This is a genomic window from Streptomyces sp. CB09001, from assembly GCF_003369795.1.
Lineage (GTDB): Bacteria > Actinomycetota > Actinomycetes > Streptomycetales > Streptomycetaceae > Streptomyces.
Window position 1 is genome coordinate 1808252 of the sequence record NZ_CP026730.1, and the last position, 113647, is coordinate 1921898.

Sequence of the window (113647 nt, forward strand, 5' to 3'; positions counted from 1 at the left end):
GACCGAGCACTGCTTGGCCACGGTGCGGGTGCGGGAGACCAGGCTGGTGATGCCCAGGTCGGGGTTGCGGGCGTACCAGGTGCGCGTGCAGGTCTCGTCGCCCCCCAGGCCCGCCTGTCCCCAGTCGTCGGCGGCGTACACCATGCCGAGGTCGTCGTACTTCTGGCCGGTGGTCCGGGTACGCCAGGTCTTGGAGCCGGTGAGGTAGGTGCTGGTGTAGGTGGAGGAGTTGCGCACCCACAGGGCGGCGTGGTCGGCGGCGTCGGGGACGGTCTGGGTTGCGGTGTTCTTGTAGGTGTAGTTCTTGAAGACGCTGCTGATGGGCTGGCTGCCGTTGTAGGTTACCTGCTGGCGCAGTGCTCCCTTGTACCGGTCGCTGTCGGCGGCGGCGGAGAAGTCGACGTCCGTGTCGAGCAGCGGGGGCACGGTGACGGACTTGGTGGTGCCGTCCTTCTTCTTGTCGCCGTGCATGCCCTGCATGTACAGCGAGACGGTCTTGGACCGGGTCTCGCCGACCCTGCCGGTGTAGGCGGTGACCTGACGGTAGCCGCGCCAGTCCGACCAGGTCCGCTCGTCCTTGGAAGTGAACGGGTCGTCGTTGTAGTGCCAGGCCGCACCGCTGTAGGAGTAGGCGTACTCCACCGCGGGGTTGATGGCCTGCGCGTCATGCGCCCCGACCGCGGTCACCCGGTACTTGTGGAACCAGTCGATCGCCGCGTCCTCGGCACCGTTGATGTGCCAGTACTGCGGGAAGCAGGAGCGGGTGTTGGTGTCCGGCGCCGCGTTCAGGACCTCGCTGCGCACGCACTCCGGCGCGGACAGCGTAACCTCCGTGATCCCCCCGGTCTCCGAGGTGATGGTGGAGATTCGCGGCCGGGTGAGTGGCAGGATGTCGTCGGTGGCGTCGACCCGATTGGGTCGCATCTGGTAGGTGAACGCGACCGGGTCGACCGTGATGGCCGTGTCGCCCGCCTTCGCCACGCGCTTGAGCGAGGTCAGGGTCAGCACCTGGTCGGAGCTGTCACCGATGTCGCCGCCGTCCAGGTACTTCTGGGTCAGGTCCCAGGAGTCCACCGGGTCGTAGGCACTGCTGCTGGCGTTGTAGGAGAAGGTATCAATGCCGGTCAGGCGCTTGCGGGTGAAGAAGGATGGGCCGGCTGCGTCGCACTCGTCGTCGTCCTTGGAACAGATCGCGTCGAACGGCACGTCCGGCCAGTTGTCCGCCGTGTCCTCGGTCAGGCTGTCGCAGTCCGAGGAGGTGCAGCGCTCCACATAGGAGAAGGTGACCTTGGCGTCCGGCTTGTCGGTGAACAGGGCGCCCTTGCGCAGACCGTACTCGATACGGTTCAGGTAACCGCCCCGGGTGTAGCCGGTACTGGCTTTGTCCGCCTTGTTCTTCTTGTAGTAGTTCGATTCCTTGGTGTACCAGTACGTCGCCGCGTTGCCGTGGGTGTCCTCGACGTAGTCGAGGTTCCAGCGCCAGGCCTGGACCAAGTCGCGGTCGGCGAATGCGTTTCCGCCGCCGTAGCCGGGTTCACCCGAGTCGTCGCCGAAGACCGGAGCCGTCCAGGTGGAGTTGGTGCGCTGGTCACCGGCACCCTCGAGCTTGTTCTTGCCGAACACGTACTTGGTGCCGTCACCGGTGACGACGGTCCAGTACTCGCCGTTGTCGTCCCCGTTGTCCGCCCCGGTGGACCGCGTCACCTTCGAGGCGTCGTCGTCCGCCAGATGCCAGACGCCGCTGTCATCGTCCTTGACCAGACGGGTCGACTTGCCGTTCAGGACCAGGCTCGCGTTGTCGTACTTCCAGCACTGGTCGTAGACCTCGTCGTGACCGTCCTCGTCGCACGAGCCGTAGGCGCGGGTGATGTAGGACTCCGTGAGGGCGAAACCCTCACCCACCGACGTGGTCTGGTTGTTCGTCGTCGCCGTGCGGCCGTCCACACTGCCCGAGTCGTACGACAACGACAACGGCGGCACCGGACCGGCCGCGGCCGGCGGCATCGTGAAGTCGTAGGACCACGTGAACGAACCCGAACTGCCCCCCGCCTGCCAGGACGAGGACTCCGCCAGCTTCGTCGCCGAGTAGTCACCGGCGCCCTTGGGAGACTGCCCCGAACCCGCCGCCGCGGCCGTGACCGCCAGCACCGTCGCCCCGGAGGACGCGGCACTGCCCGCTTCCCCCAACAACTGAGTCGAGGTCCCGCCCGAAGTCTCCCCCAGCGAGACCGTCGCCGAGACCGTCTGGTCGTTGAGGTCGTTGGCCAAGGAGGCCAGCGGCGTCTGCTTGCGGCACTCCTCCTTCTCCGGAGTCGTCAGCGCACACGCCGGCAGCCGCACCAGCCGCAGCCGCTGCGACCAGCCGCCACCGATCGCCGAGGCGAAGCCTCCGTAGTCCACGCGCACGTTCGCCGTGCCGGCGCCTTCCGCCTCGGCCGTCAGCAGCACGCCGGTGACGCCTGCCCTGCGGGCCGCCTTCTGGTCCAGCACCGTGACCCGGGCCTCGCCCGACGCCACGGCCGACGCTTTCGACCCGGCCGCCGGGCTCAGCGTCACCGGGACACCTGCCGGCTTGCCCGTGCCGTCCGCCTTCGGCTTCAGCGGTACCTTCGCCGTGCCCCCGCCTGGCCAGTCCGCGTCGCGTTCGGCCGTCGCCCGCTTCGCCTGCTCCGCGTTGGTCTTCCCTTCCTCGGCGACCTTCGCCCGCGCCTTCTTCGCCCCGTCCGCGTCGAACGGCTTCACCTTGGTCACCAGGGATTCGGGCACGTCGGGACGGCCCAGCCCGTCCTGCTCCACGGCCTGTGCCACCTGCGCCAGCCCCGTGGGCACGATCAACGCCAGGGCCAACGACTGCGCCAGCAATCGCCCCGTACGGTGCCGGGTGCCTCCACCCCATCGCCTTGAGGTGCCTATGCCAAGTGCCATGGTTCTTGTCCCACCCAGTTCCCTTGTGTGAAGCAGAAGGCCCGGACACCGTGTGTCCGTTCGCCGCGGTGTCCGCCCGCGCCGGGGGTGAGGGCGTTCGCCGCGACGTCTGCCCTCACCCCCGGCTCACCGGTCGTCAGTCGGCGACGGCCTCGTCGATCTGCTGTGCGGTCGCCATCGCGCCGGTCCACAGCCGTACGTCGGCGATACGGGCGGGCAGGTAGTGCTGCCACGTCCCGTCCGTACTGCCCTTGCCGACGGCGAGGTCGCCCGAGCCGGTCTTCGCCGTGTACGCCTGCACGTCACCGTTGATGACACTGCCGAGGTAGAGACGGACCGTGCCGTCCCTGGTGTCGTGGACACCCGTCAGCCGGACCATGCCGTCGATCGAGGCGCTCTCCTCGGAGGCCACCCCGCTGAACGTGCCGTCGGCGTCGAACCGGCCGAAGTACCAGAAGCCCTCCGGAACGGTCTTCTCCTCCAGCGTCTCCTCGTCCAGGACCGTGGCGCTGCCGGTCCGCTTGTACCACAGGCCCCACGCCGAACCGTCCGCCGTGCGCTGTCCCACGACCTGGCCGGTGTAGCCGACGGGCTTGGCGAGGACCTTGTCCGCGTCCAGCGCCGCCAGTGCCGTGACGGTGAACGAGCCCGTGTCGTCCACCACCGGTCCCGAGGCTGTGGCCGCGTCGTCAACACCGTCGAGGACGATCGCCCCGCCGTCCAGCGCGGCCCCACCCCCCAGAGTGAGCGACCTGCCGTAGCCCGAAGTGGCGTCCGTGACCGTGGTGCCGCTGCCCCGCTCCGGCGACCAGTCCGCGACCAGTTCCACCGCCGCGTGGTTCGGCGAGTTCATGAGCCGGGCATCGTCGGCGACCAGTTCGTCGGTCAGTGCCTGCTGCCAGGCGGTGACCTCGTCGATCGAGCCGGCGAAGTAGTCGGTGTAGGCGTCCCGCCACAGCACGCGGCCGATCTGCAGACCGCCCTCTGCCGCCCAGGCTGCGGACACGGTGTCGCTGCCCTGCAGCCGGCCGTTCACATACAGCCGGATCTGCTTCTCGCCTGCGTCGTACACGGCCGCAAGATGCGTCCAAACGCCCTTTGCGGCCGGCTGGGTGGCCGTCACCTTCTGCTCGGTGATGCTGCCGTCGGCGGCGTCCTTGGGGGACGTGCTCAGCGTCCATGTCCCCTCGGCCTCGCGGTAGGTGAGGTAGAAGCCGCTGTAGAAGCTGCCGTTCTGGCCCAGCACCGTCTGGTTGTGTGTCACGCCCGGCTTGAGCATGGCCCACGCGGAGACGGTGTAGGAGGCGCGGGTGTCCACCACGGCCGTGCTGGTGGCCGCGTAGTCGGTGGTGCCGTTCAGAGTCAGGCCCTGGTCCGTGACAGGCGTCCCGAGCGCGTTGCCCTCGGCATCATGGGTGATCAGGCCGCGGCGGCCGCGGTCGTCCCGTGCCGCCTGACCGTACAGGGCCGCGTCGTCGCGGCCGTCCACGGTGGCGGAGTCGAGGGCCGCTCCCGTGGTCTCGTCGAAGTGGTACTGGCCGACCGGACCCGCACCGGAGTCCACCAGGAAGTCGGTCACGGACTGCTCGCCCCAGCCCAGTGTGTCCTTCGCCCGCACGTACACGCGGTGCAGGCCCCCGCGGGTGGGTGTGACCTTCGTCGTGGCGGTGGCGCCCTTCAGTTCGGACGACCACGCGGCCTGCGACGACAGTTTGTACTGATAGGAGACGTTCGTGTCACCGGGCGCCGGCTTGAACGTCAGCGTCGCCACCTCACCGGGACCGCCGGAGGCCGCGCAGGCGTTCGTCGTGCACTCCGTGTACGGCGAGGAGAGCGTCACCTGCGGGGCCTTGGGCCGGGTGGAGTCGATACGGAAGTAGCAGAAGCCGTCGGAGGCGGCGCTGCTGAGGTGGCTGGAGCCGTAGTACGACCAGGTCCAGGCGTGGTAGCGGTACAGCTTGCCGTCGGCCAGGGACGACCACTTCAGGGACACCGCCCTGTCGTCGTCGACGTACCCGGTCGACGGGCCGAGGGAGCCGTTGCCCGGGTTGACGTCCGACCAGGAGCCGTCGGCGTTCTTCACGTCGAGGTCGAAGTACACCCGCAGCTGGGCGGTGTCGTCATTGCCGCCCGCCTTGGTCTGCGCGGTGGCCTTCAGCGTGGGCGCCGGGTACGAGACGATCGACGCATCGGCCTCACGCTTGTCGCACACCGGAGCGGTACTGCTCCCGCCGCCCTGGATGCCGACAGCGGACGGCTTGTCCGGCAGACCCACGTACTTCACGGCCAGGACCGCGTCGTTCTTGAACCGCTTCCACGCGGAGGTGTCGCCCTCGTCGTGCGCCCGGACCTCCAGCGTGAGCCGGGAGAACTTGCCCGCCGCGAAGCTCGCCACGGTCGGGGTCAGGTTCTCGTTGCTCTCCTCAGGATTGTCGTTGAACTCGATCGGCGCGTCCGGCGAGTCGGGGTCGCACAGCGAACCCCGCCCGGCCGACACATACCGGTCGACCATCCAGTCCAGCTCCTTGGGCCGCGACGACCACGTCGTGGACGAGGAGATGTTGTTCGTACGGACCAGATCCACCCAGCGCGGATCACACTGGAACGCCCACGGCTCCGTCACCCGGAACGTGGCGTCCAGCACCTTCTTGCCCCGCAGACTCGACGGCGAGAACTCGAAGTACAGCTTCTGCACATAGCCCGGACCGCAGTAGTAGCCGCTCCAGGAACCGCACTTGCCAGCACCCTTGCCCCGGTCGTCGTCCCCGTTGCCCCAGCCATAGGACTCATAGCCGTCACTGCGCAACAGGGTGCGCTCCGACTCGCCCCACGTCACGGTCGGGTCGATGAACACCGGGAAGGCGTCCGCGTCGGTACCGGCCAGCATGTCCGCGTCCGGGACGACCGAAAGGCTGCCCTTGCCCACCTCGACGTCCATCCGGGCCACCGTGTCGCCCTGCCCCGGCTCCAGACCGGAGCCGGACGGAGCGCCCTCCGCCGGGTCCGCCGGCTCACCCGTCGTTCCGTCCTCGCCCACCGCCTGCGACAGCCGCGCCTGCGACTTCGACAGCGACGACTCGGTCGGCGACGACTTCGACTGCTGCTGGGCCCCGTCGGAATCCGCCGCCCGGCCCGCCGAGTCCCACATCCGCGCCGGAGGCGCCCGGAACACCGTGGCACCGTTGCCATCGATCGCCGCGAGCGCACCCGACGCGCCCTCACGCACGGACAGCCCTTCCGTCTCCAGACCGAACGTGAGCTTCTTCAACTCCTCACTCGCCGCCGCCTCGGGCGTCTTGACCACCAGCACATGCTGGAAACTCTCCGGCGTCGCCGTCACCTTCAGGTCGACACCCGGCAGCACCTCCGCATACACCGCACTCGAACCCTCCAGCCGCGGAGCAGGCAGACCGCCCGGCCAGTCCAGCGCCAGCGAACGGCCCTCATCCTCGATCCGGGCCAGCGGAGCGCCGTCTCCGCCGCCGGAGAACGCCATCCCCACCGCGGCGCCCTTCGGACCGACCGACCCGTCCGCCCGCTTCACCAGCGTCGCATCCGGCGTCTGCCAGCCACCCCCCGACGCCCGCACCCGGACCGGGACCGCCGACTCCTCCAAAGTGAACGTGGTGCCGTCCGGGTTGGCGAAGACCGTCGTCCGCTCCGTCCGCTCTCCCGTCACCTCTACCCGCTCACCGGACTCCCGCGCCGCATCAAGAGCCTTCTGCCCCTCCGACGACGACGCAGCCGGCGCCTCCTCGTCGGCCGCGTACACCACCGGTCCCGGGACCACCGCGGCGATCACCGCCGCACACACCACCGCGACCAGGCCCGACGACCCGCCACGCAATCGGTTCCACATTCCCACCGCACCCCACCCAATACGTTCACAAGATTTGCCGGAAGTAACTAATGCCTCAACGGAACGGCACGTCAACGGGTTGAAAAGGGACAACGGCTCGTCAAGTTCCGGAAGCACATGTGAGGAACGCGACGTTTACCGACGGTTGTACCAACAACGATCAAGCTTTCGTCTAATTTCCGACGCCAGAAGAGCAGCACCGACCGCGCGGCAGCCGCGGGTGGGCTTCTCAGCGACAGGTCGGAACCGCCCTCCGCCGGACTTACTGCTCCATCAGCTTTCGGGCCGTGCAGTAGCTTTCCGGCATCCCTGAAACGACCGGAAGCGACCGGAGGTCCACCCATGCCCCAAGAGGCGCCCTACCTCGCGCTGGCCGACGTCTGCGGGCGCGGGTTCTCGCCGGAGAGTGGGAGATCGGGGCGCGGCTGCCGTCGCGGGCGCGGCTCGCCGAGGAGTACGGGGTCGGGCGCAACGTCGTACAGCGGGCGGTGGACCGGCTGGTCGTCGACGGGCTCCTCGAAGGGCGTGCGGGCTCGGGCACGTACGTCCGCAGCCCGCGTGAGCGACTGCGTCTGGTCCGCTCGCGGCACCGGGAACGGACGGGCGGGCGCCCGGCGCCCTCTGCGTCACCACGCGGTACGAGTTCCTCGCCGGTGGGCAGCCCGTCCAGCTCTCCGAGTCCTGGGAGCCCCTGGACCGCACGGAGGGGACCCCGGTCGTGCTGCCCGAGGCCGGGCTTCTGGCCGGCCAGGGTGTGGTCGAGCGGATGCGTTCCCTGGGGATCGTCGTCGACACGGTCGTCGAGGTGCCACGCCCGGCCCGCGCCACCCGGGAGCAGGCGAACCTGCTCGGCATCAGCCCGGGGAACCTCGTCTCCTGATCGAACGGACCATGTACGACACCGTGCGTCGCCCGGTGGAAACGGCCGACATGGTCGTCCGGACCGGTACCGGGAGGTGGTCTACGAGTTCGGAGTGGAGCACCCGCCCGCAGCACCGCCCTCCTGGGCCGGATGGTCGCGACGGCCCGGTTCGTCTCCTCGGGTGGCGTTCCGCTCGGCGGGCTCATGGGCGGGGCGTCCGGGTCCGCGTTCGGTGCGACCGGTGGATCGGCGCGGCCGGTATGACGCTGAGCGCCGTCCCCACCTTCCTGTGGTGGCGCGGCGCGCGAGGTCGGTCTAGCTGTGAGTGCTCACCACGGTGCGGAAGCGGCGGCGGTACTCGGTCGGGGTCGTGTCCAGTCTGCGGCGGAAGGCTCTGACCAGGGTGTCGACGGTGCCGAACCCGCAGGCCGACGCGACGCGTTCCAGGGTCGCGTCGGTGGATTCGAGCTGGTGGCGCGCCACTTCCACGCGCGCCGACTCCACGTAGGCGTACGGGGTCGTGCCGAGTTCGGTCTTGAAGATCCGGGTGAGCTGCCGGCCGCTGACGTGGGCGTGGGCCGCGAGGTCGGCGACGGTGAGCGGTTCGGCGATGTTGCGCAGGATGTGGTGGCGGAGGTCCTCGACGCGCCGGGTCGTGGAGACCTGCTCCAGCGGCACGCTGAACTGACTCTGCCCGCTCGGCCGTTTCAGGTACATCACGAGCTGCCGGGCCACCCTGAGCGCCACCGCCTCGCCGAGATCGTCGGCGACGAGCGCGAGGGAGAGGTCGAGGCAGGAGCTGATGCCCGCGCCGGTCCACACGTCGCCCTCGCGGATGAAGATCGGGTCGGCGTCGACCTCGACCGCCGGGTGCTCGTCGGCGAGTTGCCGCGCGGTCGACCAGTGCGTGGTGGCCCGCTTGCCGTCGAGGAGCCCGGCGGCGGCCAGGACGTGCGCTCCGACGCAGACGGAGGTGACCCGCCGGGTGCGTGCCGCCAACCTCCTCACCCACTCGACCACGACGGGGTCGGTGACCGCCCGGACCCGGCGCCGGCCGTCGATCTCGACCGCGCCGGGCACGATCAGGGTGTCGATGCGCCGCGCGGACAGGTCCTCGAAAGTGGCGTCGGGCAGGACTCGGACTCCGGCGGCGGTGGTCACCGGGTCCATGGTCCCGGCGGCGAGGACCACCTCGTAGCCCGCCGCGTCCTCCGTCTCGCGCCGCGCGAGGGAGAACACCTCCGGCGGCCCGGTGACGTCGAGCAGGTCGACGCCCTCGAAGAGCACGACGACGATCAGTCGTCCGACGGAGTTCACGGTTCCTCCCGCGGTCACACGGCCATGTCGGTATCTGCAGGTTAGACGACATTGCCGACATCGCCGGGCGAGCCCTAGCGTCGTAGGAGCAGGCCGACGGCCTTCACCCACACCCGGATTCGAGGAGTTCCCATGCCCAGAACCACGCTGCGCCGCCTCAGCGGACTCGACGACACCCCCGCCAAGCTCGCCGACTCCACGCTGGTCCTCGTCGACTACCAGAACACCTACACGACCGGCGTGATGGAACTCGACGGCTGGCAGGCCGCACTGGACGCGGGCGCCCGGCTGCTGGCCCGCGCCCGCCGGGAGGGTGCCAGGGTCGTCCACGTCGTCCACGACGGCGGCGAGGGCAGCCCGTACGACCTCGGGGCCGAGATCGGGCAGATCCATCCGAGCGTCGCCCCGGTCGACGGCGAACCCGTCGTCACCAAGAAGGCGCCGGACTCCTTCTTCGGCACCGACCTGGGCGAACACGTCGACGCGGCAGGCAACAACGACCTCGTCGTCGTCGGCTTCATGACCCACATGTGCGTGGCCTTCACCGCCCAGGGCGCCTTCCTGCGCGGCAACCGCCCCACGGTCGTCGCCGACGCCTGCGCCACCCGCGCCCTGCCGGTCGCGGACACCGAACTCGACGCCCGCCAGGTGCACTACAGCGCCCTCGCCACCGTCGCCGACATGTACGGGGTCGTCGTGCCGTCGCAGGAGTCCCTGACCTAGGAGCCCTCGGTGAGGTCCCGGAGCGCGCGGAGCAGTTGCGCCCGCTGCTCCTCGTCGAGAGGTGCGAAAAGGTCCCGCAGGACACCGGTCGCCAACTGCCGCCCTCCTTCGAGTGCCGCCCGCCCCGACTCGGTGAGCGCGTGATCGAGGCGTCGCCCATGGCCCGCGGACCGGGTGATGAGCCCGCGCTCCACGAGCCGGTTCGCGAGGGTGCCGAACGCCTGGTCGCTCTGGAACGTCGCGACGGCCAGTTCGTGCCCTGAGGCTCCGGGCATCCGCTCGATGGCGCGCAAGGCGTCCCACTGGACGAGGCTGACCCCGGTCTCGCGCAGTGCGGCGTCCATCGCGCGGTGGTTGCGGTACTGGGCACGCTTGATCGCCTGCCCGAGGACTTCCAGGTCGGTCGTCATGGTGCTAGCGTATCAACACTCGTATATAAACATGTTGATATGAAGCCAGCAGGAGCGTCATGAACATCTCTCTCGTCCAGGGCCTTCCCGCCCTCCGGGCCGACTCCCCCGCAGCAGCAGCACGCACGGCACTCGTACTGCACGGTGGGGGTGGACCCCGGACCGTCGCGCCCGTCGTGGGGCACCTCGCAGCCACCATGCACACGGTCGCGCCCACACATCCCGGCTGGGAGGGCACCACGCGCCCCGGCTCCATCACCTCGGTCGCCCAGCTCGCGGCCGCCTACCTCGCGCGCCTGCGCGAGCAGGGCGAGCGCGACGTCGTGCTGATCGGGTCCTCGATCGGCGGGTGGGTCGCCCTTGACATGGCGGTGCAGGCCGCCGCCGACGACCGCTGTGCGGGAGTGATCGGGGCCGTGGTCGTCATCGACGGCGTCGGCGCGGTGGTGGACGGCGAACCCGTCGCGGACTTCTTCGCCCTGGACGCCCGTGGACTCGCCGAGGCCGCCTGGCACCACCCGGAGCGCGGTTACGTCGACCCCGCCCGCCTCACCGACGAGCAGCGCGCGATCCAGCAGGCGAACGGCCGCACCATCGCCGCCGTCGCGGGCCGGAGCATGAGCGATCCGACGCTGCTCGGCCGGCTCGGCACGGTGGACGTCCCGACGCTCGTGGTGTGGGGCGAGAGCGACCGCATCGTCACACCTGCCTACGGGCGGGCCGTCGCACGCGCCATACCCGGCGCGCAGTTCGTCGAGGTCCCGGAAGCCGGACACCTCCCCCACCTCGAAGCCCCGGACGCGACCTGGGCGGCGATCGACCCCTTCCTCGCAAAGCTCTAGCTAGGTGTATTGACCCGCAGCGTTGTTGACGCGGGTGATGGGCGGGTGTCCGTGGAGTGCGGTGTGGCAGCGGTGGTGGTTGTAAGTGTGGAGGAAGTCTGCCAGGGCCGCTGTCCGCTCGGTGTTCGAGGTGTAGGGCCGCAGGTAGGCCCACTCGTCCAGGAGGGTGCGGTTGAAGCGTTCCACCTTGCCGTTGGTCTGCGGCCGGTAGGGCCGGATCTTCTTGTGGGCGATGCCCGCCGCGGTCAGGTTCTGGGTGAAGAGCTTGGACTTGTAGCAGGATCCGTTGTCGGTCAGCACGCGTTCAACGGTGATGCCGTGGCCGGCGAAGAACGCGTTGGCTCGTTGCCAGAAGGCGATGGCGGTGTGTTGGCGTTCGTCGGGCAGGACCTCGCTGTAGGCCAGGCGGGAGTGGTCGTCGACGGCCGAGTGGATGTAGCTGTAGCCGATCACCGGCGTGCAGCTCTTGCGCTCGTTGGTGGTGGCCTGGCGGTTGCGGTCGCCTGCGGTCCTGCCGACGGTTCGCCAGCCGCCGCCGTCGGGGATGTTGCCGAGTTTCTTGATGTCGACGTGGATCAGTTCGCCGGGCCTGGCGCGTTCGTAGCGGCGGATCGGCTCGCCGGTGGGCCGGTCCAGCCAGGCCAGCCGGTTCAGGCCGTGCCGGACCAGGATCCGGTGCACGGTCGAGGCGGGCAGGCCCAGGATCGGGCCGATCCTGGCCGGGCCGAGTTTGCGGCCGGTCCGCAGGCGGCAGACCCGAGCCTCGAGGGCGGCGGGAGTCCGGTGCGGGAGCGTGTGGGGCCGGCTGGAACGGTCGTGCAGGCCCGCGTCGCCCTCGGCCCGCCAGCGGCGGACCCATTTGTGGGCGGTGGGACGGGATATGCCCATCTCCGCGGCCACGTGCGCGACCGGTCGGCCCGCGAGGACACGTTCGACCAGGATCCGTCTGCCGTGAACGGTCAGCCGGGCATTACGGTGGGACACGAAGACCTCCGTGCGGTGAAGACTCGACACCTCCACCACACCGGAGGTCTTCGCCATGATCAAGCCCCGCGAGCGTCAACAACGCTCGTGATCAATACAGCTAGGCCGGTGCGGAGCCGACCCCGCACTCGAACCACACGGTCTTGCCGCCCCTCGGCCCCGGCCCCACACCCCACTTGTCGACCACCGCGTCCAGCAGCACCAGCCCCCGGCCGCACTCCGAGTCGTCGCTCACCGGCCCGGCCGGTACGGGCTGCCGGGGGCTGCCGTCCGACACCTCCACCCGGACCCCGCTCCCGTCGCCGCCCATTCGCCGCTGCAACAGCAACACGCAGCGGCCGTCCGGGACATGGCGTACGACGTTCGCCAGCAGCTCGGTCACGCCGAGTTCCACTGCGTCGGTCAGCTCGGCGAGGTCCCACTCGCGCAGGTACGAGCGGACGATGCGCCGGACGTGCCGCGCCGAGTGCGCGCCGGCCGTGAAGCTCATCCGGTACTGGTTCGCGCAGTGGCCCACGAGGACCGAGGGAAAGTATTCGTTCACGGCACGAGCCTGACGTCGCACGACTACCGTGGGCTACCGAACGGATACAACCGGTTCCGCCGTGGACCGAGTTGTGCGAGAGGGGGCTCTTCGCATGACCCACATCAACGTCCTCGACCCGGGCGCGTCACCACTCGACTACTACGGCTTCGAGCTGCGCCGCCATCGCGAGGCGGCCGGGCTCACCCAGCGGCAGCTCGGCGACATCGTCAACTACACCGGCTCCCTGGTGGGCCAGATCGAGACGGCCCGGAAGCTGCCGACGCCGGAGTTCAGCGAGCGCGTCGACGCTGCGCTGGGCACGGGCGGGTTACTGTCCCGGCTGGTCGACCTGGTGATGCGCAGCCAGGTCCCGGCCTGGTTCCAACAGGTGGCCGAGTTGGAGGGGCGTGCCGTCGAGATCTGCACCTTCCAGACGCACATGATCCACGGCCTGCTCCAGACCGACGCCTACGTACGGGCCGTGCTCGGCACACTCGACCCGAACGACCTCGACGACCGCACCGCGGTGCGGCTCGCCCGCCAGCGCATCTTCGAGAAGGAGGAGCCGCCGGTCTTCTGGACGGTCCTCAGTGAGGCCGCGCTCCGCCAGGAGATCGGTGGCCCGGAGACGATGCGCGGGCAACTGGCCCACCTGTTGTCCTTCGAGACCAATCCCCGGATCAACGTCCAGGTGCTGCCGTTCTCGGTCGGAGCGCACCCGGGGCTCCAAGGCTCATTCACCCTCTTCCGCTTCGTCCGGGACCCGGCCATCGTCTATACGGAGGGGTACGGTGCGGGGCATCCGACCGCCAATCCGGAGACGGTCAAGGACTGTTCGCTCCGTTACGATCACCTAAGGGCCGCCGCGCTCTCCCTCAGGGACTCGGCGGAGCTGATCCGCCGGGTGATGGAGGAACGCTGTGGTGAGCAAGGCGATACCGACGACGATCCAGTGGCGTAAGTCCAGCTACAGCGGCGATCAAGGCGGCGAGTGCGTGGAGTGCGCGCCGCTCGGTCGACTGGCCTGGCGCAAGTCGTCGTACAGCAGCGATCAAGGCGGCGACTGCGTCGAGGTCGCCGAAGTGACCCTCCACGCCACCGTCGCCGTCCGTGACTCCAAGACCCCGGCGGGCCCGATCCTCACCCTGGCCCCCGCCACCTTCACCGCCTTCGTCGGCTGGGCCGCCAGCGCCGAGTAGTCGGGCCCGGTCCGGGCCAACGTTTCCGTTCGAATTATCGTCTTCGCACGTGTGTCCACGCCGGGCACCCCCGACGACGCCGAACGGAACCCCCCGACCGTGGCCCCTGCCGAACTCACCGTCCCCCGGCCCGAACGGCGTCGGGACAGACGTCCGAGCGACGCCCTGCGCGACTTCGGGCGCCGGTATCGCGTGCCGCTGCTCGCCACGTTGCCCACCATCCCGCTGTACGTGGTGTGGTGGGCGTTTCTCGCCACGGGCGGCGGTGACCTCGCCGCGCAGGAGGCGTGGGCGGACTTCGCGTCGCGGCACGGGGGTTCGGCGTACGGGCTGTTCTGGTACGGCGGGATGCACACCGCCAACTACAGCGTCATATCCCCGTACTTGATGGCGGCGCTCGGCGTGCGCACGGTCACGGCCGTGTCCGGCCTCGCCGCCTCCTGGCTCGCGGCCGTGCTGATGGTGCGGGGCGGGGTGCGCCGGCCGGTGTGGCCCGCGCTGCTCGCCTCGCTCGCGCTGTGGTGCGACGTCGCCTCGGGCCGGACCACCTTCGCGCTCGGTGTCGCCCTCGCGCTGGCGGCCTGCGTGCCGCTGGTGCGGGAGCGGCGGCTGTGGCTCGCCGCCGGGTACGCGGCGCTGGCGACGGCGGCCTCGCCGGTGGCCGGGCTGTTCCTGGCCGTGGTGGGGGCCGCGTTTTTGCTGGTACGGGACTGGCGACGGGCCCTGGTGCTGCTCATACCCCCGGCGGCCGTCGTCGGGCTGACGACGCTGTTCTTCCCCTTCACCGGGGAGCAGCCCATGCCGGCGGACCGCATCTGGCCGCCGGTCGTGCTCGGCCTCGCCGTCACCGTGCTCGCCCCGCCCACCTGGCGGGTCGCCCGGTGGAGCGGGGCCGTTTACGCGCTCGGGACCGTGCTGACGTATCTGATCGCCTCGCCGGTCGGCACGAACGTCGAGCGGTTCGCGGAGCTGTTCGCGCCCGCCGTGCTGCTGGCCGCGCTGCTCACCGCCCCTCCGGCGCTCACCGCGGCCCGGTCGCGGCGGCTGCTGCCGGGGCTGCTGGCCGTCTCGCTCGTCTACTCCGCGGGCTGGGTGGGGAAGAAGACCGTCGACGATCTGAAGGTGTCCACCGTCGTGCCGGCCTGGGCCGCCGAGACGGACGGCGTCGTGGCGGCCCTGGAGGGGCTCGGCGCCGACCGGACGCGGGTGGAGGTGGTGCCCGCCCGCAACCACCGCGAGGCCACCCTGCTCGCCCCGCACGTCAACCTGGCCCGCGGCTGGAACCGGCAGCTCGACGTGGAACGCGGCCGCCTCTTCTACGACGGCACCTTCTCCGCGGCCGCCTACCGGGAGTGGCTGGACCGGTGGGCGGTCGGCTTCGTCGTCGTGCCGCTCGGCAGGCCGGACGGCCCGGCGCGGGCCGAGGCGGAGCTGGTCCGGGACCCGGAGCTGCGTCCCGACTGGCTGGAGCCCGTCTGGCGGGACCCGCACTGGCAGGTCTTCCGGGTGCGGGACGCCGTACCGCTCGTCTCCGCACCCGGCACGGTCGTGGAGACCACCCCCGCCGACCTGGTGCTGCGCGTGGAGAGGCCCGGTGCGGTGACCGTGCGGGTCGCCTGGTCGCCGTGGCTGCGCAGCGACGGCGGGTGTCTCACGCAGGACGGTGAGTTCACCCGGCTGACCGTCGGGGCGCCGGGCGAGTACCGGATCAGCTCCCGGTACGGTCCTTCGCCGGGGCCGGGGGATCGCTGCTGACGTCCGCCGCGGGCCCTCCGACCGGCTTCGTCTCCGCCGCCACCGCCACCGCCGTGACCGTCCTGGCCCTCGGGCCCTGGAACCAGTACGTCAGGCCGAAGCCCGCCGCGACCACCGCCGCGCCGCCCACCGCGTCCAGGACCCAGTGGTTGCCGGTCGCCACGATCGCCGAGACGGTGAAGAGCGGGTGGAGCAGGCCCAGGGCCTTCATCCACATCCTCGGCGCGATGATCGCGATCGCCACCCCGCACCACAGCGACCAGCCGAAGTGCAGCGACGGCATCGCCGCGTACTGGTTGGTGAGGTGCGTCAGCGTGCCGTAGTCCGGCTTGGTGAAGTCCTGCACGCCGTGCACGGTGTCGATGATCCCGAGTCCCGGCATCAGCCGCGGCGGGGCCAGCGGGTAGAGCCAGAAGCCGACCAGGGCCAGCAGGGTGGCGAAGCCCAGGGAGGCGCGGGCCCAGCGGTAGTCGACCGGGCGGCGCCAGTACAGGACGCCGAGGACGGCCAGCGGGACGATGAAGTGGAACGACGTGTAGTAGAAGTCGAAGAAGTCCCGCAGCCAGCCGACCTTGACCACCGCGTGGTTGATCGCGTGCTCGATGTCGATGTGCAGGAACCGCTCGATGTCGTGGATCTGCGTGCCGTGCTCCTCGGCGCGCGCCCGCCCCGCCGAGTTGCTGCCGCCGGTCGCCGCGAGGCGGACCTGGGAGTAGGCGGCGTAGGTGACCCGGATGAGGAGCAGCTCCAGGAGGAGGTTGGGGCGGGTGAGGACCCGGCGCAGGAACGGCAGCAGCGGGACGTGTTTGAAACGGGTCGGGACGGGGGGCGCGTAGGCCGTCGGGACCGGGGTGTCGAAGTAGGGCGACGTGCGCGGCAGGAAGGGCACGGCGACGGCGGCGGCCAGCGCGGCGAGCAGGACGACGTTGTCCCGCAGCGGGTACAGGGCCGACATGTTCGGCAGCATCATCTTCGCGGGCAGCGTCATCACGAGGACGACGGCGACCGGCCACACGTACCGGTCGGAGGCCTTCTTGCCGACCCGGCCGACGACCGCGGGCAGCACCCACAGCAGCTGGTGCTGCCAGGTGGCCGGGGAGACGACCACGGCCGCGCAGCCGGTGACGGCGACGGCGAGCAGCAGCTGGCCGTCGCGGGCGTAGCGCACGGCGCGGCGCAGCGCGAGGACGGCGACGGCGGCGCCGAGCAGCAGGAAGAGGGCGATCTCCGGCGGGCCGTTCAGGCCGAGGCGGAGCAGCACGCCGTGCAGGGACTGGTTGGCGAGGTCGTCGGCCTCGCCGCCCAGGCCGACGCCCGCCATGTGGTGCACCCAGTACGTGTAGGAGTCCTGGGCCATGGCCGCCCAGGCGACGGCCGTGCAGGCGGCGAACGTGATCCCGGTCGACACGGCGGCGCGTCTGCGGTCGGTGAACCACAGCAGCGGCACGAAGAGGAGGACGGTCGGCTGGAAGGCCGCGGCGACACCGATCAGCACGCCGCCCACCCGGTCGCCCTGGGCCCCGCGTACGGCGAAGCAGCCCAGCAGGACGAGGAGGACCGGGATGATGCTGGTCTGGCCGAGCCAGAACGCGTTGCGCACCGGGAGCGACAGCATCAGCAGGCTGATGGCGACCGGCGCCGCCAGCAGCGCCGTACGCCGTCCGACCGGCTGGGGCAGGGCGCGGGCGGCGACCAGGCCGAGGGCGACGACCAGCAGCAGCGAGCCGAAGGTCCAGCCCCAGCCGAGGGCCTGCTCCGCGGCGCGGGTGAAGGGTTTGAGGACGAGGCCGACGAAGGGCGTCCCGGTGAACTGCGTGGAGTCGTAGAGGGACCCCTCCACATGCAGGACGCCGTGCTCGCCGACCCAGGTCTCCAGGTCCGTCAGGCGTTCCCCGCGCGGGGTGCCGAGGACCGCGGCCACCTGTCGTACGGCCAGGACGGCGGCGATCAGCCACAGGCCGAGGCGTGCGACGCGCCATCGTGCTCTGGTCACGTCGGCGGCCGAGGCTCCGAAGGACTCCGCCGGTCGCCCACTGTGCTCCGCATTCGCCACGCCTCGTCGGCCTCCCGCCCCGTTCGTACCGTACGCACCGTGCTCGTGGACGCGGTGTGTCGTCCCTGCGAACCCTATGAGGCTCGCACCACCCCCGGAGGAAGACGCGAGCGACCCCCACTCAACCTGACACCCGCCGGCTTCTCGACTCGGGGAGCGAGAAGGATCACAGAGCGCGGGTGGCGGAACGGTACGCGGCGCGCGCATGTCCCCTGCGTGTACGCCATTTTGGTGCACAGTGCAACGAAAAGCATACCGGGCGTAAGCGGAGCATCAGCGCCTATGGTCGCTTTTCCGCCCGTGGCCGAGTGCCGCGGGCTCTTTCCGGCCCGGCGACAGCGCCGCCGTGCGGGTCGTGGCGTTCCCCCCGCCCCCGTCCCCGTCCCCGTCGAAAGCAGGCGAGCGTAGTTTTGTCGGCCGCCCCCGTCGCCACTCCCCCGTTCCGCACCACCCCCGTACCCGCCGCCCCGGGTGGCTCCGGCGCGTCCACCGCCACCGATCCCGCCCTCGTCCGGCGTGCCGTCAAGGCGGCGGCGCTGGGCAACGCGATGGAGTGGTTCGACTTCGGCGTCTACAGCTACATCGCCGTGACGCTGGGCAAGGTCTTCTTCCCGTCGGGCAACCCGACCGCGCAGCTGCTCTCCACCTTCGGCGCCTTCGCGGCGGCGTTCCTGGTGCGTCCCCTGGGTGGCATGGTCTTCGGTCCGCTCGGGGACCGGGTCGGGCGGCAGAAGGTGCTCGCCGTGACGATGATCATGATGGCGGCGGGCACGTTCGCCATCGGGCTGATCCCGTCGTACGCGACGATCGGCGTCTGGGCGCCGGTGCTGCTGCTGGTCGCACGGCTGGTGCAGGGGTTCTCCACCGGCGGTGAGTACGCGGGCGCGTCCACCTTCATCGCCGAGTACGCGCCGGACCGGCGGCGCGGGTTCCTGGGGAGCTGGCTGGAGTTCGGCACGCTCGCCGGGTACATCGGCGGCGCCGGTCTGGTGACGCTGATGACGGCGCTGCTGTCGGACGGCGACCTGATGTCCTGGGGCTGGCGCATCCCGTTCCTGATCGCGGGCCCGATGGGCGTCGTCGGCCTGTACCTGCGGATGCGGCTGGAGGAGACCCCGGCGTTCGCGGCCGAGGTGGCGAAGGCGGAGACGGAGCGGCCGAAGGTGCCGCTGCGCGAGATGGTCACCGGTCAGTGGCGGGCGCTGCTGCTCTGCGTCGGCCTGGTGCTGGTCTTCAACGTCACCGACTACATGCTGCTGTCGTACATGCCGAGCTATCTCACCAGCGAACTGAGGTACGACGAGACGCACGGGCTGCTCGTGGTGCTGGGCGTGATGGCGCTGATGATGGTCGTCCAGCCGTTCGCGGGCGCGCTGACCGACCGGGTCGGGCGGCGGCCGGTGATCGCCGCGGGCTGCGCGGGCTTCCTGCTGCTGTCCGTCCCGGCGCTGCTGCTGATCCGCGAGGGCAGCCTGCTCGCGGTGGCGCTGGGCATGGGCGCGCTGGGCCTGCTGCTGGTCTGCTTCACGGCGTCGATGCCGTCGGCGCTGCCGGCGCTGTTCCCGACGCGGGTGCGGTACGGCTCGCTGTCGATCGGCTTCAACGTCTCGGTGTCCCTGTTCGGCGGGACGACGCCGCTGGTGGTGACGGCGCTGATCGGGGCGACGGGCGACATGATGATGCCCGCGTACTACATGATGGCCGCGGCCGTGGTCGGCGGCGTGGCGGTGTGGTTCATGACGGAGTCGGCGGGCCGCCCGCTGCCGGGCTCGGCACCGGCGGTGGAGCAACGGCGCTGATCGCCCTTGTCTGCGAGACTGCCAGGATGATGGTCAGACTCGCCGAGGAGCGAGACTTCCCCGGATTCCTGGGCCTGGCGGGCCAGGTGGAGCACTGGTTCGGCCCGATGGTCGAGGACGCCGGATTCCACGACGCGGTGCGCGAGCACATCCGCCGGGGCGCGGCCCTGGTCGCCATCGCCCCGGACCCCGACGCGGGTGCGGGTGCGGGCGCGGAGCTGCTCGGCGGGCTCCTTTTCGGCACGGACGCGGACGCGGACCCGCCGGTCCACCACGTCCACTGGCTGGTCGTGTCCCGGCAGGCCCGCGCGGGCGGCGTCGGCCGTGCGCTGATGCGGGACGCGCTGGGCAGGTGGGTGCGGGAACCGGCCGACGTCGAGGTGGTCACCTTCGGCGCCGACCATCCCGGCGCCACCGAGAGCGGCGCCCGCGCCTTCTACGAGCGCCTCGGTTTCACCCCCGCCGAGGCCGTCGCCCCCGGCCCGGAGGGCGGCTCCCGCCAGCTCTTCCGCCGCAGGGCACAGGTCCGGCCCGCACGCGGGGAACACGTCACGACGTACACGGGAGGCCCCGCATGAGCGAGTCGCAGGTCTGGGACGACGTCGACACCTACTTCGTCACCCACCTCTCACCCGACGACGAGGCCCTGGCGGCAGCCCGCCGGGAGAGCGACGCCGCCGGGCTGCCCCCGGTGAACGTCGCCGCCAACCAGGGCAAGCTGCTCCAGCTCCTCGCCCAGCTCCAGGGCGCCCGCACCATCCTGGAGATCGGCACCCTGGGCGGCTACAGCACCATCTGGCTGGCCCGCGCCCTGCCCGCCGAGGGCCGCCTGGTCACGCTGGAGTACAGCGCCCGGCACGCGGAGGTCGCCACCCGCAACATCGCCCGCGCCGGACTCGACGCGCTCGTCGACGTACGGGTGGGTCCCGCGCTGGAGTCCCTGCCGAAGCTCGCCGACGAGAACCCGCCGCCCTTCGACCTGGTCTTCATCGACGCCGACAAGGGCAACAACCCGCACTACCTCGAGTGGGCCCTGAGACTCACCAGCACCGGCAGCCTGATCGTCATCGACAACGTGGTCCGCGGCGGCCGGGTGGCCGACGCCGACGACACCGGCGACGACGTACGCGGCACCCGCGCCGCCATCGAGCTGATCGGCAGCCACCCCCGGCTCAGCGGCACCGCGCTCCAGACGGTCGGCACCAAGGGGTACGACGGTTTCGCGCTGGCGCGTGTGCTGGCCTGAGCTGCCGGTCTGAGCGGCTGGCGTGAGCGGCTGGCCTGAGCTGCCGGCGTGAGCGGCTGGCGTGAGGGGCTGACCCGAGCGCGGGGCCGGACCTACACCTCGTGGTAGAAGCCGACGTTGACGCTGCGCGGCTCCGCGCGGTCCTGCACCACCACCTCGCCGCTGCCGCCCCTGGGCAGCGGCACGGTGCCGCCGTACGGCAGGGCCTGCCGGTGTTCGCCGACGGTCAGCCGGACCTCGCTGGAGGGATCCGCCTGGGAACCGCGGAGCCAGCTCAGCCGCCAGGTGCCGTCGGCTCCGCAGCGGAACTCCAGGTGGACCCGGGAGACGAACAGCCAGTCGTCCGGCGTCGACAGCCGGCACACGGACTTGTCCCTGCCCACCCTCAGCACCGCGTCGGGCTCGCTGGGCGCGTCGGCCATCTGCATGCCGGCCGTGGCACCCGCGTCCGCCGCGGTGACGGCGGCCATGGTGAGTTCGAGCACGTGCGCTCCTTCGAGGTCCGTTGGCTTGTCGCCGCCGCATGATAGATCGGCCGGTGAAGCCGTGTCCGGCGTCCGGCACAATGGGGTCATGACCGAGCGAAAGCCACCTGGCGTCGACTTCGAGTCCTGGGTCGACAAACAGATTCGAGACGCGGACGCGCGCGGCGAGTTCGCCGAGTTGCCGGGCGTGGGCAAGCCCCTGCCCGGCGAGCTGGACAGCACCTACGACGAACTGTGGTGGGTCAAGCGGAAGATGGCCCGCGAGGGATTCTCCGTGCTGCCGCCCACCCTGGCCCTGCGCAAGGAGGCGGAGGACGCCCTGGAGGCGGCGGCGGAGGCACCGTCGGAGCGGGTGGTCCGCCGCATCGTCGAGGAGATCAACGTCAAGATCCGCGACGTCATGTTCAAGCCGCCGCCCGGCCCCCCGCTGGGTCTGAAGCCCTACGACGTCGAAGAGGTCGTACGGCAGTGGCGGGAGGGCCGGGCGGAGCGGTGACGCCCGTCCTTCACAGGCGCATCAGCCGGTCCGCCAGCTCGCGGTAGTCCCGCAGGGCCAGGCGGAGTTGCTCGGTGTCCGTGCTCGGCGCACCCCGGTCCCCGTCGGCCTCCTGCCAGGAGGTGCGCAGGGTCCGGCGGCGGTGCGCCACGGCGTCCGCGAAGCGGGCGGCGATCTCCTCCAGGACCCGGTCGGCCTCCGCCACGGAGGCCCGCGGGGCGTCGACGAACCCGGCCACGGCGTGGTGCAGCCGCTCACCGAGTCGGTCGGACTCCCCGGGCGGGAGGAGCGAGCGGGCGGCCACCGGGACGCCCGACGGCCCGCCTGTCGGGCCCCCCACCGGGGCTGTTTCGCCGGTGGCACCGGGCTCGGGAGCCGTGCCGGGCCCGGTCGTCGCGCCGGGCGCGGGGGTCGTACCGGGCGCGGGGGTCGTACCGGGCGCGGCGATCGCGCCGGGCTCGGAGGTCGTGCGGAGACCGGCGGTGGTGGCGGGCTCGGCCGAGGTGCCGCGATCGGCCGTCGTGCCGGGTCCCGCCGCCGGACCGGGTCCCGCCGCTGTGCGGGGCTCGGTAGGGGTGCCTGGCTCGGTGGGGGTGCGGGGCTCGGTAGGGGTGCCGTGGTCGCCTGTCACGTCGGGCATTGCCTCAGCTCTCCTTCGGCCGGCGCTTGCCGAGCGACCACGTGTGGGGCGCGCGGGCGGAGTGCGCGGGCGACCCGCCGGCTTCCGTACCGGCCCGCTGCCGACCGTCGCCGTGGCGGTCCTGCCGTACCAGGGCCTCGAACAGCGCGCGGGCCTCGACGATGGCCTCGCGCATCTCCTCCGTGCCCGCACCGCCCTCCCCCGCGTCGTCCACGCGTGCGTGGGTCACGCGGTGCACGCGGCGGTAGCCCTCGACATGGCGGGCGTGATGCACGGACAGTGCCGTGAGCTGCTCCTCGTACTGGCCCCCGTCCGGGAAGCCGCGGGCGCCGGCGAGTTCCGCGAGCAGCCGGTCCGCCTCGCCGACCGCCTCGCGCGGGGAGTCGACGAAGTGCTCCTGAGCCGCGGCCCAGCGCGCCTCGAAGCGCTCGCGCTCGGCGGGTTCGAGGGGCCGCGGGTGCAACGACCCGTGCCGCCGCACCCGTTCGGCCAGTTCGCGTTCGGCCGCCTTGGTGTCGCCGTCGTGCCGGGCCACGGCCAGGTCGTACTCGGGCCCGAAGCGCCGCTTCAGGCTTCCGCCGTGCTGGGGGCCCCGTGCGCGTAGGGCAAGGACGGCCGCGACGACGAGCACGACCGCCACGATCACGATCAAAGCGATGATCACGCCTGTGGACATGAGTGCCTTCCGGGTTTTCGGCCTGCCGGCTCTCCGAACGGGCCGGTTCGCGGTTCGTGTTGCCCCGCAGCCCGCGCTCAAACGGCGCACGGCGTGCACCAAAGGCGCACCGGTGGGAAAATACGCTTGCCCGGCACACCGGTTTCCCGCCGACAGGTCATGACCTGGACCGTCGACCCGGAACCGTACGACTCCCCCGTCGCCGCCGCCCTCTGGCGCGCGTACTACACGGAGGTGAGCGACCGCTGGTACCGGCTCCACGAGGACCGTGCCACCGACCCCGACGAACTGGAGCGGGAGATCGCCGCGTACCCCGGTGCCGACCTCGTACCGCCCCGTGGACGCCTGCTGGTCGCGCGCTACGGCGGTGAACCGGCCGGCACCTCGGGCGTCCGGCTGCTGGACGACACCACCGCCGAGCTGACCCGGGTCTTCCTGTGCGGCTCGATGCGCGGCCGGGGCGGCGCCGCGCTGCTGGTGCGGGCCGCCGAGGACGCCGCACGGGCGCTCGGGGCGGTGCGCATGGTCCTGGACACGCGGGGCGACCTCGTCGAGGCCCGCGCCCTGTACGCGCGCCTCGGCTACACCGAGACCGAGGCGTGCAACGAGAGTCCGTACGCCGAGCACTGGTTCGCCAAGCGGCTGCGCCGCGACCGCGACTCCTGACGGCGGCGCTCAGCCCGCCCGCGCGGGCGCACGCCCCTCGTGCGGGCGCTCCCGCTCCGAGCCGCACAGTTCGCCGGTCAGCTCCCGCACCAGCCGCACCAGGTCGGTCGGGCGGTCCGGGCCCCACCAGTCGCCGAGCAGTTCGGCGAGCGAGTCCTCGCGGGCCAGCGCCAGCTTTTCGGCGACTGCGCGGCCCCGGCGGGTGAGGACCAGGTCGGGGCCCTCGCGGACGGCGAGGTGCCGCTCCTCCACCTGCCGGGCCGCCGCCATCACGGTGGCCAGGGGGACCGGGCTGCGCTCGGCGAGCTGGGCCGGCTCGACCCGGCCGTACTTCCTGACCCGCAGCAGCATCCAGCTGGACGCGGGCAGCAGGTCGTAGCCCGCCCGCGCGGTGATCCGGCGGTAGATCTCCCGGCGGCCCTCCCGGGTGCCGAGCACCGACAGGGCGCGGCACACCTCGTCGTGCGAGGAGCGTTCCACCGGGTTGCTGGCCAGGGTCTGGGTGGCGTCCGGCGCCGTGACCGAGCCGCGCAGCCGGTCCTCCTTCAGGAACCAGGCCAGCAGGAAGGCGACGAGGGCGACGGGGGCGGCGTACAGGAAGACGTCGGTGATGGAGGAGGCGTAGGCGTGGATCGCCTCGGGGCGCAGCGCGGGCGGCAGGGCGCCGATGCCGCGGGGGTCGGCCTTGAGGGTGTCCACGGAGACGCCCGGTGGCAGGGCGGCGCCCCGGAAGGCGTCGGCGAGCTGGTCGCCGAGGCGGCTCGCGAAGATCGTGCCGAAGATGGCCACGCCGAACGAGGCGCCGATGGACCGGAAGAAGGTCGCGCCCGAGGTGGCGACGCCCAGGTCCTCGTAGGGGACGGCGTTCTGCACGATGAGGACGAGGACCTGCATCACCAGACCGAGGCCCAGGCCGAAGACGAAGAAGTAGGCGCTCACCTCGCCGGTGGCGCTGTGCTCGTCGAGCTGGTGCAGCAGGAGCAGGCCGAGGGTGGTGACGGCGGTGCCCGCGACGGGGAACACCTTCCAGCGGCCGGTACGGCTGACGATCTGCCCGGAGACGGTCGACGACAGCAGCAGGCCGAAGACCATCGGCAGCATGTACACACCGGACACGGTGGGGGAGACACCGCGCACGACCTGCAAGAACGTCGGCAGGTACGTCATCGCGCCGAACATCGCGAAGCCGATGACGAAGCTGATGACGGCGGACAGCGTGAAGGTGCGGACGCGGAAGAGCTTGAGGGGCAGGACGGGCTCGGCCGCCCTGCGTTCCACGACGACGAAGAGCACGGCCAGGACGACCGCGAGCACCGCCAGACCGACGATCTGCGGGGAGCCCCAGGCCCAGGTCGTGCCGCCGAGCGAGGCCACGAGGACCAGGCAGGTGGCGACGGAGGCGATGAGGAGGGTGCCGAGGTAGTCGATGACGTGCCGGGCGGCGCGGCGCGGGATGTGCAGGACCGCGGCGATCACGGCGAGCGCGACGACGCCGATGGGCAGGTTGATGTAGAAGACCCACCGCCAGCTGAGGTGCTCCGTGAAGACGCCGCCGAGCAGCGGCCCCAGCACGCTGGTCGCACCGAAGACCGCGCCGAACAGCCCCTGGTAGCGGCCTCGTTCACGGGGCGGGACCAGGTCCCCGACGATCGCCATGGACAGCACCATCAGCCCGCCGCCGCCCAGGCCCTGCAGGGCGCGGAAGGCGATCAGCTCGGACATGCCCTGCGCGATGCCGCACAGCGCGGAGCCGACCAGGAAGATCCCGATCGCCAGCTGGAACAGCTTCTTGCGTCCGTACTGGTCGCCGAGCTTGCCCCACAGCGGGGTCGCGGCGGTGGCCGCCAGCAGATACGCGGTGACCACCCAGGACAGGTGCTCCAGGCCGCCCAGATCACTGACGATGGTCGGCAGCGCCGTCGACACGATGGTCTGGTCGAGTGCGGCGAGCAGCATGCCGAGGAGCAGGGCTCCGATGGAGACGAGTACGCCGCTGGAGACCTGCTCCTGCCCGCCCGGTGCGGCGGGCCGCGCCGGGTCCGGCTCCGACTCCGTCGCCTCGCGCACGTCTCCGGCCATCCCGACCTCCACAGGTGTCACGATCCATCCTGGTCGGTGTGACCGGTTTTGGCCGTTTCAGTCCTCCTGGAAGCCGGTATTCCGGGGGCGTGTGCGCCGAAGTATGGAGAAGATCTGCATAATCTCTGGAGTTCGCGAGGGGAGTCGCGAGGGGAGGGACGAACGCGTGGAGCAGCAGAAGGAGCCGTCGCAGGACCGGCCGGCGGGGGCCGCCTGCCCGGAGTGCGGCACACCCAGGGCGGCGGACAACACCCCGTCCTGCGCCTGCGGAACCAGGGCGTCCGACGCCCTGCGCGACGCACGCACGGCCCAGGCGGCAGCGGCGGAGGACTTCGATCCGTTGCGCATACGGCCGTACGTCGAGCTGGACGGCACCGACGCCGGGGAGTCTTCGGACACGGCCGGCGCGTCCGGAGTGTCCGGTGCGGCCGCCGTGTCCGACGTGTCCGGTGAGCGCGGCGCCGCGCCCGCGTCCGATTCCGACCCGGACGCCACCATGACGCTGCGCGCCGTCGACGCCGGGGCCGGTGCGGGAGCGGGAGCGGGTACAGGTACGGCAGCCGGTACCGATGCCGATGGTGGTGCCGGTGCCGGTGCCGGCTCGCCCGACGGGGACACGGGAGCGCCCTCGGAAGCGACCTCCGCGCTGCCGACGCCCCTCGCACCCTCGACCGGCTCGCCCAGCGCGCACGACCTGCGCCTGTTCGACGCGTCCGCCACCGCGCCCCTCGCGCGGGTGGGCCCGGGGACGGACAGTGCGGGCAGCGGGGGACGGCCGCGGCGGCGGCGCAAGGGCGTCCTGCTGAGTGCGGCCGGGGCGGTCGTCGTCGTGGTCGGCGCGGCGGGATTCGCGAGCGGGCTGTTCTCGTACGACACCCCGTCGCGGGACGGGGCGCTGCCGGACGAGGTCCGCGCGAGCGTGCCGGACCCGTCGACCAGCGAGGCCTCCCCTAGCGCGGAACCGAGCGCGTCCTCCGCCTCCCCGTCACCCTCCGCGTCCGCCTCCGCCTCCGCGTCCGCTTCCCCGTCGGCCGACGCGAGCGCCTCGTCGTCGCCGTCCCCGTCGGCGTCGAGCGCCTCGCCCACCCCGTCCCGGTCGGCCGAGCCGACGCAGAGCACGAGCGCGCCGACCGACGACGCCCCGCAGGAGTCCGAGGACGACGACCGGGACCCCGGCGGCGGCCCCATGCTGCGCCGCGGCGACCAGGGCCCGGAGGTGGTGGAACTTCAGCAGCGCCTGAAGGAGAAGTGGATGTACTGGGGCGACCTCGACGGCGACTACAACCGCCAGGTCGAGGACGCCGTCCGCCAGTACCAGTGGGAGAGCGGCATACGCACCGACAGACTCGGCGTCTACGGCCCGGAGACCCGCCGCAGGCTGGAGTCGGAGACACAGGAGCCGTAGCGGCCGGCGTACCGGGCAGGAGCCGTAAGACTCGGCAGCGGTGAAGGCAGGAGCCGTAAGACTCGGCAGCGGTGAAGGCAGGGCCCTCGGCCGCCGTCAGCCGATGTGCAGGCGCAGCCCGCCCCCGTCCGCGTCGGCCTCGACGCGCACCCGCGTCAGGTCCTCCACGACCACGTCCGGCCCGTGGAACCCGGCGCGCGGTCCGACCCCGACGACCCGCATCCCGGCGGCGCGCCCGGCCGCGATACCGGCGCCGGAGTCCTCGAAGACGATGCAGTCGGCGGGGGCGATGCCCAGTTCGGCGGCGCCCTTGAGGAAGCCCTCCGGGTCGGGCTTGCTCGCGCCGACCGACTCGGCGGTGACCCGGACGTCCGGCTGCGCGAGCCCGGCGGCGGCCATCCGCGCGGTGGACAGCGCCACGTCGGCCGAGGTCACCAGGGCGTGCGGCACACCGCGCAGCGAGGCGAGGAACTCCGGCGCGCCGGGGATCGCGACGACACCCTCGGTGTCGGCGGTCTCCTCGGCGAGCATGCGCGCGTTGTCGGCGTGGTTCTGCTCCATGGGCCGGTGCGGCAGCAGCAGCGCCATCGAGGCGTAGCCCTGCCGTCCGTGGACAACCTTCATGACCTCGTCGCCGTCCAGCCCGTGCCGGTCGGCCCAGCGCCGCCAGACGCGGTCCACGGCGGCGTCCGAGTTGACGAGGGTGCCGTCCATGTCGAGCAGCAGGGCACGGGCGGGCAGAACGGTGGTGGCGGTGGCCGTCATCGGCAGACTCCAAGGGGCGGGGAGGAAACAAGGCGGCCCCGCCCGCCGGTCAGGGAGAACGGGCGGGAACCACTTTGTTCATCCACGGTACAAAATAGACCCGGTTCGCGCCACCGGCACGCGCCACCCGTACACACCGCCGGCCGCTCAGCCGGCGATCGCCTCCCACAGGCTCCACACGCCGAGGCCCAGCATGAGCACGGCCGCGATCTTCGTGATCAGCCCGAGCGGCACCCGCTTCATCAGGGCCTTTCCACCGACGATGCCGAGCCCGGCCACCGCCCACAGTGCGAGCACCGCGCCGAGGCCGACGGAGAGCGGATCGTCGTAACGGGCCGCGAGGTTGGCCGTCATGATCTGCGTCAGATCGCCGAACTCGGCGACCAGGATGAGCATGAAGCCCGCCCCGGCGACCTTCCAGAAGGACTGGTCCTCCGGCTTGCGGACCTCCCCGTCCTCGTCGTCCTTCTTCATCAGCAGCACGGCGGCACCGCCGAGGAACAGCACACCGGTGATCGCGTGCACGAGCTGCTGCGGCAGCAGGGTCAGCACGCTGCCGGCCGCGACGGCCAGCACGACGTGCAGCAGGAAGGCGGCGGCGACGCCCGCGAAGACGTACGAGGCGCGGTAGCGGGTGCCGAGGACGAGGCCGGCGAGGGCGGTCTTGTCCGGCAGTTCGGCGAGGAAGACGACGCCGAAGACGAGCGCCGTCACGGTCAGGCTGATCAAGATTCCTCAATCGGTCGGGGCCACCCCACCGAGAGTGCTGATTGCGCGGATTCCACAACCTCCGCGACGCGCGACACCTCGGCACGGCAGCACACGGATCCACCCCTGCCGTACGGCACGGGCGTGCACTGCTTGCCGAAGGTCTCGCTGGCCTGCCTCGCGTGCGAGGCCTGCCTCCGGGCGCCGGCTCAGGCGGGCTGAGCAGTATGTCGACGGTCCGGCGAAGAGCTACTCCCCTTCTGCGCCGTCCATAGTACGCGAACCCGCCGCCGGGACCGAGGGCCGAAAGTCCCGCGCCGAGCCCCGCCGGGACCGAGGGCCGAAAGTCCCGCGCCGAGCCCCGCCGGGACCGAGGGCCGAAAGTCCCGCGCCGAGCCCCGCCGGGTCCCGCGCCGAGCCCGTCAAAGTCCTGTGACGAGTCTCGTCGCACTCCTAGACGTGCCATGCACACGTCACTAACTTCTTTCCGGCCGCACACCTGTGCGCCATGCGGCGTCGCGAGCATTCCCCTGCCCGCGTCCCAACACCCCCACACCTCAAGGGAGTTCGCATGCCGAAGTTCTACGCGCGTCGACGGCTCGGTTTCCTCGCCGCGTTCACCGGGCTCATAGCCTCCGCCGGGCTCCTCAACGGCCCGGCCGCCTCCGCCGCTCTCCCCACCCCGGTCAGCGCCGCCACCGCCCGCACCTACCTCGCCTCCCTCACGGTGGCCACCGAGGACCGCACCGGCTACGACCGCGACCTCTTCCCGCACTGGATCACCCAGTCCGGCACCTGCAACACCCGCGAGACGATCCTCAAGCGCGACGGCACGAACGTCGTCACCGACTCCTCCTGCGCCGCCACCAGCGGCAGTTGGTACTCCCCCTACGACGGCGCCACCTGGTCCGCCTCCTCCGACGTCGACATCGACCACCTGGTATCTGCGACCGCGACAGCGAGGATTCACTGAATCACGAGGTGAGAGCGTCTGCGGCATGCCGCTGACATCGGGTTTGCTATTGATTTGAGTGGGGGACCTGGCGTCAGAAAGGGGGATCGTCGCCGTAGGAAGTAGTCGTAGCCCATTCCGTTCCGTCAAACTCCGAGTCACAGAACTCGAACGGGTTGCGCCGCACCTCTATCCCTGAGGTGTCTTCGCCCCAGGTCTGCAAGGTCTCAAGCGCCAACTCCTGATGTTGCCATCGCTCGCTCGTGGCCAGCACACTCCGCACGAGCGGAACGAGGTCCTTCTGGTGGTGAACCAGGCGTGCGTCATCGAGCAGCGGGATGCACGCAGTGACGACCGCGACGCGCACTTGGGGGTCTGGGTCGTCAAGATACGGGGAGATTTCGCCGAAAAGCTGCGAACGGATGCGGCGGATCCCGTTGAACGGCGGATAGTCCTCGGGCGGGAACCCGTGACGGCGGCTGATCTTCTCGGCTTCGTTGTCGACCTCTCTGGCCACCGATCCCAGCCAGTCCACCAGTTCGGCGCGCATCGTCCCAGGAGCACAGTTCCTTCCGTCGACAGGCAGCCTGGTCCGGGGATCGGCGAGGATCCCGGCCACATACAACGCAGCAGGGACAGTCGCCTCGTACAGGGTGTTCTGGTGGTGGACTACGTGGTCCAGATAGTCCAGCGCTCTGGATCTCACGGCTTGGTCAGTGTCCAGAAGCCCGATCAGCATCTCGCGGGCGTCATCGGCTTTCCCCATGGCGTGGCCCAGTGCAGCCCAGTTTGTGCCAGCAAGCACGGCTGCGGGATCGGGTATGCCTTCGGAGTCAGAGGCTGCTGCGCTTGTCACGCCTGGAGTATGGCAGCGGCGTCAGTCAGGTTCGTGGCGGGCCAGACGCCTGCGGAGTTCGAGGTTTTCTCCCTGCGCGGCTTCCAGTGCCTTGCGCAGCCTCGTCACCTCGGCACGGTGCGCCTCCTGCTGCCGCGTGAGGCGGGCGCTCAGTGCCCTCACCGCGGCGGAGGTCGAGGAGTCGCCCGGCGGATTCGCAGGCCCCGCCGGAACCGGTCCGGTCTTGGCTCGGTGCCGCTCGATCTGCGTCCGAAGTTCCGGGCTCCTGTAGAGGAAGTCCGTACTCACCCCGGCCTGGCGGGCCACGGCGGTGAAGCTGATGGGCTTGCCCGCCCTGGCCAGCTCGGCGAGGGCAGTGCGCGCCCGCTTCTCGGCTTCCTGGGTACGGGCGCGGGTGGCCTGGCGAAGGTGCTTGGGCAGCGGCGTCATGTGGTCGGCTCCTGTTGTCGGGCAGCGGGCTACGGTTCGGGGCGATCGGCAGCGCCTGCCCCGCGAACCGCCCGGAGGTGGCCGTCCTCGTGGACGCTGACCTGGTCCAGGGCGACGAGGACCTTGGTCAGCGCGCGGGTCTCGGCGAGGCGGCCGGCGAGCCAGATGTTGTCCTCACCCATCGGCTCCCCGTGCCGGGCGGTGAACTGGGTCTGGCGGCGCGCGATCAGCGCTTCGGACTGCTGGAGCTGGTGCTGGAGTTCGTCGCGGTGGCTGGTGTCGGTGACGAACTTGTCGCAGGTGAGGCAGGCGTTGCCCTTGGAGCAGACCTGCCGGGGCGGCAGCATGCACCAGCCGTTGGGCAGCACTCGGTCGGCCCGCTGGTCCAGGTGGAGGAGGTCGTAGAGGTCGCTGGGGTTCACCTCGGCGGTCCGGCCGTCGGCCGTCACCTTCTTGTAGCGGAGGAACTCGCGCTCGGCCGTCACGGCCAGGGTCTTGGCGTAGTGCATGGTCATGGCCGGTGTGACATGTCCCAGGTAGCGCATGACGACGTGGATCGGGACCCCGGCGTTGATCAGGTCGGTCGCCCGGGTGTGCCGGAAGGTGTGGGTCTTCGAGATCTTGACAGGGCGGCCGACACTGTCGGTGATCGCCAGCTTCTCGGTCAGTACGCCAAGGCGACTGTGAAACGTCGCCGAAGCGTAGGGCCTCTTCCCGAGCCGGTTGTTCTTGGTCTGCAGGAACAGATACGGCGGTTCAGTGCCCTCTGGGGAGCCCTGCGCGGCGATGAACTCGCGGGCCCACTTCTGCTGGAGACGGATGATGTCGACGATCTCCTGGTCGACAGGGATCGTCGGCGGCTCGCCACCGGTGATCTTCGTCTGCTGATAGGCGAGCCGGGCCACGAAACCGTCCGGCCCCTTGTCCTTCTGTTTCCCCGTGGTCAGCAGCGGCAGCAGCGGTTCGAAGTCCATCATCAGGACCTCGTTCATGCGCCGGCCCGTTCGGATGAGCAGCATCAACGCATGGAAAGCCTGCCGGTCATCAAGGCCTCCCTCGGCTTTGGAGGCCGCGAGTACCCCGGAACCCGCCGCGATCGTACTGATCACCTCGTCCTCCAGGGCCATGTCGTCCGGGAGCTGGTTGGTGAGTCGCGGCTTGTCTTCCAAGCGGAACAGCACCGTGTGCTCCAGGCCAAGTCCGGCCCAGCGCCGGTCACCGAGAACCGAGACCGCCTCGGCACGGTTGTCGTAGATCCACCGGTAGAACGCCTCGATGGTCACCAGCGGGCCCCGTCGGCTGTTCTTCGCCAGCCTGCCGCCCTTGTTCGGGCCGGTCATCGCGGTGTGACTGTTGAGTGAGGTCACAAACCCGAGCAGCCAGGGCCGAAGCTTCTCCGGTGAGTCGACGAGTTGAGGACCGGCGCAGCCTGCTTCGTCGATGTACCACTGGAACCACTTCAGGTGATCCAGCCTGCTCTTCACCGACGACCACACGTACCGCTCGGTCGACAACTGGACGGACAGCCACCACTTTGCGGCTTCCCGGAACCAGCCTGTCGTGAGCTGGCTGAAGTTGGCCACCGTGCGGCCATTGGGCTCGTGCTCCCGTTGCGGGATGCGCCGGTCCAGAGCGGGGTTCCAGACGTTCAACCGCCACCACTCCCCGTCGTGGTAGGCGTGGGCAAGACGGTCTTGCACGTGCTTCAGGCCGTTCTCGACCCATGCCGGTAGATGGGGGTTGGCTGAAGTGTGGGTGCGCATCAGCGCTCCCCTGACCTCTCGCCCCCATTCCTCGTGCGTCAGAGCCGTCAGCGACCGCGCTGTCCGTGCCACGGAACTGCCGTGCTCAACCGCAAGAACAAGACCCCGCCGCAGCTCACCCAGGCGATTGGTGTTGATGCTGTATCCGTCGGCGACCTGTTGGTCGATGAACCAGGCCATTTCCCAGGTCATCGGCTCCGGGAGTCCTCGGAGGCTGAGGGACTGGGTGTACCAGCCCCGGCTCTTGTCGATCGTTCGGACGATGAACGCCTGACGGTAGTCCTCGGGCATGTTCGCGGAGTCGAAGTGATCCCGCCGGTGTTCCTCAGGCAGGCTCTCCCAGAGCCGCCTCGCCCGCTCCTCGCTGAAAAGCTCAGCGATCGGCAGCCGCGGGTCCCGTTTGTCCCGGCGATTGCGCTCACGAACCCTTGGAGCCTGCGCCCTCTGTTCGGGCAATGATGTGACGGTCTTCCGCTCAACGCTCACTGTCAGCTCCCCACGCCTTCGTGATCTCCTGCCAATCCGCGCACGCCCGGAGCTCCGCGTCCTCGGTCACATGGGCGTACGTGTTGATCGTGGTCTGGATGTCCGCGTGGCCGAGCCTGCGGCTGACCACGTGCATCGGCACTCCGGACAGCAGCAGGGCCGTGGCGTGGGTGTGCCGGTACCAGTGCGGGGTCATGCCCGGTGGCAGGCCGGGGACGTGCTGCTTCCGCGCGGCCAGGTGCTTATAGACGCTCTCCGCCCTGAGCGGCGCGAACCGGCGTCCGCGGTGCAGGTTGCAGAAGATGTACGCGTCGTCCCAGTCGTCCAGCTCGACGTCTGCACCGGCCTCGCACAGTGCCCAGACCCAGTCGCCGTAAAGGCGGTCCAGAACCGAGCCGACGAAGACGCGGCGGTGACCGCTCTTGGCCCGCAGGCCGTGCGGGTGGTCCTCACGGTGGACGACCTCGACCTGCGCGGTCGTACCCGTGCCGGTCTTCCAATCGCGGTGCCGCAGGCCAAGGGCCTCGCCGAGCCGCAGCCCGGTCTCCTCCAGCAGGGTCCACAGCAGGCGGTACCGCAGTTCGCCCGACCAGACCGCGCCTGCCGCGTCCCAGGACGCCTCCGCCTCACGGATCGCTGCCATCTGAGCGGGCAGCAGCACCGGCACCGGTTTCGCCCGGACCCGGATCTTGACCACGCTCGAACGGCGTCCGGCCCTGCGCGCCACGTGTTCCAGGAACGGCAGGTAGCTTCCCGGCCTGGCCCTCACCGTCTCGTACAGCCGTCCCGCGACCTCGACCCCGCGCGAGGCGTGATAGCGGTAGAAGCCCATGACCGCGCGGGCCCGGCTCGCCACGGTCGCGTCGGCCGCCTTCACGACCTCATGGAGCGGAACCACGTCCTCAGCCACACTTCCGCGACGCAACTGCCCGACAAAGGTGCCGAGTTCAGTCACTCCGATGGCGTCCCACGCCTGCGCCCGACGCTCCAGAAACGTCCACCACAGGGCCAGGCCCCGCGCGTAGCTCTTGAGGGTGTTGGGTGAGCAGTCCCTCGATCTCAGGTACTCCAGGTACTGCTCGACCGGCTCCGCTACACGGTAGTCCTCGCCGACGACCGTCCACGTCACGCCTTCACCGGTGACCACCCGCTGCGTACTTGCCACCGCCACCCCGTCCGTCATCGCTGTCAGCGGCACCTCACCGCTGCACCGGATAACGCACCGCTCACAGGAAGGACACGGCCCACCACGCCACGTCACAGACGTCAGCGGCACCAAAAACAAGGTGCGGATAACACCTGGTGCCGCTCGCCGAGGCCTGGGACTCCGGCGCCGACTCCTGGACCACCTCGCGGCGGCAGTCCTTCGCCAACGACCTGACCCGGCCCCAACTCCTCGCGGTCACCGACAACGTCAACCAGTCCAAGGGCGACCAGGATCCGGGCACCTGGATGCCCTCGCGCAGCGCCTACCGCTGCACGTACGTGCGCGCCTGGGTGCAGGTGAAGTACTACTACGACCTCTCGGTCGACTCCGCGGAGAAGTCCGCCCTGCAGGGCTACCTCGCCAACTGCTGACGCCCCGTACACCGTCCGTTCGGCGCGGAACCTCCCCGCCGGCCTCCGTCGTTCCGTACCGTACGGGGCGACGGAGGAGAGGATCATCATGGCGGAACTGCGCCTCGGCCCACTGCTGAGGTACACCGACGGTTCGTGCGCGACCGTCTGGGTCGAGACGGACCGCCCCTGCACGGCCGAGGTGCGCTGCGCCGACGGCGCCCGGGGCACGGCCCGCAGCTTCCGGATCGCGGACCACCACTACGCGCTGGTCCCGGTCGGCGGCCTGACCCCCGGCACGGCGACGGAGTACGAGGTGCTCCTCGACGGCACGGGCGTGTGGCCGCCGCCCGATTCCCGCTTCCCACCGTCGGTGATCGCCACGCCCGGGGACGACGACGGCATGCGCGTCGCCTTCGGCTCCTGCCGCTGGGCGGCGCCGCCCAGCGGAGGCAAGGGCCGGGTGGGCCCCGACGCCCTGGACACCCTCTCCGCCCGCGTCGCGGCCGATCCCGGGGGCGCCCGCCCGGACGTGCTGCTCCTGCTCGGCGACCAGGTGTACGCCGACGAGATCTCCGACGCCACGCGCGACTGGATCGCCGGTCGCCGCGACGTGGAGGCGGGCCCCGGCGCCCAGGTCGCCGACTATGAGGAGTACACCCACCTCTACTACGAGTCATGGCTCGACCCGGAGGTGCGCTGGCTGCTGTCCACCGTGCCGAGCTGCATGATCTTCGACGACCACGACGTCATCGACGACTGGAACACCTCCGCCGCCTGGCTCGCCGACATGCGGGCCACCGACTGGTGGCAGGAGCGGGTGCTGAGCGGGCTGATGTCGTACTGGGTGTACCAGCAGCTGGGCAACCTCTCCCCGGACGAACTGGCCGCCGACCCGCTCTACGCGGCCGTCCGCGAGGCGTCCGACGGCACCGACACGCTGCGGGAGTTCGCCGCACGGGCCGACGCCGACCCGGCCTCCGTCCGCTGGAGCTACCGGCGCGACTTCGGGCGCATACGGCTGCTGATGGTCGACTCCCGCGCGGCCCGCGTCCTGGACGAGGACCGCCGCACGATGCTCGACCCGGGCGAGGCCGCCTGGCTGCGCGAGCAGGTCATGGAGGGCCGGGACGACAGCGACGGCGACGGCGACGGCGACGGCGACGGCGACAGTGCGTATGACCATCTACTGATCGGCACCTCCCTGCCCTGGCTGCTGCCCCACCTGGTGCACGACGTGGAGGCGTGGAACGCCGCGATGTGCGGCGGCGAGCGGGGCGCCCGCTGGGCACGGATCGGGGAACGGATCCGACGCGGGGCCGACCTGGAACACTGGTCCGCGTTCCCCTCGTCCTTCGACGCCCTCGGCGACCTGATCGCCGATGCCGGTACCGGGCCGGGGGCGCCCGCGACGGTGAGCGTGCTGTCGGGCGACGTCCACCACGCCTACGTGGCCGAGCCGTCCTGGCCGGGGCGTACACCCGACGCGCGGGTGGCCCAGCTGACCTGCTCCCCCGTCCACAACTCGGTGCCGCTCTCGATCCGCCTCGGCTTCCGCTTCGGCTGGAGCGCCCCGGCGCGGGCCCTCGGACGCCGCATCGCCCGGCACGGACGCTGCGCGCCCCCGGCGGTGGGCTGGCGCAGGACCGGCGGGCCCTGGTTCGGCAACCAGATCATGACGCTGACCCTGCGGGGGCGGTCGGCCCGGCTGCGCCTGGAACAGGCCCGTGCGAATCGGGACGGGACGAACGTCCTGCGGACCGCCACGGACCGGGAGTTGGCGTAGGTCGTACGCGTAGGCCTACCCATAGGCCTACGCATAGGCCGTACGCATACGCCTATGCGTACGGCCTTGTTCCGGCATGAGTCGGCGAGGGCGGGGCGGGGTATGAATTGAGTCACATCGGCGGACCGCGTTGCGGGTGTGGGAGCGCTCCCACCTGGACCGGCGGCGGCGCCGGGCAGGTGACTGCACGTCAGGCTATGGCGGAATGTTGAACTTGCAAGCACTCATTAGGCGCACCTAACGTGGGCAGCCCACTCGGTTCCGTCCCCCACCGGCCCGCCCCGGCCGGCCGACCGAAGGAGCACCCCCGCATGCCCGCACGCCTCAACAGCACCAGCGCCCAGCCGTATGTTCTCGGCCTGTTCCGCATAGTCATCAGCCTGCTCTTCGCCTGCCACGGCGCCGCCTCGCTCTTCGGCGTCCTCGGCGGCGCCGCGATGACGGGCGGCACGATCGACGCGGGCACCTGGCCGGGCTGGTACGCGGCCGTGATCCAACTGGTCGGCGGCGGCCTCGTCCTGCTGGGCCTCGGCACCCGCCCGGCAGCGGTCATCTGCTCCGGCTCGATGGCCTACGCCTACTTCAAGGTGCACCAGCCCGGCGCCCTGTGGCCGATCGAGAACGGCGGCGAGGCCCCCGCCATGTTCTGCTGGGCCTTCCTGCTGCTCGCCTTCACCGGATCCGGCGCCTTCGGCCTGGACCGCCTCCTCGCCCGGCGCACGTCCGAGCGGGAAGAGTCCGCCCCCGAGCGGCAGACGCCTGTCGCCGCCTGATCGGACCACCGCGGGCTCACTCCCCCGTGTGAACGCCTTGCGTCGATCACACAAGCCCCCTGTGAACCCTCTGTCACACCCCGGGCGTACGCTGTATGGCTGTCATTGGCCGCTCCTGCCGTCCCCGCGTCTCGCGGCATGGCCCGGCCCACGGGGGAGTACCGGGAGTTGTCGTGGTCGAAGGTCTGGGAAGTATCGGGTCGCTGGTCAGCAGCCCATGGATTTATGTGCTGGTGGGCGTCTCGGTGCTGCTCGACATCTTCCTGCCGGTGCTGCCGAGCGGGGTCCTGGTGATCACGGCGGCGACGGCGGCGGCCGCGGGGTCGGGAGCGGCGGCCGCCGGACGGGTCCCGCAGGACGTCCCCGACATCCTCGTCCTCACCCTCTGCGCGGCGACCGCGTCGGTCATCGGCGACCTGGCCGTGTACCGCCTCGCCTGGCGCGGCGGGGCACGGCTGGACCGCGCGATCGCCCGTTCCCGGCGGCTGACCTCCGCGCAGGAACGTCTCGGCGGCGCCCTGGCCCGCGGCGGCGGCGCTCTCGTCGTCCTGGCCCGTTTCGCCCCGGCCGGCCGCTCGGTCGTCTCGCTCGTCGCCGGCGCGGCCCATCGCCGGGTCCGCGAGTTCCTTCCCTGGTCGGCCCTGGCCGGGCTGGCCTGGGCCGCGTACAGCGTCGCCCTCGGCTACTTCGGCGGCCAGTGGCTGGGAGCCACCTGGCTGGCGACGGGGGTGTCGCTGGTGGCGCTGTTCGGCGCGGGCGCGGCAGCGGCGTACCTGATGCGCCGCCAGCCACGAACGACGGAGGCCTCGTAGCCGCGAAGGCTCGCAGCGGCGGGGCCTCATGGCGACGAGGCCGCGCGGCGCCGGGCGTCGACCGACCGGCGTGCGGGGCGCCGGGCCGACGGATCGGCGCATCGGGGTCAGCGGCGCACCGCGTTCAGCGGGTCGACGGGTTTGCGGGATCAGCGTGTCGACGGGGTCGACGGGGAACGACGGGTCGAAGGGGAGGCGGGGGCGACGGGTCGCCAGAAGGCGCAACGGCGTGCGCCTCGGCAGCAGGCGGCAGTCTGCGCCGGCCCGGACGACCGCGTACGGGCAGCTCAGCTTCCACGAAGGCAGGCGACTGCCCACTCGCCCGCCGGCGTCAGCCGCGAGACCAGAGCCCGACCGCCCCGACCGCCCCGGCAGGCGGGCTGACGGCAGGCAGGCGGACGGCAGGCGGGCGGCAGGCGAGGCTGACGGCAGGACTTCGGCCGGGGCGGCCGAAACCATGCGCGGGCGGCAGACGCGCACCGCGCCACCACTCGGCATCAGACGGCCCGTCGCGCCACCACTCGCCGTCAGGAGGCCCGTCGGGCTCCGGTGCCTCCCCGTATCTCCAGACCGGCCAGCAGCTCGGTCGTGGCCTCGGTGACGGCATCGACGGCGCGGTCGAAGACCTCCCGGTTGTGCGCGGCGGGCGCACGGAATCCGGAGACCTTGCGTACGTACTGAAGGGCTGCGGCCCTGATCTCGTCCTCGGTGGCCTCCTCGGCCAGCACGGGCGGACGCAGGGTCTTGATGCTGCGGCACATGACGTCAGTCTCCCCTCTCCAGGTCCACCCGCCAGTCGTTCGACCTGATCCAGTGGCCCTTCGGATACTCGAAGTCGACCTGCCCGAGGAGCGTGAAACCGGCCCCTCGGCAGACCGCGTTGGATGCGCCGTGGTCGACGCCCGGGAAGGCGTGCAGATACCGGTGGGTCCCGGCGGCGCGGGCAGCCTCCCGTACCGCGCGGGCCGCCCGCACGGCCAGCCCCCGCCCCTGGAACTCCGGCAGCACGCCCCACCCGGTCTCCCACACCTCGGCGTCCCGCCAGGTCCGCTCCCAGTAGCCGACGGAGCCGACGGTCTCGCCGCCGTCCGCCAGGGTCACCCGGTACATCCGCCCGGGCCCCGGCTCCATGTACCGCCGGTGCCGGGCCAGGAGCCGCTCCTCGCTCTCCGGGCCGCCCAGGTGCGCGGTCATCTCCGGGCTGTTGGTCCTGCGCAGCAGCCACAGGTCCCCCTCTGCCCAGGGGACCAGGCGCACCCGCTCCCCACCCGCTCCGGTCCGCTCGTCCACGCCGTCCATGTCTTCACGGTAGGCCAGGGGTCTGACAGTCGGGCCCGGCCGCGGCGCCACCCTTTCGCGTGAACCACCGAAGGGAACGCGCGCCTCAAAATCGAACAGGCGTATCATTGAAGCGTGGCTACGACCTATGATTTCCCCAGTGATCTCCTCGCCGGTCAGGAGGAACTGCATCAGGTCCGGGCCGAGCTGGCGGCCCTGCTCAAGAGACTTCCCTGGTCCGTCGAACCGCTCGACGGCTTCAGCGACGACAACGGCTGGCGCAAGGTCGAACGCCCGGCCTCCCCCGGCTGGTCGGCGGACGAGCAGGCCGAGGTCGAGAAGCTCCGGCAGCGCGAGCGCGAGCTGGCCGTGTTCGTCAGCACCCATCGCTACTGGTCGGAGACGACCGGCCCCGACCAGGTGAGCGCCCGGTCGGCGCTGAAACACGCCCATGAGGGCCCGCACGCGTAAGGCCCCCGGAAGATCTCCGGGGGCCTCCGCGCCGACGACGGCGCCGGTCCTGGTGGGCGCGGACGGTTTCGAACCGCCGACATCCTGCTTGTAAGGCAGGCGCTCTACCCCTGAGCTACGCACCCAGGACGAGTCGACAGCCTACATGGCCCGGGGCGCTGCCCGGCAAACGCGTTCCCGCCGTGCTCAGGCGGGGTCCGGGGGGTTAACCCCACCCTCGATCCGGTAGCGGCCCGGATCCCGGCGGGAGCACCCGCTCCGTACGGTCGAAGAGCCTCACCGAGAGGGCCCCGCCACCGCGGAACGGCCCCGGGTGCGGCACCTCGTCGTCCGTTTCAGGGGGAGTCCGTCATGCCCGCCCGTACCGTTCCCGTCCGCGCGTTCGCCGCCGTCGGCGCCGTCGCCGTCCTCGTCGCGGGCCTCAGCGCCTGCGCCTCCGCCTCGGACGACAGCGACCCCGAGCACCGGTCGTTCGCCCTCCAGGGCCGTACGCTCACCGTCGACTCCGACGACTCAGCCCTGGAGATCGTCGCCTCGGACGACCACGCGTCCGGGAAGATCCAGGTCACACGGTGGTTCTCCGGGTCGGTCGCCATCGGTTCGGCCCCCGAGGTGACCTGGAAGATGGACGGCGACCGGCTGGTGCTGCGGATGCACTGCTCCGGCCTGGCCGCCGACTGCGCGGCCAAGCACCGCATCGAGGTGCCGCGCGGCATCGCCGTCAAGGTGCGGGACGGGGACGGCAGCGTGCGGGCCAGCGGGTTCGAGGACGCGCTGAACATTCGCACCGGCGACGGCTCCGTGCACGTCACCGACTCCTCCGGGCCACTGGAACTGCGTACCGACGACGGTTCCGTCCGAGCCTCGGTCTCCTCCCGCACCGTGCGGGCGCACACCGGCGACGGCTCGGTCCGGCTGGAGCTCGGCACCGTCCCGGACCAGGTGGAGTCCCGCACCGGCGACGGCTCCGTGACGATCTCGCTGCCCCGGGCCACGTACAAGGTGTCCACCGACACCGGTGACGGCGCGGTCGACGTGTCCGTACCCACCGACGACACCAGCGCGCACGTCGTCGACGCCCGGTCCGGTGACGGCAAAATCACCGTCCGAACCGCGAACTGACCGGCCCGTGTGTTCGTCCCTAACGGGTGGGAGAATGGACCCGGGCAGGACGGACGACACGGGAGAGTGATGTGACGGCGACGCCATCGCAGCCGTACTCGCCGATGGTGGCGCGCGCCCGACGCCTGCCCGACCGCTCCCGCCGGCACCGGGCGCACGCGGTCCGTGACACGCTCACCCTGATGGGCCTGCCCCTGCTCGCCGTGCTCGCGCTGCCCGCGGCATTCGCCGGGGGCGGTACTCGGCGGTGGTTCGGCGGGCGGGCCGAGAGCCAGCGGGCCGAGGCCCAGACCGCGAAGGACGACGCGGCCGCCGCCTTCTACGAACTGGACACCGCCCAGCGTGACCTGCGGATCTCGATAGAGACGATCGCGGCCGTCGACTCCTCCCCCGCCGCCCGGCGCGCGGTCTCCGACTTCGAGGCCCTGGGCCGGCGCATCGACGAGGCCAGCCACCAGTACATCAGCGCCGTCGACGCCCACGACCTGGACCGGGACGACCTGGAAGCGTCCGCCGCCTCCCGCGCCCGCACCGAACTGACCGCCGCCAAGACCGAGCTGGGCCGGGTCAAACAGGAACTCGACCGCTTCGCCGAGGGCCTCGGCCCACTCCTCGGCAAGGCGGAGACCCAGCTGGCCCGGCTCGCACCCGCCGTCGAACGCGCCCGGCAGGCCCTGCTCGCCGCCTCCAACGCCCTGGACGCCGCGCGCGGCTCCGGTCTGCAGGCGGACGACCTCGCCACCCGTCTCGCCACCCTCGGTCCGGAGCTGACCCGGCTGAACCAGGGCGCGGGGCAGCACGGCGTGCCGCAGACCCTCGAGCGGGCCGAACGGGTCACCCGTGAGGCCGAGTCGGTCCGCGCCGAAGCGGAACGACTGCCCGAGCGCGCCGCCGAGATCGGCCACCGCCTGGTCTCCCTGCGCACCCGCGCCCAGGCGCTGACCACCCGCACCGAGCAGGTCGAACCGGTGCTGAGCGAACTGCGGCGCCGGTTCACCGCCGCCTGCTGGCAGGACCTCCAGCACGTGCCGGACCAGGCCACCGAATCGGTCCGGCAGGCCGAGCGGAAGCTGGCCGAGGCGCAGACCGCCCGAGACGAACAGCGCTGGCCCGACGCCACCGCCCTGCTGTCGACGGTACGAGCGCTGCTGAACTCGACCGACGAGGCCGTCTCGGCCGCCGGTGACCGGCTCCAGCAGCTGAACGCCGTGCAGAAGGACCCACAGCAGGAGATCGAGCGCACCCGCTTCGCGATCCGCGACGCCCAGCGCCTGGCGATGGCCGGACGCAACACCCCCGAGGCCCGTCACGCGCGTCCCCTGGACGAGGCCGTGGCCCGGCTGGAACGGGCGATCACCACGCTGGAGGGGCGGCACCCCGACTACTGGCACTTCCTGACGGAGACGGAAGCGGTCCGGCAGACGGTGGCCCACGTGGTCACCCAGATCCGCGAAGAGCGCGGGGCCGGTCACTGATCGCCGAGATCGGCCGACGGCCGGGACCTGAAGCCGACCGTGCCGGTTAACCTGTGCCCATGCCTCGCTACGAGTACCGCTGCCGCAGCTGCGGCGACACCTTCGAACTGAGCCGTCCCATGGCCGAGTCCTCCGCTCCCGCCGCCTGCCCGGCGGGCCACGACGACACGGTGAAGCTGCTGTCGACGGTCGCGGTCGGCGGCTCGGCCTCCGCACCGGCGCCGTCGTCGGGCGGCGGTGGGGGTGGGGGTTGCTGCGGTGGCGGCTGCTGCGGCTGAGCCCGGCACTTCCCGCTGCTGCCGGGTCCCCCTCAGGTTGCCGTCAGCTCCCCAGGTAGCGCAGCACCGCCAGCACCCTGCGTGAATAGCCCTCCCCTCCGGTCAGCTCGAGTTTGTCGAAGATCGCGTTGGTGTGCTTCTCCACCGCGCTCTGCGAGATGTGCAGCCGACGCGCGATCGCCGCGTTGGTGTGGCCCTGCGCCATCTCGGCCAGCACGTCCCGCTCCCGCACGGTGAGTCGGGCGAGCAGGTCGGTGTGCGTCGTACGGCCGAGCAGCTGACGGACGACCTCCGGGTCGAACGCGGCGCGTCCGGCGGCCACCCGTTCCAGCGCGTCCAGGAACTCGTCGACCTGGACCACCCGGTCCTTGAGCAGATATCCGACTCCTTCCGTCTCCCCGGTGAGCAGCTCGGTCGCGTACCGCTTCTCAACGTACTGCGAGAGCACCAGCACTCCGACGTCCGGCCACCGCCCGCGTATCTCCAGGGCCGCGCGCAGGCCCTCGTCCGTGTGCGTGGGCGGCATCCGGACGTCGGCGACGACCACGTCCGGCGGGTCCTCGGCGACCGCCTTCAGCAGCAGCTCGGCGTTGCCGACAGCCGCGAGGACCTCGTGGCCCTCCTCCGCCAGCAGCCGCACCAGCCCCTCCCTCAGCAGGGTCGAGTCCTCGGCGAGGATCAGCCGCATGGCAGCTCCGCGGCCACGAGGGTCGGCCCGCCCGGCGGGCTGACCACGCTGAGGCTGCCGTCGAGGGCGGCGACGCGCCGGGCGAGCCCGAACAGTCCGCTGCCCGCGGCGTTCGCCCCGCCGCAGCCGTCGTCCCGCACGCTCACGTACATCCGTTTCTCCTCCGCTCTGACAGCGACGTCTATACGGGTCGGCGCCGCGTGCTTGACCGCGTTCGTGACCGCCTCGCAGACCACGAAGTACGCGACGGTCGCCACGGCCTGCTCGGGCTCCTCGGCCAGCTCGTACTCCACTCCCACCGGTACGGACGCCCGCTCGGCGACCGTCTCCAGGGCCGCGCGCAGCCCCGCCTCGTCCAGCGTGGTCGGGTAGATCCGCCAGGCCACCTCGCGCAGCTCGTCCAGGGCCCGGCGGCTCTCGTCGTGGGCCTGGCCCAGCAGGCGGTCCCGGCGGCCGGCGTCCTGGCTGCGGCGGGCCCGGCCGAGCAGCATGCCGAGGGCGACGAGGCGCTGCTGCACACCGTCGTGCAGGTCGCGCTCGATGCGGCGCCGTTCGTCGTTCACCGCGTCGACGACCGCGGCGCGGCTGGCGGACAGCTCGGCGATCCGCCGCTCCAGCTCCTCCTGGTGCCGCGGGCCGAGGAAGTGCCGGGCCAGCTGCCCCTCCAGGCCCACCACACCGAATATTCCCTGCACGGTGAGGAACACGAGGAAGAAGCCGCCGAGACTGCCCAGGACCAGCGAAGCGGGGTTGCGTATGCCGTCCAGCAGGAGCCAGCCGTACAGCCCGAAGGTGCCGTACGCCAGGCCGACGGCGGCCGTCAGCATCACGACCCCGCCCAGGACGCCCAGGGCCCAGTGGCAGGCGATGTACCGCAGCGCCCGTACGTCCTCGTACGCGGGCGTGACGCGCAGGTCGAGCCACATCCGCAGCCGGCCCCGCTCCAGCTCCGCCAGAATCCGCGCGCCCGCGAGGACCGGGCGCAGTACGGCACGGCGGCCCTTCGGCCAGGCGGCCACCGGCAGCAGGGCCACACCGGCCAGCAGGGCGAAGAGCAGCTCGACGGCGGCCGCGGCGGTCCCCAGGATGAGGCCCGCCCCGCACCGCACTACACGTCGCGCCATGACTCGCATGATCGCGAGGCTAGTCGGGCGCGGTGGGCGGGCACACTGCGGAAAACCGCAATTCCCGCCTGCGGTACACCGCAATCGATCGTGCGGTCTTCCTCAGGGTCTCTTCAGCCGCGGTTTTCTAGCGTGGTCGTCATGACAGCCATCGCAGCGCAGCCGGCCGTGGACAGCGGTGCGGCACCGCAGTGGATCAACGACCTCATGGACGCCCTCGGCGCACCCGGTGCCGGTCTCGCCATCGCTCTGGAGAACCTCTTTCCTCCCTTGCCGAGCGAGGTGATCCTGCCGCTGGCCGGGTTCGCGGCCAGCTCCGGCCGGATGAGCCTGATCGCCGTCCTGCTGTGGACGACGGCGGGTTCGGTGATCGGCGCGCTCGCCCTGTACGGGATCGGTGCCCTGCTCGGCCGGGACCGCACGGTGGCGATAGCGGGGAAGCTGCCGCTGGTGAAGGTGTCCGACATAGAGAAGACGGAGGCATGGTTCCTCAGGCACGGGACCAAGGCGGTGTTCTTCGGCCGGATGATCCCCATCTTCCGCAGCCTGATCTCCGTGCCGGCGGGTGTGGAGCGGATGCGGCTGCCCGTCTTCCTCGCCCTGACGACGCTGGGCAGCGCGATCTGGAACACCGTGTTCGTGCTCGCGGGCTACGCGCTGGGGGACAACTGGTCGGAGGTCTCGGACATCGCCTCCACCTATTCGAAGGTGATCCTCGTGGCGGCCGCCCTGGCCCTGCTGGTCTTCGTCGTCATGCGTCTGCTGCGCCCGGGCGCCGGTCACCGGCGGCGGAGCCGCGGGCACGACGGGCGAGAGGAGATACGGCCGCCGGCCGACGACGACGGCCGCCCCGGCACCGGGGCCGGTGCCGGGGACGGGGGCGGCGGGTTCAGCGAGCCGGGCTCGCCGCGCGCAGGAGCTCGCGAAGGATCCGCTCACCGGCCAGGACGCCGCGCTCGGGCAAGGCGCTGATCGTCGGAGCCGTCCATCCGGAGTCCGCAAGTTCACCGTGGCCCGGGCGCCAGCCGCGGTCGGCGGCGAGGAGCAGATCGGCGTCGAGGAGCGAGTCGCCGGCGGCGAGGGTGAGTTCGGCGCCGGTGCGGCGGGCGACCTCGTGCACGGCGGCGCTCTTGGTGAGCGGCTTGGGCACGGCGTAGATCTTGCGGCCCTGGAGGGACACGGTCCAGCCGCGGTTCTCGGCCCAAACGGCGAGTTCCTTCACCCAGTCCTGGGGCAGCAGGTCGCGTTCGACGACCAGGTAGGCGAAGAGGTCCTCGGCGACCCGGTGCTTGCGCACCCACAGCGGGTCGGCGGTGTTCGTCAGGTGGTCGCGGACCTCGGCGAGCGACGCGCATTCGTCGGCCAGCCGTGCGGTCACCCGGGCGTGCCAGGCGGGGTCGGAGACGCCGTCCACCAGCAGGTGGCCGCCGTTGGCGCAGATCGCGTACTTCGGCGCGGGCCCGGGGAGGTTGATCCGCTGGTACTGCTTGCGGGTCCGGGTGGTGGTCGGCACGAAGAGGGCCGAGTCGCCGAGGTCGGTCAGGAGTTGGGCGGCCGTCTCGGTCAGGTAGGAGAGGGGTCTGCTCTCGTAGACCTCCACGCACAGCAGGCGGGGTGCCCTCAGGTCGGGCATGGTCAGTCCGAGGGCGGCCGCGGAGTAGATAAGGGTGCGGTCGAGGTCGCTGGCGACGAGTACGGGCATCAGAGCGTCACCGCCTTGCCGTCGGCCCCGGTGGCGCCGCGCGTGTACTGGGGGTGGATCAGCCCGACACAGGTGTACGGGAGGTCGGCGACCTCCTCCACGGGCACGCCCCGCTGTTCGGCCAGCAGGCGGACGTGGTCCAGGTCGGCGCCGGCTCCGGTGCGGGCCAGCACCTTCCACGGGACGCGGCGCAGCATCACCCGCGTGGTCTCGCCGACGCCGGGCTTGACGAGGTTCACGTCGTGGATGCCGTACTCCTCGCTGATGCGCTCGACGGCGGTCCAGCCCTCCCAGGTGGGGGTGCGGTCGGCGGAGAGGAGGTCCTTCACTTGGGCGTCGACCGTGTCCGTGACGTCGGGGAAGCAGGCGGAGACGGCGTCGAGGAAGTCCGGTGACAGGTCGGCGCCGGCCAGCTCGCGGTAGAACTTCGCGCCGTGGAAGTCGTGCGGGCCGACCAGGTCGGCGCGGAGCACGGTGCGGGATATCAGACCGGAGACAGTGGAGTTGAGACAGGCGGAGGGGATGAGGAAGTCGTCACGGGTGCCGTAGGTGCGTACGCAGGAGCCGGGATCGGCCAGTACGGCGATCTCCGGGTCGAAGCCGGTGATGCCGTCGGAGGCCTCGAATTCGCGCAGGGCGGCGGCGAGTTCGCGGGTGATGGCGCCCTTGCCGGTCCAGCCGTCGACGAAGACGACGTCGGCGGGGTCGTGGTGGTCGGCCAGCCAGCGCAGCGCGTTGGCGTCGATGCCGCGGCCCCGGACGATCGACACGGCGTAGTGAGGGAGGTCGAGACCATGGCGGAACTGCGCCCAGCGGCGCATCAAAACGCCGACCGGGGTGCCCGCCCGGGCGAGGGAGACCAGCACGGGGCGGGGCGACCGTTCCGCGAGGACGATCTCGGTGACGGCGCCGACGGCGCGCGCCAGCCGGGCCGCGGACGTCTTGAGCGCCGCGTGGAACAGCTCCTGGTACTGCTCGCTGGGCTGGTACTCCACGGGCAGCGACTCCGCGTAGTGGGCGCCGCCGCTCTGGATCGCCTCCTCGCGTTCCTCGGTCGGCGCCTCCAGCGTCACGCCCGAGAGGTCCTGGAGCAGCCAGCCGACCTCGTCGGGCGCGTACGAGGAGAAGTCGGGGCCGCGCAGGGGCTCGGGCAGCATGGAGGGCCTTTCGGGGTCGTGCGGGGGACGCGGGACGTACGACGGGACGACCGCGAGCAGGACGTGGGGGACATGGGCGGCGAGCCGGGCCGCCAGTCCGTTCGGGGCATGCAGGGCGGGGGTGTCGGCGGCCGAGTCGACGACGGCGACGACGGCGTCGAAGCCGCCGCCCGCGACGTTGTAGGCGTAGCGCTCGCCGGGGCCGTCGGCCGGGTCGTCGTGCGCGGGGAAGACCAGGCGGGTGCGGATGGCGTAGCCGGGGTCGTCGACGGCGAGGACGGGAGACCGGGTGGTGGTGGAGTAGCGCACGTCGACGCCGACGGTCTGCTCCAGCGCGTGGGCCAGGCGGAGGGGAGCGTACATGAGCTCCTCGAAGCCGAGGACGAGCACGCGTTGGGCGCCGGCGGGCAGCGCCTCGGCGATCCGTGCCGCCATGGCGGGCAGGGCGGCCTCCAGCCGGGCCCGGTGGGCGGCGGTGAAGCCGTGCCGCCCGCCGTCGGGCACGTCGTGGGGCCAGCGCAGCCGGACGTGCTCGACGGATCCGGAGGGTGGCGCGGCCGGAGCGGGGCCGCTCGGCTCCGTGGCCGTCGCCTCGTGCCGGGCGACCAGCTCCTGCCCCTTCTCCAGCACACCCGGCGGCAGCCGGACCGTGCCGGAGGCGGTGGTCACCAGGTCCACGCGGGCGCCGATCTCCCGGGCGAAGTCTTCCAGCCGGCCGGCGTCGGCGGGCGAGCGCATGTCGACCAGGGCCACCACGACGTACCGCTTGCGGGGATAGCGCTCGTGCAGGGCGCGGACGGTGTTGAGCACCGTGTTGCCGGTGGAGAACTCGTCGTCGACGAGGACCAGCGGCCCGTCTCCGGCCAGCAGCGCCGGGTCCTCGGGCAGCAGGAGGTGGGAGGTCGCGTGCGAGTGCGACTCCTCGAAGCCGCCGGCTCGGGCGACTCCGGCGACCGGACGGCGGGTGGAGTGCAGGTAGGGCGCGGGGCCCAGACCGTCGGCGACGGAGTGGCCGAGTCCGGTGGCGGTCTCCGCGTAGCCGAGGACGACGGCGCGTTCGGCCTCCTCGGCGCCGAGGAGGCCGCGGACGCGCCGGCCGAGGGCGACGCCGTGGCCGTAGACGACGGAGGGCGACTGCGGGACGTGTTTGCCGAGCACGTTGGAGACGAGCAGGTGTGCCCGCTTGGGGTTGCGGCGCAGGGCGAGCCCCAGCAGGCCGGTCAGCGCCTCGTCGCCGGTGAGGCCGACGCCGAGCCGCTCGGCGACCCAGCTGCCGGACCAGACTTCGGCGTGCTCTCCGGCGTGCTTTTCGGCGTGCCCCTCGGCGTGCGCCCGCTCCGTCATGTACTCGTGCCTCCCGTTGTCCGCCGCGGCATGGGCCCGGCGTCGGTGGTGGATCGCTTGCGTCCGGTCGCCCGGCGGTCAGTCGGAGAGTCCGGCGGCGAGCAGCTCCACGAAGCCGATGTCCTCGTTCGCCACCCCGAAGACCTCGGCGCGCAGCAGGGTCCGCTCGGCCCAGGCGCGGTGCGGCTTCACCTCGTTCATCTTGTTCGTGTAGGCCGACCTCATCACGCCTCCGCCGCAGCGTTCGGGCCGCAGGATGTCCTGGGCGTCGCAGAACTCCTCGTGGCTGACCACGGACAGTGCGTGCACGGGGAGCACGTGCGAGGGGTGGATGCAGGTCTTGCCCAGCAGGCCGTTGGCCCGGTCCAGGGAGATCTCGCGCAGCAGGCCGTCCATGGAGTGCTCGATGAGCTTCTGGCGCAGTTCGACGGCCTGTCCCTCCAGGAAGGGGCTCTGACGCAGTTGCGGTTTGAACATCCTCTCCTGGACGCGGAAGTACTCCCACACGGGCCCGGTCACCGTGAATCCGGTGCCGTCGGCGCGGGCGAGCATGTTGACCACGTCGGCGATCACGGAGGCGACGATCTGGACGTCGTAGGCCGTCATGTCGGGGCCCCGGCGCAGCCCGTAGGAGGAGCAGAAGTCGGTCACGCCGAGCCGCAGGGCCAGCACGCGGTCGCGGTACTTGTCGACCGCGCGGAAGATGCCCTCCAGTGTCTGGACCCGGGACTCCCGGTACAGCAGGTCCGGGGACTCGAGCACGGGCATGGCGAAGAGCCTGCGGCCGCTGGTGGCCTCGGCGGCGGCGAGCGCCTCCAGGAAGGGCATGCCGCGTTCCTCGGTGAACTTCGGCAGCACGAATCCGGACAGCAGCCGCACGGCGGGGCCGAGGCGCCGTACGAGGTCGGGTATCTGCTCTGGGGTGCGGACCCGGACGAACAGCAGGGGGACGTCGTCGCTGGAACGTTCCGCCAGGTCCGTGAGCTGACGGACGAGGTTCGCCTCGCCGAGGGGTACGTCGGCGTCGTCGATCGAGTCCTCCAGGCACAGCACCATCGACACCAGTCCGCGTGCGCTCTGTTTCAGGATGTCGTCGGCGAGGCTCGGTCGGGTGGCCGGACTGTAGAGCGTGGCACCCAGGCCCGCGGACAGCAGCCTGGCCGGAGATTCCGCCGTGAAGGAGCAGGGCTCCTGATGAAAGAGACGCTTCCGCACATCAGGGGCTATCTGTCCGAAATGACGCATTTAAACTCCCCCGTGGTGTCTGGGCGACCTGGAATCGTCGAAAGGTGGCCGGTAATAGTACGTAGGTATTGATGTCGGAGGTTCCCACCGGGCATGAATTCCAGGTAACCCGGCCGTGTCGGCGACGGCGACCCGAGGCGGGCGGACGCGAGCCGAGTACCCGCCCCCGCGTTGTCGTGACCAGGACCGAGAGGGCAGGATGACGGCATGACGCACGCGATGCTGAAGGGGTCGAACGTCCCGCTGCAAGCCACCACGGTACGCGCCGTGCTGCGCTGGACTCCCGGGCAGGGGGTTCCCGACGTCGACGCCTCCGCGCTGCTGCTGGGGCCGGACGACCGCGTGCGTTCCGACGAGGACTTCGTCTTCTACAACCAGCCACGGCATCCCTCCGGCCAGGTCTGGCGGCTCGGCAAGAAGCGGGTCGCCGAGGGCCTGACCGACACGATCCAGACGGACCTCTCCGGCGTCGAGCCCTCGGTGGGCCGGATCCTGCTGGTCGCGTCGGCGGACGGCGTGCCCTTCGACCGCGTCCGGTCGCTGCGCATCCTGCTGCACGACGCGGCGGCCGACGCGGAACCGCTGGCGTACTTCGACGTCACACCGGAGACCGGCCAGGAAACGGCGCTGATCTGCGGGGAGCTGTACCGGCGCGGGGAGGGCTGGAAGTTCCGGGCGCTGGGCGAGGGCTACTCCAACGGGCTCAAGGGCCTGGCGACCGACTTCGGCATCTCGGTGGACGAGTCGGAGGGGGCGGACGACCCCATGTCGGCCCCCCGGCCCGCAGCCGCGTCCGCCACCTCCCCGTCCACCACCTCCCCGTCCACCCCCTCCCAGGCCACGCCCGACCAGCCGACGCCCGCCCAGTCCACGCCCGCTCCGCCGACGGTCGGCCCCGACCACCCGACGGCCGTGCAGCCGTTCCCGGGGCCCTCGCGGCCTCTGCCGCCCGAGCAGCCCACCGGCGTACCGACACAGCCCGCGTACGGCTATCCGCAGCAGCCGGCGACGGCCCAGCCCTCCTACGGCTATCCCCAGCCGGCCGCCGGCCCGCCCGCGTACGGGTACCCGCAGGCACCTGCCGCGGCCGGGGTCACGGGAGCGCAGTCCGGCTACGGCTATCCGCAGCCGGTCACCGGGGCGCCCGATCCGGACTTCCGGCTGCCTCCGCAGGGCCCGCAGTTCGTCGGCCGGTAGCCCCCGCGGACGGCGGCCGGTAGCCGCAGCTCAGCGTTCCGCCTTGCTCTTGTGCCCCCGGCCCCATTGCAGGCCCCAGCCGTACAGCCGGTCCAGCTCGCCCTGGAAGCCGTAGACGAACTTCACCTCGCGGCGGACGAGGATCTCGTCCTTGACGTTCTCGATCATCACCACGGCACAGGACCGGGCCTGCGGATGCCGCTCGTCGAGGCCGATCTCGATGCGGGGCCCGTTGCTCGGGTAGAGCGTGACGACGGCGTGCGTCCGGTCGAAGGCCGGCGTCTGGTCGTAGATGTAGGCGAAGAGCAGCAGGCGCTTGATCTCGTCCTTGTGGTCGAGGTTGACGTAGAGCGTCTCGCCGGAGGCCGAGCCGAAGCGGTCGTCGCCGCTGAGCTTCACGTACGGCGGGGCGTTGACGTCGCCCAGGAAGCCGCCGAGCGGCTGGACCACCCCGCGGGTGCCGTCCTTGAGTTCGTAGAGGCAGCCGAGGTCGAGGTCGACGTTGACCATGCTCTGGCTGTGGCCGACGACCTCGGGAGGCTTGAGCGCCTTGAAGGGGTGCCGCAGCAGGCTCTCCCGCTGGACGCCCGAGATGTCGGAGGTCCGCATCCGCCAGGAGAGGTTGACGCGGAGATTGCCGGTCGCCGCGCCCTGCTTGGTCAGGGAGACCTGACTGTGCCGTTTGGTCAGCTGTATGGAGTTGGTCGCCGCGCTGCCCGAGTCGAACTCGGACTCGCGACCGCGCCACAGCCCGTCCAAGAAGCCCATTCCCGCCCCACCTTCGCGTCACCGCCGACGGGGCGGCCCCGAGGAGTCGTCCTCGTCGGCCGCCCCGCTCAGAGCGTTCCTCGTCCCGGCCGGGTTCACACCAGGGGTGCGGGCGCACCGGGGGCGCGCCCCGGCCCGGGGATCAAGGGTTTCACACCCCGGAGGAGACCTCCGCCTTCTCCTGGTCGCCGTCTCCCCCGGCCGCCGCCAGTGCGCGGTTGCGGCGCACCGAGGAGAAGAAGGACCAGCCGATCAGGGCGACGCCGACGAGGCCGGTGATGATCTCGTGGATCTCGTACTGGATGGTGACCAGCAGGATCACGGCGAGGGCGCCGATGGCGTAGTGGGCGCCGTGCTCCAGGTAGACGTAGTCGTCGAGGGTGCCCTGGCGGACCAGGTAGACGGTCAGGGACCGCACGTACATGGCGCCGATGCCGAGACCCAGGGCCATCAGGACGATGTCGTTGGTGATGGCGAAGGCGCCGATGACACCGTCGAAGGAGAAGGACGCGTCCAGGACCTCCAGGTAGAGGAACATGAAGAACGCCGCCTTGCCCGCCAGCTTGACGGCCGACTTGGGCTTGCCGGTGCGCGCGGCTTTCTCTTCCTCCTCGTGCTCCCGTTCCTCCTCCTCTTCGAGTTTGTCCTCGAAGTAGCCGGAGAGTCCGCCGACGATCATGTAAGTGATCAGGCCCGCGATGCCCGCCAGGAGCACCGTCTCCGCCTTGTCGGCATGGGCGCCGCCGTGCTGGTGGGCGTGGGCGCCGAAGGTGATCGCGGAGACCAGCAGCACGATCAGGGCGATGCAGACCGACAGCATGTCGACCTTGCCGAGCTTGGCCAGCGGACGCTCCAGCCAGGCCAGCCACTTGATGTCCCGGTCCTCGAAGATGAAGTCGAGGAAGATCATCAGAAGGAACATGCCGCCGAAGGCGGCGATCGACGGATGGGCGTCCGTCACCAGCTCCTGATAGCGGTCCTTGTCGGTGAGCGCGAGGTCGACGGCCTCGATCGGTCCGAGCTGGGCGCTGATCGCCACGATCACGACCGGGAAGACCAGGCGCATGCCGAACACGGCGATGAGGATGCCGATGGTGAGGAAGATCTTCTGCCAGAAGGCATTCATCTTCTTCAGGATCCCGGCGTTGACCACCGCGTTGTCGAAGGACAGCGAGATCTCCATGATGGAGAGGATCGCCACGATGCCGAAGGCGGTCCACCCCCCGTAGAAGACCGCCGCGACCAGGCCGAGCGCGGTGACCGCGAACGACCAGCCGAAGGTTTTCAGAAGCACTGGCTACCCAATCGTGTGTGTACGGGGCTCCCCCGCGCCGTACTCGGCTTTACGAAACGTTGACTCCGAAGTCTAGAGCGATGCCGCGAAGCCCCGACGCGTACCCCTGCCCCACCGCACGGAACTTCCACTCGCCCTGGTAGCGGTAGAGCTCGCCGAAGATCATCGCGGTCTCCGTGGAGGCGTCCTCACTGAGGTCGTAGCGGGCCAGCTCCTGGCCGTCGGCCTGGTTGACGACCCGGATGAAGGCGTTGCTGACCTGGCCGAAGGTCTGGCCGCGCTCGTCGGCCATGTGGATCGAGACCGGGAAGACGATCTTGTCGCAGTGGGCCGGCACCTTGGAGAGGTCGACCAGCAGCGACTCGTCGTCGCCGTCGCCCTCGCCGGTGAGGTTGTCGCCGGTGTGCTCGATCGAGCCGTCCGGGCTCTTGAGCTGGTTGTAGAAGACGAACCACTCGTCGCCGAGCACCCGGCCGCTGCTGCACACGAGTGCGCTCGCGTCGAGGTCGAAGGGTGCTCCGGTGGTGGAACGCGCGTCCCAGCCGAGTCCGACCAGTACCTGTGTGAGGTTCGGTGCGGCCTTGGACAGGGAGACGTTGCCGCCCTTGGCAAGCGTGACGCCCATGGTGATGGTCCCTCCCCGGGTGATGGTTCCTGGTTTCCTGCGCGTCCGGCGCCGCACGTAAACCGTGCGGCGCCGGACGGGTCGGACAGTCGCTCAGACGTTCACGCCGAAGTCCTGGGCGATGCCGCGCAGGCCGGAGGCGTAGCCCTGGCCGATGGCGCGGAACTTCCACTCCGCGCCGTGGCGGTACAGCTCGCCGAAGACCATGGCGGTCTCCGTGGAGGCGTCCTCGCTCAGGTCGTAGCGGGCGATCTCGGCCTCGCCGGCCTGGTTGACGACGCGGATGAACGCGTTGCGCACCTGGCCGAAGGACTGCTGGCGGTTCTCGGCGTCGTAGATCGAGACCGGGAAGACGATCTTCTCGATGTCGGCGGGGACCGTGGCGAGGTTGATCTTGATCTGCTCGTCGTCGCCCTCGCCCTCACCGGTGATGTTGTCGCCGGTGTGCTCGACCGATCCGTCCGGGCTCTTCAGGTTGTTGAAGAAGATGAAGTGCGCGTCGCTGGCGACCTTGCCGCCGCTGTTCAGCAGCAGCGCGCTGGCGTCGAGGTCGAAGTCGGTGCCGGTCGTGGTGCGGATGTCCCACCCCAGACCGACGATGACCGCGGTCAGGCCGGGGGCCTCCTTGGTCAGCGAAACGTTGCCGCCCTTGCTGAGGCTGACTCCCACGAGTCCTCCATTGGTGTCCAGGGGCGGGGTGCCCCGTAGTGCGTGGATATCGGATCAACGAGTTGATCCTAGTGACGGGTTCCCGCGCCCCGCAGTCCCCGGAGCCGACCAATCACGTGGTGTCGGTACTTGGTGCCGCCACGCGGGGCCGGCCGGCGGGGGCGCCGGTCACAGGGCGTCGAGCGCCTTCACGTACTCGGCCAGGTCACGGGCGTCCGGCAGACCGTTGACCACGGTCCAGCGCACGACACCCTCCTGGTCGATCACGAAGGTGCCGCGGACGGCGCAACCCTTGTCCTCGTCGAAGACGCCGTAGGCGCGCGAGACGTTGCCGTGCGGCCAGAAGTCGGACAGCAGCGGGTACTCCAGGCCCTCCTGCTCGGCGAAGACGCGCAGGGTGTGGATGGAGTCGTTGGAGACGGCGAGCACCTCGGTGTCCCGGTCGGAGAACTGCGGCAGGTTGTCGCGCACCTCGCACAGCTCGCCGGTGCACACACCGGTGAAGGCGAAGGGGTAGAAGAGCAGCACGACGTTCTTCCGGCCGCGGAACTCGGACAGCCGGACGGCCCTGCCGTGGTTGTCCTTGAGTTCGAAATCGGGGGCCTTGTCGCCGACCTGGATCGCCATGTCCCGTTCGTCCCTTCCGTAGGAAGATCTCCGCGGGAAGATCCCGTGGGTGATTCGCTGGAAACACCCTACGCAGGGACGGTCGCGGACCCGCGGACGGGCCGACAGCCGTCGGCCGTCGACCCGCCCGGAGTCCGGAATGTCACGGAGCCCGGTCGGGCTACCGCTTGGACTTGGCGGCCTTGGGCGTCGCCAGCCGGCTGCCACTCCAGTCCTTGCCGACGCTGACGCTCTTGGACGCCGTCAGTCCGGCGGTCGTCGAGGCTTCCGAGATGTCACTGGCCTCGACGTAACCGTCACGGCCGGTCTTCGGCGTGAGAAGGAGGATCGACCCGCCCTCTTCGATGTACGTGGTGGCATCCACCAGCGCATCCGTCAGGTCGCCGTCGTCGTCACGGAACCACAGCACGACGGCATCGGCCACGTCCTCGTAGTCCTCGTCCACCAGCTCGCCCTCGACGGCGCCCTCAATGGCCTCGCGGAGCTCCTGGTCGACGTCGTCGTCGTAGCCGATCTCCTGGACCACCTGCCCGGGCTGGAAACCCAGCCTGGCGGCAGGGTTCGTCCGCTCCTCCGCGTGGTCCGCGGTCGCGCTCACGGGTTGCCTCCTGATCATGTTTCGGTAGATGTCTTCAGCCACGCGCGTGCGCGAGGCTTGGCCGTAGTCCACACGGGCGGGACGGATCGCGCAAGTACCCGGCGTCTGGGACCGCCGAAACGGTGACGATCCCGGCCGTGTCGCCGCAACTCCAGCCATGCCGTCCAGCCCGAAGGTGACGTACACCACACCTATCTGCCCCGTTTGCGTATTTGGGAACCAAGTGTGGGTACGAGACTCGAATGAACGTGCCCCCGATCCTCACGGGAGAACCGGTTACCCCACGGTACAGATGACGATTGCCCCCGCGAGGTACACGATGGGGAACCGGCGGGGGAATCGGCGCAGAAACCCGGGAAGAACCGGAGAGAACCCGGGAAGAAACCCGGAAAGACGGCCCTCTGACAGCGAAGGAACAGCGTGGCTTCCGCATCCGATCGCAGTGATCGCAGTCCGATCATCATTGGCGGCCTTCCCAGTCAGGTTCCTGACTTCGACCCCGAGGAAACCCAGGAGTGGCTGGACTCGCTCGACGCCGCCGTCGACGAGCGCGGCCGGGAGCGGGCCCGCTACCTGATGCTGCGGCTGATCGAGCGGGCCCGCGAGAAGCGCGTGGCCGTGCCCGAGATGCGCAGCACGGACTACGTCAACACCATCCCGACCAAGAGCGAGCCGTTCTTCCCCGGCAACGAGGAGATCGAACGCAAGATCCTCAACGCCACCCGCTGGAACGCGGCGGTGATGGTCTCGCGCGCGCAGCGGCCCGGGATCGGCGTCGGCGGTCACATCGCGACCTTCGCCTCCTCCGCCTCCCTGTACGACGTGGGCTTCAACCACTTCTTCCGGGGCAAGGACGAGGGCGACGGCGGCGACCAGGTCTTCTTCCAGGGGCACGCCTCGCCGGGCATCTACGCGCGCGCGTACCTGCTCGACCGGCTCAGCGAGGAGCACCTCGACGGCTTCCGCCAGGAGAAGTCCAAGGCGCCGCACGCGCTGTCCTCGTACCCGCATCCGCGGTCGATGCCGGACTTCTGGGAGTTCCCGACGGTCTCGATGGGCCTCGGCCCGATCGGCGCGATCTTCCAGGCGCGGATGAACCGCTACATGCACGCGCGCGGGATCGCCGACACCTCCAAGTCGCACGTGTGGGCCTTCCTCGGCGACGGCGAGATGGACGAGCCGGAGTCGCTGGGCCAGTTGTCCATCGCCGCCCGGGAGGGCCTGGACAACCTGACCTTCGTGGTCAACTGCAACCTCCAGCGCCTCGACGGCCCGGTACGCGGCAACGGCAAGATCATCCAGGAGCTGGAGTCGGTCTTCCGGGGCGCCGGCTGGAACGTGATCAAGCTGGTCTGGGACCGCACCTGGGACCCGCTGCTGGCCCAGGACCGCGACGGCGTGCTGGTCAACCGCATGAACACGACGCCGGACGGCCAGTTCCAGACGTACGCCACCGAGTCCGGCGCCTACATCCGCGACCACTTCTTCGGCGACGACCACCGGCTGCGCGCGATGGTCGAGAACATGACCGACGACCAGATCCTGCACCTGGGCCGCGGCGGCCACGACCACCGCAAGATCTACGCGGCGTACAAGGCGGCGCTGGAGCACGAGGGCCAGCCGACGGTCGTCCTGGCCAAGACGATCAAGGGCTGGACGCTGGGCCCGAACTTCGAGGGCCGCAACGCCACGCACCAGATGAAGAAGCTGACGGTCGACGACCTCAAGCGCTTCCGCGACCGGCTGCACCTGCCGATCTCCGACAAGGAGCTGGAGTCCGGCCCGCCGCCGTACTACCACCCGGGCCGGGAGACCGAGGAGATGCAGTACATGCACGACCGGCGCCTGGGCTGCGGCGGGTACGTGCCGACCCGGGTCGTGCGGTCGAAGCCGCTCGCGCTGCCGGACGACAAGACGTACGCGACCGTGAAGAAGGGCTCGGGTCAGCAGTCCATCGCGACGACGATGGCCTTTGTGCGCCTGCTGAAGGACCTCATGCGGGACAAGGAGATCGGCAAGCGGTTCGTGCTGATCGCGCCGGACGAGTACCGCACGTTCGGCATGGACTCCTTCTTCCCGAGCGCGAAGATCTACAACCCGCTCGGCCAGCAGTACGAGTCGGTGGACCGCGATCTGCTGCTCGCCTACAAGGAGGCGCCGAACGGGCAGATGCTGCACGACGGCATCTCCGAGGCCGGCTGCACGGCCTCGCTGATCGCGGCGGGCTCGGCGTACGCCACGCACGGCGAACCGCTCATCCCGGTGTACGTCTTCTACTCGATGTTCGGTTTCCAGCGCACCGGCGACCAGTTCTGGCAGATGGGTGACCAGTTGGCGCGCGGTTTCGTACTGGGCGCGACTGCCGGCCGTACGACGCTGACCGGTGAGGGTCTCCAGCACGCGGACGGACACTCGCAGTTGCTGGCGTCGACCAACCCGGCCTGCGTGGCCTACGACCCCGCCTTCGGGTTCGAGATCGCGCACATCGTCAAGGACGGGCTGCGCCGGATGTACGGCGGCGACGAACAGCACCCGCACGGCGAGGACGTCTTCTACTACCTCACCGTCTACAACGAGCCCATCCGGCACCCGGCCGAGCCCGAGAACGTGGACGTCGAGGGCATCCTCAAGGGCGTGTACCGCTTCAGCGAGGGCACCGGCGGCTCGATCCCGGCGCAGATCATGGCGTCCGGCGTCGCGATGCCGTGGGCCGTGGAGGCGCAGCGCATCCTCGCCGAGGAGTGGAACGTGCGCGCCGACGTCTGGTCGGCGACCTCCTGGAACGAGCTGCGGCGCGAGGCCGTGGCCTGCGAGGAGCACAACCTGCTGCATCCCGAGGAGGAGCAGCGGGTGCCGTGGGTGACGCGGAAGCTGGCGGGGGCTCAGGGGCCGTTCGTGGCGGTCTCCGACTGGATGCGGTCGGTGCCGGACCAGATCGCGCGGTGGGTGCCGGGGACGTACCAGTCGCTGGGCGCGGACGGGTTCGGCTTCGCGGACACGCGGGGGGCGGCGCGGCGGTTCTTCCACATCGACGCGGAGTCGATCGTGGTGGGCGTGCTGGGCGAGCTGGCCCGGGAGGGGAAGGTCGACCGGTCGGTGCTGAAGCAGGCGATCGACCGGTACCGGCTGCTCGACGTGGCCGCGGCGGACCCGGGGGTGGCAGGCGGGGACGCGTAGGACGCACCCCGGCCGGGTGGCACACGGCTCACCCCCGCCCGTAACGGGCGGGGGCGGGAACATCCGGGCGAAGGGTGACGCCGGGGCCGAGCACGATCCCCGGCACCAAGAGGCCGGTGACCGCGCAGACGACTCCGGCGACTGCGAGCGTCGCGCGATCCTGCCCGGTCCATGACCACGTCCGGCCACGTGAGCGGGGGCACCTGCGCGACCCCTGTCCAAGGCTCGCCGTCAACGCCCTGAACTCCTTGTGGAGTTCGAGTACCCCGGCGCGGAGTGTCATGCCTGCCTCGAACGCGCTGCCTGCGCGCCGCCCCCCTCCGGCAGCGCGCCGCAGCCGCACGCCCTCCGTGCCCTGCGGAGGACTTGACCCACTGTGACCTGCGAGGTCCGGCGGAGGGGCGGGTTCTCGGCCCCGTCACCCTGATGGACGAAAACGGGGGACGGGACCGACGAACTCCGCGGGCCGGATCAGATGTGGCCGACGCCCGCGCCCGCCTCCGCGTTCTCACCGCGCTTGGTGAGGAAGGCGACGAACACCGCCACGACCGCGACCCCGGCGGCGACCAGCGAGGCCAGGCTCATGCCGGAGATGAAGGTGTCGTGGGCGACGTCCGCGATCTTCCCGGCGACCTCGGCGGGAGTGCCCGGCGCCACCGGCGGGACACCGACCCGGACCGCCTCGGAGGCGCCGTCCGCCTGCTCCGGCGTCAGCTCGGGCAGGCCCGCGTCCGCCCAGTTGCCCGGGAGGTCGCTGTCGACCTTGGAGGCCATCACGGCGCCCAGCACGGCCGTGCCGAGGCTGCCGCCGATCTGCATCGCCGCCTGCTGGAGACCGCCGGCCACGCCCGAGAGCTCCATCGGCGCGTTGCCGACGATGACCTCGGTGGCGCCGACCATGACGGGCGCCAGGCCGAGGCCGAGCAGGGCGAACCAGATCGACATCAGACCGCTGCCGGTGTCCGTCTCCAGGGTGGAGATGCCGAACATGGCGACGGCGGTGCACACCATGCCGCCGGCCAGCGGGATGCGCGGGCCGACCTTGGTGATCATCGCGCCGGCCAGCGGCGAGGCGACGATCATCATGCCGGTGAGCGGCAGCAGGTGCAGACCGGCGTCGATCGGGCTCATGCCGTGGACGTTCTGCAGGTAGAAGGTGACGAAGAACAGGCCGCCCATGAAGGCGATGGCCATCAGCACCATCAGGACCACACCGGCCGACAGCGGCACCGAGCGGAACATCGCCAGTGGGATCAGCGGCTCCTTCACCTTGGTCTCCCACACGGAGAACAGGACGAAGCCCACCACAGAGCCGACGATGTACGTCCAGGTCTGGCCGGAGCCCCAGCCCCACTCGGGAGCCTTGATCAGCGCCCAGACTAGGGCGAACATCGAGGCCGACAGCAGCACGATGCCCACGACGTCGAAGGAGCGCGGCGCGTTCTCGGCCCGGTGGTCCAGCAGGATCATGACGCCGAGCACGACGGCGACGATGCCCACCGGCACGTTGATGAAGAACACGGACTGCCAGCTGACGTGCTCGACCAGCACGCCGCCGAGGATCGGGCCGCCCGCGGTGGAGGCGCCGATGACCATGCCCCAGATGCCGATGGCCATGTTGAGCTTCTCGGCCGGGAAGGTGGCCCGCAGCAGGCCGAGCGCGGCCGGCATCAGCAGCGCGCCGAACAGGCCCTGGAAGACCCGGAAGACGATGACCGCGGCGATGCTGCCGGAGAGGCCGATGGCGCCGGAGGAGGCCGCGAAGCCCGCCACGCCGATGAGGAAGGTCTGCCGGTGGCCGAAGCGGTCACCGAGCTTGCCCGCGGTGATCAGGGCGACCGCGAGCGCGAGGAAGTAGGCGTTGGTGATCCACTGGACGTCCGCGAGGCTGGCGTCCAGGTCGTCCTGGATGGCCGGGTTGGCGATCGCCACGATGGTGCCGTCGAGGGCCACCATCATGACCCCGACCGCGACGGTGACGAGGGTGACCCACGGATGGCCGCGCCATCCCTTGGCGGGCGGTGAATCCGTCGGTGCTCCGTCACCCGGCCCCGGCTTGCCGAGCGTGGTCTGACTAGTCATACCGCTGAGGCTAATGACAGCCTCTGACAGTTGACAAACCAATTCACGAGACAGTAACTGACAAGACATCCCCCATTAGCCTGAACAGGGGAAACCGTACGAAGGAGAGAACTTTTGAAGGTGGCCGGCACGTCGGCGCCCCCGGAGACCGCACCAGCGGTCTCCCGTCCTGGCCTGCGCGAACTCAAGAAACAGCGCACCCGGGACCTGCTGCTGCGCTCCGCCCTCGAACTGTTCACCGAGCGCGGTTACGAGGAGACGACCGTCGACGACATCGCCGAGGCCGCCGACGTCTCGCAGCGCACCTTCTTCCGGTACTTCGCCTCCAAGGAGGACGCGGCCTTCTTCGTGGCACGGCTCGCGGAGTCGCACTTCGTCGAGGCCGTACTCGCCCGCCCGGCCGAGGAGGCGCCCCTGGACGCGCTGCGTCTGGCGCTCGCGGAGAGCTGGAGCACCATCGGCGAGGCCGTCGAACAGCTGGTCCCGCTCGAGCTGCACATGCGCTTCTACCGGGTGATCGAGTCGACACCCGCGCTGCTCGCCGCCCACCTGCGGCGCGCGACGGAGCTGGAGGAGGAGATCGCCCGGGTCGTCGCCGTCCGCGAGGGCCTGGACATGGACGCGGACCCGCGGCCCCGCGTGGTCGTGGCCGTCTTCGGAGCCGTGATGCGGGTCACCGAGAGGATCTGGTCGGCGCGCGACGACGCGAGCCTGGCGGCCCTGCGGGACCTGACGGCCGATTACCTCGACCAGGTGGCGCCCGCGCTCACCGGGACCTGGCGCCGCGCCGAAACGTGATCCGTGTCACTGGATTCACGCGAGACCGGCCCGTTCTCCTAGTGTGTCCTCCCAGTGACTTCCTTCGACACCTCCCCACAGCTGAACGTCTGGCGCGTACTGCTCGCCCTGGCCGTGGTGTTCGTGATGCTGGCGACCACCGGCTGGACCGCCCTGCGCGACCAGCGGGGCCCCACCGCCCTCGAAGCGTCCGTCACGGCCTGGGAGCACGGCCGGATCGACGGACGGCGACTGCCCGACGCCCGGGCGACGCCCGCGCGGCTGGCCCGCTTCTTCGCCTCGCTCACCTCATGGCAGCGCACCAGCCTGGCCCACCGGTATCCCCTGGCCGTCGGCAACATGAACGGCGCCCCCGTCCAACTGCGCTACCTCGCCAACCGCTCCGCGCTGCAGAGGGCGCGGTCGGTGGAGCGGGAGCGCACGCACGACAAGCGCCTGTCCCCGGCCGGGCAGCGCGAGGCCGGCCGACGGATGCACAACTACGAGGCGCTGCTCGACCCCGGCCGGCACATCCTCGCCTTCGACCCGGCGGGCTCGGGCAGGGTCGCCGAGGTCTTCGGGAACCTGGACCGCGCCGACCGCGTGTCCGTCGTCGTGCCCGGCGTGGACACCGAGCTGCTCACCTTCCAGCGCACCGACCGCAAGAAGTACGCGGCACCCGTCGGCATGGCCAGGTCGCTGTACGCGGCCGAGCGTGCGGCGAGCCCCGGCACCGGCACGGCCGTGATCGCCTGGGCCGACTACACCTCGCCCAGCGGCCTCGGCATGGAGGCGGCCACCGCGAACCGCGCCGCGCACGGGGCCGTACGGCTGAACGCGCTGCTGCGCGCGCTGCCCGGCAGGGCCCCCGTCTCCCTCTTCTGCCACAGCTACGGCTCGGTGGTGTGCGGCCTCGCCGCCGAGACGCTGCCCGGCCGGGTGACCGACATAGCGGTGGCCGGCAGTCCCGGCATGCGCGCCGAGAACGCCTCCCACCTGGACACCTCCGCCCGCGTGTGGGCGATGCGGGACGCCGACGACTGGATCCAGGACGTGCCGTACCTGGAGGTCGGCGGCCTCGGGCACGGCGCCGATCCGGTGTCCGCCGATTTCGGGGCGCGGGTGCTGTCCGCACGGGACGCCGAGGGTCACGGCGGCTACTTCGTGCCCGGCACGGACAGCCTGCGGAACTTCGCGGGGATCGGGGTTGGCGCATACCGCACGGTCGCCTGCGCCGACGAAGACGACACATGCCGGGCGGGTTTGTCCGCGGCTACGGCGGCCGGACGCGCGTAGAGGCGCAGAAACTCCGGTTTGCGCGGGGAGGGGACGGGAAGGCTCGTGCCGCATACGATGAGCCGCATGGGTGACGTACTGGCCGGATTTCATGCCGCCTGGGAGTTCGAGTCCGACTCCGTGCTCATCCGCTACGAACGGGGGATTCGAACACCCAAGCTGTTCCAGGCCCTGGGGGAACGCCGGGTGCCCCTGGAGGCGATCGAGGGCGTGACGCTCACGCCCGGCAGGCGCGGCACCGTCGTGCTGCGCGTCGAACCGCGCGCGGGCGCCGATCCCCTGATCGAGGCGGCGGCCGGACAGCTGAAGGAGGGCGGCGACCCCTACCGGCTGGTGCTGCCCGCCGAACGGGAGACGCTCGCGGAGTACTACGCCGACGAGCTGCGGGAGCTGCTGACCGAGTCCGGCAGGACCGAGCGCTACCTGGTGGCCCCGCCCGAGGCACCGCTGCACTTCAAGGCGTACGACGGGAAGGCGTCCTTCGACGGGAAGGCCGTGTCCTTCCGGTGGTCCTGGACGGGCGCGTCCTCGGCGAAGTGGAAGGCCGGCGACCAGAGCTTCCCGGTCGCCGACCTGGGCGGGGTGGAGTGGCGCTCCCCCGAGATGTTCGAGGGGTACCTGCGGCTGCTGCCGCGCGACGCCGACGCGTCGGCGGCCGGCGCGGCCGCGGGAGCCGCGGGGGCTGCGGGGGCCGTCCCCCAGGCCGACCAGGATCCGGCGGCCGTCGTGTTCGGGCTGGGGTACGGGCCGGTGCACGAGTCGCTGCCGTTCGCGGCGGCGGTGCTGGCGGCGGTGCGGGAACGGGGCGCGAGCGCCCCGGTGCCGATTACCGTGCCGGCGCCTCGGCGGGACCCGGCCGACATCGCCGAGCGGATCCGGCACCTCGGGGAGCTGCACCAGCAGGGGCTGGTGACGGACGAGGAGTTCTCCTCGAAGAAGGCGGAGTTGCTGGCGGAGCTTTGACGCGTCTGCCGGGTGGGGTTTCGTTTTCGGCTCCAGCCCGGTGGTGGGTTGCTCGCGCAGTTCCCCGCGCCCCTGAGGGGCGCGCCCCTTGGGGCGCTTCTCTACTCCCGTCCGGCTGAGGCGAACGTCATGTCCGCGTAGCGGTCGCCCGCGACCTTCTCCGCGATCGGCTCCAGCTGGGACAGCTCGGCCTCCGTCAGGACGAGCCGGGTCGCCGCCGTGTTCTCCGCCACCCGTGCCGGCTTCCGGGTGCCCGGGATCGGGATCACCGGCAGGCCGTGGACCTGGGCCCGCTGCTGGACCCAGGCCAGGGCGATCTGGCCGAGGGTGGCCTCGTGGGCCTCGGCGAGGGCACGGACCGGGGTGAGGAGGGCCGCGTTGGCCGCCGCGTTGTCGCCGGTGAACCGGGGCTGCTGACGGCGGAAGTCACCGTCCGTGAGGTCCTGGTCGGCGTTGGCGAAGGAGCCGGTGAGGAAGCCCCGGCCGAGCGGGGAGTACGGGACGAGGGTCACGCCCAGTTCGCGGGCGGCCGGTACCACGCCCGCCTCGATGTCCCGGCTGAACAGCGACCACTCCGACTGCACGGCGGCGATGGGGTGCACCGTCTGCGCGGCCCGCAGTTCGTCCCCCGTCACCTCGCTCAGCCCGAGCTGCTTGACCTTGCCCTCGCGGACGAGGTCGGCCATGACGCCGACGGTCTCCTCGATCGGCACGTTCACGTCGCGGCGGTGCATGTAGTAGAGGTCGATCACGTCGAGGTCCAGGCGGCGCAGGCTCGCCTCGACGGCCTCGCGGATGTACGGCGCGTCGTTGCGGATGATCCTCTTGGTCGGCTCGTCCGGCGGGATCGTCAGGGCGAACTTGGTCGCGACGACGACCTCGTCGCGGTGGGCCTTGAAGAAGGGCGCGAGGAACCGCTCGTTCTCGCCGGCGCCGTACGCGTCGGCGGTGTCGTAGAGCGTCACGCCCAGCTCCAGCGCCCGTTCCAGGGTGGCGCGGGAGGCCTCGGCGTCCGAGGGGCCGTATCCGAAGCTCATGCCCATGCAGCCGAGGCCCTGGGCGCCCACCTCCGGACCGCCCGTGCCGAGCCGTGCCGTCGGGATCCTGCTGTCGGTCATCGGTTCCTCTCCCCTTCACGGGCACGTCCGGCGTCCCCGTAGAAACTGATCTTGCGGTCGAGTACGGCGACGGTGTCCTGGAGTTCGGCGATCCGCGTCAGCACGTCGCGCCGGGTGGACTCCAGCAGTTCCCGCCGGTCGAGGTAGGTGCTCTCGCCCTCGCGCACCATCTCGGCGTACCGCACCATGTCGGCGACCGGCATGCCCGTCATCCGCAGCTTGCCGACGAAGTCGAGCCAGTCCAGGTCGCGGTTGCTGTAGCGGCGCTGCCCGGTGTGCGAGCGGTCGATGTGGGACATCAGGCCGATCCGCTCGTACCAGCGCAGCGTGTGGGCCGTCAGGCCGGTGAACGCGACGACCTCGCTGATGGTGTAGCGGTCCTGCCCGTCGGGGCGCGGGTGGCGCGGGGGCGGGGCGGAGCAGATGTCCGTTCCGCCGGCGTTGCTGGTGGCACTGCCGGTGGCGTTGCTGGTGGCGTTCGACACGAGGGTCCCGGCCGTGGTCTGCATCACCGTCATGCCCCAACGCTATGACCTTCGAGTGCACTCCAGGCAAGCGGCCCCGGTGAGAATCCGGCGGTGGGAAATGCGCAGGACACACGCCCCGGCCGGTCACTAACGTGCGGGCATGAGTCTCGTACGCCGTGCCGTGGCCGAGGACGTGGGGGAAGTACTCCGTCTGCGTCAGGTGATGATCGATTCGCTGGGCCGGGCGCCGGCACCCACCGACTGGCACGCCGAGTCCCTGCCGACGCTGCGGGCGAGGCTCGCCGACCCGGACGGGGCGTTCGCGGCGTTCGTCGTCGAGCACCCGGAGCGGCCCGGGGCGCTGGCGGCGCTGGTGGCCGGCACGCTGGAGTACCGGATCGGGAGGGCCGGCAATCCGCACGGGCTGATCGGCTACGTCTTCAGTGTGGCGACGGACCCGGAGGCCAGGCGCCGGGGGTACGCCCGCGCCTGTATGGAGGAGCTGCTCCAGTGGTTCCGCGAGCGGGGCGCCGGGTACGTCATGCTGACCGCCTCCGCGGACGCCGAGCCCCTGTACGCGTCGATGGGCTTCACCCGGGACCCGGACCCCTCGATGCGGCTGTACCTGTGAGCCGCTTAGGCTCGGTGCCATGTCCCTGAAGAGCCTCGCGTCGATCGAGAACTGGCCGGTCCCCACCGCCGCGGCGGGCGTCGTACGGGCCGACGGCACCTTCCTCGGCACCCACGGCCCGGCCGCGCACCGCTTCCCGCTCGCCTCGGTCACCAAGCTGCTGGCGGCGTACGCGGCGCTGGTGGCGTACGAGGAGGGCGCGATCGAGCTGGACGAGCCCGCCGGTCCGCCCGGGGCGACGGTCCGCCACCTGCTCGCCCACACCTCGGGCCTGGCCTTCGACGAGCACCGGGTGACGGCCCCGCCCGGGGACCGCCGGCTGTACTCCAACGCCGGTTTCGAGCAGCTCGGCGACCACATCGCGAAGGCGGCGGACATGCCGTTCGCCGAGTACGCGCGGCAGGCGGTGCTGGAGCCGCTGGGCATGACGTCCACCTCACTGGCGGGCTCCCCCGCGAAGGACGGCGTGTCCACGGTGGACGACCTGCTCCGCTTCGCCGCCGAGGTCCAGGCACCGCGCCTGCTGGACCCGCGGACGGTCGCCGAGGCGATGACGGTCCAGTACCCGGGCACGAAGGGCGTGCTGCCGGGCTACGGCCACCAGAACCCCAACGACTGGGGCCTCGGCTTCGAGATCCGCGACGGCAAGTCCCCGCACTGGACGGGCTCCGCCTCCTCCCCGCGCGCCTTCGGCCACTTCGGCCAGTCCGGCACGTTCCTGTGGATCGACCCGGACGCCGCCCTGTCCTGCGTGTCCCTCACCGACCGCGCCTTCGGCCCCTGGGCGGTCGAGGCGTGGCCGCCCTTCACTGACGGGGTGCTGGCGGAGGCACGGGGCTGACGCGCCATACCGGGCCGGACAGGCAACACTCGGCACGGTGCCAGCTCTTAACGTCCGCCGCCTGCGGGCCGGTTACGTGATTCACACCACAACACCGTGACGGGCTGCGTACGCTCGACTACGCACGGAAGTGAACGCCGCGAGGTGTTGCCGTCCGCAGTCCCCGCAGTCCCGGAGTGAGGTGCCGCAGTGGCCAACATCCAGTCCCTCGACCCGACCGCCTCCCCACTCGACTACTACGGCTGGGAGCTGCGCCGCCAGCGCGAGGCCCATGGCCTCAGGCAGGGCCAGCTCGGCGACATCATCTTCTGCACCGGCTCCCTGGTCGGCCAGATCGAGACCACGAAGAAGGTCCCGACGCGGGACTTCTCCGAGCGGGTGGACGCCGCGCTGGGCACGGACGGCCTGTTCTCCCGGCTGATCGGACTCGTCCTGCGCAGCCAACTCCCCACGTGGTTCCAGCCGTACGCGGAGATGGAGGCGAAAGCGGCGTACATCTCGACGTACCAGGCACAGCTGGTCTACGGGCTGCTGCAGACGGAGGAGTACGCGCGGGCGGTGCTCGGCGTCGAGGGCGGCAACGTGGACGAGATGGTCGCCGCCCGGCTGGAACGCCAGCGCATCCTCCAGCGAGACCAGCCTCCCGCGCTGTGGGTCATCCTGGACGAGGCGGCACTGCTGCGCGAGATCGGTGGGCCTGAGGTCATGCGCGACCAGCTCGCCCACTTGCTGGGCTTCACGGCTGCCCCCTGGGTTCAGATCCAGGTCCTGCCGCTTGCGGCGGGCCAACACACGGGCATGATGAGTACGTTCAATCTGCTGAGGTTCGACACCGACCCCGATCTCTTCTACATGGACGGCTACGACCGTGGGCACATGACCGCCAGTCCGGACGTGATCAAGGAACGCTCATTCGGCTACGCTCGGCTGCAAGCCTCAGCCCTCTCCCCCGAGGACTCGGCGAGACTGATCACCCGCGTGATGGAGGAACGCTATGCGGTCCCGCACACTGAGTAACGTTGAGTGGCGCAAGTCCAGTTACAGCGGAAGCAACGGCGGCGACTGCGTCGAAGTCGCCGAGAACCGCCCTACCGGCACCGTCCCCGTGCGCGACAGCAAGAACCCGGCCGGTCCGGTCGTCACCCTCGGCGCACACGCTTGGCAGGCGTTCGTCGACGGCCTGCGGTAGTCCGGACGGTACCTGTCGGCCGACGGGTACCGAGAGGCGAATTCGGGTCAACCTCCATCAGTCGAATCCACCGACCGGGACAGCATCCCCCCAGGTGACACACAGAATCCACGCGTAATCGCCACCACTTCTCCACAATTGCGTTTCAGCCGGACGCCGTTCGCGATCTTGTGACGTGATCATGGCGCATGCCTACAGTGACCCGGCGTGCCGGGTGGGGAGCCTCCTCTTCCGGTGCGCGGTCACAGGACGGCCGTGGACTGCCGCAGGCGTGGTGACGGGTTTCGTCGTGCCTTCCGTTCCTTCGTCCGGGGCGTCTTCGTCCGTCTCCGTCATCGACGAAGGATGCTCCTGTGCGTCTCAGACGTCCCCGCAGACCATCTGACGACCCGCCCGGCAGATCCGGTGCCCGACAACTGCGTGTCGCCTCCGCGCCCCTCATACCCCTAACGGTGATCGGCGCCGTGGTCGCCGGACTCATCGGCCCCGAACCCCCTTCCGACGGCCCTCTGCCCGGCACCAGTGCCGTCGCCGACAGCTACGACGGTTTCGACGCCGACGCCGCCGAGCAACTGCGGCAGGACCAGTGTCTGATGGCCGGTGCGCTGCGGCTCGGCGGCCGGGAAATGGGCGACGTCGCCCAGGCAGCCCTGAACCAGACTCCCGAACAACTGCACGTCGCAGCAGACCAGGAGTACTGGAACGACACCCCCCTGGCGTTGGCCTACGTCAAGGACAGGGAGCTCATCGACCAGGAGAGCGCGACGCTGGGCCCACGCGTGCAGGCCTGGCAGGACACGCTGTCCGGTCTCTCGACTCCCGGCGGCTTCAAATCCGTGACCGACTTCAGTTGGCCGCCCGGCTCCGGCGGCGGTGCTGACTTCTTCGACCAAGTCGGCTACTCGACATGGCTCGGAGAGCAGTGGTGGAAGGAGGAGGCCCGCTTCTACGAGGATCCCTCCGCCAAGGCCGACGAGGCGACCGTCAAGGCGGTCACGGACCTGGGCACCCCGCTCTACGGCAACGCCGTGCACGACCCCTCGATGTCGTCGGAGGAGTGGGCACTGGCCGTCGAGCAGGAACATGCCTTCGACGATCTGCTCACCGGTGACCTCTTCTCCGGCATGCGCGAGGACGACGCCCGGATGTTCCTGTCCGTCGGCGGTTTCCCCAGTTCCGCTCCGGAGCCCGGAAGTCTCGCGTTCCGTCTGGCTGTCGAGGACTTGAAGACACGGTTCGCGGCCTGCACATGGACCAATCCGATCGACCCCGGCAGGGTCCTCGGCCAGGAAGTGGCGACGGCATCGGTGGAGTGGCAGCGGGAAGTCGCCGAGCAGGCCATTCCGCGCAACCAGATCATCGACGCCAACCGGGACGCGACGAAGGCGTTGGCCACGGGCGCGAAGGCGCTGGGCGAGATGCTGGGCCAGTCCTGGACCGCCGACCACCTCGCGCGCTGGCAGGACTACTGGTCGCCGGGTGGAGCGGGCTGGATCGGGGACAGCCCGATGATCGTCCACATCCACGCCGCCTCCGACAAGTGCCTGGAGGTCGCGGGCAACTCTAAGGCCGACGGCGCCGTGGTGCAGATGTACACCTGCAACGGCGGCGCCAACCAGAAGTGGCGGGTCGACGGCGACTCGCTGGTGAATGTCAACTCCGGCAAGTGCCTGGACGTGAACCGCGACGGGACGGCCGACGGCACCCGCATCCAGCAGTGGACGTGCAAGCAGAACGGTGCCCAGGGCTGGGAGTTCACCCCCAACCGCACCACCCAACTGCGGAACACGGGCAGCGGCAAATGCCTGGACCTGCACACCTACGCCAACAGCCAGGACGCGTGGCTGTGGCAGTGCAACGGCACCGACCCACAGAAATTCGACATCGTGGCGTCCGGGCACAACGGTACGGACGCTCTGGACTATCCGACATCCGGTCAGTTCACCCAGGCGACCAAGGGCATCACGAAAGCCCGCGCGAAGGCCACCGAGCAGCTTGCCGTGATCAGGCGGCAGGCCCAGATCGCCGGCATGGCAGCGGCGGACTCCGACGGATCTCTGAACACCGCTTACGGCATCGCCGACAGCATGGGTGCGCCCCGGGGCCGGGCCCTGCTCGTCGGCCAGCAGAAGGACCAGGTCACCAAGGCGTCCTCCGCCGCGCTGAACGCGATGATCAAGGCCGGTGAAACGGCGTTGGCCGCCACCAAGGCCTCCGCCGGTGACAGCGCGACGATCGCCGCGCGGGCAGTGACGCAGGCGGCCGGTACCCAGGCTGCCTTCCGTACCGCCGCCGCCCGGGCGGCCAAGGAACAGGCGAAGGCCGCAGCCGACGCCGCCGCCGTCCAGGCGAGCAACGCCAAGGCCGCCCGCGACACCGCGAAGGCCAAACTCACCGAGACGCAGAACGCCGAGGCCGACGCGAAGGCCGCCGCGGCCACGGCCCACGCCAAGAGACTCGCCGCGGAGAAGGAGGAGGCCACCGCCAAGGCCGAGAAGGAGACCGCGGCGCAGAAGCAGGCCGAGGCCGCGGAGCACAAGACCAAGGCCCAGCAGCGCGCGACCGAGGCCAAGGACGCCAAGGAACGGGCGGAGACCGCCGACACCACCGCCACCGAGAAGCGCAAGGGTGCGGAGGCTGCCCGGGACAAGGCCAAGTCTCTCCGCGACGACGCCTGGGACGCCGAGCAGAAGGCCAACGCCGCCCGGGCCAAGCAGACGCCAAGGAGGCCTACGCCCAGGCGTCCGCGTCCGAGGACAATGCGCAGGAGGCCCGGAAGGCCGCCGACGACGCCGATGCGGCCGCCGACGACGCGGAGACGGCGGCCGTCGCCGCGCGTTCCGAGGCGGACAAGGCGACCCAGGCCGCAGCCGATGCCGACGCGGCGGCCAACCGGGCGGAGGCGGCAGCCAAGCGGGCCCGGGCCGACTCCGACGCCGCCCAGGCCGCCAAGCTGACGGCGGACGCCGCGGTGAGGACCGCGACCAGTGCGGCGGCGGATGCCATCAAGGCGTCCAAGGCCGCCGCGACGGCGGCGCGTACGGCGGTGGAGCTGGCCGACGACGCCGAGCAGCACGCCGCCGACGCCAAGAAGGAGGCGGACGCGGCCAAGGCCGAGGCGGTCACCGCGCTCGCCGGTGCCAACGAGTCCACGGGCTACGCCTACACCACCGCGCAGGCCGCGGTGGACGCCGGCAACTCGGCCGCGCAGGTCGCCGCACCGGCCAACGACGCCATCCAGCTCGGATCGCCGTATGTCACCACCGACTCGGCCGCCGGACTCGCCGTGCTGACCGGACAGTCGTCGAAGACGATCGCCGAACAGCAGCAGGCCGTCGCCGAGGCGCACGCGCAGAACGCGGAGGAGTCGGCCGCCCAGGCGCAGAGCGTGGCCAACGCGGCAAGCGGTGACGCCAAGGCCGCCTACACACTGGCCGCCGAAGCCCTCGGCTACGCGGCGGACGCGCGCAACTCCGCCAAGGAAGCCTTGGGGTACTCGGCAGAAGCAGCCTCGTACGCGACCCAGGCCGCACAGTCACTCACCCGCACCATCGCCTACGACACCCAGGCCACCAAGGACGCGGCAGCGGCCGACAGCGCGGCCGGACGGGCCGAGGGCCACGCGGAGGACGCCCGCGACTCCGCCGATGCCGCAGCCCTGGACGCCGAGGCCGCCCGCAGTGCTGCGGACACGGCGGAACAGGCGGCCAAGGACGCCCGGGACGCCGCCGACCACGCCGCCACCGAGGCCGCGGCGGCGGAGGAGGCCGCCAAGGACGCCCAGAAGTACGCCGAATCGGCTCAGCAGGCAGCCGAGCAGGCCGAGAAGGAAGCGAACGCAGAACAGATCGACAAGGGAACGGTGGTCGACCAGACCGGAGCTCCCATCGGCGACGTGTTCTACGTGGTCGACCACATCGAGAAGATCGGCGAACCGGAGGTCGTGAAGCAGTCGGACGGCTGCGAGGGCTGGATCGACGAGCTCTTCTACAACGGCGACTGCACCATGACCACGAAGCTCCGCTACAAGGAGGTCGTCGACCTCTATCTGTGCACGGCGGAGGACCTGGACACCACGCAGTACATGTGCCCGTCCGGGGCGACGCTCTACCTCGGCGAGTACACCTCCGACGAACTGTCCACCGAGGTCACCCACACCATCACGATCGCCGAGTACCAGAAGGGCGTCGACCCGGTCGACATCCTCTTCGGCAGCTGGATCAAATGCGCCCAGAAGATCGCCCCGGGCGGCGCGAGCGGCAGCTGGGGCGGCTGCGCCTGGGCGGGCGTAGATGTCGCGAGCTTGTTCGCGGGCAAGCTCATCCGACCCATCGCGGATGCCGTCAAAGCATTCGACGCCGCCGCACGAACCGGCATCGGCTTCGCCGACGCCTACAAGGCCCTTCGCACACTCTCTCTTCCTGCGGACGCGGCTCTCCACATAGGAGTCAAGGGACTCGACGGATTCGTCAAGACCTGCACCAGGGCGCGTGTGAAACTGACCGCACGGGCTTCCGCAGCCGTCGGTGGATGCCCCGTAGGACTGATCGCCTACAATTCCGACGAGCTAAGCGGCATGGCGTACGCCTTCAGGCAGGAATCCGGGTACTACGGGGCTTCCCACAACGTCGCCGTGGCGAAGGTACCCGGATGGAACGACCCTAAGACCGGTGACCTCGTCGTCGGGAACAGTAAATTCGCCGGACACTCCGAAACTGAAATTCTGGACAAACTGAGAGCGAAGGGGTTCGACCCCGAGGACATCACCGCCCTGTACACAGAACGACAGCCCTGCAAGGATTGCGCCAATGAATTGCTTGGCGCTCTCAAGGCAGGTACCCCTGTCACGTGGTCGGTTCCCTATGATCCCGTTTTCGGAAGCGGGGCGAAACAACTGCTGGCGGAATACATCAGACGGGCTGGCGGAGGGCGTGCGGTACGCTCCCTGACAGGCGACCAGCACATGGAGGAGTGAGGGGATCATGGCCAAGTACGACTTCGACCTGCCTCCGAAAGCCTCGCCCGAAGTCATCGCTGAGCGCGAAGGACTGGCCGATGAGGTGTGCCGGGAACTGGAACGGGCCGGGCTCCCAGTACACCGAGGGAGCCTCGAGGCCGGACAGCACAGCAGACCTGGCGCGGATGTACATGTCGATGTCTTCGAGGACGGCGGTGTGTACGTCGATTGGAACTCCGCCGACGAACTCAGGGACACCGCTCTCCAACTGTTTGAGAAAGGAATCGACTTCACGAATCCGCCCCGAGTTGTCGTCCACCACAAGAATGTCCACGACCACATGCAGAGCGCCCTTCTCGGAATCCTCGTATCGGCGGGATTCCAAGTCGAAGAGGCAGACCGCTTCACTCACGGAACCGCAGTCCTTGTAAAGGAACGGCTGGACTGATCCATCCGTTTGTGAGCCTCGCCGAAGCCGGGTTGCGCCGGCTTCGACGAGGCCTGCCGCATTAGCGAGCCGTCATCTCCGACACCAGTCAAGTTCGGGTTCAGACAGGGCAGGCGTAATGAGTTACCATCTGAGTCTCTACAGTTTTATGAACGGTGAGTTGACCACGCCCGACGTAAGTACTGTCCAGGCTGTCCTCTCGCCCGTCCGTGTCGGGCAGGTAGGAACGAGCGGCGGCTCCACGGAGTACTGGATCCGGGCCACTGACGGCAGCGAAGCCGAGGTGGGCGTCCACGAGGAGTTCATCAGCGTGGAGAATCCGCAGTCCGGTGACGTTTGGAAGATCGTCACAGAACTGACGGACCGGCTCGGCGCAGGAATCCTCATTCCCAACGGCGTGTTCCTCTGCCCGGAGAACATGCGTGCACACCTGCCCGAGGGGATGGAGGACGACTCCGTCTTCGTTCCCGCGATCACCTTGGCCGCCTTCGAGAGGGCAGCAGGGTCCCTTGCATGATCGACGTCTGTCCGGATTCATCCGGTGATGCCGAGGGCTGCCAGGGGCCTTCGCCAGTCGCGAGCGGTGTGACGCAGGGCGGCGGCGATGTTGGTGTGACCGTCCTGACGGTGGACGCCGATGGCGAGGTTGCGCAGGCCGGCCATGATGCGCGGGAGATTGCCGGCATGGATTTTGGAGTCGTCCTCGCGGAATGTGCGGTCGCGGACGTGGTGCAGAAGATTTTCGATCTTCCAGTGCCCTCTGATCCAGTCGGCGAGCTGGGCGCCGGTAGCCGCGCCGGGCGGCAGGCTGGTGATCAGGTAGACGCGCTCGATGGTGAGCTTGCCGGTAGTGAAGTCCTTCCTCCAGCGCACGACTTGCAGCGCCTGGCGTGCGTCGGGGTAGTCGAGGTGGGCGAAGGCGGCGGTCTTCAGCCGCCGGATCTCCAGGCGGTGGTGGGCCCGGGCGCGGTCGTAGTGGTCGAGCGTGATCTCGCGCCAGGGCAGGCGGCGGACGCGGTCGAACAGACCGGGATGGTTGGCCTTGACCTGGGCAATGTAGTGGGCACCGCGCTCGCGGAGGTAGGTGCCGTGAGCGTGCTGGGTGTGCAGCGCGTCGGCGGTGATGACCGTGCCGGTCAGGTCGACGCCGTCCAGCAGAGGCCGGAAAGCGGGAATCTCGTTGCTCTTGTCGGCGACCTGCCGCTGGGCCAGGACGTGACCGGTGTGGTCCATCGCGGCGAGCAGGGTGACATGCCCGGTGACCTGGGTGCGCGAGCCGCGCAGGGCCTTGCCGTCAACAGCGATCGCCCGCAGTCCGGGGCCGGCCGGAGTGGCGCGGGCGGTGAGGAAGTCGCCGATTGCCCGGTCCAGAGCGTCGCCGTCGAGCTGGACGAGCAGACGGCGCAGGGTGTGGGGGTGCGGGACGGACACGGCGCCGGAGAACGGGTCGGTGGGGAAGCCGAGAACCCGGCAGGCCCACGCAGGGACGTCGCTGATCCACTCCGTGATCGCGGTGAGCGAGCGGGCACCGGCCAGGACACTCGCCGCAGCCGCGGCGACCAGAGCCGACAACCGGTAGCGGCGGCCACGGACGCCTCGCGGGTCGGGCACCAGATCCAGGAAGCCGGACAGTGCGACCGCGTCCGCCAGCGGGACCGGCGCGGCAGTCCGGCCCAGTTGGGCCAGCGCGGTGGGCATGGGAGAAAATGCAGGAGCAGGCACGGACTCGCCAGGTGTTCATGGGACTTCGACACTCACATGATCACTGAGACCGTGCCTGCACTGCGTCCGCACCCGCCCGAACCGGGATGTCCCCTCCAAGGACGGGCGAGCACGGCACTCCGGACGAAACGTGATCACGCAACGGCCCCTGGAGAGGGCAGCGGGTCCATTCACGCACCCACCGACCTGACCGCTGACAGGCCCCGCCGAAGCCGCCCTGTGCGGCTTCGGCGGGGCCTGCTGCCGTGTCATCGCCCCGCCATCTCCCACACCAGCACCTCCGCGTCCGTCACCGCCACCGCGTCCATCCCGTCCGCGTCCGTGACGCGGGCCGCGTCGCCCGGTCCCAACCGCTCGCTGTCCAGGTCGACCTCGCCCCGCACCACGTGCACGTACACGTACGCCCCGTCCGGTACCGCCGTCCGCTCCCCCGGGACCAGGCGGCGTACGTGGAGCATCGCGCCAGCCTCCGGGACGGCGTACGGGGTGGAGTCCGCGATGCCCCGGACGATCTCGTAGGCGGGGTCGCCGCCGGGGTCCAGCGGGGCCAGCCACATCTGGACGAAGGTGAGGGGGACGGCGGCGTCGTTGCGCTCGACGTGCCGGACGCCGGCCGCCGAACTGAGGCGTTGCACGTCCCCGGCGCGGACCACCGTCTCGTGGCCGGCGCTGTCGCGGTGGGTCAGTTCGCCCTCCACGACCCAGGTGACGATCTCGGTGTGGCTGTGCGGGTGCTCGTCGAAGCCGGCGCCGGGGGCGAGCCGCTCCTCGTTGCAGGCCAGCAGGGCGCCGAAGCGGAGGTTGTCGGGGTCGTAGTGGGGGCCGAAGGAGAAGGCGTGGCGGGAGGTGATCCCGGCTGCCGGATCACCGCCCGGGTAGCGCTCGTCGGCGCGGCGTACGTCCATCACGTCGTTCACGGTAGCCCCGGCGGCACACCCGCCCGGCCCGATAAGGCAGTCTTGTCCCCGTGCCCGAACCCGAAACCGGTAAGCCCGACGCCCCCGCCCAGCCCGCCCACCCGCATACCGCGACCCTGAAGCGGCTGGAGCAGTCCTCCGGTTCGCTCGCCGCGCAGGCCATCGCGCGCATGGACGAGACGCTGCCGTGGTACCGGGCCATGCCACCGGAGAACCGTTCCTGGATCGGGCTGGTCGCCCAGGCCGGCATCGCCGCGTTCACCGAGTGGTTCCGGCAGCCGGACGCGCCCCAGGCCATCTCCACCGACGTCTTCGGGACCGCGCCGCGCGAGCTGACCCGGGCGATCACGCTGCGGCAGACCGTGGAGATGGTGCGCACGACGATCGAGGTGATGGAGTCCGCGATCGACGAGGTGGCGGCTCCCGGCGACGAGTCGGTGCTGCGCGAGGCGCTGCTCGTGTACGCCCGGGAGATCGCGTTCGCGACCGCCCAGGTGTACGCGCAGGCCGCCGAGGCACGCGGTGCCTGGGACGCGCGCCTGGAGTCGCTGGTGGTGAACGCCGTGCTCAGCGGCGAGGCCGACGAAGGGGCCGTGTCCCGGGCCGCCGCCCTCGGGTGGAACTCGCCCGAACACGTCTGTGTCGTGCTGGGCACCGCGCCCGACGGGGACTCCGAGCTGACCGTGGAGGCCATCCGGCGGGCGGCCCGGCACGCCAAGCTCCAGGTGCTGACCGGGGTGCTCGGGGACCGGCTCGTGGTGATCGCCGGGGGCCGCAACGATCCGCTGGCGGTGGCGAAGTCGCTGATCGGGCCGTTCGCGCAGGGTGCGGTCGTGGCCGGGCCCGTGGTGCCGGACCTGCTGGCCGCGACCCGGTCCGCGCAGGCCGCCGCGGCCGGGCTGAAGGCGTGCACCGCCTGGCAGGACGCGCCGCGTCCGGTGCTCGCCGACGATCTCCTGCCGGAGCGCGCGATCGCCTCCGACCCCTCGGCCCGTGACCAACTGGTGGAGGAGATCTACAGACCGTTGGAGGAAGCGGGGGCGGCGCTTCTTGAGACGCTCAGCGTCTATCTCGAACAGGCGAGCAGTCTGGAGGGCGCCGCCCGGATGCTCTTCGTTCACCCGAACACCGTGCGCTACCGGCTCCGACGTGTGACTGACGTCACCGGATGGTCACCCTCTGATGTACGGTCTGCGTTCACACTGCGGATCGCGCTCATCCTGGGGCGTCTGGCCGACGGAGATCCGCAGCTCTAAGGTTTTGTGCAGGGTCCACAAAACCCGCTCCTGTTCTTCGTCCCTGTCCCCACGGGCGGTCGTGGCCGTCCTCAAGAGAGAGTGTGAGAGTGCTCGTACTCGTCGCTCCCGGCCAGGGCGCCCAGACGCCCGGCTTCCTGACTGACTGGCTCGCCCTCCCCGGTGCCGCTGACCGCGTCGCCGCGTGGTCGGACGCCATCGGACTCGATCTCGCCCACTTCGGCACCAAGGCCGACGCGGACGAGATCCGAGACACGTCCGTGGCCCAGCCGCTGCTGGTCGCCGCCGGAATCCTGTCCGCCGCGGCACTCGGTGACATCCCCGGGTTCGCCCCCGGCGCGGTCGCGGGTCACAGCGTCGGCGAGATCACCGCCGCCGTCTTCGCCGGCGTCCTCGACGACACCGCCGCGCTGTCCCTCGTACGCCGTCGCGGCCTGGCCATGGCCGAGGCCGCCGCGGTCACCCAGACCGGGATGTCGGCTCTGCTCGGGGGCGACCCCGAGGTGAGCGTCGCGCACCTGGAGAAGCTCGGTCTGACCCCGGCGAACGTGAACGGCGCCGGTCAGATCGTCGCGGCGGGCACCATGGAGCAGCTGGCCGCGCTGAACGAGGACAAGCCCGAGGGTGTCCGCAAGGTCGTCCCGCTGAAGGTGGCCGGCGCGTTCCACACGCGCCACATGGCCCCCGCGGTGGACAAGCTCGCCGAGGCCGCCAAGGCGCTGACCCCGGCCGACCCGAAGGTCACCTACGTCTCCAACAAGGACGGGCGGGCCGTCGCCTCCGGCACCGAGGTGCTGGACCGGCTGGTCGGCCAGGTCGCCAACCCGGTGCGCTGGGACCTGTGCATGGAGACGTTCAAGGAGCTGGGCGTCACCGCGATCATCGAGGTGTGTCCGGGCGGCACGCTGACCGGTCTGGCCAAGCGGGCGCTGCCCGGTGTGAAGACGCTGGCCCTGAAGACCCCCGACAACCTCGACGCGGCCCGCGAGCTCGTCGCCGAGCACACCCAGGCCTGACAAGGAGCGCGAGAGCATGTCGAAGATCAAGCCCAGCAAGGGCTCCCCGTACGCGCGCATCCTCGGCGTCGGCGGATACCGTCCGACCCGGGTGGTGCCGAACGAGGTGATCCTCGAGAAGATCGACTCGTCCGACGAGTGGATCCGCTCGCGCTCCGGCATCGAGACCCGGCACTGGGCCGGTCCCGAGGAGACCGTCGCGGCGATGTCGGTGGAGGCGTCCGGCAAGGCGCTCGCCGACGCCGGGATCGACGCCTCGCGGATCGGTGCCGTGGTCGTCTCGACCGTGTCGCACTTCAGCCAGACCCCGGCGATCGCCACCGAGATCGCCGACCGCCTCGGCACGGACAAGGCCGCGGCCTTCGACATCTCGGCCGGCTGCGCGGGCTTCGGCTACGGGCTGACCCTGGCCAAGGGCATGGTCGTCGAAGGTTCGGCAGAGTACGTGCTGGTCATCGGCGTGGAGCGGCTGTCCGACCTGACCGACCTGGAGGACCGGGCCACGGCCTTCCTGTTCGGCGACGGCGCCGGCGCGGTCGTGGTCGGCCCCTCGCCGGAGCCGGCGATCGGCCCGACGGTCTGGGGCTCGGAGGGCGACAAGGCCGAAACGATCAAGCAGACGGTCTCCTGGGACCGCTTCAGGATCGGCGACGTCTCCGGCCTGCCTCTCGACTCCGAGGGCAACGTCAAGTTTCCTGCGATCACGCAGGAGGGCCAGGCGGTGTTCCGCTGGGCCGTGTTCGAGATGGCGAAGGTCGCGCAGCAGGCGCTGGACGCGGCCGGGATCAGCCCGGACGATCTCGACGTCTTCATCCCGCACCAGGCCAACGTGCGGATCATCGACTCGATGGTGAAGACGCTGAAGCTGCCGGAGCACGTCACGGTCGCCCGTGACATCCGCACCACCGGCAACACCTCGGCCGCCTCGATTCCGCTCGCGATGGAGCGGCTCCTGGCGACCGGCGACGCGAGGAGCGGCGACACCGCGCTCGTCATCGGCTTCGGGGCGGGTCTCGTCTACGCCGCGACGGTCGTTACCCTCCCCTAGGCACTCCGTGCCGGATCAACCCCGGTCCGGAACGGAGAGCAGCACCGCCCGCCGCCGACGCGGCGGGCCGCCACACCCTCTGGACAACAAAGAAGGAGCGCCATCATGGCCGCCACTCAGGAAGAGATCGTCGCCGGTCTCGCGGAGATCGTGAACGAGATCGCCGGCATCCCGGTTGAGGACGTCCAGCTGGACAAGTCCTTCACCGACGACCTGGACGTCGACTCGCTGTCCATGGTCGAGGTCGTCGTCGCCGCCGAAGAGCGCTTCGACGTCAAGATCCCGGACGAGGACGTCAAGAACCTCAAGACGGTCGGCGACGCGACGAAGTACATCCTCGACCACCAGGCCTGATCCGCCGATACTCGGGCATACCCCGGGTATCCGGGCAGACTGCCCCGCCACCCGGCGGTGGCGCCGTACGAATCCGTATCCCGTTGGAGAAAGAATTCCCGTGAGCTCGACCAATCGCACCGTGGTCGTCACCGGTATCGGCGCAACCACACCGCTGGGTGGCGACGCAGCCTCGACCTGGGAGGGCCTGGTCGCCGGCAGGTCCGGCGCCAAGCCCCTGGAGCAGGAGTGGGCCGCCGACCAGGCGGTCCGCATCGCCGCGCCGGCCGCCGTCGACCCCTCCGAGATCATCCCGCGGCCGCAGGCCCGCCGCCTGGACCGCTCGGCGCAGTTCGCGCTGATCGCGGCGCAGGAGGCCTGGAAGGACGCCGGGTACGTCGGCAAGGCGGGCGAGAGCCCCGCGGAGGACGGCGCGGCCCACGTCGACCCGGACCGGCTCGGTGCGGTCATCGCCTCCGGCATCGGCGGTGTGACCACGCTGCTCGACCAGTACGACGTGCTGAAGGAGAAGGGCGTCCGCCGCGTCTCCCCGCACACCGTCCCCATGCTGATGCCGAACGGCCCCTCGGCCAACGTGGGCCTGGCCGTGGGCGCCCGCGCGGGCGTGCACACGCCGGTCTCCGCCTGCGCCTCGGGCGCCGAGGCCATCGGCTACGCCATCGAGATGATCCGCACCGGCCGCGCCGACGTCGTCGTCGCGGGTGGCACGGAGGCGGCGATCCACCCGCTGCCCATCGCCGCGTTCGGCAACATGATGGCGATGTCCAAGAACAACGACGACCCGCAGGGTGCCTCGCGCCCCTTCGACACGGGCCGCGACGGCTTCGTCCTCGGCGAGGGCGCCGGCGTCGTCGTCCTGGAGTCCGCCGAGCACGCCGCCGCGCGCGGTGCCCGCGTCTACGCTGAGGCGGTCGGCCAGGGCATCTCCGCCGACAGCCACGACATCGTGCAGCCGGAGCCGGAGGGCCGCGGCATCTCCGCCGCCCTGCAGAACCTGCTGGACCACAACGACCTGGACCCGGCCGAGATCGTGCACGTCAACGCGCACGCCACCTCGACGCCGGCCGGCGACATCGCCGAGCTGAAGGCGCTGCGCAAGGTCCTGGGCGACGACGTCGACCACATGGCGGTCTCCGCCACGAAGTCGATGACCGGTCACCTGCTCGGTGGCGCGGGCGGCGTGGAGTCCGTGGCGACCGTGCTCGCCCTGTACCACCGGGTGGCACCGCCGACCATCAACGTCGAGAACCTCGACCCGGAGGCCGAGGCCAACGCGGACATCGTCCGCGGCGAGGCCCGCAAGCTGCCGGTCGAGGGCCGCATCGCCGCGCTGAACGACTCGTTCGGCTTCGGCGGGCACAACGTGGTGCTCGCGTTCCGGTCGGTCTGAGCGACCGCCGTACGTACGTGAAGGGCCCCCCCGGCCGGTGGGGGCCCTTCACGCGTGTGCCCTCCGGTGTGCGGACGGGCGGGGCGTCACACCACCTGGTGCAGCCAGCGGACCGGGGCACCCTCGCCGGCGTGGCGGAAGGGCTCCAGTTCGTCGTCCCAGGGCTTGCCGAGGAGCTTGGCGATGTCCGACTCCAGGTCCGTCTCGCCGCGCTGGGAGCGGATCAGGGCGGCGCGCAGCCGGTCCTCGGGGATCATGATGTCGCCGTGGATGCCGGTGACGGCGTGGAAGATGCCGAGGTCGGGGGTGCAGCTGTAGCGCTCGCCCTCGGCGCCCGCGGCGGGCTCCGCGGTGACCTCGAAGCGCAGCAGCTGCCAGCCGCGCAGCGCGGAGGCGAGCTTGGAGGCGATGCCGGCCTGCCCCTGCCAGGAGAACTCCGAGCGCCAGGTGCCGGGCGCGGCGGGCTGCCGGATCCAGTCCAGGCCGACGCGCGTGCCGAGCACCCCGGCGACGGCCCACTCGACGTGCGGGCAGAGCGCGCGCGGCGCGGAGTGCACGTACAGGACTCCACGTGTCGTCACCGGAACCTCCGGGCTGAGCGGGACATCTCGGAACGGGTGGAACGGCCGTGACCGGGCGGGCCACGTTGATGGCGAGGCTACCGTGCGCCGGGGCAAGGAGTGTGACGTACCGCCGGTCCCGCCGCCGACAAACCTCCGCCATTCACCCGGCAGGACGCTTGTACGGGTGTGAGCCGTTGCATCGCCGCCCTCGGGAACCCTCGCGCGGTGTCATGGGTTGAGCACGGTGGAGGCACGAGCCGAGGGGTGGGACCGGTATGGGTCGAGGGACCGACCAGCGGACGCGGTACGGCGGTCGCCGGGCGCGTGCCGCGCTCGCCGTCCTGACCGCCGCCGTCCTGGGCGTGGGCGCCGCGGGCTGCGACGCGGCGGGCGGCGACTCCCCCGCCCCCTCCGGCAGCGCGTCGAAGCGGCCGAAGCCTGCCCCGGCATGGGACACGAGCCCGGCGTCGGTCGCCGCCGTGGGCGACTCCATCACCCGCGGTTTCGACGCCTGTGCGGTGCTGTCCGACTGCCCGGAGGTGTCGTGGGCGACCGGCAGCAGTGCCGAGGTCGACTCGCTGGCCGTACGGCTGCTGGGGAAGGCGGACGCGGCCGAGCACAGCTGGAACTACGCGGTCACCGGGGCCCGGATGGCGGATCTGACCGCCCAGGTGACGCGGGCGGCGCGGCGCGAGCCGCAGTTGGTGGCGGTGATGGCCGGGGCGAACGACGCGTGCCGGTCCACGACCTCGGCGATGACACCGGTGGCGGACTTCCGGGCGCAGTTCGAGGAGGCGATGACCACCCTGCGCAAGAGGCTCCCGAAGGCGCAGGTGTACGTGTCGAGCATCCCGGACCTCAAGCGGCTCTGGTCCCAGGGCCGCACCAATCCGCTGGGCAAGCAGGTGTGGAAGCTCGGCCTGTGCCCGTCGATGCTGGGCGACGCGGACTCCCTGGACTCGGCGGCGACCCTGCGGCGCAACACGGTGCGCGACCGGGTGGCGGACTACAACGAGGTGCTGCGGGAGGTCTGCGCGAAGGACCGGCGGTGCCGCACCGACGACGGTGCGGTGCACGAGTTCCGGTTCGGCACGGACCAGTTGAGCCACTGGGACTGGTTCCACCCGAGTGTGGACGGTCAGGCGCGGCTGGCGGAGATCGCCTATCGCGCGGTCACCGCGAAGAGTCCCTGACCCGGCCGCTGACCTGGGCGTGTCCTAGAGTTCCGCACATGAGCGAACTCTTCGGCACACTTTCCGACGGCACTCCCGTACACCGCTGGACCCTGGAGCGGGCCGGCGTACGGGTGCGGGTCCTGTCGTACGGAGGGATCGTGCAGTCGGCCGAGGTTCCGGACCGGGACGGGAACACCGCCGACGTGGTTCTGGGGTTCGCGGACCTCGACGGCTACGTGGCGCACCCGGAGCCCTACTTCGGCGCGCTGGTCGGGCGGTACGCCAACCGGATCGCGGGCGGGCGCTTCCCGCTGGACGGGCGGACGTACGCGGTGGCGCTCAACGAGGGGGCCAACTCGCTGCACGGCGGCGGCCGCGGCTTCGACAAGCGCGTGTGGGACGTGCGGGCGGTCACCGAGGGCGTCCGCCTGAGCCGGGTCTCGCCGCACGGCGAGGAGGGTTTCCCGGGGCGCCTGGAGATGTCAACGACGTACACGCTGGACGAGTCGGGCGCGCTGCGGATCGTGTACGAGGCGGTCACGGACGCGCCGACCGTGCTGAACCCGACGAACCACAGCTACTTCAACCTGAGCGGCTCCGGGCACGCGGGCGGGCACGAACTGCGGCTGGCCGCCTCCCGGATCACGCCGGTCGACGCCGGGCTGATCCCGACGGGCGCCCTCGACGACGTGACGGACACCCGCTTCGACTTCCGGCGGGCGCGCAAGGTCGGCTCGGGCTACGACCACAACTTCGTCCTGGACAAGGGCGTGACCGGCGCCGCCGAGGAGGTCGCCGAGCTGTACGACCCGGCGTCGGGGCGGGTGCTCACGGTGGCGACGACCGAGCCGGGACTCCAGCTGTACACCGCCGACCACCTGGGCGAGCCCTTCGCCCCCGGGGACGGGATCGCGCTGGAGACCCAGCACTTCCCCGACTCCCCGAACCGGCCCGACTTCCCGAGCACGGTCCTGCGGCCGGGCGAGGTGTTCCGCTCGGAGACGGTGTACGGCTTCTCGGTACGCCCGTAGGCCACCCCGGGCCGGGGGCTGAGCCCCGGCCCGGCCGTCAGGTCCCGGACCGGGGCTGTTCACGGGGACGGCGCCGCCCGCGGGCGTCCCGGGTCCGACGGTAATCGCCGCGGTGATCCGACGGTCCACGATCGGGTGTCCGATCAGGAGTTCGTACGAACCCTTCACAAACGGCCACGAGTCGGTCGGTCAGGCGCCATGGCGCGCACCCCTTCCGCCACGCGATACTGCCGCCGTTCCGGCAGCACCCCACGGCGACGGAAGGACCTGGACTCCCTTGAGACCCATACGTGTTCGGATCGGTGTACTCGGACTGGCCCTGGTGGCGGGGCTCGCGGCCCCCACGACGGCGACGGCGGCACCCCGGGCGGGCGGCGCCGCCCCCGCACCGACGGTGGAGGAGCGGCGGCTGGACGGGGAGGTGCCCCGGGAGATCCTGCGCCGCTCCGGCTTCGCCGCCGTGGCACCGGCCTTCGCCCGGGGGCTCGGGCGCGCGGACTCCTACCGCGAGGCGCGTGCCCTCGTGGCGCGCGAGGGCGGGGCGCTGTGGCGGCGGGCGGTGGACCGGGTGCAGGGGCGCGGTCCGGCCCGCGGGGACCTCAGCCGGGACGACGACCGCCCGCTGTACTGGGCACGGCTCGGGATGACGCGGGAGCTGCGCACCTGGGAGCCCGGGTTCGAGCTGGGCGGGCGGCAGCGGGCCGCGCTGCTGGCGGAGCTGGAGCGCACCTCGCGCGGCCAGGCCGACCTCCGCCTGCCGGGCGGCCACCAGCACGGGCACGGCAAGGGGGTCAGGCGGGTGCTGCTCACCGGCTTCGACCCCTTCACGCTGGACCGGGACATCCGGATCTCCAACCCCTCCGGCGCCGTCGCGCTCGCCCTGGACGGCACGGTGATCGACACCCCGGACGGTCCCGCCCGGGTGGAGACGGCCGTGTTCCCGGTGCGCTGGGCGGACTTCGCCAAGGGGACGGTGGAGCGGGCGCTGCGGCCGTACCTGCCGCGGGTGGACCTGTTCACCACGGTGAGCCAGGGCCGGGTCGGGCGGTTCGACGTGGAGCGGACCAACGGGGCCTGGCGGGGCGGCTTCCCGGACAACGACAACGTCTCCCGCACGGAGACGGTCCCGGTGGCCGACCCGGCCTCGCAGCCGCAGTGGACGACGACCACGTTGCCGTACGCGGCGGTCACGGCGGCGGACACCGGCCGCTTCCCCGTGTACGACAACACGAGCGTGACGGAGATCCCGGCGGGAGGCTCCGAGGCGGTCGTACGGCCGGACGGGCCCACGCCCGGGTCGACGGCCCGGGAGGGGGGCGGCGGGAACTACCTCTCCAACGAGATCGCCTACCGCGCGACGCTGCTGCGGGACCGGCTCGGGCTGCACGGCACACTGCCGGGCGGGCACGTGCACACGCCGGTGCTTCAGTTCGGGACCGGGAACACCGATCCGGCGACGGGGGCGGTCACCGACCCGCAGTTCGTGCGCAACCGGCTGGACATCGTGGCGCAGACGCGGGCGATCGTGGCCGTGGCGGTCAGTGCCCCGGGGTCTGACCGGGGCTGAGCGCCGGGTCGGCGGTACCGCCCTCGGACGGGTCGTCGGCGCCGTCGCGGGTCTCCTCGCCCAGCAGTTCCCGGGCGAGGAGCGTGGCGCCGGCGACCGCGCCGGGCATCAGGAACACGGCGACGAACGGCACCAGGAAGGACACGCCCAGCGGGGTGCCGAAGCCCCAGACCAGCATCCGGCGGGAGCGCAGGAGGGCGAGGCGTTCGCGCAGTTCGACGCCGCGGCGCTGGAGGGCGACGGCGGCGAGCTCCTCGGTGAGGAAGAAGCCGGTGACGAAGAAGCCGACCACCGGGACCACGGTCTGGCCGAGGACCGGGATGAAGCCGAGCGCGAAGAGCAGCACGCCCCACAGCGCGGCGCGGAGGAGGATCCGCAGACTGTCGCGGCCCGAGATCCACAGCTCGCGCCAGAGCGGCAGGTCGGACCGGGGCGCCGTGCCGTCCGGGGAGACGTCGCGGTCGACGCGTTCGGAGAGGGCCTCGTAGAAGGGCTGGCCGACCAGCAGGGTCACCGCGGTGAAGGTGAGGACGGCCAGGAGCAGGGCGAGGGCGAACAGCACGGCGGTGAGGAAGCCGCGGAAGAGTCCGAGATAGGGACTCGACCAGTCGTCGGCGAAGGGGGTCACCCACGCGACGAAGTCCTCGCCCCACAGCGCGAGCGCGACCAGCACGCCCACGTACAGGACCAGGGTGATCAGGCCCGGGACGAGCCCGAAGCCGTAGCTCCTGCCGTGCCGGGCCACCCAGCGCTGGCCCTTCAGCAGATGGCCGAACCCCACCCCAAGATCACGCATGGGCGGCACTCTACCGGTCGGGGCGCCGGCCCGGTCCCGGCCCAGCCCCCGTCCCGGCCCAGCCCTCGTTCCCGTTCCCGTTCCCGTTCCCGTTCCCGTTCCCGTTCCGGTTCCGGTTCCGGTCAGGCGAGCGTCACGGTGATGTTGCCGCGGGTCGCCTTGGAGTACGGGCAGACCTGGTGGGCCTTCTCGACCAGCGACCGCGCGGTGGCGGCGTCGACCGACGGGATCTCGGCGGAGATCTCGACGATGATCCCGAAGCCGTCGTCGTTCTTGCCGATGCCCACCTTCGCGGTCACGGTGGAACCGGAGATGTCGGCACCCTCCGCGCGGGCCACGACGCCGAGGGCGCCCTGGAAGCAGGCGCTGTACCCGGCGGCGAAGAGCTGCTCCGGGTTGGTACCGGCGCCGTTGCCGCCCATCTCCTTGGGCGGGTTCACGACGAGGTCGAGCGTGCCGTCGTCGGTGGCCACCCGTCCGTCGCGGCCGTTCTCGGCGGTGGCGACGGCGGTGTAGAGGACTTCGGACTGCTGGATGGGCATACGGGTGTCTTCCTCCTAGGTCCGCCGTGACTCGCGCCCACGATCACGACGGATTTCGGAAAGACGCTACCGCATGCCGGAATTCTCGGGAAGTCAGAGCTTGACGATCATCTTCCCGGTGTTGTCGCCGCGCAGGACCCCGAGGAACGCCTCCAGGTTGTTCTCGATGCCCTCGACGACGGTCTCGCGGTACTTCAGCTCGCCGGTGCGGACCCAGGGGCCGACCTCCTCGACGAACTTCGGCTGGAGGTCGTAGTGGTCGCCGACCAGGAAGCCCTCGATGCGGCCGCGGGTCTGGATGAGGCGGGCGAGGTTCTTCGGGCCGGGTGCGGGCTCGGTGTTGTTGTAGACGGAGATCGCGCCGCAGATGGCGATGCGGCCGTTGAGGTTGAGGGAGCCGATGGCGGCCTCCAGGTGGTCGCCGCCGACGTTGTCGAAGTAGACGTCGACGCCGTCCGGGGCGGCGGCGCGCAGCTGCTCGCTCACCGGGCCGTTCTTGTAGTTGAAGGCGGCGTCGAAGCCGTACTCGTCGAGGAGCAGCTTGACCTTCTCGTCCGAGCCGGCCGAGCCGATGACCCGCGAGGCGCCCTTGAGCCTGGCGATCTGCCCCACCTGGCTGCCTACGGCGCCCGCGGCGCCCGAGACGAAGACGGAGTCGCCCTCCTTGAAGGCGGCCGTGCGCAGCAGGCCGGCGTAGGCGGTGAGCCCCGTCATGCCGAGCACGCCCAGGTACGTCGACAGGGGTGCCGCGTCCGGGTCCACCTTGACGGCGTTCTTCGCGTCCACGGCGGCGTACTCGCGCCAGCCGAAGGAGTGCAGGACGTGGTCGCCGACGGCGAAGCCCTCGGCGTTGGAGGCGACGACCTCGCCGACCGCGCCGCCCAGCATGGGCTTGTCCAGCTCGTAGGGGGCGGCGTAGGACTTGGCGGCGCTCATGCGCCCGCGCATGTACGGGTCGACGGAGACGTACCGGTTGCGCACCAGCACCTGCCCGGTGCCCGGGGTGGGGACCTCCGCCTCGACGAGCGCGAAGTCCTCGGGCTTGGGCCAGCCGACCGGGCGGGTGACCAGGTGCCATGCGCGGTTGACGGCGGGGAGGGCGGGGGAGTCGGTCATGAGGCACCTTTCCTAAGGCTTGCTCGGGACTTGCTCGGGACTTGCTCGGGACTTGCTCGGGGCTCGCTCGGGACTTGCCTGCCGAGAATGTTTCATGCTCTGAAACAACCATGCGGCTGAACATTTCAGCTTGTCAAACAAATGGGTACCCTGGATTCCATGGCCACACCACGCGACACGACCCGCCGCCCCGACGCTCTCACCCTGGAAGTCGTCGAGCTGATCGGCGAGGTCGTGGCCCGCTTCCACGCGGACTACGAGGAGGCGGCGGCGGAGCGCGCCCTGACCGGGGCGCAGGCCAAGCTGCTGAGCCTGCTGTCACTGGAGCCGCTGCCGATGCGGAAGCTGGCCCAGAAGCTGAAGTGCGAGCCGTCGAACGTCACGGGGATCGTGGACCGGCTGGAGGCACGGGGCCTGGTCGAGCGCCGCCCCGACCCCGGCGACCGCCGGGTGAAGGTCGCGGCGGCGACGGAGGAGGGGCGCCGGGTGGCACGAGGGCTGCGGGAGTCACTGCGGTTCGCGCGGGAGCCGCTGGCGGGGCTGTCGGAGGGCGAGCGAGTGGCGCTGCGGGACGCGCTGCGCCTGATGGTCGGCGAGGGCTCACCGGAGAGCTGACCCTCACCCCGGGCCGAACCGCTCCCGCGTCGCGCTCCTCGCGCCGCAGCCGTCCCCGGAGGGCCGGGGGCGCCGCACGAGCAGCAAGGACCGTGAGCAGGTCGTGCGCTGGTGCCGTGAGTTCTGTGTCGATGTCGGGGAGCAGCACTCCATCGACCTGATCGACGCCGGCTCCTGGGACGACTCGCGCTTCGGCGACCGGCACTTCACGTGGTGGGAGTCCCCGGAGGGCACCCCCGTGGCGATGGCTGCCACGACCTCGGTCGTCGGCGGCATGGTCCGGGTGGACCCCGTCTACACCCCGGCCCGTCTCCGCGGCCGTGGCTACGCCGGGGCCGTGACGGTCGAGGTGAGCAGGTCCGCGCTGGCCGCGGGAGCCACGGACGTCGTCCTGTTCACGGACCCGGACAACCCCACCAGCAATGCCCTCTACCAGCGCATCGGGTATGTCCGCGTCGCCGACTTCGCCGGGTACAGGTTCTCCTCGTGAGCGGAACTCCTACGTGCACCACCACAGGAAGCGGTCGCAGGTTTCCGTGGGCGTCGGGTCCGGGGGCTCCGGCGGGGTGGGGGTCGTCGTCGGGGCCGGGTCGTCGCCGGACTCGGGGGACGACGGGTCCGGGTTCGCGGGGCCGGTGGGATCCGGGGGCGGGGGGCGGGAGGCCGACGGGGAGTCGGGCCCGGTCTCCGTCGGGGACTTGGTGGCCTCCGGGGACTCCGACGGGGAGGCCGACACCGTTGTCGACGCCGATGCGTCGGGGGACGCGGAGCCCGAGGCCGTGGTCGTCCGCGTGGTGTCGTCGACCGGGACCGCCGACGCCTCGCCCACCTCCCTCGTCGCCTCGCCGTCCGTCGTCTCGCCGCCCGCCGCGGCCGGTTTCTCCGGGGAGTGCGGGGCGTCCGTGCCGAGTTCGGCCAGGCTCAGTCCCCCGGCCGCCAGGACGAAGCCCGCGGCGACGAGCAGGGTCCGGCGGCGGCGCCTGCGGTGGGCGGCGGCCTTGCGGTCACGGCGGCTGGAGCGAGCGCCGGGTGCGGCGTCGTCCGCACCCTCGTCGGGCGTTTCGTCGAGCGTTTCGTCGGGTGTCTCGTCGGGTGTCTCGTCGGGTGTCTCGTCGAGCGTCCTGGCCGCCGCCGTCGCCTGGTCCGCGAGTCGCGGCGAGGTCGTCCCACCCGCCGTCAGATGGACGTCCGCAGCGGGGAGTTCGTGGCAGGGCGTGCCGCAGCCCGGGCAGGCGAGAGCGCCGTTGAGGTGCCGTCGGCACGGGTGGCAGTAGTCCATGACGCGGGAAGGTTAAGTTCCGGGACGGGCGCGTTCCTAGAGGTCACTGTGAAAGTTGTGTGGGGAAGCATGCGAGGGCCGCCTCTCCCCCACTTGCGAAACTGCCGAAATCGTTATGTGTCCGACCCATTGACACTCCGAGCACCCCGTCCTTACTGTCACGCCAGCATTTCGAACGAGTGACGAAATATCGAACACAGCGAAGGGCAGCCGCCGTGCGCATCACCGGAATCAGCACACACGTGGTCGGGACGCCGTGGCGCAACCTGACCTACGTCCAGGTGCACACCGACGAGGGCCTCACCGGAGTCGGCGAGACCCGGATGCTGGGGCACACCGACGCTCTTCTCGGCTACCTGAAGGAGGCCGAGGCCAACCACATTCTCGGCTCCGACCCCTTCGCTGTCGAGGACCTCGTCCGCCGCATGAAGTACGGCGACTACGGGCGCGCGGGCGAGATCGTGATGTCCGGCATCGCGGTCGTCGAGATGGCGTGCTGGGACATCAAGGGCAAGGCTCTCGGGGTCCCGGTGTGGCAGCTGCTGGGCGGGAAGGTCACGGACAAGGTCAAGGCGTACGCCAACGGGTGGTACACCACCGAGCGGACGCCGGAGGCGTACCACAAGGCCGCGCAGGGAGTCATGGAGCGCGGGTACCGGGCGCTGAAGATCGACCCGTTCGGCACCGGGCACTTCGAGCTGGACCAGCAGCAGACGAACTACGCCGTGTCGCTGATCGAGGCCGTGCGGGACGCCATCGGGCCGGACGCCGAGCTGATGCTGGAGATGCACGGCCGGTTCTCGCCGTCCACCGCGGTCCGGCTCGCGCGTGAACTCGCGCCGTTCAAGCCGGCCTGGCTGGAGGAGCCGGTCCCGCCGGAGAACCTCAAGGCGTTGAAGAAGGTCGCCGAGAAGGTCGACATCCCGGTCGCCACGGGTGAGCGCATCCACGACCGGATCGAGTTCCGCGAGCTGTTCGAGGACCAGTCGGTGGACGTCATCCAGCCCGACGTCGGTCACATCGGCGGCATCTGGGAGACCCGGAAGCTGGCCGCGACCGCCGAGACCCACTACACGCTGGTCGCCCCGCACAACGTCGGTGGGCCCGTGCTCACCGCCGCGAGCCTCCAGGTCGGGTTCACCTCCCCGAACTTCAAGATCCTGGAGCACTTCAACGACTTCGCGGACGCGGAGATCAAGAAGGTCGTGAAGGGCGCGCCGCGGGTCGACCCGGAGGACGGGTGCTTCCACCTCTCCGACGCGCCCGGTCTCGGGGTCGAGCTGGACACCGACGCGGCGGCCGAGTTCCCGCAGCAGCAGGCGCGGTTCGACCTGTGGGCCGAGGGCTGGGAGCAGCGCAATCCGAAGGGGACCGGGGCATGAGCGGCGCGGTCCTGGTCGAGTCGCCGGGGGTGCACCGGCTCGTGCCGCACGAGCCGCGTGAACCGGGGCCCGGCGAGGCACTGGTGCGGGTGCACGCCGCGGGGATCTGCGGCAGCGACCGCGAGGTCTACCAGGGCAACCGGCCCGAGGGGTACGTGCGTTATCCGCTCACCCCCGGGCACGAGTGGTCCGGGACCGTGGAGCGGACCGGTGCCGGGGTCCCGGCCTCGCTCGTCGGCCGGAAGGTCGTGGGCGAGGGCTTCCGCAACTGCCAGGTGTGCGACCGCTGCCACGCGGGCGAGACGACGCTGTGCACGGCCGGGTACGAGGAGACCGGGTTCACCCAGCCGGGCGCCATGGCCCCGACGCTGACCCTGCCCGCCCGGCTGCTGCACGCCCTGCCCGACGACGCCGACCTCACCGCCGCGGCACTGCTGGAGCCCGCGGCCTGCATCGCCGCCGCCGCGCTCAAGGCGAACGCCGTGCCGGGCGAACGCGTCGCCGTCGTCGGCACGGGCACGCTCGGCATGTTCGCCGTGCAGTTCCTGCGCGCCGCCTCCCCGGCCGAGCTGCTGGTGGTCGGTACGCGGGGGGACCGGGAGGCGCTGTCCCGGCGGTTCGGCGCGACCGACTTCCGCACCAAGGACCGGCCGCTCCCGGACGACTTCGACGTCGTGATCGAGACCGCCGGTTCCGCGGACGCCGCGCGCACGGCCGCCGGGCTGCTGCGCCGGGGCGGGCGCCTGGTGCTGACCGGCATCCCGGCGCCGGGCGCCGACGGCCTCGACCCGACCGACCTGGTCGTACGGCAGCTGGAGGTGCACACCGTCTTCGGGGCGCCGCCGGACGCCTGGGCGCACACGGTGCGGGTCTTCGCGGCCGGTCTGCTCGATCCGCGGCCGCTGGTGACGCACGAGCTGCCGCTCGAGGAGTTCTCGGAGGCCATCGAACTGGTGGGCTCCGGCGACCCGAAGGTCGGCAAGGTGCTGCTGCACCCGGAAGCCCTCCCCTGAGCCGTACGCCGGTGCGGGGGCGACCTGACGGCCTCCGTACCGGCGTACACCCACCGGACCGGACGCGGCGCGCCCAGGCCGCCGAGCCGATGCGGCTCGCACCGCCGGCCGCCCGCACCCGCGGTTGCGAACCTCGTCCGACATATCGAACACTAAGGAACGCTTGTGACCGACGCTTCCGCCACGGCCGCCGCACGCAGGCCCGGTGAGCAGGCCCTCACCGCCCTCGGCCTGGCCGCGCCCGCCCCCGACCCCGCCGACGCCTCGCCGCTCTCCTTCCCGGGCGGCGGCCGCTGGCGCACCGAGATCCCGTCCTGCGAGGGTCCGGAGGCGCTGGGGGTGGTGCTCAAGGAGTCCTCGCGGCTGGACGTGCCGATCCACCGGATCAGCCAGGGCAGCGGCGTGTGGATGCTGACCGACGCCGAGATCACCGAGATGGTCGAGGCCACCGCCGAACGCGACATCGAGCTCTGCCTGTTCACCGGCCCGCGCGGCACCTGGGACATCGGCGGCTCCACCCGGACCGACTCGGGCGGCGCGGGCCTTCGGGCCCGCGGCCACGCCGCTGTCGCCGGGTGCGTCGAGGACGCCGTGCGGGCGAGCGAGTTGGGCGTCAAGTGCCTGCTCGTCGCCGACGAGGGGGTGCTGTGGACGCTGCACCGCGCCCGCGTGGCCGGCATCCTCCCCGCCGACACCACGCTCAAGCTCTCGGCCCTCGTCGGACCGGTCAACCCGGCCTCGTACGCGGTGTACGAGCGGCTCGGCGCCGACTCCATCAACGTCCCCAGCGACCTGACGCTGGATCATCTGACCGAAATACGGCGGGTTTCGGCCGCGCCGATGGACATGTACATCGAGGCTCCCGACGACCTCGGCGGCTATGTGCGCATGTACGAGGTGGCCGAGCTGATCCGGCGTGGCGCCCCGCTGTACCTGAAGTTCGGCCTGTCCAAGGCGCCCGGGATCTATCCGTACGGCCACCACCTGCGGGAACTGACGCTGACCACCGCGAAGGAGCGGGTGCGGCGCGGTCGGCTCGCCCTCGACCTGCTCGCCCGGCACGGGGCCGACGGCGACATGGCGCCGCTCGGCACCCGGCTGCCGGGACCGCTCAACCGGTTCGAGATCTCGTCATAACGTTCCGGAAACTCCCTTCTCAAAAGACGACACGACCGCGCACAATCCCACACACCTGCCTCGCCGACCCAGCCCTCACCTCAAGGATGATGACCATGCGCAACCGCAGAGCCGCACTCGCCGCGATAGCCTCCGCCGCCTCGCTCGCCCTCACCCTGACCGCCTGCGGCCAGAACAGCGAGGGCGGCAGCGAGGACGACAAGGGAGGAAGCGACGGCGCCACCGTCGGCATCGCGATGCCGACCAAGTCCTCCGAGCGCTGGATCACCGACGGCGCCAACGTCGAGAAGGAACTGAAGGCCAAGGGGTTCAAGACCAAGCTGGTCTTCGGCGAGGACGACCCGGACCAGCAGGTCTCGCAGATCGAGAACATGATCACGCAGGGCGTGGACGCCCTGATCGTGGCCGCGATCGACAACAAGTCCCTCGGCAACGTCATGCAGCAGGCCAAGGACGCCGACATCCCGGTCATCTCCTACGACCGGCTGATCCTCGGCACGGAGAACGTCGACTACTACGCCTCGTTCGACAACCAGAAGGTCGGCGAGCTGCAGGGCGGCTACATCGTCGACAAGCTGGGTCTGAAGGCCGGCAAGAAGGGCCCCTTCAACATCGAGCTGTTCGCCGGCTCCAACGACGACAACAACACCCGGTACTTCTTCAACGGCGCGATGAGCGTGCTGAAGCCGTACATGGACAAGGGCCAGCTGGTCGTCCGTTCCAAGCAGACCGACCTCAACCAGGTCACCACGCTGCGCTGGGACGGCGGCACCGCGCAGAAGCGCATGGACGACCTGCTGACCTCCAGCTACCGCAGCGCCCGGGTCGACGCGGTGCTCTCGCCCTACGACGGCATCTCCATCGGCATCCTGTCCGCCCTGAAGTCGGACGGCTACGGCTCCGGCAGCAAGGCCATGCCGGTCGTCACCGGCCAGGACGCGGAGATCGCCTCGGTGAAGTCGATCAAGGCGGGCCAGCAGACCCAGACCGTCTTCAAGGACCTGCGCGAGCTCGCCAAGGTCGCCGCGAACATGGTCGACGCGGCCCTGAACGACAAGAAGCCCGAGGTCAACGACACCAAGTCGTACGACAACGGTGCCAAGGTCGTCCCCGCCTACCTGCTGCAGCCGGTCAGCGTCGACAAGAGCAACTGGGAGAAGGTCCTCGTCGACGGCGGCTACTACTCCGCGGACCAGCTCAACTAACCGGGCCCCCTCAAGGATTGGAAGGCACGACCATGGCGGGACCCGTCCTGGAAATGCGCTCGATCGTCAAGACCTTTCCCGGTGTCAAAGCGCTGTCGGACGTCACGCTCACCGTTCGCCAGGGCGAGGTCCACGCCATCTGCGGGGAGAACGGCGCCGGAAAGTCGACCCTGATGAAGGTGCTCTCCGGAGTCCATCCGCACGGCAGTTACGAGGGGGACGTCCTCTTCGAGGGCGAGACCTGCCGGTTCAAGGACATCCGGGCGAGCGAGCAGCACGGCATCGTGATCATCCACCAGGAACTGGCCCTGGTGCCGTACCTGTCGATCGCGGAGAACATCTTCCTCGGCAACGAGCACGCCAAGCGCGGACTGATCAACTGGAACGACACCCTCAAGCACGCCACCGAGCTGCTGCGCCGGGTCGGCCTCGACGAGCACCCGGAGACCCGCGTCGCCGACATCGGCGTGGGCAAGCAGCAGCTGGTGGAGATCGCCAAGGCTCTGTCGAAGAGGGTGAAACTGCTCATCCTCGACGAGCCCACGGCGGCGCTCAACGACGAGGACAGCGGCAAACTCCTCGATCTGATCCTTCAGTTGAAGGAGCAGAGCATCACCTCGATCATCATCTCGCACAAGCTGAACGAGATCCGCCGGGTCGCCGACTCGGTCACGATCATCCGCGACGGGCGCTCCATCGAGACGCTCGACGTGAAGGCGGCCGACACCACCGAGGACCGGATCATCAGCGGGATGGTCGGCCGCGACCTGGAGAACCGCTTCCCGGACCGGACCCCGCACCAGCCCGAAGAGGGCACGGCCCCGGCCCTGGAGATCCGCAACTGGACCGTGCACCACCCCATCGACCAGCAGCGCAAGGTCGTCGACGACGTCTCGATCGAGGTGCGGCGCGGCGAGATCGTCGGCATCGCCGGGCTCATGGGCGCCGGGCGCACCGAACTGGCGATGAGCGTCTTCGGCCGCACCTACGGCCGGCACGCGGGCGGCACGGTCCTCAGGGACGGCAGGGAGATCCGCACGAAGACCGTCCCGGAGGCGGTCAAGCACGGGATCGCCTACGTGACCGAGGACCGCAAGCACTACGGCCTCAACCTCATCGACACCATCAACCGGAACATCTCGCTGACCGCGCTGGGCAAGGTCTCCAAACGGGGCGTTGTCGACGAGCACGGTGAGCAGCAGGTCGCCGAGGAATACCGCAAGTCGATGAACATCAAGGCGCCGACCGTCTTCGAGCCGGTCGGCAAGCTGTCCGGCGGCAACCAGCAGAAGGTCGTCCTCAGCAAGTGGATCTTCGCGGGTCCCGAGGTGCTGATCCTGGACGAGCCCACGCGCGGCATCGACGTGGGCGCCAAGTACGAGATCTACACGGTCATCGACCGCCTGGCGGCCGAGGGCAAGGCGGTCGTGTTCATCTCCTCCGAGCTGCCCGAGCTGCTCGGCATGTGCGACCGCATCTACACGATGGCCGCGGGACGGCTGACGGGTGAGTTCTCGCGGGCCGAGGCTTCGCAGGAGGCGCTGATGCGGCAGATGACGAAGGACAAGCAGGACCAGAAGACCCTGAAGGGCGAAGAGGTAAGCCGATGAGCACGGACGTGACCGCCAAGACTCCCGCACCGGCACCGCCCGGCAGGGAGGGACCGGCCTCCGGCGGCGGCCTGCTGCAGCTGATGCTCGACGGCTTGCGCCGCAACATGCGCCAGTACGGCATGCTGATGGCCCTCGGCCTGATCGTGGTGCTGTTCGCGGTGTGGTCGGACGGCGACCTGCTGCTGCCGCGCAACGTCTCCAACCTGGTGCTGCAGAACAGCTACATCCTGATCCTCGCGATCGGCATGATGCTCGTCATCATCGCGGGTCACATCGACCTGTCGGTGGGTTCACTGACCGCCTTCGTCGGCGCGACGGCCGCCGTCCTGATGGTCAACCACGACCTGCCCTGGCCGGTGGCGGTGATCCTCTGCCTGGCCATCGGCGCCGCGGCCGGGTCCGTACAGGGCTTCTTCATCGCCTATCTCGGCATACCCTCGTTCATCGTGACCCTCGCGGGCATGCTGCTCTTCCGCGGTCTGACGGAGATCTTCCTCAAGGGCCAGACCCTCGGCCCGTTCCCGAAGGACCTGCAGAAGATCGCCAACGGCTTCCTGCCCGAGGTCGGCCCGAACACCAACTACCACAACCTCACCCTGCTGCTGGGCTTCGCCCTGATCGCCTTCGTGGTCTACCAGGAGGTCCGCGACCGCAAGCGGCAGCTGGAGTTCTCCCTCGACGTGCCGCCGCTCAAGCTGTTCCTGCTCAAGCTGGTCGCGCTGGTCGCCGCGGTCCTCGTGGTCACGATGCTGCTGGCCAGCTACAAGGGCGCCCCGATCGTGCTGCTCATCCTGGGCGTGCTGGTGGTCGGCTTCGGCTACCTGATGCGCAACGCGATCATCGGCCGCCACATCTACGCCATCGGCGGCAACCTGCCCGCGGCCAAGCTGTCGGGCGTGAAGGACAAGAAGGTCACCTTCCTGGTCTTCCTGAACATGGGCATGCTCGCGGCCCTGGCGGGTCTGGTCTTCGCCGCCCGCTTCAACGCGGCCTCGCCCAAGGCGGGCCTCAACTTCGAGCTGGAGGCCATCGCCGCCTCGTTCATCGGCGGCGCGTCGATGAGCGGCGGCGTCGGCACGGTCCTCGGCGCGATCATCGGCGGTCTGGTCCTGGGTGTGCTGAACAACGGCATGAACCTCGTCGGCATCGGCACCGACTGGCAGCAGGTCATCAAGGGCGCGGTACTGCTGGCGGCGGTCGGGTTCGACGTGTGGAACAAGCGCAGGGTCGGTTCGTAACGGATCTCGGGCCCCGCCACCCACGGCGGGGCCCGCTTCTTTTCACGGAAGTACAGGAGCCGCACATGGAACTGAGCAGACGAACGGTCATCGCGTCGGCGGCAGCGGCCGGCGTGGCCGCCACCGCGGTCGGCGGCACGGCGCATGCCTCGGGAGGCAGGAAACCGGTGAAGGAGCTCTTCGGCAAACTGGCCGACGGGACGAAGGTGTACCGCTGGTCGCTGGAGAACGGCGGCACGCGGATGAAGGTGCTGTCGTACGGCGGCGTCGTGCAGTCCCTGGAGATCCCGGACCACCGGGGCCGCTACGCGAACGTCTCGCTGGGCTTCGACAACATCGAGGACTACGTCGCCCGCAGCCCGCACTTCGGCGCCCTGATCGGCCGGTACGGCAACCGCATCGCCAAGGGCCGCTTCACCCTGGACGGCAAGGAGTACCAGCTCTCCGTCAACGACGGGGAGAACTCCCTGCACGGCGGTGCCCTGGGCTTCGACTACCGGGTGTGGGACGTCGAGCCGTTCACCGAGGGCTCCGACACCGGCCTGGTGCTGCACTACACCAGCGTCGACGGAGAGATGGGCTACCCGGGCACGCTGAGGGCGAAGGTGACGTACACCCTCACCCGGCGCGGCGACTGGCGCATCGACTACGAGGCCACCACCGACAAGGCCACCGTCGTCAACCTCACCAGCCACGTCTACTGGAACCTGGCCGGCGAGGGCAGCGGCACGATCGAGGACCACGAGCTGTCGATCGCCGCCTCCCGCTTCACGCCCACCGACGCGGGTCTGATCCCCACCGGCGAGCTGGCCCGGGTGTCCGGCACGCCCTTCGACTTCCGCCGGGCCAAGCCGGTCGGCCGGGACATCCGGGACGCCCACCCGCAACTGGTCACCGCCAAGGGCTTCGACCACAACTGGGTGCTCGACAAGGGCATCACCGACCGCCCCGAGCACATCGCCACCCTGCGGGACCACGCCTCCGGCCGCACCCTGCGCATCGCCACCGACCAGCCCGGGCTCCAGTTCTACTCGGGCAACTTCCTCGACGGCACCCTGACCGGCACCGGCGGCTCCCTCTACCGCCAGGGCGACGCCCTGTGCCTGGAGACGCAGCACTTCCCGGACTCGCCGAACCAGCCGTCGTTCCCGTCGACCGTGCTGCGGCCCGGCCAGACGTACCGGACGTCCACGGTGCACTCCTTCGACGCGTAGCCGGCGACGGGGCGCGGGCACACTTTCTTCACACCCGTTGAACGGTGCCCCGTCCGCCTCCGTATACAAGGGCGGCCCGTGTCCCCGCACGGGCCGCCCACTCACGGAGGTCCACTTGTCCGGCAACGTCACCTCGTTGTTCCGCAGCACCGCGGCGCACAGCCCCTCGATGGCTGCGCTGGCGCGGGAGAGCGGCGAGGCGGCGGGCGCCGGCCCGGTGGACTTCTGCATCCCCTGCAACCCGTACTTCCCCACCCCGGCGATGTTCGAGGAGATGGCCGGCCGGCTGCGCGACATCGTCACGTACTACCCGAGCAGCGCCGACACCATCACCGCCGAACTGTGCAGTCTGCTCCAGCTTCCGCCGCAGTGCGTGGCGATGGGCAACGGCTCCACGGAGCTGATCACCTGGATCGACCACCTGCTGGTCCGGGAGTCCCTCGCCGTCCCCGTCCCCACCTTCGGCCGCTGGACCGACCAGCCCATGGAGACCGGCAAGCGGGTCGACATGTTCCCGCTCCAGGAGGCCGGCGGATTCGCCCTCGACCTCGCCCGGTACGGCGAGTTCGTCCGGGCCAGGGGCACCCGGGCCGTGGTCCTCTGCAACCCCAACAACCCGGACGGCGGCTATCTGCACAAGCAGGCGCTGGTGCAGTTCATGGACGCGATGGCCGACCGGGACCTGGTCGTGATCGACGAGTCCTTCCTGGAGTTCGCCGACGCGGAGGCCGAACCCAGCGTGGTCCAGGAGGCGATGCTGCGCCCCAACGTCGTCGTGCTGCGCAGCCTCGGCAAGAACTTCGGGCTGCACGGCATCCGCTTCGGCTACCTCGTCGCCAACCCGGCGCTCGCGGGCCGGGTGCGCGCCATGCTGCCCAAGTGGAACCTCAACTCCTTCGCGGAGTACGTGGTGTTCATGCTGCGCGACCACGGTCCCGAGTACGCGCGGAGCCTGCACCAGGTGCGGCGCGACCGCCTGGAGATGGCCGCCCAGCTGTCCGCGCTGCCCGGCCTGACCGTCTACCCCTCCCAGGGCAACTTCCTCTTCGTCCGGCTTCCCGTGGGCGCGGAGGGCACCGCCGTACGGGACCGCATGCTCACCGAGCAGGGGGTGCTGGTCCGGGAGTGCGGCAACAAGATCGGCTCGTCCAGCCGCTTCCTGCGTCTCGTGGTGCGCCCCCAGGCCGACGTGCGTCGCCTGGTGTCCGGCCTGGAACAGGTGCTCTACGGGGCCGGGAGGGGAGCCGCCGTGCCCGGGCCGGCCACCGGGAGCGGCTACAGCTCGGGCACGGCGGCCGTGGACCGCCTGATGTACGAGACCAACGGCTCCGGCATGCGCGCGATCACCGCACAGACCGCCGGTGCCGGTGCCCCGGGGCTCGCCGCCGCTCCGGCCCCTGCCGCCGGCACCGGCACCGGCACCGGCCTGCCGCTCCCCGCGGCGGTGCCGGTGGCTCCTGCGGCGGCCGCCGTGCCCGGCCCCGCCCCGGCGCCCCAGCCGGCCCCGGTCCCCCAGCCGGTGCCGTATCCCGGGCCGGTGCCGGTCCCCCACCCGGCACCGGCCCCGCAGCCCATGCCGGCCCCGGCCCCGGCCGCGGTGCCCGCCCCGGTCGCCCCGGTCTCCCCGGCCGCCGCGTACTCACCGCCGTTCGGGCCCACCCCGCCCGGCGTCCCGGCCCGCGGCGGTCTCACGGCCGCGCAGGTCAGGGGTACCAACGGCCTGGAGTCGGTCCCGGCGACGGGCTGGCCGAACGCGGCCGGGATGGGCCAGGCGGGCTGACCCCGGCGGCCGCCCCTACCCGGCCGGGGTGTCCGGCGCCGCCGAGGTGTCCGACGGGCTCGGGCAGGGTGCGTCCGTGGGGGAGGCCGTGGGGTCGGGGGACGCGGTTCCCGGTTCCGCGGAGCAGTCGTCCGTGGGAGTGGGCGAGGGGCTCGGACCGGTCGGGTCGGGCGAGGGTGCCGGTGTGTCGGTGGGGGTCCCGCTGGGGGACCCGGTGGGCGTTCCGGTGGGGTTGTCGGTGGGCGGCGGGGAGGGGTCCTGACTCGGCGACGGAACCGTCGGGGTGGACGGCCCGGGGGTGGACGGCGTGGTGCCCGGGTCCGGGCCGATGACGATGCCGCCGTCCCCGCCGCCACCGCCGTTCCCGTGGCCCCCGCCGCCCGCGCGGTCGACGGGCTCGGTCGCCGGGGTGTCGCCGCCCGCGCCGGGACTCTTCGGGACGACGCCCTTGCCGTCGGGGACGGTGTGGACGCCACGGCTGTAGAACTCCAGCCAGTACTCGACCAGACGCAGATAGGTGCGGGAGTTGTTGTAGCTGAGGATTGCCCGGTCCAGGTCCGCCGCCCGGCCCAGGTCCCGGTCGCCGGCGCACAGGTAGTGCCCGGCCGCCAGCGCCGCGTCGAAGATGTTGTTCGGGTCGGCGCGGCCGTCGCCGTTGCCGTCCGCACCCCAGCGGGCCCAGGTGGACGGCAGGAACTGCATCGGGCCCACCGCCCGGTCGTAGACCGTGTCGCCGTCGTGGGCGCCGCCGTCGGTGTCCCGGATCAGGGCGAAGCCCCGGCCGTCGAGGGGCGGCCCGGTGATGCGGCGCAGGGTCGTGCCGTCGCCGTCGACCGCGCCCCCGCGTGCCTGTCCGGACTCGACCTTGCCGATCGCCGCGAGCAGTTCCCAGGGCAGCCGGCAGCCGGGGTCCGTCCTGCCGACGGCGGTCTCGGCGGCGCGGTAGGCGCGCAGCACGGTGGCGGGGATGCCCGACTGGGCGCGGATCTCCGGCCCGAGTGCGGGGGTGGGCGGGACCGGCCCGCCGTTCCGCGTCCTCAGGGGCGGGAGTTCGGTGTGGTAGGAGCCGTCGCCCGGTGGCGCGAGCGCGGCGAACGGGCCGTCCGCCGCCGGCAGGCCCAGGTCGTCGGCGGCCGGTCCGGCCTGGCTGTCCCCGGTGTCCCGGGTGAGGCCGGGGGCCTGGGAGGCGGTGAGGGCCGCCATGGCCGCCACCGCGAGCGCGGTCGTGCGCAGTCCCTTGCGGGCCCGGCCGGAGTACAGGCGTCGGGCACGGCGTACGGACATGGTCGTCACTCCTGTCGGATCCGTCGGAGATGCGGGGGGCGGGGAGCGGGGAGCGGGCCCGGGGTGCTTCAGCGGCCAAAGGTGTCGAGGGCGGAGACCAGCCAGCGTCCGTCGTGGTGCACGACGTCGACGGCGAGCATGGCCGCCGCGTACACGCCCTCGTCCTGCGCGGCCGCCCCGTCCGTCCTGCTCTCCTTGTCCGTCGCGGCCTTCTTGCCGGTGGTGGCGACGCTGCTCTGGTCGGCGTAGACGAGGACTCGGGCCCGGTCGCCGTCGATGCGTTCGACCGCGCTGTCGGTGACGGTCGTGGTGATCACCGCCTTCTGCTCGTCGGCACGCGCGCGGACGTCGGCGAGCAGGTCGCGGTGCTGGTCGACGGCCTTGCCGGTCAGGAGGTCCCGCGCCGCCTTGTCCAGGGCGCCGGGGTCGGCGTGGTCGTAGGAGAAGAGGCGGTCGACGGCCTTGGCCACCTGGCCCTTGATCTCGCTGGTGCGGGCGAGGTCGGTCAGTGCGGTGTTGCTGCGGGCGGGTTCGGACCTGAGCCCCTCGGCCTCCGCGTGCGCCCAGCCCGCGAAGCCGCCGAGGAGGACCGTCAGCGCGCAGAGCAGCGCGAGGACCGCGGGGCGCCGCGACCGGGCCGGGGCGGCCTTCTCGTCCCCGGCCGTGGGCGGGTCGGCGGTGACGGCGTCCGCGGGCGTCAGGACCGCCGTGCCGCCGCGCCCGCCGGTCCGGACCGGCGGGCGTTCCGGGCGCCCGGCGGGCGCGGCGGGGGCCGTCTCGCGGGCCTGGCGGCGCCGCTGGCGGTTGATGTGGTGACGGGTCGTCGACATGGTGCGGTGTCCTCCTCGCTGCGGCCGGCTCTCGCGGTACGGGACCGGATCAGCCGGTCGACGTCGCGCCGACGGGCGCCTGGCCCAGGGCGCTCAGCTTCCACCGGCCGTCGGTCCGGGTGAGTTCGCCGAGCATGCGGCTGTCCTTGTCGCTCTTCGCTCCGTCGGCCGCCTCGACGGTGACGCGCAGGGCGACCAGTACCCGGGCGCGTCCGGCGCGGTCGTCGAGTTCGGTGACGGCGCCGGACAGCACCCGGGCCGTGCTGACCGTCTTCGCCTCTTTCATCCGGTCGGCGAACTCGTCACGCCCGGAGGCGAGTTGGTCGTGCAGTTCGCCGGTGGTCGAGGACTCCCACAGGTCCAGGCCGCGGTTCAGCTCGCGGTGGTCGAGCGTGTTCAGGTTCTGCACGGCCTGCTCCCCGGCGGAGAGTGCCGCGTCCCGCTGCGCGGCGTACCCGGCCTGCTCGTCGTGTGCCGCCCGGTACCAGTCCTGACCGGCCCAGGCGGCGAAGCCGCCCGCGACTAGGGTGAGGACGAGGGCCAGGGCCAGGGCGGGCAGCGGCCGGGTGCGACCGACGCCGAGGAGGCGGACCGCGCGTTTCATGGGGTGCTCCAGTCTCCCGCGCATGGTCAGCGGGCCTTGATGTCGACGATCCGCCAACGGTCGTCGTCGAGCCGTGCGGTGACGGTGAGTTGGGCCGCGGCCGCGGTGGCCCCGGCGTCACCCTTGTCCTTGCCCTTGCCCTTGTCCGTGCCCGTGCCCGTGTCGCGGTGGGAGGTCTGGTCGAGGAAGACCAGCAGGCGGGCCCGGTCGCCGTCGAGTTCGATCACTCCGGTGCGCACGGCCCGGGTGCTCAGGGTGACGCGCTGCTCGGTGAGGTCGTCGCGGACCCGGGCGAAGAGGGTCTCGTACTGCCGGGCGGCGCGGCCGTCGAGAACCGTGCTCGCGGAGCGTTCGGCGGCCGCGGTGCCGTCCGGGGTGTAGGAGAAGATCCGGGCGAGGGCGTTGCCGACCTCGCCCGCGACGCGGGAGGTGGCCTCCGCGTCGGTGAGCGCCTGGTTCCGGGCGGGTGCGGCCGACCGCAGCTGCTGGGCCGCGTAGAGGAATCCGCAGCCGCCGAGGACGAGGAGCACGGCGGTCCCGGCCAGGACCGCCCTCCGCAGGCGCCCGTCGCGCACGCGCTTCCCGGCCGCCGGGGCCCCGGCGGGCTCGTCGGCCGCGGCGGCCTCGGCGGGCGCGTCCGTCTCGGCGGGCGCGTCAGCGGGGCCGGTGTCCGCGGCCGAGCCCGTGTCCGGGCCCGAATCCGTGCCCGGAGCCGAATCCGTGCCGGGCTCCGGGGAAGCGGACCTGCGCAGCAACCACGTCGGTGTCATCACTCCTCGCCCTTCTCCTGCGCCACCGGTACGGCGCTCAGTGCCCGCACCTTCCACTCCCCCTCGCCCGTGCGGGCCAGCACCGCCTCCAGGCGTTTGCGGTCGGTGGAGGGCTTCTTCGTGCCGGCGGGGGTGACCTCGACGCGCACGGTGGCGATGAGCTTGGCCGTACCCGACCGGGTGTCGAGCGCGGTGACGGCGGCCTCGGTGACGGTGCCGCGCGCCGAGGTCCCGGCCGCCGCCCGGGTGTCGCCGAGTTCCTTGCGCAACGGCCCGGTGGAGACGGCGCGCCAGTCCCCGATGCTCCGCTCCGCCCGCTGCCGGGTGGACGCGTCGAGCGTGGTGAGTACGGCGATGCCCTCGCGCCCGTCGGCGAGCGCCTCGTCCCGCTCCCGGCCGTACGCGAGCCCGTCGTCGGTGCGGGCCTGCGTGTACGTCCACGCGCCGGTGCCGCAGAGGCCGAGGGCCAGCGCGAGCCCCGCTCCGGCGAGGATCCGGGCCCGCCTCATCGCGCACCCCCGGCGGCCGGGGCGAGGAGGTCCGTCAGGCCGGCCGGTGCCTCACCGCTCTGTCCCGGCAGGGCGAGCGCGCCGGGGAGCGCCGGGGAGCCGTCGTCGGCCGGGGTGGTCCGGCCGCTGCCCGAGGGCAGGGAGCCGGGTGTGGCCGGGTCGGGGACCGCGCCGCCCTTCGGGGCGTTGGCCGAGCCGCGCACGTTCTTCCCGCCCGAGGCCGGGGCGGTGCAGGCGGCGTCGGTGTTGAGGGCGGGCGCGGTGCCGAGGTCGAGGCCGTTGCGGTAGCGGGTGCCGCCGTAGCCGTCGGTGCAGGGCAGGGGGCTGAAGAAGGTGACGGCCAGGCCGAGGTCCAGCTTGCCCCCGTCGACGGCGGTGGCGCCGGCGGAGACGGCCGCCGGGTACTTCACGAGGAGTTCCTCGATGCCGCGCTGCCGGGTGACGGCGACCTCGGAGGTGGTCAGGAGGTTGGCGAGGACGACGCCGAGGCTCGGGTCGAGGTCCCGCAGCAGCCCGCTGACCTGGGTGGCGGCCTCGGGGGTGACGGCGAGGAGGCGGCGCAGGTCGGCGTCGGAGCCCTTGAGGGCGGCGGCCAGGTCCTTGGCCCCGACGGCGAAGTCGCGGATGGCCCGCGCCTCCTGGGCCTGGGTGCGCAGGACGGTCTCGCCGTCGTTGATGAGCAGGGTGGTGGACGGCAGAGCCCGGTCGGCGGCCTCGACGAAGTCGCTGCCGCTGTCGAGCAGCATCTGGAGGTCGTCGCCGTGTCCTTCGAAGGCCTTGCCGAACTCGTCGACGACCGTGCGCAGGTCCTCCAGCGGGACGGAGCCGACGAGGTCGTCGACGCTGGTGAGGACGTCGGTGACGGGAGCGGGCACCTCGGTGTCGGCCTGTTCGATGCGGGTGCCGTCGGCGAGGTAGGGGGAGCCGTCGCTCTCGGGCCGCAGGTCGATGTACTGCTCGCCGACGGCGGAGAGCCCGGCGACCACGGCCTTGGTGTCGGCGGGGATGCGGGGCGCGGACTTCTTGATGCGGAGTTCGGCGACCACGCCCTCGGCGGTGAGGTCGATCGGGCCGACGCGGCCCACCGAGACGCCCCGGTAGGTCACGTCGGAGTGGGTGAACAGTCCGCCGGTGCGCGGGAGTTGCACGTCCACGGTGTAGTAGTCGGCGACGCCCACGTAGCGGCCCAGGTCGGCGTAGCGGATGCCGAGGAAGGAGAGGGCGAGGACGGCGATGAGGAGGAAGGCGAGGTTCTTCAGCCGTACGGCGAGGGTGATCACCCGTGTTCACCCCCGGACGCCGGTCCGGTCCCGGACGCAGGCCCGGCCCCGGGCACGGAGGGCAGCGGCAGCGGCGAGGCGGCGCCCTGCTTCTCCGGGGATTGCTTCCGCGAGGACCGCTGCTTCCCGGCCGGGCCCGCTCCGGTGTCCAGGGTCATGGACGGGGACGGGCCGGGCGTGGGCCCGTCCACCAGCGGCGGGATCACCTCGGTCCCGGGCACGGCGACCATGCTCAGGTAGGTGTTGAGGTAGTCGCCCTTCACCCCGCGCAGCACCTCGTCGGTGAACGGGTACGTCAGCAGCACCTGGAGCGAGTCGGGGAGGTCGGTACCCGCGTCGGCCAGGGCCCGCAGCGTCGGCGCGACGGCCTTGAGGTCGGCGATCATGTCGTCCTTGCTCGCGTTGATGGTGGAGACGGCGACGCCGGACAGGGTGTCGAGGGAGCGCAGCATGGTCAGCAGGGAGCCGCGCTGCTGCTCCAGCGTCTTCAGTCCGGGCGAGAGGTCGGTGAGGACGGTGCCGACGTCTTCCTTGCGGGTGGCGAGGGTCGAGGAGAGCCGGTTGACGGCGTCGAGGGCGTCGGTGATGTCTCCGCGGTGGTCGTCGAGGTCGCCCACCAGGGTGTCGACCCGTTTCAGCATCGAGCGGACCTCGGGTTCGCGGCCGCCGAGCGCGGCGTTGAGCTCCCGGGTGATGGTCTTGAGCTGGTTGACACCGCCGCCGTTGAGGAGCAGGGACAGCGCGCCGAACACCTCCTCGACCTCGGTGTTGCGGCTGGTGCGGGCCAGCGGGATGACGCTCCCGTCGGTCAGCCGGCCGGATCCGGTCTCCTTGGCGGGCGCGACGAGCTGGACGTACTTCTCGCCCAGCAGGCTGGACTGTTCGAGCCGCGCGGTGGCGTCGGCGGGCAGCCGGACCTCGCCGTTGATCTCCATGGTGACGCGGGCCGACCAGTCGTCCTCGCCGAGTTCGATGCCGGTGATCCGGCCGACGGCGACGTCGTTGACCCGTACCGCGGAGTGCGGGACGAGGCTGAGCACGTCCTGGAGTTCCGCGGTGACGGTGTAGGGGTGGTCGCCGAGGTCGGCGCCGCCGGGCAGTGGCAGGTCCTCGATGCCGTCGAAGCCGCTCGGTACGAGGCTCACCCCGCCGAGGGTCAGGGCGAGGGCGAGTCCGACGGCGACCAGTCCGCCGGCGGTGAGGCCGGCCGCCCGGCCCCTGGGGAGCGTTGCGCGCTTCATCGCCCCTCCCCCTTCTCCGTCCCGGCCACCGGCAGCGGCAGCAGCGGGCCGCCGCTGCTGATCTCGTTGAGGTTGGCGCGGCCGTCGAGGGTGCGGGTGTCGGGGTTGTAGGCGTTCACGACGTTGTCGGCGGCCAGGGGGGCCACGTCCAGGGCCTCGGCCAGCGAGGCGCGCTGCTCGACCAGGGTCCGGGTGATGGGGACCAGCCGGTCGACGTTCTTCTTCAGCTCGCCCCGGTTGTCCTCGATGAAGGTCTTGACCTGGCCGAGGGCCTTGCCGAGTTCCTCCAGGGCGCCGGTGAGGTCGTCCTTGTTGTCGGCGAAGAAGCTGACGACCTCGTCCAGGCGTTCCTGGGCGGTGCGCACGTCGGTGTCCTTGTTCTTCAGCATGGTGGTGAAGGTCTGGAGGCTGCTGAGCGTCCTGAACAGGTCGCCGCTGCTGCCGTCGAGGGTCTTGGCGGCCTTGCCGAACTCCTCGACGCTGTCGCCGATGGCCTCGCCGTTGCCGTCGAGGTTGTCGGCGCCGGTCTTCAGCAGTTCGGACAGGGCGCCGTCGGAGTTGGCGCCGTCCGGGCCGAGGGCGTCGCCGAGTTCGGTGATGGAGTCGTAGATCTGGTCGATCTCGACGGGGACGTGGTTGCGGGAGGCGGGCAGTACGGCGCCGTCGGCCAGGGCGGGGCCCTCGCGGTAGGCGGGGGTGAGCTGCACGTAGCGGTCGGCGACGACGCTCGGCGCGACGACGACGGCCCGCGCGTCCTTGGGGACCTTGATCCCGTCGTCCAGGCGGAGGCCGACGCGGACCCTGGTGCCCTCGGGGTCCACCGACTCCACCTCGCCGACGCGCACCCCGAGGATGCGCAGGTCGGATCCGGCGTAGACGCCGATGGCGCGGTCGAAGTACGCGGTGACGCGGGTGCCGTCGGCTTCGAGCGCCCGGGCGGCGGCCAGGCCGCCGGCGGCGAGCACCACGAGGGCGAGCACCCCGGTGAGGATCTTTCGGCGTCGGGTCATCACGCACCGCTCCCCTGGGCCGCCGCGGGCTGTTTCGGCGGCAGGCATCCGGTCGAGGGCTGGGAGGTCTCGGGCAGGTAGTCGCGGGGCACGACGCCGCACAGGTAGCTGTCGAACCAGCGGCCGTTGCCCAGGGTGTTGCCGACCAGGCGGTAGTACGGGCCGACCAGGGCCAGGGTCTCGCCGAGCCGGGTGTTGTTCTTCTCCAGGACGCTGGTGACCCGGCCGAGCGCCTTGAGGGTGGGGCCGAGCTGCTTCTCGTTGTCCTTGACGAGGCCGCCGAGTTCGGTGCCGAGGTCCTGGCTGCCCTTGAGCAGGGCGCTGATGGCGGTGCGCCGGTCGCGGAGTTCGCCGAGCAGGGGGCCGCCGTCCTCGATGAGGGTCTCGAAGCTGGACTTGTTGTTCTCCAGCGTCTTGGTGAACCGCGCGCTGCCCTTGAGGAGTTCGGAGAGCTTGGCGTCGCGCTTGGAGAGGGACTTCGACAGGTCGGACAGGCCGGTGGCGGCCTTGCGCACGTGCGGCGGGGAGTCCTTGAAGGTGTCGGAGATGGTCTCGAAGCTCTCCGCGAGCCGTCCGGTGTCGATGTCGTCGACGGTGCCGCTGAGGTCCTGGAAGGCCTGGGTCACGTCGTAGGGGGAGGTGGTGCGGGCGAGCGGGATGCGGGCGCCGGGGTCCTGGCGGCCGGAGCCGAGCGGGTCGAGCGCCAGGTACTTGTCGCCGAGGACGGTCTTGATGGCGATGGCGGCGGTCGTCCGGTCGCCGAGCCAGGCGTCCTCGACCTCGAAGGTGACCTTGACCTTGGCGCCGTCGAGCGCGACCGAGGTGACCTGGCCGACCTTGACGCCGGCGATGCGCACCTCGTCGCCCTCGTCGAGGCCGGCGGACTCGGAGAAGTCGGCGCTGTAGGTGGTGCCGCCGCCGAACGGCAGCCGGTCGACGTTGTAGACGAGGAGGGCGACCAGAGCGAGAACGAGCAGTCCGGCGATGCCGACGGCGACGGGGTTGCGTTCCTTGACCGGCTTGATGCGGGGTCGGGGGCGGGGGCGCTTCATCCGCGGCACCTCGATTCGGTGATCGCGATGCCGGTCGGCGGCTTCGAGCCGTCGGAGGTGGTCACTCCGCTCACGCGCGCCTCGCAGAGGTAGAGGTTGAACCACGAGCCGTAGGAGGACAGGCGGGCCAGGGCGGTCATCTTGGCGGGGCTCTTCTCCAGGAAGTCCTCGATCTGCGGGGTGTGCTCGCCGAGGCCCGCCGAGAGCCGGCCCAGTTCGCGGATGTCCTTCTTGAGGGGGGCGCGTCCGTCCTCGAGGAGTCCCGCGGTGACGGTGGTCAGGTCGCCCATGGCGGCGACGGCCTCGCCGAGCGGTTTGCGGTCCTGGTTGAAGCCGGTGACGAGCTTCTGGAGGGTGACCACGAGGTCGTCGAAGCCGTCCTCGCGGTCGTTGAGGGTGTCCAGGACGGTGGTGAGGTTCTCGACGACCTCGCCGATCACCTTGTCCTTGGCGGCGACGGTCGTGCCGAGCGAGCCGACGTGGCGGATCAGGCTGTCGACGGTGGCGCCCTCGCCCTGGAGCACCTGCACGATCGATCCGGCCAGTTCGTTGACGTCCTTCGGGGAGAGGCCCTCGAACAGTGGCTTGAAGCCGTTGAAGAGCAGGGTCAGGTCGAGCGCGGGCGTGGTGCGCTCCAGCGGGACGGTGCCGCCGTCCGGGAGGGTGCCGGTGAGGTCGCCGCTGCCGCGGCCGAGGGAGACGTAGCGCTGGCCGACCATGTTGAGGTACTTCACGGCCGCGGTGGTCGACCGGGGCAGCCTGCGGTCGTCGCGGACGGTGAAGGTGACCTGCGCGGTGCGCCGGTCGACGACGCGTACGTCGGTCACCTCGCCGACCGTCACCCCGGAGATCCGCACGCTGTCGCCGTCGACGAGGCCGGTGACGTCGGTGAAGAGGGCCTGGTAGCTGCTGGTCCCGGTGCCGGAGTCGACGCTGGTGCCGGCGACGCTCAGGCCGAGCACGGTCGTGGCGAGGGCGGTGACCACCACGAAGACGAGGGACTTGACCAGCGGTCCGGTCAGCGGACGGCGCCGGGTGTGCGCGTGGTCGGCGCCGGTCATCCGAGGGTCACCTCCGTACCGCGGTAGACGGGGCCGACGAGCAGGCTGCTCCAGTCGGGCAGGTCACCGGGGCTCTTCCCGGCGGCGGGGGCGAGGAGTTCGTTGACGAGGTCGTTCTCCTGCGGGGAGTTGGCGGGCCCGAGGTCCTGCTCGGCCGCGGGGGTGGCGGCCCGCGCGGTGGGCCGGGGCAGGGTGCCGAGGTAGGGCACGGAGGGGCAGCGGGGCCCGCCGCCGGAGTCGTACACCGGGGTGTCGCGGCCGGGTCGGTAGGCCCCGCGCGAGGCGACGCTGGTGACGTCGACGTGGATGCCGGGCCGGTCGGTGCCCTTGCCGAGCGCCTTGTCCATGGCCGGCACGAACTCGGCGAGGGTGCGCAGGGTGCAGGGGAAGGCCGGGGAGTACTCGGCGAGCAGTTCCAGGGTGGGGCGGCCGGTGTCGCCGAGCCGGATGATGTTGTCCTTGTTCTTGTGCAGGAAGGCCGTCACGTCCTCGGCCGTCCGGGTCGTGGCGCCGAGGGTGGCGGCGAGTTCCGCCTCCTGCTCGGCGAGGGTGCCGCTGGTGGTGGTGAAGTCGGTGAGCGCCGTGACGATGTCGGGCGCGGCGTCCGCGTAGACGTGGCTGACCTTCACGAGTTCCTTGAGGTCGCGGTTGAGGGCGGGCAGGTGGGGGTTGAACTCCGCCAGGTGCTCGTCCAGCAGGGTGAGCGTGTCGCCGAGCCGCTCCCCGCGGCCTTCGAGGGCCTGCGAGACGGCGGACAGGGTCGCGGAGAGCTTCTGCGGCTGGACGGCGGTGAGCATCGGCAGGACGTCGTCGAGCACCTGCTGGAGCTCGATGGCGTTCGCGGACCGGTCCTGGGGGACGACGGCCCCGGCGGCCAGGGGCTCGGGCGAGGGGTTCGCGGGCGGCACGAGGGCGACGAACCGCTCGCCGAAGAGGGTGGTGGGCAGCATCTGCGCGCGGACGTCGGACGGTACGTCGTCCAGCGCGCCGGGCTTCATGGCGAGGGTGAGCCGGGCGCCGTCGCCAAAGGCGTCGATGGCGCGGACCTCGCCGACGACCACGCCGCGCAGCTTCACCTCGGCGCCGGGGTGCATCTGGTTGCCGGCGCTGCCGGTCTCGACGACCACCGGGTCGGAGTCGGTGAACCTCTTGTCGTAGACGGCGACGGCCAGCCAGATCAGCAGGGCGGGCACCAGCACGAACACGACCCCGGCGAGCCGGCGGCGCAGTGTGTGTCCTTCCGGTCGGCTCATCTCACCCCGCCACCTTCACGGTCGTGGTCGCGCCCCACAGGGCCAGCGACAGGAAGAAGTCGGTGACGCTGATCAGCACGATGGCGTTGCGCACCGACCGGCCGACGGCGACGCCGACACCGGCCGGGCCGCCGGAGGCGCGGTAGCCGTAGTAGCAGTGGGCGACGATCACCATCACGCTGAAGATCAGCACCTTCAGGACGGAGAGCAGCACGTCCGTCGGGGAGAGGAAGAGGTTGAAGTAGTGGTCGTACGTCCCCCGGGACTGCCCGTTGAACAGGACGGTCACGTAGCGGGAGGCGAGGAAGGAGGAGAGCAGCCCGATCGCGTAGAGCGGGATGATGGCGACGACGCCGGCGATGATGCGGGTGGTGACGAGGTAGGGCATGGAGCGGATGCCCATGCCCTCCAGCGCGTCGACCTCCTCGTTGATGCGCATGGCGCCGAGCTGGGCGGTGAAGCCGGCTCCGACGGTCGCGGAGAGGGCGAGTCCGGCGACGAGGGGCGCGATCTCGCGGGTGTTGAAGTAGGCGGAGACGAATCCGGTGAACGCGGCCGTGCCGATCTGGTCGAGGGCCGCGTAGCCCTGGATTCCGACGACGGTCCCGGTGAAGAGCGTCATCGCGATCATCACGCCGATGGTGCCGCCGATGACGCCGAGGCCGCCGGAGCCGAAGGCCACCTCGGCGAGGAGGCGCTGCACCTCCTTGAGGTAGCGGCGCAGGGTCCGCGGGACCCACAGCAGGGCCCGGACGTAGAAGAGCAGTTGGTCGCCGGAGCGGTCGAGCCAGACGAGCGGGGAGGCCATCGGACCTCAGCCTCCCTTCGGCGGGACGATCTGGAGGTAGATGGCCGTCATCACCATGTTGACGAAGAAGAGCAGCAGGAACGTGATGACGACGGACTGGTTGACGGCGTCGCCGACGCCCTTGGGGCCACCGCGCGGGTTGAGGCCCCGGTAGGCGGCGACGATGCCCGCGATGAACCCGAAGATCAGCGCCTTGAGTTCGCTGACGTAGAGGTCGGGCAGCTGGGCGAGGGCGGAGAAGCTGGAGAGGTAGGCGCCGGGGGTGCCGCCCTGCATGATGACGTTGAAGAAGTAGCCGCCCAGGATGCCGACGACGGAGACCAGCCCGTTGAGCAGGACCGCGACGCCCATCGCGGCCAGCACCCGGGGCACGACCAGGCGCTGCACCGGGGAGACGCCCATGACCTCCATGGCGTCGAGTTCCTCGCGGATCTTGCGGGAGCCGAGGTCGGCGCAGATGGCCGAGCCGCCGGCGCCGGCGATGAGCAGCGCGACGATGAGCGGGCTGGCCTGCTGGACGACGGCGAGGACGCTGGCGCCGCCGGTGAACGACTGGGCGCCCAGCTGCTCGGTCAGGGAGCCGACCTGGAGGGCGATGACGGCGCCGAAGGGGATCGAGACCAGGGCGGCGGGCAGGATGGTCACGCTGGCGACGAACCAGAACTGCTCGACGAACTCGCGGAACTGGAAGGGTCTTCGGAAGACGGCCCGGACGACTTCGGCGGCGAGCGCGAAGAGCCGTCCGGTCTGCCGCAGCGCGCCGGTGATCACGCGCCGCTCCCGGCGGTGGGCATCGGCAGGGTGGCCGCCTCGGAACTCTTCGCGTAGGTGTCCCGGATGGCGGACCGCGCGGCGGGCGGCAACGAGTCGATCATGCCCATGACACGCTCACGCCGGCGTGCGACGGCCCGACGCGGCGGCAGGCCCGGCGACGGCTCCAGCTGCGGCACGATCTCCCGGGGTGCGGCGGGGGCCGCGCAGGCGGCGTCCGCCTCGGCGGCGAGGGTGGCCGCGTCCTTCTCCTCGGACATCCCGATGGGACCCTCGCGCCGGCCGCCCAGGAACTGGGACACGACCGGTTCGTCGCTGGTGAGCAGCACCTCGCGCGGGCCGAAGGTGACGAGTTCGCGCAGGAAGAGCATCCCCATGTTGTCGGGCACGGTGGCGGCGATGTCGAGGTTGTGGGTGACGATCAGCATCGTCGCGTCGAGCTGCGCGTTGAGGTCGATCAGCAGCTGGGAGATGTAGGCGGTGCGGACCGGGTCGAGACCGGAGTCCGGTTCGTCGCACAGGATGATCTGCGGGTCCAGGACGAGCGCGCGGGCCAGTCCGGCCCGCTTGCGCATGCCTCCGCTGATCTCCCCCGGGAGCTTTCCCTCCGCGCCCAGCAGCCCGACGACCTCGATCCGCTCCATGACGATGCGGCGGATCTCGGACTCCTTCTTGCGGGTGTGTTCGCGCAGCGGGAAGGCGATGTTGTCGAAAAGGGACATGGACCCGAAGAGGGCGCCGTCCTGGAACATGAGACCGAACA

At 71.1% G+C, this 113647-nt stretch carries 104 protein-coding genes, 1 tRNA gene and 5 pseudogenes (2 of these 110 cut by a window edge); 54 read left to right on the forward strand and 56 right to left on the reverse strand.

Features of this window, described 5'->3' with window-relative positions; all coding sequences use genetic code 11:
- Both C4J65_RS08480 and C4J65_RS08485 read right to left on the reverse strand, forming a co-directional pair.
- A protein-coding gene (locus C4J65_RS08480; protein WP_240330387.1) for an RHS repeat-associated core domain-containing protein crosses the window boundary here: on the reverse strand, nt 1-2925 show its beginning. Its footprint begins 4056 nt before the window's first position; the window shows 2925 of its 6981 coding nt (coding positions 1-2925); its start codon is at nt 2923-2925; the stop codon falls past the left edge of the window.
- A gap of 136 nt (nt 2926-3061) precedes the next feature.
- Nucleotides 3062-6784: a LamG domain-containing protein gene (locus tag C4J65_RS08485; protein ID WP_115741857.1), complete on the reverse strand. Its 3723-nt coding sequence runs from the start codon at nt 6782-6784 to the stop codon at nt 3062-3064.
- Nucleotides 6785-7209: 425 nt separating this feature from the next.
- On the opposite strand from C4J65_RS08485, the pseudogene C4J65_RS37165 reads away from it, so the two are divergent.
- Together C4J65_RS37165 and C4J65_RS37170 are read left to right on the forward strand one after the other, a co-directional pair.
- Nucleotides 7210-7272 (forward strand): annotated as a pseudogene (locus tag C4J65_RS37165) (hypothetical protein); the annotation flags it as partial.
- 230 nt (nt 7273-7502) lie between these two features.
- Entirely contained in the window at nt 7503-7664 is a 162-nt protein-coding gene (locus tag C4J65_RS37170) for a hypothetical protein (protein WP_346265868.1), read from the forward strand.
- A gap of 297 nt (nt 7665-7961) precedes the next feature.
- Here the strand turns inward: C4J65_RS37170 and C4J65_RS08500 are convergent, their stop codons facing one another.
- Nucleotides 7962-8963, reverse strand: a complete 1002-nt coding sequence (locus C4J65_RS08500; protein WP_162833081.1) for a GlxA family transcriptional regulator — start codon at nt 8961-8963, stop codon at nt 7962-7964.
- 132 nt (nt 8964-9095) lie between these two features.
- Here C4J65_RS08500 and C4J65_RS08505 point away from each other — a divergent pair, with 132 nt between their 5' ends.
- A complete protein-coding gene (locus C4J65_RS08505) occupies nt 9096-9686 on the forward strand; it encodes a cysteine hydrolase family protein (RefSeq protein ID WP_115741858.1) in 591 nt (196 codons plus the stop codon).
- Here C4J65_RS08505 and C4J65_RS08510 read toward each other — a convergent pair.
- The gene (locus C4J65_RS08510; RefSeq protein WP_115741859.1) at nt 9683-10096 is read right to left on the reverse strand and encodes a MarR family transcriptional regulator; all 414 of its coding nucleotides are present in this window, start codon (nt 10094-10096) and stop codon (nt 9683-9685) included. The genes C4J65_RS08505 and C4J65_RS08510 overlap by 4 nt on opposite strands.
- A 59-nt stretch (nt 10097-10155) precedes the next feature.
- Between C4J65_RS08510 and C4J65_RS08515 the strand changes: the two genes are divergently transcribed.
- Nucleotides 10156-10938, forward strand: coding sequence for an alpha/beta hydrolase (locus C4J65_RS08515; protein ID WP_115741860.1), 783 nt, complete (start codon nt 10156-10158; stop codon nt 10936-10938).
- Here C4J65_RS08515 and C4J65_RS08520 read toward each other — a convergent pair whose 3' ends face one another.
- Nucleotides 10939-11922: an IS481 family transposase gene (locus tag C4J65_RS08520; RefSeq protein WP_115742306.1), complete on the reverse strand. Its 984-nt coding sequence runs from the start codon at nt 11920-11922 to the stop codon at nt 10939-10941.
- Between the two features lie 100 nt (nt 11923-12022).
- Complete coding sequence (locus C4J65_RS08525) at nt 12023-12466, reverse strand: ATP-binding protein (RefSeq protein ID WP_115741861.1); 444 nt, start codon at nt 12464-12466, stop codon at nt 12023-12025.
- A 94-nt stretch (nt 12467-12560) separates the two neighbouring features.
- Between C4J65_RS08525 and C4J65_RS08530 the strand changes: the two genes are divergently transcribed.
- The 3 genes from C4J65_RS08530 (at nt 12561) to C4J65_RS08540 (ending at nt 15402) form a co-directional block, all read left to right on the forward strand.
- The gene (locus C4J65_RS08530; protein ID WP_115741862.1) at nt 12561-13409 is read left to right on the forward strand and encodes a helix-turn-helix transcriptional regulator; all 849 of its coding nucleotides are present in this window, start codon (nt 12561-12563) and stop codon (nt 13407-13409) included.
- Nucleotides 13369-13647: a DUF397 domain-containing protein gene (locus tag C4J65_RS08535; RefSeq protein ID WP_205350973.1), complete on the forward strand. Its 279-nt coding sequence runs from the start codon at nt 13369-13371 to the stop codon at nt 13645-13647. Before C4J65_RS08530 ends, C4J65_RS08535 begins: the two co-directional genes overlap by 41 nt.
- A gap of 99 nt (nt 13648-13746) precedes the next feature.
- Nucleotides 13747-15402 carry a hypothetical protein gene (locus C4J65_RS08540; protein ID WP_115746354.1) on the forward strand — a complete coding sequence of 552 codons (1656 nt, stop codon included), beginning with the start codon at nt 13747-13749 and terminating at the stop codon, nt 15400-15402.
- Here the strand turns inward: C4J65_RS08540 and C4J65_RS08545 are convergent.
- Nucleotides 15356-17455, reverse strand: coding sequence for a bifunctional glycosyltransferase 87/phosphatase PAP2 family protein (locus C4J65_RS08545; RefSeq protein ID WP_162833082.1), 2100 nt, complete (start codon nt 17453-17455; stop codon nt 15356-15358). The two genes, C4J65_RS08540 and C4J65_RS08545, sit on opposite strands and share 47 nt — an antisense overlap.
- 410 nt (nt 17456-17865) lie before the next feature.
- On the opposite strand from C4J65_RS08545, the gene proP reads away from it, so the two are divergent.
- The 3 genes from proP to C4J65_RS08560 are packed head-to-tail and all read left to right on the forward strand — an operon-like array spanning nt 17866 to nt 20500.
- Entirely contained in the window at nt 17866-19254 is a 1389-nt protein-coding gene (gene proP, locus C4J65_RS08550; protein ID WP_115741864.1) for a glycine betaine/L-proline transporter ProP, read from the forward strand.
- A 26-nt stretch (nt 19255-19280) separates the two neighbouring features.
- Nucleotides 19281-19832, forward strand: coding sequence for a GNAT family N-acetyltransferase (locus C4J65_RS08555; RefSeq protein WP_162833083.1), 552 nt, complete (start codon nt 19281-19283; stop codon nt 19830-19832).
- The gene (locus C4J65_RS08560) at nt 19829-20500 is read left to right on the forward strand and encodes an O-methyltransferase (protein ID WP_115741866.1); all 672 of its coding nucleotides are present in this window, start codon (nt 19829-19831) and stop codon (nt 20498-20500) included. The genes C4J65_RS08555 and C4J65_RS08560 overlap by 4 nt, the downstream gene beginning before the upstream one ends.
- A gap of 92 nt (nt 20501-20592) precedes the next feature.
- Here C4J65_RS08560 and C4J65_RS08565 read toward each other — a convergent pair whose 3' ends face one another.
- Complete coding sequence (locus C4J65_RS08565) at nt 20593-20985, reverse strand: hypothetical protein (protein WP_162833084.1); 393 nt, start codon at nt 20983-20985, stop codon at nt 20593-20595.
- An 88-nt stretch (nt 20986-21073) separates the two neighbouring features.
- Here C4J65_RS08565 and C4J65_RS08570 point away from each other — a divergent pair, with 88 nt between their 5' ends.
- Nucleotides 21074-21481 carry a DUF1992 domain-containing protein gene (locus C4J65_RS08570; protein ID WP_115741868.1) on the forward strand — a complete coding sequence of 136 codons (408 nt, stop codon included), beginning with the start codon at nt 21074-21076 and terminating at the stop codon, nt 21479-21481.
- A gap of 10 nt (nt 21482-21491) precedes the next feature.
- Here the strand turns inward: C4J65_RS08570 and C4J65_RS08575 are convergent, their stop codons facing one another.
- Together C4J65_RS08575 and C4J65_RS08580 are read right to left on the reverse strand one after the other, a co-directional pair.
- A complete protein-coding gene (locus C4J65_RS08575) occupies nt 21492-22121 on the reverse strand; it encodes a hypothetical protein (RefSeq protein ID WP_115741869.1) in 630 nt (209 codons plus the stop codon).
- A gap of 4 nt (nt 22122-22125) precedes the next feature.
- Entirely contained in the window at nt 22126-22797 is a 672-nt protein-coding gene (locus C4J65_RS08580; protein WP_115741870.1) for a hypothetical protein, read from the reverse strand.
- A gap of 159 nt (nt 22798-22956) precedes the next feature.
- Between C4J65_RS08580 and C4J65_RS08585 the strand changes: the two genes are divergently transcribed.
- On the forward strand, nt 22957-23463 hold the full coding sequence (locus C4J65_RS08585) for a GNAT family N-acetyltransferase (protein WP_115741871.1): 507 nt from the start codon (nt 22957-22959) through the stop codon (nt 23461-23463).
- A gap of 9 nt (nt 23464-23472) precedes the next feature.
- Here the strand turns inward: C4J65_RS08585 and C4J65_RS08590 are convergent, their stop codons facing one another.
- Nucleotides 23473-25542: an MFS transporter gene (locus tag C4J65_RS08590; protein ID WP_115746355.1), complete on the reverse strand. Its 2070-nt coding sequence runs from the start codon at nt 25540-25542 to the stop codon at nt 23473-23475.
- A 166-nt stretch (nt 25543-25708) separates the two neighbouring features.
- On the opposite strand from C4J65_RS08590, the gene C4J65_RS08595 reads away from it, so the two are divergent.
- Nucleotides 25709-26947: a peptidoglycan-binding domain-containing protein gene (locus C4J65_RS08595; protein WP_115741872.1), complete on the forward strand. Its 1239-nt coding sequence runs from the start codon at nt 25709-25711 to the stop codon at nt 26945-26947.
- Between the two features lie 96 nt (nt 26948-27043).
- Here the strand turns inward: C4J65_RS08595 and C4J65_RS08600 are convergent, their stop codons facing one another.
- Both C4J65_RS08600 and C4J65_RS08605 read right to left on the reverse strand, forming a co-directional pair.
- Complete coding sequence (locus C4J65_RS08600; protein ID WP_115741873.1) at nt 27044-27712, reverse strand: HAD-IA family hydrolase; 669 nt, start codon at nt 27710-27712, stop codon at nt 27044-27046.
- A 147-nt stretch (nt 27713-27859) separates the two neighbouring features.
- On the reverse strand, nt 27860-28441 hold the full coding sequence (locus tag C4J65_RS08605; protein ID WP_115741874.1) for a TMEM165/GDT1 family protein: 582 nt from the start codon (nt 28439-28441) through the stop codon (nt 27860-27862).
- A gap of 550 nt (nt 28442-28991) precedes the next feature.
- Here C4J65_RS08605 and C4J65_RS08610 point away from each other — a divergent pair.
- Nucleotides 28992-29363 (forward strand): annotated as a pseudogene (locus C4J65_RS08610) (hypothetical protein); the annotation flags it as partial.
- 103 nt (nt 29364-29466) lie between these two features.
- Here C4J65_RS08610 and C4J65_RS08615 read toward each other — a convergent pair.
- Genes C4J65_RS08615 through C4J65_RS08630 form a run of 4 tightly spaced genes read right to left on the reverse strand, consistent with a single transcriptional unit; the run spans nt 29467 to nt 34089 of the window.
- Nucleotides 29467-30228 (reverse strand): hypothetical protein, encoded by a 762-nt coding sequence (locus C4J65_RS08615; protein WP_162833085.1) that lies wholly within the window; start codon nt 30226-30228, stop codon nt 29467-29469.
- Nucleotides 30229-30249: 21 nt separating this feature from the next.
- Nucleotides 30250-30657, reverse strand: coding sequence for a DUF6262 family protein (locus tag C4J65_RS08620; protein ID WP_115741876.1), 408 nt, complete (start codon nt 30655-30657; stop codon nt 30250-30252).
- Nucleotides 30658-30686: 29 nt separating this feature from the next.
- Entirely contained in the window at nt 30687-32906 is a 2220-nt protein-coding gene (locus C4J65_RS08625; RefSeq protein WP_162833086.1) for a tyrosine-type recombinase/integrase, read from the reverse strand.
- Nucleotides 32896-34089 (reverse strand): tyrosine-type recombinase/integrase, encoded by a 1194-nt coding sequence (locus C4J65_RS08630; RefSeq protein ID WP_115741878.1) that lies wholly within the window; start codon nt 34087-34089, stop codon nt 32896-32898. Before C4J65_RS08630 ends, C4J65_RS08625 begins: the two co-directional genes overlap by 11 nt.
- Before the next feature lie 113 nt (nt 34090-34202).
- Here C4J65_RS08630 and C4J65_RS08635 point away from each other — a divergent pair.
- From C4J65_RS08635 to C4J65_RS08650, 4 genes and pseudogenes are all read left to right on the forward strand, one after another.
- A pseudogene (locus tag C4J65_RS08635) lies at nt 34203-34484 on the forward strand (HNH endonuclease family protein); the annotation flags it as partial.
- An 88-nt stretch (nt 34485-34572) separates the two neighbouring features.
- Nucleotides 34573-36249 (forward strand): alkaline phosphatase D family protein, encoded by a 1677-nt coding sequence (locus C4J65_RS08640; RefSeq protein ID WP_115741879.1) that lies wholly within the window; start codon nt 34573-34575, stop codon nt 36247-36249.
- 311 nt (nt 36250-36560) lie between these two features.
- Nucleotides 36561-37022 (forward strand): DoxX family protein, encoded by a 462-nt coding sequence (locus C4J65_RS08645; RefSeq protein ID WP_115741880.1) that lies wholly within the window; start codon nt 36561-36563, stop codon nt 37020-37022.
- 173 nt (nt 37023-37195) lie between these two features.
- A complete protein-coding gene (locus tag C4J65_RS08650; RefSeq protein ID WP_115741881.1) occupies nt 37196-37834 on the forward strand; it encodes a VTT domain-containing protein in 639 nt (212 codons plus the stop codon).
- A 527-nt stretch (nt 37835-38361) separates the two neighbouring features.
- Here C4J65_RS08650 and C4J65_RS08655 read toward each other — a convergent pair.
- A complete protein-coding gene (locus tag C4J65_RS08655) occupies nt 38362-38595 on the reverse strand; it encodes a DUF2277 domain-containing protein (RefSeq protein WP_115741882.1) in 234 nt (77 codons plus the stop codon).
- Between the two features lie 4 nt (nt 38596-38599).
- A complete protein-coding gene (locus C4J65_RS08660) occupies nt 38600-39133 on the reverse strand; it encodes a GNAT family N-acetyltransferase (RefSeq protein ID WP_240330388.1) in 534 nt (177 codons plus the stop codon).
- Between the two features lie 114 nt (nt 39134-39247).
- Between C4J65_RS08660 and C4J65_RS08665 the strand changes: the two genes are divergently transcribed.
- Nucleotides 39248-39583 (forward strand): hypothetical protein, encoded by a 336-nt coding sequence (locus C4J65_RS08665; protein ID WP_115741884.1) that lies wholly within the window; start codon nt 39248-39250, stop codon nt 39581-39583.
- Nucleotides 39584-39633: 50 nt separating this feature from the next.
- Here the strand turns inward: C4J65_RS08665 and C4J65_RS08670 are convergent.
- Nucleotides 39634-39708: transfer RNA gene (locus C4J65_RS08670), tRNA-Val, on the reverse strand.
- A gap of 226 nt (nt 39709-39934) precedes the next feature.
- Between C4J65_RS08670 and C4J65_RS08675 the strand changes: the two genes are divergently transcribed.
- The 3 genes from C4J65_RS08675 (at nt 39935) to C4J65_RS08685 (ending at nt 42458) form a co-directional block, all read left to right on the forward strand.
- Entirely contained in the window at nt 39935-40705 is a 771-nt protein-coding gene (locus C4J65_RS08675) for a DUF4097 family beta strand repeat-containing protein (protein WP_115741885.1), read from the forward strand.
- A 71-nt stretch (nt 40706-40776) separates the two neighbouring features.
- The gene (locus C4J65_RS08680) at nt 40777-42180 is read left to right on the forward strand and encodes a hypothetical protein (RefSeq protein ID WP_115741886.1); all 1404 of its coding nucleotides are present in this window, start codon (nt 40777-40779) and stop codon (nt 42178-42180) included.
- A 59-nt stretch (nt 42181-42239) separates the two neighbouring features.
- The gene (locus C4J65_RS08685; protein WP_011028303.1) at nt 42240-42458 is read left to right on the forward strand and encodes a zinc ribbon domain-containing protein; all 219 of its coding nucleotides are present in this window, start codon (nt 42240-42242) and stop codon (nt 42456-42458) included.
- A gap of 43 nt (nt 42459-42501) precedes the next feature.
- Here C4J65_RS08685 and C4J65_RS08690 read toward each other — a convergent pair whose 3' ends face one another.
- Together C4J65_RS08690 and C4J65_RS08695 are read right to left on the reverse strand one after the other, a co-directional pair.
- Nucleotides 42502-43146: a response regulator transcription factor gene (locus tag C4J65_RS08690; RefSeq protein ID WP_162833087.1), complete on the reverse strand. Its 645-nt coding sequence runs from the start codon at nt 43144-43146 to the stop codon at nt 42502-42504.
- Nucleotides 43137-44279 (reverse strand): histidine kinase, encoded by a 1143-nt coding sequence (locus tag C4J65_RS08695; RefSeq protein WP_205350974.1) that lies wholly within the window; start codon nt 44277-44279, stop codon nt 43137-43139. Before C4J65_RS08695 ends, C4J65_RS08690 begins: the two co-directional genes overlap by 10 nt.
- Nucleotides 44280-44411: 132 nt before the next feature.
- On the opposite strand from C4J65_RS08695, the gene C4J65_RS08700 reads away from it, so the two are divergent.
- Nucleotides 44412-45242 (forward strand): DedA family protein, encoded by an 831-nt coding sequence (locus C4J65_RS08700; RefSeq protein ID WP_162833088.1) that lies wholly within the window; start codon nt 44412-44414, stop codon nt 45240-45242.
- Here C4J65_RS08700 and C4J65_RS08705 read toward each other — a convergent pair.
- From C4J65_RS08705 to C4J65_RS08715, 3 genes are all read right to left on the reverse strand, one after another.
- On the reverse strand, nt 45160-45972 hold the full coding sequence (locus C4J65_RS08705; protein WP_115741889.1) for an HAD family hydrolase: 813 nt from the start codon (nt 45970-45972) through the stop codon (nt 45160-45162). The two genes, C4J65_RS08700 and C4J65_RS08705, sit on opposite strands and share 83 nt — an antisense overlap.
- Entirely contained in the window at nt 45972-48473 is a 2502-nt protein-coding gene (locus C4J65_RS08710) for a phosphoribosyltransferase (RefSeq protein WP_115741890.1), read from the reverse strand. The genes C4J65_RS08705 and C4J65_RS08710 overlap by 1 nt, the downstream gene beginning before the upstream one ends.
- 78 nt (nt 48474-48551) lie before the next feature.
- A complete protein-coding gene (locus tag C4J65_RS08715) occupies nt 48552-49718 on the reverse strand; it encodes an HpcH/HpaI aldolase/citrate lyase family protein (protein WP_115741891.1) in 1167 nt (388 codons plus the stop codon).
- 207 nt (nt 49719-49925) lie between these two features.
- Between C4J65_RS08715 and C4J65_RS08720 the strand changes: the two genes are divergently transcribed.
- Complete coding sequence (locus C4J65_RS08720; RefSeq protein ID WP_115741892.1) at nt 49926-50915, forward strand: TerD family protein; 990 nt, start codon at nt 49926-49928, stop codon at nt 50913-50915.
- Nucleotides 50916-50945: 30 nt separating this feature from the next.
- Here the strand turns inward: C4J65_RS08720 and C4J65_RS08725 are convergent, their stop codons facing one another.
- From C4J65_RS08725 to C4J65_RS08750, 6 genes are all read right to left on the reverse strand, one after another.
- Nucleotides 50946-51683: a hypothetical protein gene (locus C4J65_RS08725; protein WP_003976439.1), complete on the reverse strand. Its 738-nt coding sequence runs from the start codon at nt 51681-51683 to the stop codon at nt 50946-50948.
- A 151-nt stretch (nt 51684-51834) separates the two neighbouring features.
- Nucleotides 51835-52977, reverse strand: coding sequence for a DUF475 domain-containing protein (locus tag C4J65_RS08730; protein WP_115741893.1), 1143 nt, complete (start codon nt 52975-52977; stop codon nt 51835-51837).
- Nucleotides 52978-53026: 49 nt separating this feature from the next.
- The gene (locus C4J65_RS08735) at nt 53027-53602 is read right to left on the reverse strand and encodes a TerD family protein (RefSeq protein ID WP_003976437.1); all 576 of its coding nucleotides are present in this window, start codon (nt 53600-53602) and stop codon (nt 53027-53029) included.
- Nucleotides 53603-53695: 93 nt separating this feature from the next.
- Entirely contained in the window at nt 53696-54271 is a 576-nt protein-coding gene (locus C4J65_RS08740) for a calcium homeostasis/redox stress adaptation protein (protein ID WP_003976436.1), read from the reverse strand.
- Nucleotides 54272-54439: 168 nt separating this feature from the next.
- The gene (locus C4J65_RS08745) at nt 54440-54898 is read right to left on the reverse strand and encodes a peroxiredoxin (RefSeq protein ID WP_115741894.1); all 459 of its coding nucleotides are present in this window, start codon (nt 54896-54898) and stop codon (nt 54440-54442) included.
- Nucleotides 54899-55058: 160 nt separating this feature from the next.
- A complete protein-coding gene (locus tag C4J65_RS08750) occupies nt 55059-55496 on the reverse strand; it encodes a DUF3052 domain-containing protein (RefSeq protein ID WP_007449195.1) in 438 nt (145 codons plus the stop codon).
- A gap of 420 nt (nt 55497-55916) precedes the next feature.
- Here C4J65_RS08750 and aceE point away from each other — a divergent pair, with 420 nt between their 5' ends.
- Nucleotides 55917-58673 (forward strand): pyruvate dehydrogenase (acetyl-transferring), homodimeric type, encoded by a 2757-nt coding sequence (gene aceE, locus C4J65_RS08760; RefSeq protein WP_115741896.1) that lies wholly within the window; start codon nt 55917-55919, stop codon nt 58671-58673.
- A gap of 82 nt (nt 58674-58755) precedes the next feature.
- Here the strand turns inward: aceE and C4J65_RS36520 are convergent.
- A pseudogene (locus tag C4J65_RS36520) lies at nt 58756-58908 on the reverse strand (small hydrophobic protein); the annotation flags it as partial.
- A gap of 236 nt (nt 58909-59144) precedes the next feature.
- A complete protein-coding gene (locus C4J65_RS08770) occupies nt 59145-60755 on the reverse strand; it encodes an MFS transporter (RefSeq protein WP_115741897.1) in 1611 nt (536 codons plus the stop codon).
- A gap of 114 nt (nt 60756-60869) precedes the next feature.
- Here C4J65_RS08770 and C4J65_RS08775 point away from each other — a divergent pair, with 114 nt between their 5' ends.
- The 3 genes from C4J65_RS08775 to C4J65_RS08785 all read left to right on the forward strand — a co-directional run bounded on the left by C4J65_RS08775 (nt 60870) and on the right by C4J65_RS08785 (nt 63791).
- Nucleotides 60870-61553: a TetR family transcriptional regulator gene (locus tag C4J65_RS08775; RefSeq protein WP_115741898.1), complete on the forward strand. Its 684-nt coding sequence runs from the start codon at nt 60870-60872 to the stop codon at nt 61551-61553.
- A gap of 54 nt (nt 61554-61607) precedes the next feature.
- A complete protein-coding gene (locus C4J65_RS08780) occupies nt 61608-62828 on the forward strand; it encodes an alpha/beta hydrolase family protein (protein ID WP_115741899.1) in 1221 nt (406 codons plus the stop codon).
- A 66-nt stretch (nt 62829-62894) separates the two neighbouring features.
- A complete protein-coding gene (locus C4J65_RS08785) occupies nt 62895-63791 on the forward strand; it encodes a DUF4429 domain-containing protein (protein ID WP_115741900.1) in 897 nt (298 codons plus the stop codon).
- Nucleotides 63792-63892: 101 nt separating this feature from the next.
- Here C4J65_RS08785 and C4J65_RS08790 read toward each other — a convergent pair whose 3' ends face one another.
- Nucleotides 63893-64909, reverse strand: a complete 1017-nt coding sequence (locus C4J65_RS08790; RefSeq protein ID WP_115741901.1) for an aldo/keto reductase — start codon at nt 64907-64909, stop codon at nt 63893-63895.
- A complete protein-coding gene (locus tag C4J65_RS08795) occupies nt 64906-65427 on the reverse strand; it encodes a MerR family transcriptional regulator (protein WP_205350975.1) in 522 nt (173 codons plus the stop codon). Before C4J65_RS08795 ends, C4J65_RS08790 begins: the two co-directional genes overlap by 4 nt.
- 109 nt (nt 65428-65536) lie before the next feature.
- Here C4J65_RS08795 and C4J65_RS08800 point away from each other — a divergent pair, with 109 nt between their 5' ends.
- From C4J65_RS08800 to C4J65_RS08830, 8 genes are all read left to right on the forward strand, one after another.
- On the forward strand, nt 65537-66007 hold the full coding sequence (locus tag C4J65_RS08800) for a GNAT family N-acetyltransferase (RefSeq protein ID WP_115741902.1): 471 nt from the start codon (nt 65537-65539) through the stop codon (nt 66005-66007).
- A gap of 19 nt (nt 66008-66026) precedes the next feature.
- Complete coding sequence (locus tag C4J65_RS08805) at nt 66027-66848, forward strand: serine hydrolase domain-containing protein (RefSeq protein ID WP_115741903.1); 822 nt, start codon at nt 66027-66029, stop codon at nt 66846-66848.
- A 189-nt stretch (nt 66849-67037) separates the two neighbouring features.
- A complete protein-coding gene (locus C4J65_RS08810) occupies nt 67038-67865 on the forward strand; it encodes a helix-turn-helix transcriptional regulator (RefSeq protein ID WP_115741904.1) in 828 nt (275 codons plus the stop codon).
- Nucleotides 67843-68037, forward strand: coding sequence for a DUF397 domain-containing protein (locus C4J65_RS08815; protein WP_115741905.1), 195 nt, complete (start codon nt 67843-67845; stop codon nt 68035-68037). Before C4J65_RS08810 ends, C4J65_RS08815 begins: the two co-directional genes overlap by 23 nt.
- Nucleotides 68038-68489: 452 nt before the next feature.
- Nucleotides 68490-70994: an RICIN domain-containing protein gene (locus C4J65_RS36525; protein WP_240330389.1), complete on the forward strand. Its 2505-nt coding sequence runs from the start codon at nt 68490-68492 to the stop codon at nt 70992-70994.
- Between the two features lie 14 nt (nt 70995-71008).
- The gene (locus tag C4J65_RS36530) at nt 71009-73012 is read left to right on the forward strand and encodes a nucleic acid/nucleotide deaminase domain-containing protein (RefSeq protein WP_240330390.1); all 2004 of its coding nucleotides are present in this window, start codon (nt 71009-71011) and stop codon (nt 73010-73012) included.
- A gap of 7 nt (nt 73013-73019) precedes the next feature.
- Entirely contained in the window at nt 73020-73442 is a 423-nt protein-coding gene (locus tag C4J65_RS08825; protein WP_115741906.1) for a hypothetical protein, read from the forward strand.
- Nucleotides 73443-73560: 118 nt separating this feature from the next.
- Nucleotides 73561-73959: a hypothetical protein gene (locus C4J65_RS08830; protein WP_115741907.1), complete on the forward strand. Its 399-nt coding sequence runs from the start codon at nt 73561-73563 to the stop codon at nt 73957-73959.
- A 17-nt stretch (nt 73960-73976) separates the two neighbouring features.
- Here the strand turns inward: C4J65_RS08830 and C4J65_RS08835 are convergent, their stop codons facing one another.
- Both C4J65_RS08835 and C4J65_RS08840 read right to left on the reverse strand, forming a co-directional pair.
- A complete protein-coding gene (locus C4J65_RS08835) occupies nt 73977-75140 on the reverse strand; it encodes an ISAs1 family transposase (protein WP_115741908.1) in 1164 nt (387 codons plus the stop codon).
- A gap of 272 nt (nt 75141-75412) precedes the next feature.
- Nucleotides 75413-76069, reverse strand: coding sequence for a pirin family protein (locus C4J65_RS08840; RefSeq protein WP_115746358.1), 657 nt, complete (start codon nt 76067-76069; stop codon nt 75413-75415).
- A 62-nt stretch (nt 76070-76131) separates the two neighbouring features.
- Here C4J65_RS08840 and fasR point away from each other — a divergent pair, with 62 nt between their 5' ends.
- The 5 genes from fasR to C4J65_RS08865 all read left to right on the forward strand — a co-directional run bounded on the left by fasR (nt 76132) and on the right by C4J65_RS08865 (nt 81145).
- On the forward strand, nt 76132-77337 hold the full coding sequence (gene fasR, locus C4J65_RS08845; protein ID WP_115741909.1) for a fatty acid biosynthesis transcriptional regulator FasR: 1206 nt from the start codon (nt 76132-76134) through the stop codon (nt 77335-77337).
- An 89-nt stretch (nt 77338-77426) separates the two neighbouring features.
- Nucleotides 77427-78353 (forward strand): ACP S-malonyltransferase, encoded by a 927-nt coding sequence (locus tag C4J65_RS08850; RefSeq protein WP_115741910.1) that lies wholly within the window; start codon nt 77427-77429, stop codon nt 78351-78353.
- Between the two features lie 16 nt (nt 78354-78369).
- Nucleotides 78370-79401, forward strand: coding sequence for a ketoacyl-ACP synthase III (locus C4J65_RS08855; protein WP_115741911.1), 1032 nt, complete (start codon nt 78370-78372; stop codon nt 79399-79401).
- Between the two features lie 105 nt (nt 79402-79506).
- A complete protein-coding gene (locus C4J65_RS08860) occupies nt 79507-79755 on the forward strand; it encodes an acyl carrier protein (protein ID WP_052842858.1) in 249 nt (82 codons plus the stop codon).
- 100 nt (nt 79756-79855) lie between these two features.
- The gene (locus tag C4J65_RS08865) at nt 79856-81145 is read left to right on the forward strand and encodes a beta-ketoacyl-[acyl-carrier-protein] synthase family protein (protein WP_115741912.1); all 1290 of its coding nucleotides are present in this window, start codon (nt 79856-79858) and stop codon (nt 81143-81145) included.
- An 86-nt stretch (nt 81146-81231) separates the two neighbouring features.
- Here the strand turns inward: C4J65_RS08865 and C4J65_RS08870 are convergent, their stop codons facing one another.
- Nucleotides 81232-81726: a DUF3145 domain-containing protein gene (locus tag C4J65_RS08870; RefSeq protein ID WP_115741913.1), complete on the reverse strand. Its 495-nt coding sequence runs from the start codon at nt 81724-81726 to the stop codon at nt 81232-81234.
- 257 nt (nt 81727-81983) lie between these two features.
- On the opposite strand from C4J65_RS08870, the gene C4J65_RS08875 reads away from it, so the two are divergent.
- The 3 genes from C4J65_RS08875 to C4J65_RS08885 all read left to right on the forward strand — a co-directional run bounded on the left by C4J65_RS08875 (nt 81984) and on the right by C4J65_RS08885 (nt 85481).
- A complete protein-coding gene (locus tag C4J65_RS08875) occupies nt 81984-82901 on the forward strand; it encodes an SGNH/GDSL hydrolase family protein (RefSeq protein ID WP_115741914.1) in 918 nt (305 codons plus the stop codon).
- Between the two features lie 38 nt (nt 82902-82939).
- Nucleotides 82940-83914, forward strand: a complete 975-nt coding sequence (locus C4J65_RS08880; protein WP_115741915.1) for an aldose epimerase family protein — start codon at nt 82940-82942, stop codon at nt 83912-83914.
- A 277-nt stretch (nt 83915-84191) separates the two neighbouring features.
- Nucleotides 84192-85481, forward strand: coding sequence for a pyroglutamyl peptidase (locus tag C4J65_RS08885; protein ID WP_205350976.1), 1290 nt, complete (start codon nt 84192-84194; stop codon nt 85479-85481).
- On the opposite strand, the gene C4J65_RS08890 is transcribed toward C4J65_RS08885, so the two are convergent.
- From C4J65_RS08890 to C4J65_RS08900, 3 genes are all read right to left on the reverse strand, one after another.
- Complete coding sequence (locus tag C4J65_RS08890) at nt 85453-86277, reverse strand: EI24 domain-containing protein (RefSeq protein ID WP_115741917.1); 825 nt, start codon at nt 86275-86277, stop codon at nt 85453-85455. The two genes, C4J65_RS08885 and C4J65_RS08890, sit on opposite strands and share 29 nt — an antisense overlap.
- A 122-nt stretch (nt 86278-86399) precedes the next feature.
- Complete coding sequence (locus tag C4J65_RS08895) at nt 86400-86819, reverse strand: organic hydroperoxide resistance protein (RefSeq protein WP_115741918.1); 420 nt, start codon at nt 86817-86819, stop codon at nt 86400-86402.
- Between the two features lie 93 nt (nt 86820-86912).
- On the reverse strand, nt 86913-87935 hold the full coding sequence (locus C4J65_RS08900) for an NADP-dependent oxidoreductase (RefSeq protein ID WP_115741919.1): 1023 nt from the start codon (nt 87933-87935) through the stop codon (nt 86913-86915).
- Between the two features lie 159 nt (nt 87936-88094).
- On the opposite strand from C4J65_RS08900, the gene C4J65_RS08905 reads away from it, so the two are divergent.
- Nucleotides 88095-88550: a MarR family transcriptional regulator gene (locus tag C4J65_RS08905; protein WP_115746359.1), complete on the forward strand. Its 456-nt coding sequence runs from the start codon at nt 88095-88097 to the stop codon at nt 88548-88550.
- 43 nt (nt 88551-88593) lie between these two features.
- Nucleotides 88594-89040, forward strand: a pseudogene (locus C4J65_RS08910) (GNAT family N-acetyltransferase); the annotation flags it as partial.
- Nucleotides 89041-89049: 9 nt separating this feature from the next.
- On the opposite strand, the gene C4J65_RS08915 reads toward C4J65_RS08910, so the two are convergent.
- On the reverse strand, nt 89050-89829 hold the full coding sequence (locus tag C4J65_RS08915) for a hypothetical protein (RefSeq protein WP_115741920.1): 780 nt from the start codon (nt 89827-89829) through the stop codon (nt 89050-89052).
- Nucleotides 89830-90044: 215 nt separating this feature from the next.
- Between C4J65_RS08915 and C4J65_RS08920 the strand changes: the two genes are divergently transcribed.
- From C4J65_RS08920 to C4J65_RS08955, 8 genes are all read left to right on the forward strand, one after another.
- Nucleotides 90045-91211, forward strand: coding sequence for a mandelate racemase/muconate lactonizing enzyme family protein (locus tag C4J65_RS08920; protein ID WP_115741921.1), 1167 nt, complete (start codon nt 90045-90047; stop codon nt 91209-91211).
- The gene (locus C4J65_RS08925; protein ID WP_115741922.1) at nt 91208-92224 is read left to right on the forward strand and encodes an alcohol dehydrogenase catalytic domain-containing protein; all 1017 of its coding nucleotides are present in this window, start codon (nt 91208-91210) and stop codon (nt 92222-92224) included. The genes C4J65_RS08920 and C4J65_RS08925 overlap by 4 nt, the downstream gene beginning before the upstream one ends.
- A 165-nt stretch (nt 92225-92389) precedes the next feature.
- Complete coding sequence (locus C4J65_RS08930; RefSeq protein WP_115741923.1) at nt 92390-93361, forward strand: hypothetical protein; 972 nt, start codon at nt 92390-92392, stop codon at nt 93359-93361.
- A gap of 95 nt (nt 93362-93456) precedes the next feature.
- Nucleotides 93457-94566 (forward strand): multiple monosaccharide ABC transporter substrate-binding protein, encoded by a 1110-nt coding sequence (chvE, locus tag C4J65_RS08935; RefSeq protein WP_115746360.1) that lies wholly within the window; start codon nt 93457-93459, stop codon nt 94564-94566.
- 32 nt (nt 94567-94598) lie between these two features.
- Complete coding sequence (gene mmsA, locus C4J65_RS08940) at nt 94599-96176, forward strand: multiple monosaccharide ABC transporter ATP-binding protein (RefSeq protein ID WP_115741924.1); 1578 nt, start codon at nt 94599-94601, stop codon at nt 96174-96176.
- On the forward strand, nt 96173-97417 hold the full coding sequence (gene mmsB, locus C4J65_RS08945) for a multiple monosaccharide ABC transporter permease (RefSeq protein WP_115741925.1): 1245 nt from the start codon (nt 96173-96175) through the stop codon (nt 97415-97417). The genes mmsA and mmsB overlap by 4 nt, the downstream gene beginning before the upstream one ends.
- A 65-nt stretch (nt 97418-97482) precedes the next feature.
- On the forward strand, nt 97483-98631 hold the full coding sequence (locus C4J65_RS08950; protein WP_162833090.1) for an aldose epimerase family protein: 1149 nt from the start codon (nt 97483-97485) through the stop codon (nt 98629-98631).
- A 115-nt stretch (nt 98632-98746) separates the two neighbouring features.
- The gene (locus C4J65_RS08955; protein ID WP_115741926.1) at nt 98747-100411 is read left to right on the forward strand and encodes a histidinol-phosphate transaminase; all 1665 of its coding nucleotides are present in this window, start codon (nt 98747-98749) and stop codon (nt 100409-100411) included.
- Between the two features lie 15 nt (nt 100412-100426).
- On the opposite strand, the gene C4J65_RS08960 is transcribed toward C4J65_RS08955, so the two are convergent.
- The 14 genes from C4J65_RS08960 to C4J65_RS09025 all read right to left on the reverse strand — a co-directional run.
- Entirely contained in the window at nt 100427-101695 is a 1269-nt protein-coding gene (locus tag C4J65_RS08960; protein WP_115741927.1) for a lytic transglycosylase domain-containing protein, read from the reverse strand.
- Between the two features lie 68 nt (nt 101696-101763).
- Entirely contained in the window at nt 101764-102525 is a 762-nt protein-coding gene (locus C4J65_RS08965) for a hypothetical protein (RefSeq protein ID WP_115741928.1), read from the reverse strand.
- A 49-nt stretch (nt 102526-102574) separates the two neighbouring features.
- Complete coding sequence (locus C4J65_RS08970; protein WP_115741929.1) at nt 102575-103129, reverse strand: nuclear transport factor 2 family protein; 555 nt, start codon at nt 103127-103129, stop codon at nt 102575-102577.
- Between the two features lie 26 nt (nt 103130-103155).
- The gene (locus tag C4J65_RS08975; protein ID WP_115741930.1) at nt 103156-103899 is read right to left on the reverse strand and encodes a nuclear transport factor 2 family protein; all 744 of its coding nucleotides are present in this window, start codon (nt 103897-103899) and stop codon (nt 103156-103158) included.
- A complete protein-coding gene (locus tag C4J65_RS08980) occupies nt 103899-104408 on the reverse strand; it encodes a hypothetical protein (protein WP_115741931.1) in 510 nt (169 codons plus the stop codon). The genes C4J65_RS08975 and C4J65_RS08980 overlap by 1 nt, the downstream gene beginning before the upstream one ends.
- The gene (locus tag C4J65_RS08985; protein WP_115741932.1) at nt 104405-105688 is read right to left on the reverse strand and encodes an MlaD family protein; all 1284 of its coding nucleotides are present in this window, start codon (nt 105686-105688) and stop codon (nt 104405-104407) included. Before C4J65_RS08985 ends, C4J65_RS08980 begins: the two co-directional genes overlap by 4 nt.
- Nucleotides 105685-106929, reverse strand: a complete 1245-nt coding sequence (locus C4J65_RS08990; RefSeq protein WP_115741933.1) for an MCE family protein — start codon at nt 106927-106929, stop codon at nt 105685-105687. Before C4J65_RS08990 ends, C4J65_RS08985 begins: the two co-directional genes overlap by 4 nt.
- Nucleotides 106926-107939, reverse strand: coding sequence for an MCE family protein (locus tag C4J65_RS08995; protein ID WP_115741934.1), 1014 nt, complete (start codon nt 107937-107939; stop codon nt 106926-106928). Before C4J65_RS08995 ends, C4J65_RS08990 begins: the two co-directional genes overlap by 4 nt.
- The gene (locus tag C4J65_RS09000; protein WP_115741935.1) at nt 107939-108991 is read right to left on the reverse strand and encodes an MCE family protein; all 1053 of its coding nucleotides are present in this window, start codon (nt 108989-108991) and stop codon (nt 107939-107941) included. The genes C4J65_RS08995 and C4J65_RS09000 overlap by 1 nt, the downstream gene beginning before the upstream one ends.
- Complete coding sequence (locus C4J65_RS09005) at nt 108988-110052, reverse strand: MlaD family protein (RefSeq protein WP_115741936.1); 1065 nt, start codon at nt 110050-110052, stop codon at nt 108988-108990. The genes C4J65_RS09000 and C4J65_RS09005 overlap by 4 nt, the downstream gene beginning before the upstream one ends.
- Nucleotides 110049-111305, reverse strand: coding sequence for an MCE family protein (locus C4J65_RS09010; RefSeq protein ID WP_115741937.1), 1257 nt, complete (start codon nt 111303-111305; stop codon nt 110049-110051). Before C4J65_RS09010 ends, C4J65_RS09005 begins: the two co-directional genes overlap by 4 nt.
- A 1-nt stretch (nt 111306) precedes the next feature.
- The gene (locus C4J65_RS09015; RefSeq protein WP_115741938.1) at nt 111307-112113 is read right to left on the reverse strand and encodes an ABC transporter permease; all 807 of its coding nucleotides are present in this window, start codon (nt 112111-112113) and stop codon (nt 111307-111309) included.
- A 6-nt stretch (nt 112114-112119) separates the two neighbouring features.
- Complete coding sequence (locus C4J65_RS09020; RefSeq protein WP_087791076.1) at nt 112120-112884, reverse strand: ABC transporter permease; 765 nt, start codon at nt 112882-112884, stop codon at nt 112120-112122.
- Nucleotides 112881-113647 carry the 3' portion of an ATP-binding cassette domain-containing protein gene (locus C4J65_RS09025; protein ID WP_162833091.1) on the reverse strand. The gene runs 244 nt beyond the window's last position, so 767 of the gene's 1011 nt are visible here — the last part of the coding sequence; its start codon lies off the right edge, out of view — the gene reads right to left on this strand; its stop codon occupies nt 112881-112883. The genes C4J65_RS09020 and C4J65_RS09025 overlap by 4 nt, the downstream gene beginning before the upstream one ends.

Bases quoted from the DNA above. Each gene is read 5' to 3' on its own strand.
- C4J65_RS08485 (WP_115741857.1), bottom strand. From the start codon at position 6,784: ATGTGGAACCGATTGCGTGGCGGGTCGTCGGGCCTGGTCGCGGTGGTG.
- C4J65_RS08505 (WP_115741858.1), top strand. From the start codon at position 9,096: ATGCCCAGAACCACGCTGCGCCGCCTCAGCGGACTCGACGACACCCCC.
- C4J65_RS08510 (WP_115741859.1), bottom strand. From the start codon at position 10,096: ATGACGACCGACCTGGAAGTCCTCGGGCAGGCGATCAAGCGTGCCCAG.
- C4J65_RS08515 (WP_115741860.1), top strand. From the start codon at position 10,156: ATGAACATCTCTCTCGTCCAGGGCCTTCCCGCCCTCCGGGCCGACTCC.
- C4J65_RS08530 (WP_115741862.1), top strand. From the start codon at position 12,561: ATGACCCACATCAACGTCCTCGACCCGGGCGCGTCACCACTCGACTAC.
- C4J65_RS08555 (WP_162833083.1), top strand. From the start codon at position 19,281: ATGATGGTCAGACTCGCCGAGGAGCGAGACTTCCCCGGATTCCTGGGC.
- C4J65_RS08560 (WP_115741866.1), top strand. From the start codon at position 19,829: ATGAGCGAGTCGCAGGTCTGGGACGACGTCGACACCTACTTCGTCACC.
- C4J65_RS08570 (WP_115741868.1), top strand. From the start codon at position 21,074: ATGACCGAGCGAAAGCCACCTGGCGTCGACTTCGAGTCCTGGGTCGAC.
- C4J65_RS08575 (WP_115741869.1), bottom strand. From the start codon at position 22,121: ATGCCCGACGTGACAGGCGACCACGGCACCCCTACCGAGCCCCGCACC.
- C4J65_RS08580 (WP_115741870.1), bottom strand. From the start codon at position 22,797: ATGTCCACAGGCGTGATCATCGCTTTGATCGTGATCGTGGCGGTCGTG.
- C4J65_RS08585 (WP_115741871.1), top strand. From the start codon at position 22,957: ATGACCTGGACCGTCGACCCGGAACCGTACGACTCCCCCGTCGCCGCC.
- C4J65_RS08590 (WP_115746355.1), bottom strand. From the start codon at position 25,542: ATGGCCGGAGACGTGCGCGAGGCGACGGAGTCGGAGCCGGACCCGGCG.
- C4J65_RS08600 (WP_115741873.1), bottom strand. From the start codon at position 27,712: ATGACGGCCACCGCCACCACCGTTCTGCCCGCCCGTGCCCTGCTGCTC.
- C4J65_RS08620 (WP_115741876.1), bottom strand. From the start codon at position 30,657: ATGACGCCGCTGCCCAAGCACCTTCGCCAGGCCACCCGCGCCCGTACC.
- C4J65_RS08630 (WP_115741878.1), bottom strand. From the start codon at position 34,089: ATGACGGACGGGGTGGCGGTGGCAAGTACGCAGCGGGTGGTCACCGGT.
- C4J65_RS08640 (WP_115741879.1), top strand. From the start codon at position 34,573: ATGGCGGAACTGCGCCTCGGCCCACTGCTGAGGTACACCGACGGTTCG.
- C4J65_RS08645 (WP_115741880.1), top strand. From the start codon at position 36,561: ATGCCCGCACGCCTCAACAGCACCAGCGCCCAGCCGTATGTTCTCGGC.
- C4J65_RS08655 (WP_115741882.1), bottom strand. From the start codon at position 38,595: ATGTGCCGCAGCATCAAGACCCTGCGTCCGCCCGTGCTGGCCGAGGAG.
- C4J65_RS08660 (WP_240330388.1), bottom strand. From the start codon at position 39,133: ATGGACGGCGTGGACGAGCGGACCGGAGCGGGTGGGGAGCGGGTGCGC.
- C4J65_RS08675 (WP_115741885.1), top strand. From the start codon at position 39,935: ATGCCCGCCCGTACCGTTCCCGTCCGCGCGTTCGCCGCCGTCGGCGCC.
- C4J65_RS08685 (WP_011028303.1), top strand. From the start codon at position 42,240: ATGCCTCGCTACGAGTACCGCTGCCGCAGCTGCGGCGACACCTTCGAA.
- C4J65_RS08690 (WP_162833087.1), bottom strand. From the start codon at position 43,146: ATGCGGCTGATCCTCGCCGAGGACTCGACCCTGCTGAGGGAGGGGCTG.
- C4J65_RS08695 (WP_205350974.1), bottom strand. From the start codon at position 44,279: ATGCGAGTCATGGCGCGACGTGTAGTGCGGTGCGGGGCGGGCCTCATC.
- C4J65_RS08700 (WP_162833088.1), top strand. From the start codon at position 44,412: ATGACAGCCATCGCAGCGCAGCCGGCCGTGGACAGCGGTGCGGCACCG.
- C4J65_RS08705 (WP_115741889.1), bottom strand. From the start codon at position 45,972: ATGCCCGTACTCGTCGCCAGCGACCTCGACCGCACCCTTATCTACTCC.
- C4J65_RS08710 (WP_115741890.1), bottom strand. From the start codon at position 48,473: ATGACGGAGCGGGCGCACGCCGAGGGGCACGCCGAAAAGCACGCCGGA.
- C4J65_RS08715 (WP_115741891.1), bottom strand. From the start codon at position 49,718: ATGCGTCATTTCGGACAGATAGCCCCTGATGTGCGGAAGCGTCTCTTT.
- C4J65_RS08720 (WP_115741892.1), top strand. From the start codon at position 49,926: ATGACGCACGCGATGCTGAAGGGGTCGAACGTCCCGCTGCAAGCCACC.
- C4J65_RS08725 (WP_003976439.1), bottom strand. From the start codon at position 51,683: ATGGGCTTCTTGGACGGGCTGTGGCGCGGTCGCGAGTCCGAGTTCGAC.
- C4J65_RS08735 (WP_003976437.1), bottom strand. From the start codon at position 53,602: ATGGGCGTCACGCTTGCCAAGGGCGGCAACGTCTCCCTGTCCAAGGCC.
- C4J65_RS08745 (WP_115741894.1), bottom strand. From the start codon at position 54,898: ATGGCGATCCAGGTCGGCGACAAGGCCCCCGATTTCGAACTCAAGGAC.
- C4J65_RS08770 (WP_115741897.1), bottom strand. From the start codon at position 60,755: ATGACTAGTCAGACCACGCTCGGCAAGCCGGGGCCGGGTGACGGAGCA.
- C4J65_RS08785 (WP_115741900.1), top strand. From the start codon at position 62,895: ATGGGTGACGTACTGGCCGGATTTCATGCCGCCTGGGAGTTCGAGTCC.
- C4J65_RS08790 (WP_115741901.1), bottom strand. From the start codon at position 64,909: ATGACCGACAGCAGGATCCCGACGGCACGGCTCGGCACGGGCGGTCCG.
- C4J65_RS08795 (WP_205350975.1), bottom strand. From the start codon at position 65,427: ATGACGGTGATGCAGACCACGGCCGGGACCCTCGTGTCGAACGCCACC.
- C4J65_RS08800 (WP_115741902.1), top strand. From the start codon at position 65,537: ATGAGTCTCGTACGCCGTGCCGTGGCCGAGGACGTGGGGGAAGTACTC.
- C4J65_RS08805 (WP_115741903.1), top strand. From the start codon at position 66,027: ATGTCCCTGAAGAGCCTCGCGTCGATCGAGAACTGGCCGGTCCCCACC.
- C4J65_RS08815 (WP_115741905.1), top strand. From the start codon at position 67,843: ATGCGGTCCCGCACACTGAGTAACGTTGAGTGGCGCAAGTCCAGTTAC.
- C4J65_RS08825 (WP_115741906.1), top strand. From the start codon at position 73,020: ATGGCCAAGTACGACTTCGACCTGCCTCCGAAAGCCTCGCCCGAAGTC.
- C4J65_RS08830 (WP_115741907.1), top strand. From the start codon at position 73,561: ATGAGTTACCATCTGAGTCTCTACAGTTTTATGAACGGTGAGTTGACC.
- C4J65_RS08835 (WP_115741908.1), bottom strand. From the start codon at position 75,140: ATGCCCACCGCGCTGGCCCAACTGGGCCGGACTGCCGCGCCGGTCCCG.
- C4J65_RS08840 (WP_115746358.1), bottom strand. From the start codon at position 76,069: ATGGACGTACGCCGCGCCGACGAGCGCTACCCGGGCGGTGATCCGGCA.
- C4J65_RS08855 (WP_115741911.1), top strand. From the start codon at position 78,370: ATGTCGAAGATCAAGCCCAGCAAGGGCTCCCCGTACGCGCGCATCCTC.
- C4J65_RS08860 (WP_052842858.1), top strand. From the start codon at position 79,507: ATGGCCGCCACTCAGGAAGAGATCGTCGCCGGTCTCGCGGAGATCGTG.
- C4J65_RS08875 (WP_115741914.1), top strand. From the start codon at position 81,984: ATGGGTCGAGGGACCGACCAGCGGACGCGGTACGGCGGTCGCCGGGCG.
- C4J65_RS08880 (WP_115741915.1), top strand. From the start codon at position 82,940: ATGAGCGAACTCTTCGGCACACTTTCCGACGGCACTCCCGTACACCGC.
- C4J65_RS08890 (WP_115741917.1), bottom strand. From the start codon at position 86,277: ATGCGTGATCTTGGGGTGGGGTTCGGCCATCTGCTGAAGGGCCAGCGC.
- C4J65_RS08895 (WP_115741918.1), bottom strand. From the start codon at position 86,819: ATGCCCATCCAGCAGTCCGAAGTCCTCTACACCGCCGTCGCCACCGCC.
- C4J65_RS08900 (WP_115741919.1), bottom strand. From the start codon at position 87,935: ATGACCGACTCCCCCGCCCTCCCCGCCGTCAACCGCGCATGGCACCTG.
- C4J65_RS08905 (WP_115746359.1), top strand. From the start codon at position 88,095: ATGGCCACACCACGCGACACGACCCGCCGCCCCGACGCTCTCACCCTG.
- C4J65_RS08915 (WP_115741920.1), bottom strand. From the start codon at position 89,829: ATGGACTACTGCCACCCGTGCCGACGGCACCTCAACGGCGCTCTCGCC.
- C4J65_RS08925 (WP_115741922.1), top strand. From the start codon at position 91,208: ATGAGCGGCGCGGTCCTGGTCGAGTCGCCGGGGGTGCACCGGCTCGTG.
- chvE (WP_115746360.1), top strand. From the start codon at position 93,457: ATGCGCAACCGCAGAGCCGCACTCGCCGCGATAGCCTCCGCCGCCTCG.
- mmsA (WP_115741924.1), top strand. From the start codon at position 94,599: ATGGCGGGACCCGTCCTGGAAATGCGCTCGATCGTCAAGACCTTTCCC.
- mmsB (WP_115741925.1), top strand. From the start codon at position 96,173: ATGAGCACGGACGTGACCGCCAAGACTCCCGCACCGGCACCGCCCGGC.
- C4J65_RS08950 (WP_162833090.1), top strand. From the start codon at position 97,483: ATGGAACTGAGCAGACGAACGGTCATCGCGTCGGCGGCAGCGGCCGGC.
- C4J65_RS08960 (WP_115741927.1), bottom strand. From the start codon at position 101,695: ATGTCCGTACGCCGTGCCCGACGCCTGTACTCCGGCCGGGCCCGCAAG.
- C4J65_RS08965 (WP_115741928.1), bottom strand. From the start codon at position 102,525: ATGTCGACGACCCGTCACCACATCAACCGCCAGCGGCGCCGCCAGGCC.
- C4J65_RS08970 (WP_115741929.1), bottom strand. From the start codon at position 103,129: ATGAAACGCGCGGTCCGCCTCCTCGGCGTCGGTCGCACCCGGCCGCTG.
- C4J65_RS08975 (WP_115741930.1), bottom strand. From the start codon at position 103,899: ATGACACCGACGTGGTTGCTGCGCAGGTCCGCTTCCCCGGAGCCCGGC.
- C4J65_RS08980 (WP_115741931.1), bottom strand. From the start codon at position 104,408: ATGAGGCGGGCCCGGATCCTCGCCGGAGCGGGGCTCGCGCTGGCCCTC.
- C4J65_RS08990 (WP_115741933.1), bottom strand. From the start codon at position 106,929: ATGAAGCGCGCAACGCTCCCCAGGGGCCGGGCGGCCGGCCTCACCGCC.
- C4J65_RS08995 (WP_115741934.1), bottom strand. From the start codon at position 107,939: ATGACCCGACGCCGAAAGATCCTCACCGGGGTGCTCGCCCTCGTGGTG.
- C4J65_RS09000 (WP_115741935.1), bottom strand. From the start codon at position 108,991: ATGAAGCGCCCCCGCCCCCGACCCCGCATCAAGCCGGTCAAGGAACGC.
- C4J65_RS09005 (WP_115741936.1), bottom strand. From the start codon at position 110,052: ATGACCGGCGCCGACCACGCGCACACCCGGCGCCGTCCGCTGACCGGA.
- C4J65_RS09010 (WP_115741937.1), bottom strand. From the start codon at position 111,305: ATGAGCCGACCGGAAGGACACACACTGCGCCGCCGGCTCGCCGGGGTC.
- C4J65_RS09015 (WP_115741938.1), bottom strand. From the start codon at position 112,113: ATGGCCTCCCCGCTCGTCTGGCTCGACCGCTCCGGCGACCAACTGCTC.